Origin of the sequence: Anabaena sp. UHCC 0204 (assembly GCF_009711975.1) — a bacterium.
Classification (GTDB): Bacteria; Cyanobacteriota; Cyanobacteriia; order Cyanobacteriales; family Nostocaceae; genus Dolichospermum.
In genome coordinates, this window is the sequence record NZ_VIKW01000017.1 from 1 (window position 1) to 112922 (window position 112922).

At 37.3% G+C, this 112922-nt stretch carries 80 protein-coding genes and 2 pseudogenes; 48 read left to right on the plus strand and 34 right to left on the minus strand.

Translation table 11 applies throughout. The features are described from left to right. On the minus strand, positions 1-239 hold a 239-nt coding region (locus FJR04_RS14790; RefSeq protein ID WP_168496052.1), incomplete at its 3' end, for a DUF4277 domain-containing protein. 215 nt (positions 240-454) lie between these two features. Beyond that, positions 455-1213 (minus strand): hypothetical protein, encoded by a 759-nt coding sequence (locus FJR04_RS14795; protein ID WP_168496054.1) that lies wholly within the window; start codon positions 1211-1213, stop codon positions 455-457. A gap of 280 nt (positions 1214-1493) precedes the next feature. On the opposite strand from FJR04_RS14795, the gene FJR04_RS14800 reads away from it, so the two are divergent. The 8 genes from FJR04_RS14800 (at position 1494) to FJR04_RS14840 (ending at position 17721) form a co-directional block, all read left to right on the plus strand. Beyond that, entirely contained in the window at positions 1494-5276 is a 3783-nt protein-coding gene (locus FJR04_RS14800; protein ID WP_371718043.1) for a filamentous hemagglutinin N-terminal domain-containing protein, read from the plus strand. Further along, complete coding sequence (locus tag FJR04_RS14805; protein WP_168496058.1) at positions 5273-7021, plus strand: ShlB/FhaC/HecB family hemolysin secretion/activation protein; 1749 nt, start codon at positions 5273-5275, stop codon at positions 7019-7021. The genes FJR04_RS14800 and FJR04_RS14805 overlap by 4 nt, the downstream gene beginning before the upstream one ends. A gap of 11 nt (positions 7022-7032) precedes the next feature. Continuing rightward, positions 7033-9756 carry a CHAT domain-containing protein gene (locus tag FJR04_RS14810; RefSeq protein WP_168496199.1) on the plus strand — a complete coding sequence of 908 codons (2724 nt, stop codon included), beginning with the start codon at positions 7033-7035 and terminating at the stop codon, positions 9754-9756. 304 nt (positions 9757-10060) lie between these two features. Next, on the plus strand, positions 10061-13207 hold the full coding sequence (locus FJR04_RS14815; protein ID WP_168496060.1) for a TIR domain-containing protein: 3147 nt from the start codon (positions 10061-10063) through the stop codon (positions 13205-13207). 113 nt (positions 13208-13320) lie between these two features. Then, entirely contained in the window at positions 13321-14007 is a 687-nt protein-coding gene (locus FJR04_RS14820) for a DUF928 domain-containing protein (protein WP_254445294.1), read from the plus strand. A 364-nt stretch (positions 14008-14371) separates the two neighbouring features. Next, the gene (locus FJR04_RS26205; RefSeq protein WP_254445295.1) at positions 14372-15778 is read left to right on the plus strand and encodes a DUF4231 domain-containing protein; all 1407 of its coding nucleotides are present in this window, start codon (positions 14372-14374) and stop codon (positions 15776-15778) included. A 119-nt stretch (positions 15779-15897) separates the two neighbouring features. Continuing rightward, positions 15898-16233: a hypothetical protein gene (locus FJR04_RS14835; protein WP_168496064.1), complete on the plus strand. Its 336-nt coding sequence runs from the start codon at positions 15898-15900 to the stop codon at positions 16231-16233. A gap of 141 nt (positions 16234-16374) precedes the next feature. Beyond that, the gene (locus tag FJR04_RS14840) at positions 16375-17721 is read left to right on the plus strand and encodes a hypothetical protein (RefSeq protein ID WP_168496066.1); all 1347 of its coding nucleotides are present in this window, start codon (positions 16375-16377) and stop codon (positions 17719-17721) included. A 216-nt stretch (positions 17722-17937) separates the two neighbouring features. On the opposite strand, the gene FJR04_RS14845 is transcribed toward FJR04_RS14840, so the two are convergent. Then, positions 17938-19947: a family 10 glycosylhydrolase gene (locus FJR04_RS14845; protein ID WP_168496068.1), complete on the minus strand. Its 2010-nt coding sequence runs from the start codon at positions 19945-19947 to the stop codon at positions 17938-17940. 201 nt (positions 19948-20148) lie between these two features. On the opposite strand from FJR04_RS14845, the gene FJR04_RS14850 reads away from it, so the two are divergent. From FJR04_RS14850 to FJR04_RS14885, 8 genes are all read left to right on the plus strand, one after another. Continuing rightward, positions 20149-27522: a non-ribosomal peptide synthetase gene (locus FJR04_RS14850; RefSeq protein ID WP_168496070.1), complete on the plus strand. Its 7374-nt coding sequence runs from the start codon at positions 20149-20151 to the stop codon at positions 27520-27522. 105 nt (positions 27523-27627) lie between these two features. Then, the gene (locus FJR04_RS14855) at positions 27628-32256 is read left to right on the plus strand and encodes a type I polyketide synthase (protein WP_168496072.1); all 4629 of its coding nucleotides are present in this window, start codon (positions 27628-27630) and stop codon (positions 32254-32256) included. A 51-nt stretch (positions 32257-32307) separates the two neighbouring features. After that, positions 32308-33258, plus strand: a complete 951-nt coding sequence (locus tag FJR04_RS14860) for an acyl-CoA desaturase (protein WP_168496074.1) — start codon at positions 32308-32310, stop codon at positions 33256-33258. 105 nt (positions 33259-33363) lie between these two features. Further along, entirely contained in the window at positions 33364-36690 is a 3327-nt protein-coding gene (locus FJR04_RS14865; protein WP_168496076.1) for a non-ribosomal peptide synthetase, read from the plus strand. Continuing rightward, complete coding sequence (locus FJR04_RS14870; protein ID WP_168496078.1) at positions 36687-40877, plus strand: non-ribosomal peptide synthetase; 4191 nt, start codon at positions 36687-36689, stop codon at positions 40875-40877. The genes FJR04_RS14865 and FJR04_RS14870 overlap by 4 nt, the downstream gene beginning before the upstream one ends. Positions 40878-40881: 4 nt before the next feature. Further along, on the plus strand, positions 40882-42618 hold the full coding sequence (gene recN / locus FJR04_RS14875; protein ID WP_168496203.1) for a DNA repair protein RecN: 1737 nt from the start codon (positions 40882-40884) through the stop codon (positions 42616-42618). A 148-nt stretch (positions 42619-42766) separates the two neighbouring features. Further along, on the plus strand, positions 42767-44488 hold the full coding sequence (locus FJR04_RS14880; protein ID WP_168496080.1) for a bifunctional diguanylate cyclase/phosphodiesterase: 1722 nt from the start codon (positions 42767-42769) through the stop codon (positions 44486-44488). Between the two features lie 49 nt (positions 44489-44537). Next, positions 44538-45629 (plus strand): response regulator, encoded by a 1092-nt coding sequence (locus tag FJR04_RS14885; protein ID WP_168496082.1) that lies wholly within the window; start codon positions 44538-44540, stop codon positions 45627-45629. Positions 45630-45806: 177 nt separating this feature from the next. Here the strand turns inward: FJR04_RS14885 and FJR04_RS14890 are convergent, their stop codons facing one another. Continuing rightward, positions 45807-47021, minus strand: coding sequence for a hybrid sensor histidine kinase/response regulator (locus FJR04_RS14890; protein WP_168496084.1), 1215 nt, complete (start codon positions 47019-47021; stop codon positions 45807-45809). Between the two features lie 14 nt (positions 47022-47035). After that, positions 47036-49354 (minus strand): ATP-binding protein, encoded by a 2319-nt coding sequence (locus FJR04_RS14895; protein WP_168496086.1) that lies wholly within the window; start codon positions 49352-49354, stop codon positions 47036-47038. A 407-nt stretch (positions 49355-49761) separates the two neighbouring features. On the opposite strand from FJR04_RS14895, the gene FJR04_RS14900 reads away from it, so the two are divergent. Beyond that, a complete protein-coding gene (locus FJR04_RS14900) occupies positions 49762-53628 on the plus strand; it encodes a PAS domain S-box protein (RefSeq protein WP_168496088.1) in 3867 nt (1288 codons plus the stop codon). On the opposite strand, the gene rdgB is transcribed toward FJR04_RS14900, so the two are convergent. Next, entirely contained in the window at positions 53606-54196 is a 591-nt protein-coding gene (rdgB, locus tag FJR04_RS14905; protein ID WP_168496090.1) for an RdgB/HAM1 family non-canonical purine NTP pyrophosphatase, read from the minus strand. The genes FJR04_RS14900 and rdgB overlap by 23 nt on opposite strands. 152 nt (positions 54197-54348) lie before the next feature. Between rdgB and FJR04_RS14910 the strand changes: the two genes are divergently transcribed. After that, positions 54349-54570 (plus strand): hypothetical protein, encoded by a 222-nt coding sequence (locus FJR04_RS14910; protein WP_168496092.1) that lies wholly within the window; start codon positions 54349-54351, stop codon positions 54568-54570. Beyond that, positions 54567-54935 (plus strand): type II toxin-antitoxin system VapC family toxin, encoded by a 369-nt coding sequence (locus FJR04_RS14915; protein WP_168496094.1) that lies wholly within the window; start codon positions 54567-54569, stop codon positions 54933-54935. The genes FJR04_RS14910 and FJR04_RS14915 overlap by 4 nt, the downstream gene beginning before the upstream one ends. Positions 54936-54978: 43 nt before the next feature. On the opposite strand, the gene FJR04_RS14920 is transcribed toward FJR04_RS14915, so the two are convergent. The 3 genes from FJR04_RS14920 to FJR04_RS14930 all read right to left on the minus strand — a co-directional run bounded on the left by FJR04_RS14920 (position 54979) and on the right by FJR04_RS14930 (position 58158). Then, positions 54979-56421 (minus strand): phosphoglucomutase/phosphomannomutase family protein, encoded by a 1443-nt coding sequence (locus tag FJR04_RS14920; RefSeq protein ID WP_168496096.1) that lies wholly within the window; start codon positions 56419-56421, stop codon positions 54979-54981. A 150-nt stretch (positions 56422-56571) separates the two neighbouring features. After that, positions 56572-57213 (minus strand): phosphoribosylglycinamide formyltransferase, encoded by a 642-nt coding sequence (purN, locus tag FJR04_RS14925; RefSeq protein WP_168496098.1) that lies wholly within the window; start codon positions 57211-57213, stop codon positions 56572-56574. 9 nt (positions 57214-57222) lie between these two features. Next, entirely contained in the window at positions 57223-58158 is a 936-nt protein-coding gene (locus FJR04_RS14930; RefSeq protein WP_168496100.1) for a type IV pilin-like G/H family protein, read from the minus strand. Positions 58159-58241: 83 nt separating this feature from the next. On the opposite strand from FJR04_RS14930, the gene FJR04_RS14935 reads away from it, so the two are divergent. Continuing rightward, on the plus strand, positions 58242-59129 hold the full coding sequence (locus FJR04_RS14935) for a carbohydrate ABC transporter permease (protein ID WP_168496102.1): 888 nt from the start codon (positions 58242-58244) through the stop codon (positions 59127-59129). 155 nt (positions 59130-59284) lie between these two features. On the opposite strand, the gene FJR04_RS14940 is transcribed toward FJR04_RS14935, so the two are convergent. From FJR04_RS14940 to fraC, 3 genes are read right to left on the minus strand one after another with little or no spacing between them, the layout of a single operon-like run. Beyond that, a complete protein-coding gene (locus tag FJR04_RS14940; protein ID WP_168496104.1) occupies positions 59285-60064 on the minus strand; it encodes an ABC transporter permease in 780 nt (259 codons plus the stop codon). A gap of 26 nt (positions 60065-60090) precedes the next feature. Then, positions 60091-61101, minus strand: coding sequence for a septal junction protein FraD (gene fraD / locus FJR04_RS14945; protein ID WP_168496106.1), 1011 nt, complete (start codon positions 61099-61101; stop codon positions 60091-60093). 52 nt (positions 61102-61153) lie between these two features. Then, complete coding sequence (gene fraC / locus FJR04_RS14950; protein ID WP_168496108.1) at positions 61154-61690, minus strand: filament integrity protein FraC; 537 nt, start codon at positions 61688-61690, stop codon at positions 61154-61156. Between the two features lie 320 nt (positions 61691-62010). Here fraC and FJR04_RS14955 point away from each other — a divergent pair, with 320 nt between their 5' ends. After that, on the plus strand, positions 62011-63147 hold the full coding sequence (locus tag FJR04_RS14955; RefSeq protein ID WP_168496110.1) for a cob(I)yrinic acid a,c-diamide adenosyltransferase: 1137 nt from the start codon (positions 62011-62013) through the stop codon (positions 63145-63147). A 91-nt stretch (positions 63148-63238) separates the two neighbouring features. Here the strand turns inward: FJR04_RS14955 and FJR04_RS14960 are convergent, their stop codons facing one another. Both FJR04_RS14960 and trmFO read right to left on the minus strand, forming a co-directional pair. Next, positions 63239-64438: a murein hydrolase activator EnvC gene (locus FJR04_RS14960; protein WP_168496112.1), complete on the minus strand. Its 1200-nt coding sequence runs from the start codon at positions 64436-64438 to the stop codon at positions 63239-63241. A 308-nt stretch (positions 64439-64746) separates the two neighbouring features. After that, entirely contained in the window at positions 64747-66066 is a 1320-nt protein-coding gene (trmFO, locus tag FJR04_RS14965; RefSeq protein WP_168496114.1) for an FADH(2)-oxidizing methylenetetrahydrofolate--tRNA-(uracil(54)-C(5))-methyltransferase TrmFO, read from the minus strand. Positions 66067-66161: 95 nt separating this feature from the next. On the opposite strand from trmFO, the gene FJR04_RS14970 reads away from it, so the two are divergent. Together FJR04_RS14970 and FJR04_RS14975 are read left to right on the plus strand one after the other, a co-directional pair. Beyond that, positions 66162-67427: a tetratricopeptide repeat protein gene (locus tag FJR04_RS14970; RefSeq protein ID WP_168496117.1), complete on the plus strand. Its 1266-nt coding sequence runs from the start codon at positions 66162-66164 to the stop codon at positions 67425-67427. Between the two features lie 144 nt (positions 67428-67571). After that, the gene (locus FJR04_RS14975; protein WP_168496119.1) at positions 67572-68588 is read left to right on the plus strand and encodes a TOBE-like domain-containing protein; all 1017 of its coding nucleotides are present in this window, start codon (positions 67572-67574) and stop codon (positions 68586-68588) included. Positions 68589-68711: 123 nt separating this feature from the next. Here FJR04_RS14975 and FJR04_RS14980 read toward each other — a convergent pair whose 3' ends face one another. From FJR04_RS14980 to gatA, 3 genes are all read right to left on the minus strand, one after another. Next, positions 68712-69707, minus strand: a complete 996-nt coding sequence (locus FJR04_RS14980) for a protochlorophyllide reductase (protein ID WP_168496121.1) — start codon at positions 69705-69707, stop codon at positions 68712-68714. 215 nt (positions 69708-69922) lie between these two features. Further along, positions 69923-70927 (minus strand): hypothetical protein, encoded by a 1005-nt coding sequence (locus FJR04_RS14985; protein WP_168496123.1) that lies wholly within the window; start codon positions 70925-70927, stop codon positions 69923-69925. A gap of 107 nt (positions 70928-71034) precedes the next feature. Beyond that, a complete protein-coding gene (gene gatA / locus FJR04_RS14990) occupies positions 71035-72495 on the minus strand; it encodes an Asp-tRNA(Asn)/Glu-tRNA(Gln) amidotransferase subunit GatA (protein WP_168496125.1) in 1461 nt (486 codons plus the stop codon). A gap of 139 nt (positions 72496-72634) precedes the next feature. Here gatA and FJR04_RS26495 point away from each other — a divergent pair. The 12 genes and pseudogenes from FJR04_RS26495 to rfbB form a co-directional block, all read left to right on the plus strand. After that, positions 72635-72784, plus strand: a pseudogene (locus tag FJR04_RS26495) (element excision factor XisI family protein); the annotation flags it as partial. 105 nt (positions 72785-72889) lie between these two features. Further along, complete coding sequence (locus FJR04_RS15000; RefSeq protein ID WP_168496127.1) at positions 72890-73648, plus strand: hypothetical protein; 759 nt, start codon at positions 72890-72892, stop codon at positions 73646-73648. 136 nt (positions 73649-73784) lie between these two features. After that, positions 73785-74012 (plus strand): ChpI protein, encoded by a 228-nt coding sequence (locus tag FJR04_RS15005; protein ID WP_168496129.1) that lies wholly within the window; start codon positions 73785-73787, stop codon positions 74010-74012. Positions 74013-74060: 48 nt separating this feature from the next. Further along, positions 74061-74225: a hypothetical protein gene (locus FJR04_RS15010; protein WP_168496131.1), complete on the plus strand. Its 165-nt coding sequence runs from the start codon at positions 74061-74063 to the stop codon at positions 74223-74225. Between the two features lie 36 nt (positions 74226-74261). Further along, complete coding sequence (locus tag FJR04_RS15015) at positions 74262-75623, plus strand: OB-fold nucleic acid binding domain-containing protein (protein WP_168496133.1); 1362 nt, start codon at positions 74262-74264, stop codon at positions 75621-75623. Positions 75624-75866: 243 nt separating this feature from the next. Then, on the plus strand, positions 75867-76460 hold the full coding sequence (locus FJR04_RS15020; RefSeq protein WP_168496135.1) for a transposase: 594 nt from the start codon (positions 75867-75869) through the stop codon (positions 76458-76460). Between the two features lie 129 nt (positions 76461-76589). Continuing rightward, positions 76590-77144 (plus strand): methylmalonic aciduria and homocystinuria type D protein, encoded by a 555-nt coding sequence (locus tag FJR04_RS15025; protein ID WP_168496137.1) that lies wholly within the window; start codon positions 76590-76592, stop codon positions 77142-77144. 171 nt (positions 77145-77315) lie between these two features. Beyond that, positions 77316-77639 carry a phasin family protein gene (locus FJR04_RS15030; protein WP_168496139.1) on the plus strand — a complete coding sequence of 108 codons (324 nt, stop codon included), beginning with the start codon at positions 77316-77318 and terminating at the stop codon, positions 77637-77639. A gap of 78 nt (positions 77640-77717) precedes the next feature. After that, the gene (locus FJR04_RS15035; protein ID WP_254445296.1) at positions 77718-78239 is read left to right on the plus strand and encodes an FKBP-type peptidyl-prolyl cis-trans isomerase; all 522 of its coding nucleotides are present in this window, start codon (positions 77718-77720) and stop codon (positions 78237-78239) included. A gap of 110 nt (positions 78240-78349) precedes the next feature. Further along, positions 78350-78991 (plus strand): DUF6391 domain-containing protein, encoded by a 642-nt coding sequence (locus tag FJR04_RS15040; RefSeq protein ID WP_168496141.1) that lies wholly within the window; start codon positions 78350-78352, stop codon positions 78989-78991. Between the two features lie 97 nt (positions 78992-79088). Beyond that, a complete protein-coding gene (locus FJR04_RS15045) occupies positions 79089-80090 on the plus strand; it encodes a glycosyltransferase (RefSeq protein ID WP_168496143.1) in 1002 nt (333 codons plus the stop codon). 9 nt (positions 80091-80099) lie between these two features. Next, positions 80100-81122, plus strand: a complete 1023-nt coding sequence (rfbB, locus tag FJR04_RS15050) for a dTDP-glucose 4,6-dehydratase (RefSeq protein ID WP_168496145.1) — start codon at positions 80100-80102, stop codon at positions 81120-81122. A 112-nt stretch (positions 81123-81234) separates the two neighbouring features. Here rfbB and FJR04_RS15055 read toward each other — a convergent pair whose 3' ends face one another. Further along, positions 81235-82089, minus strand: a complete 855-nt coding sequence (locus tag FJR04_RS15055) for an indole-3-glycerol phosphate synthase TrpC (RefSeq protein ID WP_168496147.1) — start codon at positions 82087-82089, stop codon at positions 81235-81237. A gap of 245 nt (positions 82090-82334) precedes the next feature. After that, positions 82335-82613 (minus strand): HetP family heterocyst commitment protein, encoded by a 279-nt coding sequence (locus tag FJR04_RS15060; protein ID WP_168496149.1) that lies wholly within the window; start codon positions 82611-82613, stop codon positions 82335-82337. A 935-nt stretch (positions 82614-83548) separates the two neighbouring features. Here FJR04_RS15060 and FJR04_RS15065 point away from each other — a divergent pair. Both FJR04_RS15065 and FJR04_RS15070 read left to right on the plus strand, forming a co-directional pair. Next, the gene (locus tag FJR04_RS15065) at positions 83549-84136 is read left to right on the plus strand and encodes a response regulator (RefSeq protein ID WP_371718063.1); all 588 of its coding nucleotides are present in this window, start codon (positions 83549-83551) and stop codon (positions 84134-84136) included. Positions 84137-84342: 206 nt separating this feature from the next. Then, a pseudogene (locus FJR04_RS15070) lies at positions 84343-84636 on the plus strand (helix-turn-helix domain-containing protein); the annotation flags it as partial. A gap of 31 nt (positions 84637-84667) precedes the next feature. Here the strand turns inward: FJR04_RS15070 and FJR04_RS15075 are convergent. The 6 genes from FJR04_RS15075 to FJR04_RS15100 form a co-directional block, all read right to left on the minus strand. Then, positions 84668-84991 (minus strand): DUF3082 domain-containing protein, encoded by a 324-nt coding sequence (locus tag FJR04_RS15075; protein ID WP_168496151.1) that lies wholly within the window; start codon positions 84989-84991, stop codon positions 84668-84670. A gap of 163 nt (positions 84992-85154) precedes the next feature. Continuing rightward, complete coding sequence (ispE, locus tag FJR04_RS15080) at positions 85155-86099, minus strand: 4-(cytidine 5'-diphospho)-2-C-methyl-D-erythritol kinase (RefSeq protein ID WP_168496153.1); 945 nt, start codon at positions 86097-86099, stop codon at positions 85155-85157. A 32-nt stretch (positions 86100-86131) separates the two neighbouring features. Next, positions 86132-86950 (minus strand): 16S rRNA (adenine(1518)-N(6)/adenine(1519)-N(6))-dimethyltransferase RsmA, encoded by an 819-nt coding sequence (gene rsmA / locus FJR04_RS15085; protein ID WP_168496155.1) that lies wholly within the window; start codon positions 86948-86950, stop codon positions 86132-86134. Positions 86951-87006: 56 nt separating this feature from the next. After that, positions 87007-87429, minus strand: coding sequence for a type II toxin-antitoxin system VapC family toxin (locus FJR04_RS15090; RefSeq protein WP_168496157.1), 423 nt, complete (start codon positions 87427-87429; stop codon positions 87007-87009). Continuing rightward, entirely contained in the window at positions 87426-87680 is a 255-nt protein-coding gene (locus FJR04_RS15095; protein WP_168496159.1) for a hypothetical protein, read from the minus strand. Before FJR04_RS15095 ends, FJR04_RS15090 begins: the two co-directional genes overlap by 4 nt. A 128-nt stretch (positions 87681-87808) precedes the next feature. Then, positions 87809-88858, minus strand: coding sequence for a J domain-containing protein (locus FJR04_RS15100; RefSeq protein WP_168496161.1), 1050 nt, complete (start codon positions 88856-88858; stop codon positions 87809-87811). A gap of 708 nt (positions 88859-89566) precedes the next feature. On the opposite strand from FJR04_RS15100, the gene FJR04_RS15105 reads away from it, so the two are divergent. Beyond that, on the plus strand, positions 89567-90262 hold the full coding sequence (locus FJR04_RS15105; protein ID WP_168496163.1) for an NYN domain-containing protein: 696 nt from the start codon (positions 89567-89569) through the stop codon (positions 90260-90262). A 324-nt stretch (positions 90263-90586) separates the two neighbouring features. Then, positions 90587-90916 (plus strand): hypothetical protein, encoded by a 330-nt coding sequence (locus FJR04_RS15110; protein WP_168496165.1) that lies wholly within the window; start codon positions 90587-90589, stop codon positions 90914-90916. 53 nt (positions 90917-90969) lie between these two features. Here the strand turns inward: FJR04_RS15110 and FJR04_RS15115 are convergent, their stop codons facing one another. Beyond that, positions 90970-91359 (minus strand): 6-carboxytetrahydropterin synthase, encoded by a 390-nt coding sequence (locus FJR04_RS15115; protein WP_168496167.1) that lies wholly within the window; start codon positions 91357-91359, stop codon positions 90970-90972. Between the two features lie 338 nt (positions 91360-91697). Here FJR04_RS15115 and FJR04_RS15120 point away from each other — a divergent pair, with 338 nt between their 5' ends. The 3 genes from FJR04_RS15120 (at position 91698) to FJR04_RS15130 (ending at position 95196) form a co-directional block, all read left to right on the plus strand. Further along, the gene (locus FJR04_RS15120) at positions 91698-92213 is read left to right on the plus strand and encodes a sterol desaturase family protein (RefSeq protein ID WP_168496169.1); all 516 of its coding nucleotides are present in this window, start codon (positions 91698-91700) and stop codon (positions 92211-92213) included. A 100-nt stretch (positions 92214-92313) separates the two neighbouring features. Then, complete coding sequence (locus FJR04_RS15125) at positions 92314-94401, plus strand: S-layer homology domain-containing protein (RefSeq protein ID WP_168496171.1); 2088 nt, start codon at positions 92314-92316, stop codon at positions 94399-94401. A gap of 129 nt (positions 94402-94530) precedes the next feature. After that, the gene (locus FJR04_RS15130) at positions 94531-95196 is read left to right on the plus strand and encodes a hypothetical protein (protein WP_168496173.1); all 666 of its coding nucleotides are present in this window, start codon (positions 94531-94533) and stop codon (positions 95194-95196) included. A gap of 58 nt (positions 95197-95254) precedes the next feature. Here the strand turns inward: FJR04_RS15130 and FJR04_RS15135 are convergent, their stop codons facing one another. Continuing rightward, positions 95255-96730: a DUF1565 domain-containing protein gene (locus FJR04_RS15135; protein WP_168496175.1), complete on the minus strand. Its 1476-nt coding sequence runs from the start codon at positions 96728-96730 to the stop codon at positions 95255-95257. A 204-nt stretch (positions 96731-96934) separates the two neighbouring features. On the opposite strand from FJR04_RS15135, the gene FJR04_RS15140 reads away from it, so the two are divergent. From FJR04_RS15140 to thiS, 5 genes are all read left to right on the plus strand, one after another. Beyond that, entirely contained in the window at positions 96935-98023 is a 1089-nt protein-coding gene (locus FJR04_RS15140; RefSeq protein WP_168496177.1) for a thiamine phosphate synthase, read from the plus strand. A 556-nt stretch (positions 98024-98579) separates the two neighbouring features. Then, positions 98580-103217, plus strand: coding sequence for a HEAT repeat domain-containing protein (locus tag FJR04_RS15145; RefSeq protein WP_168496179.1), 4638 nt, complete (start codon positions 98580-98582; stop codon positions 103215-103217). A 244-nt stretch (positions 103218-103461) separates the two neighbouring features. Next, entirely contained in the window at positions 103462-103632 is a 171-nt protein-coding gene (locus FJR04_RS26215) for a hypothetical protein (RefSeq protein ID WP_254445297.1), read from the plus strand. Between the two features lie 50 nt (positions 103633-103682). Continuing rightward, positions 103683-103847 carry a type II toxin-antitoxin system HicB family antitoxin gene (locus FJR04_RS15155; RefSeq protein ID WP_168496181.1) on the plus strand — a complete coding sequence of 55 codons (165 nt, stop codon included), beginning with the start codon at positions 103683-103685 and terminating at the stop codon, positions 103845-103847. Positions 103848-103980: 133 nt separating this feature from the next. Continuing rightward, positions 103981-104193 carry a sulfur carrier protein ThiS gene (thiS, locus tag FJR04_RS15160; RefSeq protein ID WP_168496183.1) on the plus strand — a complete coding sequence of 71 codons (213 nt, stop codon included), beginning with the start codon at positions 103981-103983 and terminating at the stop codon, positions 104191-104193. Here thiS and FJR04_RS15165 read toward each other — a convergent pair. Next, positions 104190-105425, minus strand: a complete 1236-nt coding sequence (locus tag FJR04_RS15165) for a glycosyltransferase family 4 protein (RefSeq protein WP_168496185.1) — start codon at positions 105423-105425, stop codon at positions 104190-104192. The two genes, thiS and FJR04_RS15165, sit on opposite strands and share 4 nt — an antisense overlap. 1404 nt (positions 105426-106829) lie before the next feature. Between FJR04_RS15165 and FJR04_RS15170 the strand changes: the two genes are divergently transcribed. Next, complete coding sequence (locus FJR04_RS15170) at positions 106830-107798, plus strand: DUF1517 domain-containing protein (protein ID WP_168496187.1); 969 nt, start codon at positions 106830-106832, stop codon at positions 107796-107798. A gap of 209 nt (positions 107799-108007) precedes the next feature. Here the strand turns inward: FJR04_RS15170 and panB are convergent, their stop codons facing one another. The 6 genes from panB to FJR04_RS15200 all read right to left on the minus strand — a co-directional run bounded on the left by panB (position 108008) and on the right by FJR04_RS15200 (position 112850). Next, positions 108008-108781, minus strand: a complete 774-nt coding sequence (gene panB, locus FJR04_RS15175) for a 3-methyl-2-oxobutanoate hydroxymethyltransferase (protein WP_168496189.1) — start codon at positions 108779-108781, stop codon at positions 108008-108010. Positions 108782-108843: 62 nt separating this feature from the next. Further along, positions 108844-109857 carry a two-component regulator propeller domain-containing protein gene (locus tag FJR04_RS15180; protein WP_371418137.1) on the minus strand — a complete coding sequence of 338 codons (1014 nt, stop codon included), beginning with the start codon at positions 109855-109857 and terminating at the stop codon, positions 108844-108846. Between the two features lie 388 nt (positions 109858-110245). Further along, positions 110246-111298, minus strand: coding sequence for an ATP-binding protein (locus tag FJR04_RS15185; protein WP_168496191.1), 1053 nt, complete (start codon positions 111296-111298; stop codon positions 110246-110248). 31 nt (positions 111299-111329) lie between these two features. Further along, positions 111330-111527 (minus strand): hypothetical protein, encoded by a 198-nt coding sequence (locus FJR04_RS15190; protein ID WP_168496193.1) that lies wholly within the window; start codon positions 111525-111527, stop codon positions 111330-111332. Further along, entirely contained in the window at positions 111514-111999 is a 486-nt protein-coding gene (locus FJR04_RS15195; RefSeq protein ID WP_168496195.1) for a PIN domain-containing protein, read from the minus strand. The genes FJR04_RS15190 and FJR04_RS15195 overlap by 14 nt, the downstream gene beginning before the upstream one ends. Beyond that, complete coding sequence (locus FJR04_RS15200; RefSeq protein WP_168496197.1) at positions 111996-112850, minus strand: WD40 repeat domain-containing protein; 855 nt, start codon at positions 112848-112850, stop codon at positions 111996-111998. Before FJR04_RS15200 ends, FJR04_RS15195 begins: the two co-directional genes overlap by 4 nt. Positions 112851-112922 lie beyond the last annotated feature (72 nt).

Consider the following 112922-nt stretch of genomic DNA (forward strand, 5'->3'; position numbering starts at 1 on the left):
GCTTTTCCTACAAAAAATTCGTCAAATAGGTATAATGGGGCGCTTAAAAATCCTAATCCATTCAATATCATTGCTTTCATTACTTGTCCTGGTGTGAGAATTTCTCTTGTTTTTATTCCCACTATTTTATTCACTTCTTCTACCAATTCCATCTCATCTATTATTCCCGCTACTATTCCCGCTACTATTCCTAAATGGTCTATATTTAGGATTTGCATGGCTTCTTCTGACTCTTTCATGGCTTTTCTCTTTCTCTATTTCGCACTTATTATTTTACAATAAATAGCCTGAAATGATTACCAGCTAATCTTTTCAGGCTTTGCAGTCTTACAATTTATAATTATTTAATCTGCTTCAATAACTGCGGAATGTGGGCTTAAAAGAGATGAAAATGGGAAAATCAAGACCTATTTATTGAGAATAACCCGTGGTAATTGAGAATTAAACCATGAGTTCACAAAATCGCGTTGCTCCCAGTCAACAGTAAGTTTGTAATTGTATTAATCAAATCTTCTTTTGGGGCTTCTAAGTCAATTGTTTGTAAACAGCCTGACGCTGCTAATTGTTTAGCTCGTTCATCAGTAGCATCCCCATGCAAAGCAGAAGCTAGCTTGTCTGCTGTTCTCCCGCTACCAGCAATTACCATCACTAAGCGCCCAGCAATGACGCTGTTTAACGCATCAATAAAAGTAATCTCGCCACCATTAATGAGGACTGTAATTGAGGGCGCACCATTAGCTAAAAGGGTTGCTACCTGTACTATCCAGGGAGATTCATCACCCCAATTACTGCCAGGAACTAGGACAAAATGAGTATGATGTGCTTCTAGAGGTGTAGCATCCTCACTCAAGACTGTCGTTTGCTTAGGTAAGACTACTTTTGCTGTAGGAGCTACACCAATTAGGGGAAAGTCCGCATTGATTTGGCTATGGGCTTTACCCATCAATTGCATCACTCCCGCATCAGTACCACCATCCACCACATAAGCCCCCAAGCGTTGAGCTATTGGTGCTAAGACTTCTACGAATAGCCTTTTGATACGCAAGAAGTCCGCTTCGCTAATCTGACTAGCGCCCCCTACTATCACTAAGACGGGACGGGAATTACTTAGCCCTAATTGCACTAGAGCCTGGGGTAATTCTGCGGCTTCAGATACCGTAACTGCTACTGCTGCTTGCTTGGGATTTAAAGTTAGGCTAAAAAATTTGACCATTTATTCGGAGGAGAGCTTGCAAAAATTTAAATATTTACAGTATTACAATACTATTGCCAAAACCCTGAAACCCTATTGATATCGTCACGATTTTATTGGGTTTCAGACCTATTTGGGAAAATTGGCAATAGTGTTGGTATTAAGTTTCTATTTGATGTTCTATAGCAATCCTATATGTTAATCCAAGAAAATTACTATGTAAATTATTGACAAATTAAAGTATAGTGTTTTCAGTAAGAAATTGTGCGTAATTTTACTGTAATAAGGCTTTGAACCCACCGTGAATCACCGTAGGAATTTTGATGACCGTAAGCCTGGGTTGTTCCTAGCAAGGGGAACTATAATTCCGATCACTGTAGTATCGATATTTACCAGCAATCCTTGCCTAGCGCAAATCACACCTGACACCACATTGGGAAATCAAAACTCCCGTGTGATGAGTGGTGTCAATATTAAAGAAAATCAGGCTGACTTAATTGAAGGTGGTGTCCAAAGAGGCAGCAACTTATATCACAGTTTTTTAGAATTTAATGTCAATAATGGGCAAAGGGTTTATTTTGCCAACCCTACAGGCGTTGATAATATTTTAAGTCGAGTTACTGGCAGTAACCCTTCTCATATTTTGGGGACTTTGGGCGTAAATGGTGCAGCTAATTTATTTTTGCTCAATCCCCAGGGGATTATTTTTGGGACAAATGCCCAGTTAGATATTGAAGGTTCATTTCTGGCTACCACAGCTAACAGTTTTGTGTTTCCTGATGGTAGTGAATTTAGTGCTACTAATCCCCAAGCGCCCCCACTGTTAACAATGAGTGTACCCGTGGGTGTGCAGTTTGGTTTACAGCAAACGGCAAGTATTACCAATCAAGGACAATTGGTAGCAGGAAAGGATTTAACGCTGAATGCAGGAAATCTGGATTTACAGGGAACAGTTCAATCTGGTGGGAATTTAACATTACAGGCGCAGAACAGTTTAAAAGTTAGAGATAGCGCAACTAATCCTTTCATTGCGGCGGCGGGTGGGAATTTGCTGGCGCAAGGTAATCAGAAAGTCGATATTTATGCCTTAAATCACCCAGATAGTGGCTTTTACTCTGGTGGCGATATGGTCTTGCAGTCTAAAAATACCATTGGCAGCGATGCCCATTTTTGGGCTGGGGGTAATTTTAGGGTAGAAAGGTTGAACGGCGATTTAGGTAATCTGTTTAGTCCTGATGATCCAATAATTCGTGCTGCTGGTGATGTGAGTTTTGGTAGCTACGAAGGTGCATCTTTGCACATCCTGGCGGGTGGGAGTGTCAATATTTCGGGTAACGTTAGAATCACGGGCGTAGACAGCACAGGCAATTCTCTTCGAGAAACCGTTAAGCTATCGGATGGAACAACAATAAATATTGATGGTAGTCAAACACCAACTCTAGACATTAGAGCAGGGGTAGATACAAACTATATTGGCACGCCAAACTTTACACCCAATTTCCCGATTGGATTCAATCTGCAAAATCCTACAACAACCAATACTCCAACAAATGCAAATATTAGCATCCAAGGTTGGATTTATAATACTTCACGCTTTCAATCTAACAGTGGAGAGACACTTGTAACTAATCAGTATCATCCCAATGGATTGGCAGGTGATATTACAACTGGATTAATTCTCGTTTATGGTAATGTCGCTGTTGATTCTCGGGGTGATATTAAAACTAACGGGAATATTGATACTACTATTAATGACAATGTAAAAGAAAACAGAACAGGCGGTCGTATTAAGCTGTTCGCAAATAAAAATATCTTCGTTAAAGGTAGTCTGTTATCTAATGTAAGCAGTGGGGGTATTTTGGATGGCAATGGTGGTGATATTTACCTCAACAGTCGTAACGGAAATATTGATATAATAAACGCGAATGTTGCATCAGAATCTCCCAATAATGGAATTGCTGGAAGTGTCAGGATTGAAGCGTTAGGAGATATATCTATTTCTAATAGCATGATAAAAGCAATTAGTAATAATGAGATCGAAAAATATAAGAATAACATCACGATTAATTCTACGAAAGGTTCCATTTATTTAAATGGCGCTACATTAAATACCACTAACAAAGGTTCTGGCTATGCAGGATATATCATAACTAATGCTAGAGACCAAATATCTATTCTCAACGAAAGCAAGATATTTAGTCAGGGAAGTAATGGGGTACTATTAATTGGTATTAATCTAATAATAAAGACCAATAATGATGGAGAAATAAATTTTGATTTCGATCCTAATCAAACCAATACGCCTAAAAATATTTTGGTTGATAATAAATCAGAAATAAATACGAATAGTAATGGTTCAGATCAGGCAGGAGGTATCATCATTAATGCTAGTGATCAAATATCTATTCTCAACGAAAGCAAGATATTTAGTCAGGGAAATAATGGGGTAATATTAATTGGTATTAATCCAAAAGAGTTGATCGATAATGAGGAATCAATAAACATTGAGGCTAATATCAATAAAATATATACACCTCGAAATGTTTTGATTGATAATAAATCTGAAATAAATACTACTAATACAGGTTCAGGTAATGCAGGAGGTATCATCATTAATGCTAATGACCAAATATCTCTCGACAGCAGCAAGATATTTAGTCAGGGAAATGATGGCTATATTGACATCGCCACAGGCAGCTTGTCTCTGACTGATGGCGCTCAAATTAACTCCAGTCTAGTTGATAAAGGAAACAAAGTTGGCTCTATTTCTATTAAGGCAAAAGATAGTTTATTACTTCAGGGGAATTCGAGCCTCAAGAACACAGACGATCAGACAGGTATTTTCACTCAAATTATTGACAAAGGTGAATTGCTTGACTCCGATGGCAAGGGAAACGTTACAATTAATACAAATCAGCTGATTATCAAAGATGACGCTCGTTTGTCAGCAGATAGCTATAGAAAAGGTGATGCAGGTGATATCAAAGTCAATGCACAACAGATTGAGTTAAAGAATGACGGAAGAATTATCAGCGTTGTTAGAGACAACGTGGATGGTAATAGTGGAAATATTGAAATCAACAGTCGCACTCTTGCTGTTACAGATAATGCACGTATATCTGTGAGTAATCTAGGCAAAGGTAATGCTGGCAATGTCATAATTAATGTTTCTGACTTAGTGTTCCTAGAAGGAAAGGGTCGGATTTCTAGTAGTGTCAGAAACACAGCAACAGGCAAAGGTGGAAATATTAATATTGACACTAACTTCTTGACTGCTGACAAAGGAACAATAGAAGCTCAGAATCAAGGTCAAGGAGATGGTGGTAAAATTGCTATTAAAACAAATAATTTGCTACTTCGTCGCCAAAGTAAAATTACTGCTACCGCAGGTTCAATAGATAATCCTGGTAATGGTGGTAGCATCACGATTGATGCCAAGGATGGATTTGTTGTAGCAGTACCATCGGAAGACAGCGATATTATTGCCAATGCCTTTGGTGGTAAGGGTGGCACGATTGTGATTACTGCTAACCGCATTCTCGGATTTCAAAACCAGGAAAATTTGAGTTCAGAACAACTGATGAAACTTGATAAAAATGGCATCAGTGACATCAGCGCAAGTTCCGATGTGGGTGAAAATGGAGAAGTATCGTTGAATACTCTCAGTATTGACCCTACTCAGGGACTTGTGACACTGCCGACAAATCTAGTAGACACTTCTAGATTAATTGCTCAAGCCTGCGGTAGTAACAGTAACGTTGCTCAAGGAAAAAGTGAGTTTGTAATTACTGGACGTGGCGGACTACCTCCTAGTCCTGATGATACTCTCAAGCCTGGAGCTATTTCACCGGAATGGGTAGCAAATAATACTGTAAATGCTGGTAATAATTTAGGAAGTATGACGGAGATGAATTTCAGGCAATTATCAGCAAATAATTCCGATACCTTAGTAGAAGCAGTGGGCATGATACGCAGTGCTAATGGAGAGATTGTTTTAACGGCTCAACCAACAACCGCTACTGGGTTACTGTCGGGGCTATCTAGTCAGGTTTGTAGTGTTGTGCAAGGGGATATCAGACAATGAACCGACTGAGTAGGCGATCGCCTCATCTATATCAAGACTATTCACATCAGGTTTATAGATTATTCCTAATCACAGGGTTAATTCTTGGTGTTTATGCACAACCCTTAGCGGCTCAAAATGCTCCCATAGAGGTAAAACCGCCTTCAATACAACCATTACCCCAACCACAACCATTACCAGAACTACCACCTCCAGAACAGCTACTACCCACTGCACCCCAGTCACCAACTCAACCAGATGTTAATCCTGAAACGTTAGCGGAAACCTTGATTGTAGAACGGTTTGAGTTTTTAGGAAACACAGTTTTTAGCAACGAAGAACTGGCGAAGGTGACAGACCTTTACCTCAAACGCCCAGTAACCTTTAATGACTTACTCCAACTCCGATCAAAACTGACGCAATTATATATAAATAGAGGCTATATCACCTCTGGAGTGATTATTCCCCCCCAAACTGTGAAAGCAGGGGTAGTGGTAATGCAGGCGGTAGAAGGAAGTTTAGAAAAGATCAATGTTACAGGTACAAGCCGCCTCAACCCCAACTATATCCGCGATCGCTTGGCGATTGCTGCTGGTAAACCACTATCGCGCGATCGCCTACTTGTAGGACTGCAACTATTACAACTAGATCCTTTAATTGAAAGTATATTTACAGATTTACAAGCCGGGATTCGTCCGGGGACTAATATATTAGAAGTTAAAGTTACGGAAGCCAATACTTTTAGCACTCAACTAGCTCTAGATAACCAACGCAGTCCGAGTGTGGGAAGTTTTCGCCGACGCATCAATCTTAGCGAAGCCAATTTGTTAGGGCTAGGAGATGGTTTAAGTTTAGGTTACACCAATACTGATGGAAGTAATGGCTTTGATGTCAGCTATAGCCTACCCGTGAATCCACGTAACGGAAAGCTGATTTTTAGCTATGGTAATACTAATAGTGATGTTATAGAGCGTCCTTTTAACTCTTTGGATGTCAACTCCCAGTCCAGATACTACGAATTAACCTTCCGTCAACCCCTCTTACAAACTCCCACCCAAGAGTTCACTTTAGGAATCACCGCCAGCCATCAAGCAAGTCAAACATTTTTAGGTTTTGACAACATTGGGGCGTTTCCCCTAGCGGTTGGTGCTGATGACCAAGGAAACACGAGGGTTTCTGCTGTCCGATTTTTTCAAGAATGGACTCAACGCAGTAGCCAACAAGTCATAGCAGCGCGATCGCAATTTAATGTCGGCTTGGGAATTTTAGATGCCACAATCAATAACGATGCACCTGATAGTAATTTTTTTAGCTGGCGAGGACAAGCACAATGGCTGCGCCAACTAGCTCCTGATACCTTAGTGCTGCTACAAGCTGATATGCAGTTAGCCGATAGAAGACTGTTAGGACTCGAACAATTTGGTATCGGCGGACAAACAACTGTGCGCGGATACCGTCAGGATCAATTGTTAACAGATAACGGTGTGCAAGCAACCGCAGAAATTCGCTTCCCAATTGCGCGAGTTTCTCAAGGAGTCTTGCAACTCACGCCTTTTGTAGATATAGGTACAGGCTGGAATAATGGCGGTTCAAATCCCGATAATAACACTTTAATCGGTACGGGTATGGGCTTACTGTGGCGACAGGGTAATAATTTCACTGCTCGTTTAGATTGGGGTATTCCGCTGACATCAGTTAATTCTCAAACGGATAAAACATGGCAAGAAAACGGTTTGTATTTCTCTTTGATCTATACAAATTTTTAATTTGGGGATTGATGCTAAAAGTGAAAAAATTTTCTGAAAAACAAAGCCAGAAATTCTGGTATGGAGTTTTGGCTTGTCTGACAACTTTACTATGTATATTAGTTTCGCCTGTGGTGGCTAGTAATGTGGACACTCAAGGTTTGACTACATCGGTGGTTGCTTCTGACTTTTCACGGGATCTAGAAAACCTCTCTCCTCGTAGGAGAGAGGCCTTGACTACTCCCCTTTCCCTTGTAGGGAAGGGGGCTGGGGGGTTAGGTGATCCATCTCCACAGCAAGCAGCTAAAAATCTCTATATGAATGGGCGATTTACACAAGCAGTCAAGTTATTACAGCAAGCCTATCAGACCAAGAGCGATCCAGTAGAAAAGGCGGTGATTCTGAGTAATTTGGCTCTCAACTTCCACCAATTAGGTCGTATTGATGAAGCAACTAGGGCAATTGAGGATGCGATCGCTATCTTACAAAAGATACCCAATTCACCGCAACACCTGCCAGTTTGGGCGCAAGTTTGGGATGTCAAAGGTAATCTGGAACTAGCCAAGGGTAAAGCCGATGTCGCTTTGTCATCTTGGGAAACAGCCGCCTCACTCTACCAACAATTAAAAGATAGCAATAGAGCTACCCTCGCTCAAATTAACCAAGCACAAGCATTGCAGAGTTTAGGACTCTATCGCCGAGAAATTTCTTTACTCCAGAATTTAACAACGGATCTACAAAAACAACCAGACACCCTCGCTAAAGCGGCTAGTTTTCGCAACTTGGGTGAAGCGTTGGCGCTGGCTGGTGATGTTCAGGAAGCAGAAAAACATTTACAAACCAGTCTGGAAATTGCCCAAAAACTGCAATCACCTGAAGCAATTGCTAAAGCTTACCTGAGTTTGGGGAATCTTGCTTATATTCCCGGTAGCAGCACAAAACAAAAAAATACTGCTCTGGATCATTACGCAAAAGCAGCCGTTTCATCAACTACTGCGACTAGCAAAATCCCTGCCCAACTTAACCGTTTACGCCTATTAATTGAGTTGGAACAATGGCCAGCAGCTAAAGCATTGTATCCCGAAATTCAAAGTCAAATTGCTGAGTTGCCCCTGGGACGTTCTGCTATTTACGCTCAAGTAAATTTGGCGCAACGCCTTTTAGAAATGAGGCAAAAATTCCCTGAACCCAACCCAGAAACAATTGGTAAAATTTTAGCTGTGGCACTTCAGCAGGCGCAACAATTGCAAGATGTACGCTCAGAGTCTTTTGTATTAGGTAATCTGGGACATCTATATGAATTATCTCAACAATGGTCTATAGCCCAGGATTTAACCAGACAAGCACTAAATTTATCACAGTCTATTCAAGCACCAGATATTGCCTATCGTTGGCATTGGCAAATGGGACGTATTCTCTGTCAAGGTAAACCCAGTTGTGAGCAACCGGGAGATATTACAGAAGCGATCGCTGCCTATCAACAAGCATTTAATACTCTACAAAATATCCGTGGCGATTTGATTGCTACGAATAAAAATGTGCAGTTTTCTTTTCGGGAAACGGTAGAACCTGTATATCGGCGTTTAGTAGATTTATTACTGCAATCATCAACACCAAGTCAAGTAAATCTGATCCAGGCTCGCAATGTTATTGAAGCACTGCAAGTAGTGAAATTACAAAACTATTTACAACAAGCTTGTGAAGATACAAAATTAGCACTCGACAAGGTGATTGATTCTCAAGACCAAACATCGGCTGTTATCTATGCAATCATTTTAGATGACCGTTTAGAAGTTATCCTCAAGCGGCCTAATAAAGAACTTAGTCATTATGCTACCTCACCTCAAGAGAAAATTGAGGAAGTTCTCAGCCGACTATATGAAAATCTGCAAGAAGTGGGTAGTTATCCAGAAGTACAACAGGATGGTCAACAAGTATATAAATGGCTGATTCAACCAATAGAAAAAGAGCTAAAGGAAAGCAAAATCAAGAATTTGATTTTTGTCTTGGATGGTCAGTTTAAAAAAATTCCTATGGCTAGTCTTTATGATGGTCAGCAGTATCTAGTAGAAAAATATTCTGTCTCCTTAGCTTTAGGGTTACAAGTGCGTGAACCAAAACCTTTAAACAGAGAAACTATGAAAGTTTTGGCTGCTAGTTTAACTAAACCACCAGATAATCAAGAATTTTCTGGTTTTTCTCCTTTAGCAAATGTTTCAGTCGAAGTGGAGGAAATCAAGAAGACGGGATTAGCCGTGAATTGGATTGCTGACGAAAAATTTACCACAAAAAACTTTAACCAAAAGCTAAATAGTTCTAATTTTGAAATAGTACACTTAGCAACTCACGGTCTATTTGGTGCAGGCCGAGAAAATACTTTTGTGGTGACGGCCGATGGGAAGTTGAAGATAGATGATTTTGATCAATTGTTTACTACCCAAAGCGAAAACCGCACTCATAAAATTGAGTTACTGCTTCTGAGTGCTTGTCAGACAGCTACAGGTAATGACCAAGAAGTGATGGGCATTGCTGGAACTATTGTCCAAGCTGGGGCTAGTAGTGCGATCGCCAGTTTGTGGGATCTAGACGATGAAGCCAGCGTTCCCTTCATTAAAGAATTTTATCAACATTTAGGAAAACCCAACATCAGCCGAGCCGAAGCCCTGCGTTTAGCACAGCAATCTTTACTCAAAAACCCCAGATATGACCACCCTCGTTATTGGGCCCCTTATGTTTTAGTGGGTAGTTGGCTTTGATGTCAATCTTCAAATATAGGATTCCGGTTTTGTTTTTGAAATTGCTTGTGGAGACAGGCAATAGGCAATAGGCAATAGGGTTTTAAGAGATTTAAGTGTACGGGGTTTTTTCAATGAGCAAATAGAAATCCTATATTAAATATAGTGTATTAAATTGGTGTTGTTAACGAATAGATAAAATGGTAAATTTTACTTAATCAATTAATATCCTCACTACTCTGTCTACGGCTATATCACTGAGACGTAAGTGATATAAGTAATCGTTCAAAAAACTATGTATGAAAACGAGTATTAATCCTCTAATATGAATAGCTTTAACAATTCCTTTATTTCTTATGGGAGAGCAGATAGCAAAACCTTTGCCACTAAGCTGTATCAGCGACTTGTAGAAGCCGGTTTGGAAATTTGGTTCGACCAAAATGATATCCCTTTAGGTGTTGACTTTCAAAATCAAATAGATGATGGCATTGAGAAAGCTGACAATTTTCTGTTTATCATTGCGCCCCACTCAATTAACTCCCCCTATTGTGGTAAAGAAATAGACCTAGCAATCCGCCGTAATAAACGCATTATTCCCTTGCTACACGTAGAACAAATTACTCAGGAAATTTGGCAGGAACGCTATCCTGGACGTGACGCTAGTGCGTGGGAAGAATATAAAGCCAAGGGTCTACACTCCAGTTTCCCCAATATGCACCCAGCTATTGGCAAAATTAACTGGGTATATTTCCGTGAAGGTATAGATGACTTTGAAAAATCCTTTGCGGGACTGCTAGAGCTATGTTCTCGCCATCAAGATTATGTGCATCAACACACATACTTTTTAGCCAAAGCCTTGGAGTGGGAGCGACAGCAAAAAAACTCACAATACCTGTTAATTGGTGACGAGCGAGTACAGGCTGAAAACTGGTTAAAAATCCGGTTTAAACATGAGCAACCACCATGTCAACCAACGGATTTACACTGTGCCTTTATTTGTCAAAGTACCAAGAATGCTAACAACCTGATGACTCAGGTGTTCCTCTCTTACTCAGAAAAAGAGAGGGAAGTTATGGAAAAAATTGCCAATATCTTGATGCGAGAAAGCTTCACGGTTTGGACAAACAAAACAGATATTCAGTCTGGCGCGGATTTTATCGAGTCAATTTATCGCGGTATTGAGGAAGCGGACAATGTTGTGTTTCTGATGTCGCCAGCCTCTTTGCAATCAGAATATTGTCAAATGGAACTGTCTTATGCTTGCTCGCAGAAAAAACGGATCATTCCTCTGTTAATTGAACAAGTGGAGGTAGAGCAGATTCCTGTTGAACTACGTACCCTACAGTTCATCGACTTGACAGAGCAACAACAACAGGAAAAAGATGCCAATATTGACAAGCTAATCAATGTGCTGACTCAAGATGCGGCTTACTACGAACAGCATAAAATCTTATTAATAAAAGCTCTGAAGTGGGAAAGACAAAAACGCAATTCTAGTATTCTGTTGCGGGGTTATAATCTGAGGCAGGCGGAGGCTTGGTTAAAGATAGCTCAACAAAAAACCCAACATCAGCCGATACCTCTGCAAGTAGAGTTCATCACCGAAAGTCTCAATCAACCGCCTCTGGTAGCGTTAGATGTATTTATTTCTTACTCTCGCGCTGATTCTGATTTTGCCCGCAAGCTTAACGATACATTACAAATTCAAAACAAGACTACTTGGTTTGACCAGGAAAGTATTGCCTCTGGTACTGACTTTGAGCAAGAGATTTATAAAGGGATAGAAAGCACTAACAACTTCCTATTTATTATTTCGCCAGACTCTATCAGTTCACCCGACTGCCAGGTTGAGGTAGAGTATGCGGCAAAGTTGAATAAGCGGATTGTGACTGTTTTGTATCGGGAAGTTAATTTTGGGGATCTTTCTCCAGAATTAGCAAAGGTGAAGTGGATTGATTTTTGTCAGCATGGAGGAGACTTTCTGACTAAATTTGGGGAATTAACCAGAACATTAGATGCAGATCCAGATTATGTGCGATCGCACACTCGGCTGTTCCTCAAAGCCAAAGAATGGGATGATACTAAACATGACGATAGTTTTTTGCTCCGGGGTAAAGATTTAGTCGCCTCTGAGGAATGGTTGAAGCAGTCTGATAACAAAGAACCAGTCCCCACCAATCTACAACTAGAATATCTTGCAGCCAGTCGCGCTCTCCCCTATCGCAAAATCAAGCTCCGCACTGTGCTGCTGACTAGCTTGGCTGTAACAACAGTTACGTTCATTGCCAGGTTTATCGGATTTACCCAACCTTTGGAACTCGCAGCTTATGACCAGATGATGCTGTTACGCCCTGATGAACCAAAGGACGAACGATTTTTAATGGTAGATGTTGATCCAGAAAGCCTGGAGAAGTTGAATGAAACTGGCAGATATCCCGGTGGTAGAGGTTCGATTCCTGATGCAGCTTTAGATGATTTACTCAAAAATCTGTCCCAGCATCAACCTAGTATAATTGGTCTAGATTTCATCCGTGATTTTTCGGCTGAGGGTGGTCTAAAACAACGTTTGCAGCAAACAAAAAACTTCATTGCAGTCTGCAAAAACAGTTATCAAAATAACTTGGGTGAAAACATTCTTGGCTTTAAACAACCACCAGAAATCCCTGTAGCGCAAGTTGGGTTTAGTGACTTGGTTGATGATGATGCTAAAGGTGGTCGTTATGTGCGCCGACAATACTTAATGCAAAAGCCAGACCCTAAATATTGTCAGACACCAGACGCTTTTAGTCTAGTAATTGCTCGTCGCTACCTAGAAGCCCAAGGTCAAGCTTTCACCTCTCCTTTAAATCCCCAAATCTCAAAATATGACCAGCCTATGAAGTTTGGCACAACAGAGATTCCTCAACTGCTGGGATTAGGAGGTGGCTACCAAGACATCAATAATCAGCTTCAAGGCTATCAAACGATGCTCAAATATCGTACTTTTGGCAGCGACCCCAGTAATTTTGCCCCTAGAGTCAATATTCTGGACGTTTTGGACAATAAAGTTTCTGCTGATCAAATTAGCAATCGGATTGTACTGATTGGCTTTACAGACAGGCAAAACAGACAAGCTGATTACTGGAGTACACCCTATGGTGACGTTGCTGGAGTAACCTTGCATGGGCAAATGATCAGTCAGATACTGAGTGCGACCTTAGATAATCGCTCGCTCATCTGGTGGTGGTCTCTTGGTTATGAAACAATTTGGATGTTTGGTTGGGCTTTGGTAGGTGGTTTTGTCTGCTGGCAATTTAACCGCACTCTCTATACAAGTATAGCTGTAATAAGCTTTGCTGGCTCCTTATACATTATATGTTCTGTAATTTTAATTACCCAAAGCGGTTGGATACCTTTTGTTCCAGCGTTTATGGTATTTTTATTAACAGGTACAATCGTATTGTACTTGACTAATAAACTTCGTAAAGGATAACTTTACACAGCAAATTAAGAGGTAACTGAAAAATGCGTTGTCAAAAATTATTGCCCTGGCGATCAATTGTTTTTATCTGCACGCTAACAACTGTCTTTTACTTTAATTTTTCGTTGCCCCTTTTTATTCAAAAAGCTCAAGCCCAGAATTTGTTTGAGCGAGTCAATCGGATGTTTTCTGGTTCGAGGAGTGAGGGTAATGCGTCTGGACGTTCACGGGGAGGGGCGACGCGATCGCAATGTTCTCAAATAGATAGCAACAACCTCATCGCTTTAGTTCCTAAGAATCATGGTGGTTTAACTACTCAAGAGTACCCCCAGTTCTGGTTTTATTTACCCTTTGGTGGTGATTCCCAGTCGCCTCCAGCCAAATTTAGATTATTGGATGAGCAAAAAAAGTCTGTTTTGACAAAGCCATTGCTGTTCTCTTTACCAGAAAAAAAAGGCATTGTCAGCATTAGTTTACCCTCTACCGAAAAAGCATTATCAGTAGGTGAAAAATACTATTGGTACTTGAATATTACTTGTGTTAACCCTGAAGGACTTAATACCAATATCAGCGTTAATGGCTGGATTCAGCGAGTTGAAGCTAGTTCTGACATAGTAAATAATATACAAGAACCCGGAAATCAACCACAGTACATTCCTGATGCAGAACAGGATATTTGGTATGAAACCGTTAGTCAATTAGCTCACAACCGTGTCGTTTATCAGCAAGGATGGACTAATTTATTATCACTTTTTCAGCTTCAGGAATTCGCTAATTCCCCTGTTTATGAACTCCAACGACAAAAGGAGTAAATCAAATTATTTAAGAGGCTATTTATATTGTGGTCAAGGTGTGACTTGAATGAAAAAATGCTTAACGGGTAACAAGGCGGTTGAATATGAGATGTGGCAATAATTTGAGAAAATAAGAAGGTGCGTTTGCCCTGATATCATGACTTTTGAAAGCAATAGCGCTAAGTAGGTAAACTACTATTCAAAAAGTGATATTTTTATGTAAGATGCCTTATGTGAGTTGAAAATATTGTTGTTTTATAAGGGTTTTCAGACTTCCCTAAAACGGTAATTCCAGAATCATCAACGGTATTACAAGGGTTGCACCATTTAATTCACATAAGCCGTGTAAGTATAGCTAGAAGCTTTTGAGAAATTTAAAACTATGGCTAAGAAAAACGACTATCGTCAATACCTTAAACAGAGCTTCTCTGGACTTATTGACCGGCTCGACTTGTCAGACTTGCGAAAAGACTTTCTGAAAAATCGCTGGCTCGACCAAGTAATGTGGCTGGAGGGACGAGCCACCAAAGAACGCAATGCTCATCACAATCTCAGAATGATTACCATCATTGGCGGGGTAATTGTCCCGGCACTAATTGGTTTTCAGAAGGGGAACCAGAAGTGGCAGGAAATTGCTGGCTGGTCGGCTTTCGGTTTAAGTCAAGTAGTAGCTGTTTCTGCTGCGGTTGAAGAGTTTTTTGGTCATGGTGAGAAGTACCGCAGCTATCGTAATACTGCCGAAGGCTTAAAAATTGAGGGGTGGCAATTTTTCCAAATGGCTGGACCCTATCGTCAATTTAAGACCCACTCCGATGCCTACACGATTTTTGCTGAACGCGTTGAACAGTATATTCAGCAAGACTTACAGGGCTTTATTTCCCAATTAACAGAACGACAAGAGGCAGGCAATAAGCAGACACAAGAAACAGCCACAAAGAATACTGAACTTGCCCTAGAAAATCTCAACGAGCAGTTGCAGTTACGGGCGCAGTATGAAGCCCAACTTAAGGAAGTAGAAGCCGAGAAGCAGCGCATCCAAACCGAAAGGCAGCAGTTGGAACAAGAGCGCTCTGCTATACAACAGAGCGATAAAGAAAAACCAGCGCTTCTGTCAGCCCAATCAGATAAGCAACCTGATTTAAGTCCTGTTGGTAATTTATGGCAAGAGGATGAAGAAGATCGTGACAGCACCAGCCTCAACGCTGATTCAGTAAAGTATCTCAGTGCTAACGAGATTTTGGCTAAGATTAAGAACAATCCTATCAGCAGGAACGGTACAGCAGCAACCCAGCCCACGGAAACGAAACAAGTCTCCACAAGTATACCTATGTGTGGAGTCGAGCTAATTAAAAAGTTTGAAGGTTGCTATCTTAATGCATACCCAGATCCTTTAAGTGGAGGGCTACCAATCACAATTGGCTGGGGTACGACTAGGAAACGTGACGGTAGTCCGTGGTACATGGGAGATAGTATTTCCCAACAACAAGCTGATGAGTTGTTGATTTATCAGTTGGAAACAAGCTACTTACCCGATTTAATGAAAATACCTTCCTGGGGCGAACTCAACCCTAACCAACAAGGGGCATTACTCAGCTTTGGCTACAACTTGGGGAGTAAATTTTACGGTGCCTCTAATTTTGAGTCTATGACTAGAGTCTTAAAGAATCGTGATTGGGCTAATATCCGCGAAACTTTCATCAAGTATCGCAATCCTGGATCAAATGTTGAGCAAGGACTGAGGAGACGAAGAGAAGCTGAAGCTGAACTATTTCTGAAACCCTACCCCTAATGGTCTAGCATTTAAATTTTGAGGGATTAATTTAGCTAAATACCAGTAAACACGCTTTGAAACACAATAAATTTGCTTCAGTAAACAAAAAATAAAGGCGATCGCCGCAGGACAAAATTATGATTCGTAACAGCAACAAGTATTCAATCAACGTAGACAAAATAGGAACAGATGTGGCGATTAGCATTTCTTTGGAAATAGAAATGAGTCCTGAGCTAATCGATCTGCTGTTACGTGACTTAAGAAGCGATGTCAGAGACTTTAATGAAGCCCGTATCCTAACTGAAATCATCCGCGACCCTATAATCATCTATAGCCTCTGCCGACGCATAGAACAGGTTAAAAATCAAGACCTTATATATGAAGAAACCCAGCATGGAGACATGAACAATCAACAGCTAACAAATCAAAACTGGAGTTTGAACACAGCAAGCTATACTTCAAACGACTCATAGCTGGACTTTTTAAAAGCGGATGCAAGTGTTGCGTGTTCAAGGTTTTAGCGATTCTTGAAAAGTAAAGCTCCAAGCCGCTTTTATGATCACAAAATTTTGCCGTTCCTTACTTATCTATGAACAGTTAGTAGATATCATAATATGGTTAATATTGTATCTATTGAAGAAAAATATACAGAACGATGGCAAAGCTGCAAGGTGCAATCAAATCTTTTGCCAGAGTTAGAAAAAATTGCTGAAAAGCTGTATTATGATCGCGGCTTTTACGAGAAAATCGAGTGGTACTATCCCAATTTACCTTGGTATTGGGCAGGAATCTTACACACTAAGGCGGATTTCCAGGATTCTACGCAATTCTTCGATCAAATCACGCACAAGTTGAGGAAGATTCAGGGCGAACAGATACCAACAAGGCTCTCATCTCGCTTACTTGCCTTCGATGCGTGCAACGACTTCCAGGGCAAAGATAGCCAGGGAATTACGCCGTTTGTTTGGGCTGGGACTAATCACACCAAGACTATTGATTCGGCTGCTGGTTGTGGGGCAATTTTGTACTTTCTGCAAGCGATAGGACTCAAAGATGACCAGACCGAACAGGGGCTATTTAATCTCACAGTGACTTCTGACACAGTGTTTAAAAGCTGCTCATTGCCCTCCAACAAGCTCGATACATCAGAAAAAGCTACTGTCCAAGCGGGGAGAAAGTTAGAAATTACCCAGGTGGCGATCGCAGACGCTCACCATGTCCGAGTTATGCTTAAGGCTCCAGTTCAGGATCGGCGCACTTGGTTTATCTATGGTGGGCATATCCAGATTGACGGTTGCAAAATCGCAACAGTTACGACCAAGCCTAAAACTCTAGAAGAGAAAATCATTGCCTATTGCCAGAAGAAGGGCTACAGAATTGACAAAGAACCTGGATACAAAAATATTATCTATATCGAAGGTATGAACCCGGACGGAACACTCAATGACAACGCCCTCAATGTCTGGAACGACCTCCGCATCGTGATTGAGTTTAAAGACGGCAAGCCTAAAATGATTGGCTGTTGGGAAGCCACAACCAACCCAGGTAAATACTACACGTACAATCCTATGAACCCCAAAGGTGCGGCAATCATCGCCTTCGGGCAATACAAAGCATGGCAGGTAGGAATTCACACACCAGGTGGTGGACATGAAGCTCTTGTGCAAACAGGTGGTTCAGTAACAGTCCATCGTGATGCAAATCGGTCAGGAACCCGCGATGCAGGTGACACTATTGACTCAGGTATGTTTGGCATTAACCAACATTGGGGAGGTGATAACCCTAAGTCCGACGTAGGCAGATGGAGTGCTGGCTGTCAAGTAGGTAGGACTAGACAGGGACATCGTGATTTCATGGCGATCATTAAATCAGACCCACGCTACCAAGCTAAACGTAGCTTTATCTTCACTAGTACCATTATTGACGGCAAAGACCTCCTAGCACAGTTCCCTGCAAGTTGATGTTCTCCTAATGACCAGAACTATATCTTGCGATCGCTCCTGTGTAAGGGTACAGTGACCCCCACCAAGCGAGTGAAATTAGGTTTTCATTTTTGCATATTTCGGTTTTCATGTATAGGCTTTGTGTCAAAAAGTTTATATTTGTGTGTCTGTGTCTTTTGGAATGTTCTCTGAACATCTCAATAAAGAAGCTTAATGTTAACGTTTCTACTATGATTAACTCACAGTGATCTTCATACCTTCGCTTTCATTGCCTAACCTGTCCACAGCACATACAGCATAAATTCCTGGTGGGACTGTGGCAAAGGTAGTACCAGCGGATAAAATGCGTTGAATGATCCAATTATTATTACTTTGCAAATACAGAGTCCAAGAACGTACAGGTTGATCATTTCCTGGTTGCCAGTTTAATTTACCATCAATAAATTTGAGGTTTTTGGGAGGGGGTGGCGTTGTCGGACTTTGCCATGACATAGTGGGAACTATAGCAGGTGTGGAATAATCGGTTTTCAATTGGTCATTGATGCTTTGACGATTTTCCTTGATGCTACTCATACTGAAAAAGATATTACCCAAGGAAAGATTACTAGCTAAATTGCGAGAAATCTGAATTTGCTTGGCAATTTCGCTATTTTTCCAGTTTTTGCCATCTAGTTGTCCCAGATTGTTACCTGTATAAACATGACGCTGTTTGGTATTAACTTGAGTCCACCATTTGAGGAGAACTTCATAACTTTGTTTGGTTTGGTCAGTACGCCAATAGAGTTGAGGGGCGATATAATCTATCCAACCTTGTTGTAACCATTTTTTAGCATCAGCATAGAGGACATTATAGGCATCTAAACCAACAATACCAGCGGGTTCTCCAGGACGATAAATACCAAAGGGACTAATCCCAAATTTAACGTGAGGTTTGGTAGCTTTAATTCCTTGAGACAGCCGCAATACCATTTGATTGACGTTTTCTCGTCGCCAATCTTCTAGACTTAGTTTACCCCCGCTGGCTGTGTAAGCTGCGTAGGTTTTTTGATCTGGGAAAGATTGACCGGATATGGGATAGGGGTAAAAATAATCATCTAGATGAATTGCATCTAAGTTATAACGACGGACAACATCAATAATGACATTGTAAGCTCGGTCTTGAACGATTTTTGCTCCGGGGTCCATCCATTGTTGAGTACCCCATTGGTAAACAAGTTCTGGGTTAGTAAGGGCGATGTGGGGACGAACAGGAGAAACCCGACTATTAGCTCTAGCGCGGTAGGGATTGAACCAAGCGTGTAATTCAATATTGCGTTGATGACATTGGGCGATCGCAAACTCCAAAGGATCATAAAATGGTTCTGGTGCTTTTCCCTGAGTTCCTGTAATCCAAGCACTCCAAGGTTCTAACTCAGAAGCATATAAAGCATCACCTTCTGGTCGTACCTGCAAAACTAAAGCATTGAAATTCAAAGATTGTAACTGTTTAATAATCGCCACCAATTCCGCTTTTTGCTGTTCAACAGTCAGTCCTGGTTTAGACGGCCAATCATTATTCCAGACAGATACAACCCAAGCCCCTCGGAACTCCCGACGATGACTGACTTTCACAGTATTAGCAACTGTAGGTAAAGGTGGCGGAACAACAATATAATTAGAAGGGATTTTTTCCGCCTTTCCCAAATATACTAAAGCTTGATAAACTATTGCCACCACATCAGCACGAGTAGCGGCTATTCTATAATTAAGTATTTTTACATGGGGATAATTGACCACCCAACCCACACTAGTCGCTAAAGCTATCTGATTAATCCCATAGTAGGGAATCAAAGCTCCATCTTGATATATATCTGCAAGTTTACTTACCAAGTCAACTTGACTAGAAATGATCGAACTCAAGCCATTGACCATGGCCACCAACACATCACCTCTAGCAATACCTTCATTTATCCCGAAACGCCTATTCGGATAACCTACCAAAAATCCAGTTTCATATACTTTTTTAATCGCATTTATCGCCCAATGTGTATCAGGAACATCCACGAAAGGAACATACTTGCGTTTGACTGGTTGAGAAAAAACTGCGGCGATAATGGCTGCAAACTCAGCGCGAGTCACAGAATTATCTGGGCGAAAAGTTCCATTTGGATACCCGTTGATGATTCGCCGTGCGGCTAAGGCTTCAATAAATGGTCGAGACCAATGACCTTGAATATCGGAAAATGTAGTAATATTAGATACCATAGTTAATTATCAGGCTACAGTTTTTATCTTACTTTACCAAGATTCATTAACAGTGATCTGATACAATCAATCGCTGATACAATCATTGGGGGAATCGTCAAAATCCCAGTCTCTCCCCCCTGCTCCCCTGCTTCTTTTGACCTGAATGCCAACTATTAATCTTTGATTGTTACACTTTCACAACCAATTCACTAAAGATATATGGTTACACAAACATCAGGATACGTATCTGAACGACGGGAAGCGATTCTTGAACAAATTCGCGCCCAAACCTCCATTTTACTTGGTTTTGACGATCCTTCCGAACTAGATATTAATAGTTCTTTACTAGAAATGGGTGCTGATTCTATCGCTATGATGGAAGCCGTCGCCAAAATTAAAAAAACTTATGGAATTCAGATTGCGATTCGGCAATTTTTTGAAGACCTCACAAATATAGATGCTTTAGCTACTTATATAGATCAGAATCTGCCACCAGAAGTAGATGGGTTAAATTCTTTACAGCCTGAATCTGAAGTAGCACCTGTACCCCAGACAAACGGAGTCACTTATCAGCCCCGGTATGAAATACCACCGCAACTCCCCGTATCCCAGACAAACGGAGTCACTTATCAGCCTCGGTATGAAATACCACCGCAACCTACAAACGGTAATACTCATGTAACACCAGAAAATTATGACACAGCCGCTGATACAGTTTTAGAAAAGGTGATGCGGCAACAACTGCAAGTCATGTCCCAGCAATTAGAATTGTTTAGAGGTTATGAAGTACCCACTGAGCAAAATAACGGTTCAGCTTATATAAATAATCATGTTACACCCGCACCCATCCCCCAACCCGCACCTATTGTCCCACCAGCGCCTCCTGTAGTTGTCCCTAAGCGGGTACAAAGTAAACAGTCAATCACCTCACCGGCTGAACTGAGAAGACCTAAAATAGGGGGACTAACAGAACAGCAAAAACGTCATATTGAAGAATTGACCCAACGGTACAATCAACGCACCCCAACTTCTAAAAAATTAGCGCAAAAATATCGCCCCATTTTAGCTGATAGTCGCGCTTCCGTTGGTTTTCGTCCTTCCATTAAAGAAATGTTATATCCCATCGTTGCCCAGCGTTCTCAAGGGGCGAGAGTATGGGATATAGATGGTAATGAGTACGTTGATTTAACAATGGGACAGGGTGTACTCCTATTTGGACATCAACCAGACTTCATTATGGAAGCTATCCAAGAGCAAATGAAGTTAGGTATCCAATTACACCCCAGACATCATTTAGTAGGAGAAGTTGCCCAACTGGTACAGGATCTCACAGGTGTGGAAAGAGTATGCTTCTCCAACTCAGGTACAGAAGCAGTTGTCACCTCTTTACGGTTAGCTAGAGCAGCCAGTGGACGGACTAAAATTGCCTTATTTGAAGGTTCTTATCACGGACATGGCGACTCCACACTGGTAAAAAGAGAGATCATTGATGGTGTTCCTACTACGGTCACTATTGCGCCTGGTGTCCCGGCTAGTATTGCTGAGGATATGGTTGTCCTCGATTATGATTCTCCAGAAAGTCTGGACTATATTGAAGCTCATGCACATGAACTAGCAGCGGTATTAGTTGAACCTATCCAAAGCAATAAACTATCCTTGCAGCCGAAAGAGTTTTTAATCAAACTCAGACAAGTTACGGAAAAAGTCGGAGTAATCCTCATTTTTGATGAAATCACGACCGGTTTTCGGTTTCACCCCGGTGGCGCTCAAGCTTGGCTAGGCATTCAAGCTGATATTGTCAATTATGGTAAAGTCGTGGGCGGAGGAATGCCCATTGGGATTATTGCAGGTAAAGCTAAATACCTGGATTATGTTGATGGTGGAATGTGGAATTATGGTGATAAGTCTTTTCCAGAAGTAGAAAGAACTTTTTTTGGGGGGACATTTTGTATGCACCCTCTAGCTATGGTGGCGACTAAGGCTGTGTTACAACGTCTTAAAGATGAAGGTCCTGCACTCCAAGAAAAACTCAATCAGAAAACAGCCTATTTAGCTGCAACTCTGAACAATTACTTTTTAGAAAATGACATTCCTATTGAAGTAGAATATTTCAGTTCTATTTTCCGGTTTTCTTTTACCAGCAACTTAGATCCTTTCTTCTATCATTTAGTGAATAAAGGTGTTTATGTCTGGGAATGGCGGAAATATTTCCTCTCTTTTGCTCACACAGATGCGGATATTGAATATATAATTCAAGCCGTTAAAGATACAATTCAAGAGATGAGAGCAGGTGGTTTTTTTTTAACATCAACGCCTAACTTGTTAACGACAAAAACACCTGTTGTTGAAATTGAAAAAAATAACCAGCAGCAGGGATTTTGGTCAAGACACAGTGCTACATCTTCACAGGATTCTGGGAGTAAGTTAAGTTATATTCCTAGCAAGTCCCAAAAACTAAAATTCAGTTTATTTTACTTCGGTAACTATAATTCTGAATTTAATCTTGATAAATATAACTTGCTATTTTCAGGAGCGAAATTTGCTGATGAAAATGGGTTTGCTGCGGTTTGGTTGCCAGAAAGACATTTTCACGACTTTGGCGGATTTTCTCCCAACCCCTCCATTCTCAGTGCCGCTTTAGCCAGAGAAACCAAGCATATTCAATTGCGGGCTGGTAGTGTAGTATTACCTCTGCATCATCCTATCCGGGTGGCGGAGGAATGGTCAGTGATAGACAATCTTTCTCACGGAAGAGTAGGGATTGCTTTTGCTTCCGGTTGGCACGAAAATGATTTTGTATTTGCACCAGAATCATTTGGAAAACATCGGGAATTGATGTTCCAAAACATTGATAAAGTTAAACAACTTTGGCGCGGTGAAAAAATTCAAGTTACCAATGGTGTCGGTAAACAAGTGGAATTGGGGATTTTTCCCAAACCCATGCAGGCAGAATTACCAACTTGGATTACCATTGTCAATAATCCCAATACCTATATTCGAGCCGGAGCAATTGGGGCGGGGGTATTAACTAATTTAATGGGACAGAAGATAGAAGATTTGGCGAAAAATATCCAATTATATCGTCAGTCACTGTTAGAAAATGGTTATGATCCTGATGCTGGTCATGTGACGGTTTTATTACATACATTGGTAGGTGAAGATATAGATTTAGTCCGCGAACAAGGACGACAACCAATGTATAATTACATGACTTCCTCTATCGAACTTTTCAAAAGTATGATGGGGAATCAGAATTTATCAACTAATCTGGATGAATTGACAGATGATGATAGGTTGGTAATTTTGGAAACTGGTTATAAGCGGTATGTGGAAAATAGTGCTTTAATTGGGACTCCGGAATCATGTATTCCTATTATTGAGCGGTTGAGAGATATTGGTGTAGATGAAATTGCTTGTTTAATTGATTTTGGTGCAGATGAAAATATAGTTTTGACAAGTCTGCCATATATCAATACCATTAGAGAGCATTACGAAAATCTGACTGATAAAATCCCTTTAGCGGAAGCACAAAAGCAATTATGGTTTTTAGATAAGTTAGGAGAAAATAGCGCCCTGGCTTATATTGATTCTTTATGTGCAGAATTACGAGGGAAGTTAGATATTGATGTTATCCAGAAGTCTTTACAAACTGTTGTGGATAGACATGAAGCTTTGAGAACGAGAATTGATGCTGAAGGAGAATTTCAGGAAATATTACCTTCTGTGACTGTGAATATAGAGGTAATTGATTTCTCAAATGTATCTGCTAGTGAACAAACATCTCAAGTTAAAGAATGGATAGAACAGCAGTTTCAAAAACGATTTGATTTAACGCAAGCGCCGCTATTTCAAGTTTATATTCTCAAATTGGCGGAGGAAGTACACCAACTAATTACTAAGGTACATCACATTATTGCTGATGGTTGGTCTGTTTCCTTAATTCTCCAAGAAGTTTGTAAATTATATTCTGCTCATTGTCAAGGACAAACCTTGTCATGGGAGAAACCAAAGCAATTTCGAGCATATATAGATTGGCAAAATCAACAAAGCCAAACTGAGGAAATGAAAGTTCATGAATCCTATTGGTTAGAACAGTTTTCTCAATCTATTCCTGTTTTGAATTTACCCACAGATAGACCTCATCCTCCTATGATGAGTTATCGGGGAAATAGACAAAGTTTGAAAATTGATGCTCAATTAGGTAATGCTATTAAACAGGTAAGTAAACAGCAAGGTTGTACGCTGTTTATGACTTTGCTGGCTACCTATAAAGTATTGCTGCACCGACTGACAGGGGAAGAGGAAATTGTTGTGGGTATTCCCACCGCTGGACGTTCTTTAGCAGGCAGTGAAAGTATAGTTGGGTATTGTGTTCATCTCTTACCTATTAAAACAAATTTGCGTGCAGATGCTACTTTTGGGGAATACTTAAAACATATTCGTGGGGTGTTGCTGGACGGTTATGAACATCAAGATTATCCTTTTGCCACTTTATTGAATAAGCTGGATTTAAATAGAGATTTCAGTCGTCCTGCTTTGGTGTCAGCCGCATTTAACTTGGATTTACCTTTGGGGAAACCGAGTATGTTCGGTGTAGAAATGAGCTTTATGTCTCCGCCGAAAATTCCGCTGGCTTATGATATTTATTTGACGATTAGTGAAGCGGAAGGTGAACTATTTTTAGATTGTGGTTACAATTTAGATGTGTTCAATGATGAAACAATTCAACGCTGGTTAAATCATTTCCGAACTTTGTTAACAGCGGTTGTAGAAAATCCTCAACAGCAATTAGGAAAAATACCGCTGTTGACAACAGCAGAACAATATCAACTGTTAATAGAAAGGAATAATACTCAACGTGATTATCCCTTAGATAAATGTTTGCATGAATTGTTTGCTGAACAAGTAAAACTTACCCCCAATGATATCGCTTTAGTCTTTGAAAATCAGCGATTAACTTATAGAGAGTTGGAGGAAAAAAGTAACCAACTAGCGCACTATTTACAAAAATTAGGTGTGCAACCAGAAATGCTAGTGGGATTGTGTGTAGAGCGATCGCTCGAAATGATGATAGGGTTATTAGGAATCCTCAAAGCTGGTGCAGCATATCTACCCCTAGATCCTGGTTTCCCCGTTGAACGGGTGGCTTATATGTTAGCAGATGCCCAGGTGACAGTTTTACTCACCCAGCAGTTCTTACAGGAATTTTTACCCACTACCACAGCTACCATAGTTTGTTTAGATACCAATTGGGAAGTAATAAGTAAGCAAAATCACGAACCCCTATTTACGTCAGTCAAACCCGACAATTTAGCCTATGTGATTTATACTTCCGGTTCAACTGGGCAACCCAAAGGCGTTACCATTACTCACAAATCCATCGTCAATTACGTATCTAGCATTATTGAACGGCTGCATATCGAACCAGGTAGCAACTTCGCTTTAGTGTCCACCATTAGCGCGGATTTGGGCAATACAGTCATTTTTCCGGCGTTGTGTACAGGTGGACAACTCCACGTTATGTCTTGGGATAAAGCCGCAGATAACAAGGCTTTCAGTCAATATATAGCCGAAAATGCGATTGATTATTTGAAAGTCGTCTTTTCCCATTTAATCGCTTTACAAAATCCTACCCAACCTAAACAAGTTCTCCCCCGCAAAGGCTTGATTTTAGGAGGAGAAGCCACCCCCTTAGATTGGGTAGAAAAGATGTTAGCCTGTGAACCAGATTGTACAATTTACAATCACTATGGACCAACAGAAACTACGGTGGGTGTATTAACATATCAAGTTAATCCCAAACAACCTTTACCGACATCTGCAACTCTTCCCCTTGGTAGTCCAATTAATAATACCCAAGTTTATATATTGGATGTCAATTTGCAACCCGTTCCGGTGGGAGTTACTGGAGAAATTTACATTGGTGGAGTGGGAGTTAGTCGCGGTTATCTCAATCAACCGGAATTAACAAAAACGAAATTTATTCCCAATTTATATAGTCATAAAGCAGGAGAAAATCTCTACAAAACTGGAGATATAGCCCGTTATTTAGCAACAGGTGAAATCGAGTTTTTAGGTAGGGCTGATAATCAAGTAAAAGTCCGCGGTTTCCGAGTAGAGTTAACAGATATTGAGTCTGTTATATCTCAACATCCTGATGTCACAGAAACCACCGTTATCCTTTCAGAATCTAAACAATTACTTGCTTATATAGTGCCACAAAACCAACGCAGTCCCATAGCTGCGGGGATGAATCGCTATAAATTGCCTAATAATATGGCAGTGGCACACCTCAACAAAAATGAGACAGATTACATCTATCGGGAAATATTTGAACTGCAAGCATATCTCCGTCATGGGATTACTATTAATCCCGGAGATTGTGTTTTTGATGTTGGTTGTAATATCGGTTTATTCGGCTTATTTATCTCGCGCATTTGTCCCCAAATCAAAATTTACGCCTTTGAACCAAATCCCACAGTCTTTAAGATTGTCCAGGCTAATTTGTCACTTTATACAGTAGATGGAAAAGTCTTTAACTGCGGGATATCAGATCAAAATAAAACGGCTGAGTTTACCTTTTTCCCTGGATTTTCTCTACTTTCTGGTTTCTATGCAGACGCAGAAGTTGAAAAGGAAGTAGTCAAAAACTTCGTTAGTAATCAACAAGATGTAGCATCTCAAGATTTCCTTAACCAAGCTGATGAAATTCTCGAATCTCGCTTTCAAGCAGAAACATTCACAGCTAATTTAAGAACTCTTTCAGATATGATTGCTGAACAAGGAGTTGAAAAGATTGATTTACTAAAAATCAATGTTGAAAAAAGTGAATTTGATGTTCTTAAAGGTATTCAACCGCAAGATTGGGCAAAAATTCGCCAACTTGTAGTAGAAGTTGATGTCAAGGAAAACCTCGAACCCATTGTCACTTTATTAGAAACTCATGGGTATGATTTGGTGATTGACAAAGATGTGTTATTAACTAACACAGAACTTTGTTACATTTACGCTATTCGTCCTTCCGAAAAAGGCAGATTAATTAAACAGGAAAATCCAGCAGCCCATATTCAGCAATTACCAATGGTAGAAGAAACTCTCCTATCGGTAAATGAAATTAAGCAGTTTGTGAAAGACAAATTGCCAGAATATATGATGCCTAATGCTTTTGTGCTGTTAGAAAATCTGCCTTTGACACCTAATGGTAAAATTGACCGCAAAGCCCTACCAGCACCAGATCAAAGTCCTCTAATTGAGACAAAATATGTAGTTCCTCAAAACGAAACAGAGAAAACTATTACTGCAATTTGGCAAGAAGTTCTACAATTACCACGAGTAGGAACTTATGATAACTTCTTTGAACTGGGAGGGAATTCCTTACTGCTAATTCAAATCCATAGAAAATTGCAGGAACAATTAGCAATAGAAATGCCTGTCATTGATTTGTTTACCTATCCAACTGTTAAAGCTTTAAGTGCATATCTCTCTGGATTGTCTAACCCAGAAGAGGAAGCCGAAAAAGCCCAAATCCGTGCCGAAAGCCGCACTCAGGGGAAAGCAATGATGAAACAAAAACGTCAAATGCGCGGTAGGTAATTAGTTTTTGGTAATAGGTAATTAGCAAATATCCTAATTACTTATTATCAAGGATTTAACTATAAGTGAAGTTTTTACAAATCACAAAATTCCTAATTTAAACTTATGCCATTAGCAAACTCTGATTATTCCATTAATGATGCTGATATCGCAATTATTTCTCTAGCTGGACGTTTTCCCGGTGCAAAAGATATTGAATCTTTTTGGGAAAATCTCAAAGCAGGTGTAGAATCTATTTCCTGTTTTTCTGAACAAGAACTTTTAGCAGAAGGGGTTAAACCAGCTTTATTAAATAATCCTCATTATGTCAAAAGTTCCGGGGTATTAGAAGATATTGATTTATTTGATGCCAATTTCTTTGATTTTAGTCCTAGAGAAGCCGAAATCTTAGATCCTCAACAACGGTTATTTTTAGAATGTGCCTGGGAAGCCATTGAAAAAGCAGGTTATGATCCTCAAATATATAAAGGCTTAATAGGAATTTATGCAGGAGTGGGGATTAATAGTTATTTATTAAATAATCTGATTTATCACCGTGATTTGTTGGAATCAATTGGTGAATATCAAGTAATATTAGATAGTGATAAAGATTTTTTACCTAGTCGCGTTGCTTATAAATTAAACCTCAAAGGACCGGCTGTAAATATTCAAACAGCTTGTTCAACCTCTTTAGTTGCTGTACATTTTGCTTGTCAAAGTTTATTGAGTGGGGAATGTGATATGGCCTTAGCAGGAGGAATTACCCTGCGCGTACCCCATAAAAATGGTTACTTATACCAAGAAGGCATGATCTTATCACCCGATGGTCACTGTCGCGCCTTTGATGCCCAAGCTAAAGGAACTGTGGGCAGTAATGGTTTAGGGATAGTATTATTAAAAAGATTAGAGGATGCGATCGCTGATAATGATTGCATCTATGCAATAATCAAAGGATCAGCAATTAATAATGATGGTGCAGTCAAAGTAGGTTACACAGCACCGAGTATAGAAGGACAAGCCGTAGTAATTACCGATGCTTTAGCTGTAGCTGATGTTGAAGCTGATACCATCACTTATCTAGAAGCCCACGGTACAGGGACAGAATTAGGAGATCCCATTGAAATTGCTGCCTTAAACAAAGCTTTTCGGCAAAAAACCCAAAAAACTCATTTTTGCGCCATTGGTTCTCTCAAAAGCAACGTAGGACACATGGATACAGCCGCAGGGGTAGGGGGTTTAATCAAAACTGTATTGGCATTGCAACATAAATTAAAACCACCAAGTCTGCATTTTCAATCACCTAACCCGAAAATAGATTTTGCCCAATCACCTTTTTATGTGAATACTCAACTATCTCCTTGGGAAAGCAGAGATGATATTCCTTGTCGGGCAGCAGTGAGTTCTTTCGGAATTGGTGGTACTAACGCCCATGTAATTTTAGAAGCAGCACCCAGTTTATCAGATTCGGAAACCTCTCGACCTTGGCAACTCCTGTTAATTTCTGCCAAAACTAATACCGCACTAGATCAAGCTACCACTAATTTAGGGGCATATCTGCAAAAAAAATCTCACTTAAATCTAGCAGATGTGGCTTATACCCTCAGTTGTGGACGTAGAGGATTTGATCAACGTCGGTTCTTAGTTTCTGAAAACATCAATGAATCTGCGGTACTTCTTAATACCTTGAATTCTCCAGAATTAGTCACAAATACTCAGGAAATAAAAGAGCGTTCCGTTGTCTTTATGTTTCCAGGACAGGGTTCTCAATACGTAAATATGGGGCTAGAATTATACCAAACTGAATCCGACTTTCGTGAACAGGTAGATTTATGCTGTGAAATCCTCAAACCCCAACTAAAACTAGATTTACGAGATATCCTCTACCCCAAACCCGCACAAATTCCAGCAGCAGAACAGCAACTACAGCAAACAGCCCTTTCGCAACCAGCTATATTCGTCATTGAATACGCCCTAGCTCAATTATGGCAGTCCTGGGGGATAATTCCCCAAGCCATGATTGGCCATAGCATTGGTGAATACGTCGCGGCTTGTATTGCTGGAGTATTTTCCTTAGAAACCGCTTTATCCTTAGTTGCTGCTAGAGGACAGATGATGCAGCAACTACCCGCTGGTACAATGCTTTCTGTACCCTTATCAGCCAGCCAAATCAAACCCCTGTTAGATCAAGAACTATCCATTGCCGCAATTAACGAACCATCCCGTTGTGTTGTTTCTGGTACTACCGCAGCCATAGAAAAACTAGAAACTCAGTTAACTGCCAAAGGTGTAGAATGTCGTCGTCTCCACACTTCCCATGCTTTCCATTCTCAAATGATGGCCGCAATTCTTGACCCCTTTACACGGCTATTTACACAAGTAACCTTAAATCCTCCCAAAATACCTTATGTATCCAATTTAACTGGAACTTGGATCACAACAGAACAGGCCACAGACCCAAATTATTATTCTCAACATCTGCGTCAAACTGTCCTTTTTGCCCAAGGACTAGAAAATTTCTTCCTAGAACCAGAACAAATCCTTTTAGAAGTTGGTCCTGGTAGAGTTTTGAGTTCCTTCGCTAAAAAACACCCACGAAAACCCGTATCACAACAGGTATTCACATCAATTCGTCATCCCCAGGAAAATCAATCAGATGTAGGGTTTTTGTTAACTACCCTTGGTAATCTTTGGTTAGCTGGAGTGAACATAGATTGGTCTAATTTTTACTCTCAAGAAGAACGTTATCGAGTACCTTTACCTACTTATCCTTTTGAACGTCAGCGTTACTGGATTTCTCCACCAGAAAATTTAAACTTAAAGAATGAAACTTCAGTTTCTCTAGTCAAAAATCCAGATATTAAAAATTGGTTTTATATTCCTTCTTGGAAACGTCTTCCTTTATCTCCAAATCAATTAGCAACATCAGTAAATCAGGTTTTGTTATTTATAGATGAATGTGGTTTAGGAACAGAACTAAAACAACAACTGCAAGCACAAAATAAACAGACAATTTATGTCAAAGTTGGTGTAGCTTTTACTAAACAAAAAGAGGGAATATATACTCTTAATCCTCAAAATCCAGAAGATTATATAGCCTTAATTAAAGAACTGCAAAACCTCAATTTTATCCCTGATAAAGTTATCCATTTATGGAATTTAACAACTGAGACTTTAAATCAGGAATTAGATACAGCTTTAATAGCAACAGCCCAATATTTAGGATTTTACAGTTTACTATTTTTTGTCCAAGCTTGTGGAAAACAAGTTTTTCTCCATGACTGTGAAATTTTATCAATTGCTAACAATATACATGAAGTGACAGGATCAGAAATCCTCTATCCTGAAAAATCCACAATTTTAGGAACTGTCCAAACAATTCCCCAAGAATACCCCAATTTTAACTGTCGTTTGATTGATATCATTATTCCTGAAGAAAAACAGCAAATTATCAAACAATTAATTGCCGAAATTACCACCAAATCAGCAGAAAAAAATATTGCTTATCGGGGACAACATCGTTGGGTGCAAACCTTTGCATCATTCCCCTTAGAACTTCCCACAACCAATCACAAATTGAAGAAAAATGGCGTATATTTCATTACAGGTGGTTTGAGTTATTTGGGCTTTATCTTAGCAAAACATTTAGCTAAAACTGTCAAAGCTAAATTAATTTTAACAGGACGTTCTGCTGTGATTGAAAAAGCAAATTGGCAGCAATGGCTGGCTACTCATGACGCAGAAGATAGCATCAGTAACCAAATTCGTAAAGTTCAAGAATTAGAAGCATTAGGGGCTGAAGTTATGGTAATTAGTGCTGATGTTGCTAATTTACAACAAATGGAAACAGCCATTAAGCAAGCAGAACAACAATTTGGGAAAATTAATGGTGTGATTCATGCCGCGGGTGCAGGTGCTATTTGGGGACAATCAATTAATGTAATTGAAAATATTACCAAAACCGAATGTGAAAATCAATTTACAGCTAAAGTATACGGCACATTAGTATTAGCTAAAATCCTCAAAAATAAAGAACTTGATTTTTGTATGTTGACATCTTCTTTATCTGCAATCTTAGGAGGATTAGGATTTGTAGCTTATGCAGCAGTGAATACTTTTATGGATACATTTGTTTATAGTTATAACAAAACAACAAATCATCCTTGGATTAGTGTAGATTGGGATGGTTGGAAAAGCAATCAACAAGTCATCATTAATAATCAAGGTTTTGGGGAAGAAATATCAGAATTAGAAATTACAGCGGAGGAAGGAGTTACAGCATTTCAACATATTTTAGCAGATCATCAATGTCATCAGTTAATTGTCTCCACTGTTGATTTAGAACCAAGAATTAATTTTTGGGTAAAGCGAGGTTTAGCAAAAAATCAAAATCTGCAAGCTGCAAATCGAAAAATATCAGCAAGTTCAAATTATATAGCACCGAGAAATGAAACCGAAGCCAAAATTGCTAATATCTTTGAATTTCTACTTGGTGTTAATCAAGTAAGTATCCATGATAGCTTTTTAGAATTAGGAGGTGATTCATTAACAGGAACTCAACTTTTATCTAAACTTAAACAAACCTTTGCCATGAATTTACCAATTAGCACTGTATTTGAGTCTCCTACTGTAGCGCAACTAGCAGAACTTATTGACAGCAAACAGGAATCAGGGCAAGATGATATGGACAAAATTAATGATATTTTGAATATGATGGAATTACTTTCAGACGATGAAATAAATGCTCTAGCTGAATAATCTAAATACCTTTTGTAAAAACGTTTATCTTTTGATAATTACTAAACATCTATGAAGAATCAAATAGTAGAAAATAATCAACCAGACAGTCCAACATCAACAAATAATGATGGACTATCTATCAATACAATAATCACAGCAATTATTGTTTTACTTCCTCTTGTCGGTACAGTAATTGGAATGGGAATTCTGTTTTATTCTGGTATTAGTTCATTAGAATTGGGATTGTTAGTTAGTCTGTGTATTTTAACAGTAATTGGTGTTGAAGTAGGGTTTCACCGACATTTTTCACATCATTCCTTTCAAACTACAACTCCAATTCGAGCTATCTTAACTATTTTCGGTTTAATGGCTGCTCAAGGTGGTCTAGTATATTGGGTAATTGAGCATCCACGTCATCATAAATATAGTGATGTATCTGGTGATCCTCATACCCCTAATTTACATGGAATCGGCTTTAAAAATCAACTTCGTGGCTTATATCATGCTCATATTGGTTGGATTTTTGAAGTTTTAAAGTCTGGAGATACAGATTCTTCACTCTTAGTTAAAGACTTGCTTAAAGATCCTGTAATTTTTAGAATTGACCAACTACAACTAACTTGGGTAGTGTTAGGACTGCTAATACCTGCTATTTTAGAAGGGGTAATTACATCGTCTTGGATAGGAGCTTTTAAAGGATTTATATGGGGAGGACTTGTGCGGATTTTTCTAGTCCAACATTTCATTTGGAGTACAAATTCAATCTGTCACGTTTATGGAAGTCGTCCTTTTAAAACCAATGGATTTAGCACTAATAATGTATGGTTAGCTATCCCTACTTTTGGTCAATCGTGGCATAACAATCATCATACTTTTCCCAATTCCGCAATTACTGGACTAGAATGGTGGCAAATTGATTTAGGTAAATGGTTAATTTGGATACTAGAAAAAACAGGTTTAGTTTGGGATGTCAAAAGACCTACAGCAAATATGATAGCTGCGAGAAAATTACAAACCTAAAGTTTTATAATTGAGGATAGAGGAAATACATAATTGTAGTTTTCTCTATCCTATCCTGGAAATGATATAAATTAACTTTATTGGGATCATAGAGGATAATAAATAGTGGCTCAATCACAGCAAGATATAGCTAAAAAACTGGCAAGTCTTCCTCCAGAAAAGCGGAATATTTTAATTAAATTACTCAAAAAACAAGGAATAGATCCTTCTAAATTACCTATCATTCCTACCAACAGAGAATTAAACCCAATTCCTTTATCTTGGGGACAGGAAAGATTATGGTTTTTAGATCAGTTTGAAGAAAATAGTGCTACCTATAATCTATTACTAGGAGTAACAATTACTGGCAAATTAGAAATTAATGATTTGCAGAAAGCTTTAAATATGATTATCCAACGTCATGAAGTATTAAGGACTAATTTTCAAGAAATTAATGGAACTGTAGTACAGATAATTAAACCATCAGGAAATTGGCCTTTAATTATCGAAAATTGCCAAGAATCAGAAATTGCTATATATATTCACAAAGAACAGCAAAAACCTTTTAATTTAGCTACAGATTCTTTAGTCCGGGGGACTTTATTAAAAGTATCAAATTCTCAATTTATCTTATTAGTAACTAGACACCATATCGTTTGGGATGGTTGGTCTACAGGTGTATTTTTACAGGAATTATCTACTATTTATCAAGCTTATAGTCAAGGTAAGAATCCTAATTTAGCACCTTTATCTATTCAATATGCAGACTTTTCTCAATGGCAAAGACAATGGTTAACCGGGACAATATTAGAACAACAACTTAATTATTGGCAGGAACAATTAAAAAATGCACCATCACTATTACAATTACCAACAGATAAACCTAGACCATCAGTAATGACTTTTAATGGTAAAAGTCAAGAATTAATTATTAATCAAGAAATAAGCAAAAAACTACAATTATTAAGTAGGGAAACAGGAACAACCCTATTTATGACATTATTGGCTATATTTGCCACATTATTATATCGCTATAGTCATCAAGAAGATATCTTAATAGGTTCACCTATTGCTAACCGTAACCGCGAGGAAATAGAACCATTAATAGGATGTTTTGTAAATACATTAGTATTAAGAGCCAATTTTTCAGAAAATCTCAATTTTACAGAATTACTAAATCAAATTAAGGAAACAACTTTAGCCGCTTATAATCATCAAGATATCCCTTTTGAACAAATTGTAGATGCAGTAAAAGTAGAACGTTCTTTGAGTCATTATCCTCTATTTCAGGTAATGTTTATTTTACAAAATACACCAAATGAATCTTTGGAATTACCTGATGTTACCCTAACACCTTTAACACTTGGCAAGGAAACTACAAATTTTGATTTAACATTAGATATAGAACCAACTGAAAAAGGTTTAGTCGCAACTTGGGAATATAATAGTGATTTATTCGCAGATGTGACAATTACGAGAATGCTATGTCATTTTGAAAATATTTTAACAGCAATTCTTGCCAATCCTCAACTACAAATTAATCATATTTCTTTATTGACAGAAGCAGAGAGAAATCAGATATTATTTGACTGGAATAATACTCAAATTGAATACCCGCAAGAGAAATGTATTCATCAACTATTTGAAAAGCAAGTAGAAAAAACTCCAGAAGCAGTTGCAGTAATCTATGGAAATCAACAACTAACCTACAGAGAACTAAACGAAAAAGCCAACCAACTAGCCAACTACTTAAAAACATTAGGAGTAAAAGTAGAAACATTAGTAGGAATTTGTGTAGAACGTTCCTTAGAAATGGTAATTGGACTATTAGGAATATTAAAAGCAGGAGGAGCTTATGTACCAATAGATCCTAATTATCCAGCAGAAAGAATAGCATATATGCTATCAGATGCCAACGTACAAATATTAATCAGTCAAAAATCATTATTATCATCCTTATCAGCACATCAAACAAAAATAATTAGTTTAGATCAAGATTGGGAAATAATTAATCAACAAAATTCAGAAAATCCAGATAGTGAAATAAAACCAAAAAACCTAGCATATATAATATATACATCAGGTTCAACAGGAAAACCCAAAGGAGTGCAAATAGAACATCAAGGAGTAGTGAACTTTTTAACTACCATGAGTCAGCAACCAGGGATAACAGAAAAAGATACATTAAACGCAGTTACAACAATCTGTTTTGATATAGCAGGATTAGAAATATATTTACCATTAATAGTCGGAGCAAAAGTCATAATAGTAAGTAGAGAAATAGCGACAGACGGAAATAGATTATTAAAGCAAATGCAAGAGTCAGGAGTCACAGTTATGCAAGCGACTCCAGCGACATGGCAAATGTTATTAAGTGCAGGATTATCAACAGAGAAACTAAAGATAAAAGTGTTGTGTGGAGGAGAAGCATTAACAACAGAACTAGCCAATCAACTATTAGGAACAGGAGCAGAATTATGGAATGTATATGGACCCACAGAAACCACAATTTGGTCAACAGTTTCACAAGTTGAGAAAATAAATGATTCAGTATCAGAGGGGATAATCCCCATTGGTTATCCGATTGGGAATACACAAATATATATTTTAGATAGTGATTTACAACCTGTACCGATTGGGGTAGCGGGAGAATTGCATATTGGTGGTGCTGGTTTAGCGAGGGGTTATTTAAAGCGACCGGAGTTAACAGCAGAGAAATTTATTGAGAATCCATTTAATAGCAACAATAAATTATATAAGACTGGGGATTTAGCGCGTTATTTAGCCAATGGTCAGATTGAATATTTAGGAAGAATTGATAATCAGGTAAAGGTGCGGGGTTTTAGAATTGAGTTGGGAGAAATTGAAGCGGTAATTAATGCTTATCCCGACGTAAATCAAGGGGTGGTGATATCCCGTGTAGATAGTCCAGGCAATCAACGATTGGTGGCTTATTTGGTGACGAAAGATGGTTTTGATTTGCCACAGTTACGCGATTTATTGAAGTTGCAATTGCCTGATTATATGATACCTGCGACTTTTGTGGTTTTGGATTCTTTACCTCTGACTCCTAATGGGAAGATTGATAAAAAGGCTTTACCTGCACCGGAAATTGATTTAAGTAAAGAAAAAGAATTTGTTCCTCCCCAAACTCCTACGGAGGAAATGATAGCTAATATCTTCGCAACTGTTTTAAATGTGCAATTAGTCGGTATTCATGATAACTTCTTTGAACTGGGTGGTCATTCCTTACTGGCAACTCAAGTGATTTCTCGTTTGCGAAAAGCCTTTGAGATAGAAATTCCCTTGAAAGAATTGTTTGCTGCTCCTACTGTAGCTCAATTAAGCGATCGCATTGAGTCACTCAGAAATAATCATAGTTTATCCTTAGCTCAACAGCTACAAGCTGTTCCTACTACTCAATTAGATAACCGGGAGATTATCGAAATATGAAAACTATAGAAGAATTTTTATCCAAATTAGCAAATCTAGATGTTAAACTTTGCCTTGAAGGTGAACGTTTACTTTGTGATGCACCTCAAGGCGTTTTAACTCCCGATATCCGCACTCAATTAGCTGCCATAAAACCGGAAATTATTAGCTTTCTTAAACAAGTTAATCTTCAGAAAGATTTTTATCTCCAACCTATTCTTCCTGCTCCCAGAACTGGGGATTTACCTTTATCTTTTGCTCAAGAAAGACTTTGGTTTTTAGATCAATTAGAAGGTCAAAATTCTACTTACAATATCCCTGGAATGTTAAAAATTACGGGGAATCTGCAAATTTCTGCACTTGAGCAAGCATTGAAAGAAATAGTCAATCGTCATGAAGTGCTGCGGACAAATTTTAAAGCTGTCAATGGTACACCCATACAGGTAATTGATGATAAAAAAACTTTTACATTAACCATAGAAGATTGGCAGCATCTCAATAAAACAGAAGCTGATATTCAACTATTTTCACAACAAGAAACAGAAAAAACATTTGATTTAACTACAGATACTCTTTTAAGAGCCACTCTTTTACAAGTATCTAATCATGAATTTATATTGTTGGCAACTATGCACCATATCATCTCTGATGGTTGGTCAATAGGAGTATTTGTTGAAGAATTATCTCACCTTTATCAAAGTTATATTCAGGGTAAAAATTCTTCTTTACCTAAATTACCAATTCAATATGCAGACTTTGCAATATGGCAAAGACAACGGTTGAGTGGAGAAATTTTAGAAACTCAAATAAACTACTGGAAACAGCAATTAGCAAATGCACCTGCTTTGTTACAATTACCCACCGATAGACCTAGACCTGCGGTAATGACAAATGCCGGCAAAAGCCACAGATTTACTATTAATTCCGAATTAACTCAGCAATTGCAAAAACTCAGTAGGGAAAACGAAACAACCCTATTTATGACATTACTGGCAGGATTTTCTACATTATTATATCGTTATAGTTATCAAGAAGATATTCTCATCGGTTCACCAATAGCTAACAGAAATAGAGGGGAAATAGAATCCTTAATTGGTTGTTTTGTAAATACATTAGTATTAAGAACAAAATTTGATAATAATCCTAGTTTTCAAGAATTACTAAATCAGATAAAAGAAATAACATTATCGGCATACTCTCATCAAGATGTACCTTTTGAGCAAGTGGTAGAAGTTCTTAAACCAGAACGTTCTTTAAGTCATTCTCCTTTATTTCAGGTGCTATTTATTTTACAGAATGCACCAATGGAAAATTTAAAATTACCTGGAGTAAATATAAAAATATTCTCATCAGATATAGTTAGAGCTAAGTTTGATTTAACTTTATCAATGATGGAAACTGAGAAAGGATTAATAGCATCTTATGATTATAACAGCGACTTATTTGATGAAAGAACAATCATAGGAATGGCAGAACATTTCCAAAACATATTAACAGCTATAGTTAAAAATCCTCAAATACAAGTAAATAAAATTCCCTTATTAACAGCCACAGAAAAACAGCAATTATTAATAGACTGGAATAATACTCAAGTTGAATATCCCCAAGATAAATGTATTCATCAGTTGTTTGAAGACCAAGTAATTAAAACCCCTAATGCTGTTGCAGTAGTATTTGAAAATCAACAACTAACTTATCAAGAACTAAATCAAAAAGCCAACCAACTAGCAAATTACCTAAAAACATTAGGAGTAAAAGCAGAAACATTAATAGGAATTTGTGTAGAACGTTCCCTAGAAATGGTAATTGGATTATTGGGAATATTAAAAGCAGGGGGAGCTTATGTACCAATAGATCCCAACTATCCAGCAGAAAGAATAGCATATATGCTATCAGATGCCAAAGTACAAATATTACTCAGTCAAACAACATTATTATCATCCTTATCAGCAAATCAAACAAAAATAATTAGTTTAGATCAAGATTGGGAAATAATTAATCAACAAAGTTTAAAAAATCTAGATAGTGAAATAAAACCAAAAAACCTAGCTTATGTAATATATACATCAGGTTCAACAGGAAAACCCAAAGGAGTGCAAATAGAGCATCAAGGAGTAGTGAACTTTTTAACTACCATGAGTCAGCAACCAGGGATAACAGAAAAAGACACATTAAATGCAGTTACAACAATCTGTTTTGATATAGCAGGATTAGAAATATATTTACCATTAATAGTTGGTGCAAAAGTCATAGTAGTAAGTAGAGAAATAGCGACAGACGGAAATAGATTATTAAAGCAAATGCAAGAGTCAGGAGTCACAGTAATGCAAGCAACTCCAGCGACATGGCAAATGTTATTAAGTGCAGGATTATCAACAGAGAAACTAAAGATAAAAGTGTTGTGTGGAGGAGAAGCATTAACAACAGAACTAGCCAATCAACTATTAGGAACAGGAGCAGAATTATGGAATGTATATGGACCTACAGAAACCACAATTTGGTCAATGGTGAAGCAAGTTGAAAAAATAGATGATGTAGCAATAATACCCATAGGAAAACCCATAGCCAATACAGAACTTTACATTTTAGATAGTTATTTAAAACCAGTACCCATAGGAGTATCTGGAGAATTGCATATAGGAGGAGATGGGTTAGCGAGAGGATATTTAAACCGTCCAGAGTTAACAGCAGAAAGATTTATTAATAGTCCATTTAATCCTGAACAAAAAATATATAAAACTGGAGATTTAGCTAGGTATTTATCAGATGGTAATATAGAATATTTAGGCAGAATAGATCATCAAGTGAAAATACGTGGGTTTAGAATAGAATTAGGAGAAATAGAAGCAGTAATTAATGATTATATCCAAATAAATCAATCAGTAGCAATTGCTAAAGCAGATAAATTAGGCAATCAAAATCTCGTAGCTTATTTATTAGTAAAAGATGGTTTTGAATTACAGGAATTAAGAAACTTCCTGAAATCTCAATTACCAGATTATATGATTCCTAGTGGTTTTGTAATCTTAGAATCATTTCCCCTTACTCCCAACGGTAAAATTGACAGAAAAGCCTTACCTGAACCTGAATTTACGAGAGAAAATTTACAACAAAGCTATCAAGCACCTCGTACAGCATCAGAAGTAATATTATGTGAAATATTCTCAGAACTATTAAATATTAATCCCGTAGGAGTCCAGGATAACTTCTTTGATTTAGGTGGACATTCATTATTAGCTGTGCGGTTAATGGCTTTAATTCAAGATAGATTTAAAATTAATTTACCTTTAGCAATTTTATTCCAATCTCCCACAGTAGAACAATTAGCATTATTAGTGGATGATCCTAATTTTAATGTTTCTAGTCCTACATTAATTCCTATTCAAAGCAAAGGCAATAAGCTACCTTTATTCTTTGTTCCTGGTGCTGGTGGTAACGTGATTTATTTAAATAGTTTAGCCCAGTTTATCGGTACAGAAAGGCCATTTTATGGATTACAACCAAATGGTTTAGATGGACAAGGAAAATTAGATGAATCTGTAGAAGCAATGGCTTTTACCTATATTCAATCTATGAAACAGGTACAATCTGAAGGTCCTTATTTTATTGCCGGTCATTCCTTTGGGGGTTGGATAGCTTATGAAATAGGTAGACAATTGCTCCAGAAAGGGGAGAAAGTTGGTTTGATATTTGAGGTAGATACACTTGCACCTAAACCTAAAAAATATCATATTCCTAAACACATGGAAGAGTGGCAATGGTTAGAAATGACTCTTAATCAAGCGGAAGGATTATATGGAAAAGAGATAGGAGTAAAGGGTGAAGAGTTACAGCAACTTAATTCTGAAGATGAGCAATATGCTTATGCTTTAGATAAACTGATTAAGGCTGGTATTTTACCCCCAGGAAGTTTGGTGAGGCAGCTACGGGGGATTATCAAAGTCTACAAGGCCAATAATGAAATAGAATATGTTGTGAAGGAAGATGAAGGAGATAAATTACCGATAGTATTATTTCGTTCTCAAGGGGGATTTACAGAAGAGGTTTCAGCGGTAAAAGAAGAGTGGTTTGCACGGGAAGATTGGGGTTGGCAAGAGTACGCAAGTATACCATTAGCGGTGGAATGGATACCAGGAGATCATCACACAATGATGGCTGTTCCTCATGTCGAAATCCTTGCCCAAAAATTTCGCCAATATCTGGATTAGTAAAATGTTGCTGTGCTTGAGAATTGAAAATTTCGCCTTGATTGATCATCTGGAATTGGATTTTGGATCTGGTTTGAATGTGTTGACGGGGGAAACCGGCGCAGGAAAGTCAATTATTTTGGATGCGATTGATGCGGTTTTGGGTGGTAAAGTTTCTAGTCGGGTGATTCGGACTGGCACAAATAGAGCGATCGTAGAAGCGACTTTTAGCGTCACTCCACCTCTAGCCGCTTGGTTAAGTGAGCAGGAAATTGATTTAACTGATGATAATGTGGTGATAATTAGTCGAGAAATTACTACTACTACCAGTAATATCCGCAGTAGATCACGGGTGAATGGGGTGCTGGTAAATCGTCAGTTAATGGGAGGATTGCGGGACAGTTTAGTAGAAATTACGGCACAAGGGCAAACTGTACAGGTGGGACAATCAGCCCAAGTTCGAGATTGGTTAGATTTGTATGGTGGTGATTCTGCTTGGCAAAAACGGCAAAATGTGGCTGCTGCTTATGGTGTGTACCAACAAGCCCGGCAAGCACTAGAAAAACGCCGGATATCGGAACGGGAACGACTGCAACAATTGGATTTACTCACCTATCAAGTGCAAGAATTGGGTGCAGCAAATCTTGATGATCCCCAAGAACTGGAACAATTAAATCAAGAACGGGAACGCCTCAATCATGTTGTTGATTTACAACAAATGAGTTACAAAGTTTATCAGGCTTTGTATCAAGATGAGCAGGAAAGTCGGACTGCTGCTGATTTATTGGCAGATGGTGAGATGACATTAACTCACATGGTGGAGTATGATTCTCAACTACAATCTTTATTAGAATTGGTGCGGGATGCGATCGCCGCAGTCATGGAAGTGGGTAGACAAATTAATGCTTATGGAGAAGCTTTGGAAGCTGATCCTCAACGGTTGGAAGAAGTGGATGAACGGATACGGGAATTAAAACAAATTTGTCGTAAATATGGCCCAACTCTGACGGAAGCGATCGCCTATTATGAAGTTATTCAAGGTGAATTAGCTGCATTAAATGATAGTGAACAAGCTATAGAAACTTTAGAACAACAAGAACAATTATATTTACAAGAACTCCTGCAAGTTAGTCAAAAATTAACCCAATTACGTCGGCAAACTGCGGCTCATTTAGAATCTCGTTTATTAGCCCAACTCAAGCCTTTAGCCATGGATAAGGTGAAATTTCAAGTGGAAATTATGCCAATTGCTCCCACAGCTACAGGTGCAGATAAAATTACTTTTATGTTTAGTCCTAACCCCGGAGAACCTATTCAACCATTAACAGAAATTGCTTCTGGTGGGGAAATGAGCCGATTTTTACTAGCATTAAAAGCTTGTTTTAATCAAGGGAATGAAGTAGGAACAATGGTATTTGATGAAATTGATGTGGGTGTTTCTGGTCGAGTTGCCCAAGCGATCGCGGAAAAATTGCACCAACTCAGTCAAGGACATCAAGTATTATGTGTAACCCATCAGCCTCTAGTTGCAGCTATGGCAGATCGTCATTTTCGAGTTGATAAATTAGTGATTAATAAACCTAGAAATAGTCATGATGAACAGCGGACAGTTGTCAGGGTGACAAGTTTAGATAATTTAACTACCCGTCGAGAGGAATTGGCACAGTTAGCCGGTGGGAAATCTGCAAATGAAGCGATCGCTTTTGCCGAATCTTTATTATTACAAGCTGCTAATCATCGAGAAACTACACAACCACAATAAGTTAATACAGGTTGATTACCTTTCCTGTTGCAAATAATACAACAAAAGCATTAAGATTAAACTAGCCATACACCTTTTTATCCTTAGTTTAAATCCCTGTTCCCTGTTCCCTTGCCCCAACGACAATTTTTAACACACACCTATTTATATGAATACAATTTTGATCATTGAAGATGAGCCTCAAATACGAGAAAACATTCAGGAAATTCTCGACCTTCAGGGGTTTGCCACAATCACCGCAGAAGATGGATTGGAAGGGTTACAAATGGCTGAACGCCATCAACCAGATATCATTATTTGCGATTTGATGATGCCACGATTAGATGGATATGGAGTGATTAAAGCATTGCGTCAACAGCCATTGACTGCGGACATTCCCTTGGTTTTTCTTACTGCTAAAGCAGAACATCGTGATTTGCGTCAAGCAATGGAACTGGGTGCAAATGACTATTTAACCAAGCCGTTTGAACCCAATGAACTCATTCGGGTAATTTCGGTTCAACTAGAAAAACGCCAAATAGTTGCTCAACGCTACAGTGGACAGATTAAACAGATGGAAGATCAGATCAATTATCTGACTCGTCATGATAGCTTGACTGGTTTACCCAATCAATTTTTCTTAGAAGAGTATTTCAATCAAACTCGTCTTCAAGTCTACAATCAAAGTCAATTTTTACCCCTATTATTGATTGATATAGAAATTCTCTACCGGACTAAATTATTCTTTGAACCAAGTTTGAAGAACTTGTTAATTAAAACTGTAGGGGAACGATTAAATCAGTTAAATTCCCAAGATCAGATTATTGACTTAATTGCTTACTTAAAAACCGACCAACTAGCATTGCTATTAAAGCCAGTTCAAGACAGTAAAATCGCTGCTAATATTGCTTTACAAATTTTAGAAAATTTATCACAACCATTAATTATCAATAATCAGGAAATCTCTATTCAAGCTAAAATTGGTATTGCTTGTTATCCCAATGATGCGCTGCAATTAGGAGAACTATTGACTCATGCAGAAGTTACTCTAGAGCATTATAAACAAGAAAATAAAACTTACTATTATTTCTACAATCAAGAAATACTAGATATTGTTTTTAGAAAAGTAATTTTAGAAACTGACTTTTGGCAGGCGCTGGAAAGGAATGAATTTCAGCTTTATTATCAACCTCAAATGAATATTCAGACAAAAAAGGTTGTCGGTATAGAAGCATTAATTCGTTGGCAACATCCAGAATATGGAATGATTTCTCCCGCAGAATTTATTCCTATGGCTGAAGAATCAGGCTTTATTATTCCTTTGGGAGAATGGGTTGTAAAAACAGCTTGTTCACAAGTAAAAAAATTACAATTAGAAGGCTTTGGTAATTTAAATGTGGCTGTTAATATATCAGCTTATCAGTTTAGACAAGAAAATTTTCTTCAACGTATTCATGATATCATTATTGAAGCAAATTTCAATCCAGAACTATTAGAGTTAGAACTGACTGAAACTGTATTTATTCAAGATATTGAAGTAGTAAAAAGCCAAATAGAAGAGTTGAGGAATTATGGCATTAAATTATCAATTGATGATTTTGGTACAGGATATTCATCTTTTAAATATTTACAAGAATTATCTTTTAGCCACTTGAAAATAGATCGTTATTTCATTAGCAATATTGACAAGTTGGAAAATAAGCAATCAATTGTTAAAAGTATAATTCAGTTGGCAGATAGTTTGAAGATCAATATTATTGCCGAAGGAGTAGAAACAAATGAAGAGTTAAATTGGCTCAAACAAAATCATTGTTCTATGATTCAAGGATATTTTATCAGTCGTCCTTTAACAATAGAAGACTTGAAGACATTTTTACTAGCCAATCATTAAAACATCAGAACCCCATTTATCTATCAATCAAGGAAACAAGGAAAATAACATGAAAACTATTTTAATTATTGAAGATGAAACTCAAATTAGAAATAATATCCGAGAAATATTGCACCTATCAGACTTTGATACACTCGTTGCTGAAAATGGGTTACAGGGTTTGGAATTAGCTAAAAATAAACATCCTGATTTGATTATTTGTGATTTAATGATGCCTGAATTAGATGGTTATGGTGTATTAACTCAATTGCGTCAGAATAGTTCTACAGCAACAATGCCTTTAATTTTCTTAACTGCTAAATCAGAGTGGTCAGATGTACGCCGAGGCATGGAACTTGGTGCTGATGATTACCTAACTAAGCCTTTTCAACCTCATGAATTACTACAAGCAATTACTGCTAGACTTGATAAAAAATCTATAGCTGACCAACAAATTCAACAAAAATTAAATGATTTAAGCAGTGCTATAAGTCACTCACTTCCCCATGAAATTAATACTCCTCTCAATCACATTATCGGATTATCAAATTTATTGATTCAAGAGCAGGGAATGCTTGCTAATGAGGAAAATTTAGAAATGCTAAATTTAATTCATCAAGCAGGTTTAAGAATACATAAGCTGACTCTTAATTTCCTGATGTATGCAGATATGGAATTAATATCATCTGATCCTGCAAAAATTGCAGCAATTCGCAATAATGGAGTCAAAAGTTTTGTCAAATCAGATATTGAAAATGTAGCTGTAAAAATTGCCCAAGAGTCCAATAGATTAGCAGATTTAAGTATAGAAATATCTGATGCAATGGTCAAAATTTCTCCAGCCAAATTGAGTAAAATTGCTGAAGAAATAATTGATAATGCTTTTAAATTTTCCCAGCCAAATACACCCATAAAAATCATTGGTCATAGCATTGAAAATACCTTTCATTTGTATATAATTGATTACGGTAGAGGTATGACTCACGAGGAAATTGCTAATGTTGGGGCCTATGTCCAATTTGGGCGTAAAATTTATGAACAACGGGGTTCTGGTTTAGGACTATTAATTGCTAAAAGGTTGGTGGAACTCCACGGAGGAGAATTTTCAATTGAAAGTATATATGGGAAACAAACAATTATTAGGATTGTTCTTCTCCAGTAAATTAAGTAGGTTGGCGTTAAAAATTGTCGTTATGACAAGACAAGGGAACAGAGAGCGGCGCGGTCTTGGGGTCTCCCCAAGTGGAGCGACTGCGGAGGAACAGGAAGAAGAGAGTTTTGGGCGATTTTACGGCTCTTCACATACCTTTAAATTTTTCTGTTCACCTACTTATCTAATTTATAAAGGGATGTTTTGAAAAGGAATACTAACTGTAAATGTTGTTACTTTTCCTAATTGGCTATCTAAACTAATTTTACCTTTGTGCAAATCCACACATTTTTTAACTATGGATAATCCTAAGCCTGTTCCCGAAATATTACCAACATTTGAGCCTCTGTGAAAAGATGCAAATAAATTAACTTGATCTGCTTCAGGAATGCCGATGCCATTGTCACTAATTTTAAATATCAGTTGATTATTTTCTTGAGTCAAACTCAAATTAACTAAATAAGAATCAGGAGAATACTTAATAGCATTAGTAAGTAGATTGGTAAGAATTTGCCGTAACAGTTTTTTGTCGCCTTGAATAATTAGAGAATTGTCAATAATTTCTGCGCCTAAATCTACCGAGAAATTAATTTTATGTTGGGTACTTTTAGCTTCTATTTCCTCTTTGAGATGATCACAGAAAGCGATGATATCTAATGCTTCTAAATTTAATTCTATGATCTCAGCTTCAGTACGATTAATCATCAATACATCATCAAGGATTTGGGTTATATGCGTGATAGTGTTTTGGATTGTTTGTAGATGTTCCTGTTTTCTTTCTGGGGTGAGGCGATCGCTAAAATTTTGCAAAATCCCTGATGATGAGGAAATAATAGCTAACGGTGTACGAAACTCATGGGATGCCATGGTAATAAAGCGTGATTTTAATTGGTTTAATTCCTTTTCTTTTTCTAGAGATGCTTTTAATTCTGCTGTCCGTTCAGCAACTCTATTTTCCAATTTCTCAGTCAGTTCCATAAGTTGTTGGTTCTGAATTTCCAAAGCTTTGCTCAACTGGCTTAATTGCAAATGTGTTCTTATACGAGCAAATAGTTCTTCTTCTTGAAATGGCTTGGTGATATAGTCTACAGCACCTAAATTTAAACCTCTGACTTTATCAACAGTATCTATTAAAGCCGTCATAAAAATTATTGGAATTGACTGAGTGAGAGGATCGGCTTTCAATTGCTGACAAACTTCAAAGCCACTAATATCAGGCAACATAATATCTAGAAGGATTAAATCAGGAATACTGAGATGGACTTGCTTGATGACATTTAAACCCTCTACTTCAATGCGAACGTTGTAACCTCTGGCACTTAAAGCATGATCAAGAATTTCTAAATTGGTGGGATTGTCATCAACTATTAAAATCGTGGCGCACTCAGGTAAATTTTCCAACATCTTTAACTCATTCTTTAATTGGATACTATTGTTTCTGTTGATTGTTCATTTATGGCTTCTTGCAGAAACTCACGAACTTTAACAATTTTATAACCACGCAGCATTAGAGCAATTTTATCTACAAAGTGGCGGTATTTTTCACTTTTTTGAACTAGCACTTCTAGCTCTTGCTGCATTGCTTTAATTTGTCCTTGCATGGCATATTCTAATAATGTACTTAAATCAGAGGCTGGAGGAACAAGTATTTCTGTATTTATATTGTCCTCTGATGATTTAGCATTGATTGTTTCTGACTCTGTATACATCCAATCCAGATGGAGATATTGAGCTAATATACGATAAAGTTCTTCTGCTTGTACTGGTTTAGGTAAGAAATCTTGTCCACCGACTGACAAGCTGGCTTGACGATCAGCATCCAATACACTAGCAGAGGAAATAATCACAATGGTGTTTTGCAATTCGGCTAATTGACGTAATTGGATCAGCATTTCCCACCCATCCATAATTGGCATTTTCAGATCAGAAATGATCAGATCAGGAGGATTTGCTAATGCCTTTTCTAAAGCTTCTTCCCCATTTTTTGCTTCTATAATGATAAAACCCAAGGGAGTAAGCAAACTCATAAGTACAGAGCGATTTTCCCAGCGATCATCAACTACTAAAATTTGCTTACGCTGTCCAGAATATCCGACAATTCGCCCCAGGTTTGTGATAGTGTTAGCTTTAGCCCAATCATCTGCTAAAGGACACTGGAGTTCAAATTCAAATATACTCCCAATTCCCAATTGACTGCGAACTTGCAGACTACTACCCATCATTTCTACAAAATTTTGACTGATAGCTAAACCTAAACCAGTTCCTTCTGCTTGTCGTTTTGATGTTCCTACTTGTTCAAAGGGCAGAAAAATTTTTTCTAGTTGATCTGAATTCATCCCAATACCTGTATCTTCAATTTGAAAGTGGAGTTTGACGGTAGATACAGAATTTGTAGATGATGTAAATGATTCTGTTATATTTTCACTAAGAATAACTCTAAAAATGATTTTTCCTCTATCTGTAAACTTGATGGCATTACCTAAAAGATTGAGTAAAATTTGTCTAACCCGCTTTTCATCAACAATGACTCCTGATGGTAGATTTTCTGGTGTTTGGTAAATAAAATCGAGACTTTTTTGCTCGGCTTTGATCTGTGCAACTGCTACTACCCCTTGTAATAAAGATGGTAAATAACAAGGTGCGGGGTAAAGTGCCATTTTTCGAGCTTCAATTTTGGCAAGATCGAGGACATCATTAATCAAGGTAAGTAAGTGAGCGCCACATTCATAAATTACCCCAACTCCCCGTTGTTGTTCTGAACTTAGTGCTGTGCGGGTGAGGATTTGAGCATAGCCTAAAATGCCATTTAGAGGTGTACGTAATTCGTGGCTCATGTTGGCAAGAAACTCGCTTTTAGCTTGATTTGCCGTATCTGCTACTTCCTTGGCTACTTCTAATTGCTGGGTATATTCTTGCTGTTCTTGTAGCAGTTGTTTAACTCGTTGAATCAGTTGGTTTAAAGATATAGCTAGTATGCCGGTTTCATCGTTGATATCTGTTGGTAATTGCAGATCAAAATTTGATTCGCGGGTGACTTGTTGAGCTATGTTTGTGACAGATTGAATGGGTCGGGCGATCGCTCGACTGATGTAGAATGCCAAAATAATAGCGATCGCAATTGATAGTCCTAGCCCAATAATAATAATTTGGGTGCGTAATTGTTCGGCTTTGAGAAGAGCTAATTCTGCTGCACCTTGTCTTTCTACTGATTGTTCATAAAAACTTCTTAACTGATCTGGAAATTCGATAAAAGGAACAAATTCGGGACTTTTGACTATTGCAACTACTAGCTTTTCTGCTTGTGCTGCTCCCTCTGGAGTCGTTGTCAGTGGCTGAATTTCTTGAGTAAATTCTCGTGCTTTTTCTGCAAATTTACTAACAGTTAATTCATACTTTTCTAGTAAAGGTTGTAACCCCTCTAGAGTTACTGGTTTCCCTGATTTATTGTGATTATGAAGCAGCAATCGGATTTTTTCCACCCGATTAATTAATTTGCTACTTTCGCGTTTAAAGGCTTCGGGATTTTGTAAATATGGTGAAAGTTGTTTGGCTGGCCGATTGTACAAAACATCAACCTGCAATGTACTCAGCAGGTTACGCTCTTTTGAAGCTATTTGACTGGCTTGTAAAGCTTTCTGTTGATAATAGTTACCTACAGTTAGTCCAATGATAGTTCCCCCTAGTGCTATTCCTAGAGATACTGCATACCCATAAATAATTTTGTTTTTAATACTCATAAGACCTCACGGTATGGGGGAAACTCAGTGCTGCTACTAGCTCTAGCCATAAGTCATTTTTTAGTATTTACACTGATACTCTACTTACTTGATTACCCTTATAATTAGATACAGTAAGCAATTATTAACGCAAAACTACTTGTATCTATGGTAGGTTGACAAAGAAACCCAAATCTGTGCTTTTTACTATAGCATTTGTATATACACATACCCACCAGAAAACGTTGAATTTAAGATTTATAAACTGGCAAAAAGTAGTAAATATTTCTATTACTTTCATTAATGAAAAAATTCCCGGTCATAAATGACCTAAAGTGCAACCATTAGAAAAATTGCAAATTAGTATTTGCATAATAAATAATCCCTAAATAAAACCCCGATCAAATATTTAGAAATAATGACAAGTTATGTCTATAAAAAAAATTTCTGTATCAGATATAGAGTCAACTATTCTCAATTCTCCTTTAACACTTTCTGCTGACACTCCAGTAATTGAAGCCGTGCGGTTAATGAGTCAAGTTCGAGAAACTTGTCATATCACCTTAGCATTGGTACAATCAGATGTTAATTTGTTAAATTATTCAGAACAAGCCAGTTGTATTCTGATAGTTGAAAACGAAAAATTAATTGGTATTTTTACAGAAAGGGATATTGTCAGATGTACAGCATTGGGTTTGAATTTAGACAACACCAGTCTGGCAGAAGTAATGATTAAAAATCCAATAACTATTAAAAAATCACAATTTACTAATATTTTTGTAGCTTTGAATTTGTTTCGTCAATACAAAATTCGCCATTTAACAGTTGTTGATGATCAGAATCATATTATAGGTTTGATCACACCTACAACAGTGCGTCAATTACTGCAAGCGGCTGATTTACTAAAAATACGTACTATTGGTGAAGTCATGACTTCTGAAGTCATCCAAGCACCACCAACAATATCTGTATTAGAATTAGCACAATTAATGGCAAAGTATTCTGTTAGTTGTGTAGTAATTACAGAATCAAATTCCCAAGCTCAACCTATAGGCATTGTCACAGAACGAGATATTGTGCAAATGCAGGCTTTGGAACTAAATATTATCGAAATAGAGGCTCATATTGTGATGAGTGCGCCTTTGTTTTATATGCGTCCTCAGCAGTCATTGTGGGAAGCTCATCAACAGATGCAGCAGCGGCATATCAGACGTTTAGTAGTCGTAGACGAGTCTAATAAACTACTAGGAATTGTCACCCAAACCAGCATACTTTATTCTCTTGATCCAGTGGAGATGTATGAAACTATTAATTTTTTACAGAATAAGGTTTGTCAATTAGAATCAGAAAAAGTCGAGATTCTGCATAAGCAAAATACAGAACTAGAGATCCAAGTTCAGGAAAGGACTACAGAATTAAGACAACAAGTAAATTCAGGTAAACTTCTAGCTACCCTCTCTCAAAAAATTCGGCAATCCCTTGATCTAGAGTTGATTCTACACACTACTGTTTCAGGAATTCAGGAATATCTACAAACAGAACGAGTCATAATTTACCAGTTTGAAACAATATCATCAGGGAAAATTATTGCTGAGTCCCTATTACCAGGAATAAAATCTCTTCTAGATACTAATAGTGAAGATTCATGTTTTGGAGAGCGTTGTTTAGAACCCTATATTAATTACCAAATTCTAAAGATTGATGATATTTATACTTGCAATCTTAACGAAAACTATATTCAGTCTCTAGAACAATTACAAATTCGTGCCAGTCTGATTGTACCGATTGTCCATAATAGTCAGCATTGGGGTTTATTGTGCGCTCATCAATCCTTCCAACCCCGATATTGGGACACATTAGAAATTGAATTATTAGAAAAATTATCTGCCCAAATTGCGATCGCTATTCAACAATCCCAACTTTATCAAGAAACACAAAAAGAACTACTAGAACGTCAGCAAGCAGAAATAAATCTGCAAAAACTCAATGAAGAATTAGAAACCCGTGTAGCTGAACGTACTGCCCAATTACAGCAAATTAATCAGGATTTATTACTAGAAATTCTAGAGCGTAAACACATTGAAAAAAAAATACAAAAACAGTTAACAGCTATTGAATCTACTATTGATGGTATCGCCATTGTTAAAGATGATAAATATCTCTATTTAAACAAAGCCCATACTGAAATGTTTGGATATGATACAGCCACAGAATTAATCGGTAAACCTTGGCAAGAAATCTATACTCCAGAAGAAATAGCCCGTTTTGAATGCGAGGTTTTTCCGATTTTAAGTCAAGCAGGATACTGGCAAGGAGAAGCAACAGCAAAGCGACGTGATGGCAGTCTTTTTAGTGCAGAAATATCACTAACCTTAACTAAAGATAGTGAATTAATTTATGTTTGTCGAGATACTACTGAAAATAAACAAGCAGAAAAAAAACTCCAAAGATTACTTTTGGAATTGTCAGACTTCAAATATGCTTTAGATCAATCTGCGATTGTTGCTATTACAGACTCCGATGGCAAAATTACTTATGCCAATGATAAATTCTGTGAAATTTCCCAATATTCGAGAGCAGAACTCATTGGTAACACCCATAAAATAGTTAGTTCTGGTTATCACTCCCAAGAATTTTTTCAACACCTTTGGGCAACTATTACTAAAGGCGAAGTTTGGCGGGGAGAACTTAAAAATCGGTCTAAAAATGGAACTGAATATTGGGTAGATACAACTATCATTCCTTTCTTAGATATTCATGGACAGCCTTGGCAATATTTAGCTATTCGTAATAATATTACTAATCGCAAACAAACACAATCTGATCTTCAACAAAGTGAACAAAAGTTCCGTGAACTGGCAGAAAATCTGCAACAAGTTTTCTGGATAACTGATCTAGAACAATCTCAAATGCTCTATATAAGTCCTGCTTACGAAGAAATTTGGGGTCGGACTTGTAAAAGTCTTTATGAAAATCCCAAATCTTTTATAGATGCTATATATGCTGATGATAGACAAAAATTTCTGACAGCTATGCAAAATAAAAAACAAGGGTTTGATGTCGAATATCGTATTATTCGACCTGATGGTTCAATGCGTTGGATTCGTGATCAAGCTTTCCCCCTCAAGTATAAAACTGGAGAAGTTTATCGAGTAGTTGGTATTGCTGAAGATATTACAAATAGCAAAGAAACCACAGTTGCCCTTGAGCAAAGTCAAAATTTTCTCCGTCAGGTTATTGATACTAATCCTAATCTTATTTTTGTCAAAGATTGGGAAGGACGATATGTTTTAGTTAATCAAGCTTTAGCAGATATTTATGGAACAACCGTTGAAAATTTTATTGGTAAAACTGACGCAGATTTTAATCCTAATTTAAATGAGGTGGCATACTTCAAATTAATCAATCAGCAAGTAATGACGACATTACAACCTTATACCATACCTGAAAGAATGATCATCAGTGCAACTGGGGAAACTCGCTATTTCCAAATTATCAAATCTCCTTTGATAGCTGCTGACGGTAAAGCCTATCAACTTCTCGGAGTATCAACTGATATTACCGAACGTAAGCGAGCCGAACAGGAAATTCAGAAAGCATTGGAAAAAGAAAAAGAACTCGGTGAACTCAAATCACGTTTTGTATCTATGACTTCCCATGAGTTCCGCACCCCTTTAGCTGTAATTTCTTCTTCAGCCGGAATTTTGAAAGATTTTGGCCACAAACTCGACGAAGCGCGAAAAACAAAACATTTAGATTGCATTCAAACTTATGTCAAACACACAACACAACTATTAGATGATATTTTATTAATTAATAAAGCAGAACATGGTAAATTAGCTTTTGAACCGGCTCTTCTCGATTTAATTCCTTTTTGCCAGCAACTAACTGAAGAAATACAATTGAGCGCCCCAAATCACACTATTCTTTTTTCTAGTAATCCTCCAACTGGTGTAAGTGGGAAGATGGATAAAAAGCTAATCCGGCAAATTTTAATCAATTTGCTTTCTAATGCTATTAAATACTCACCCCAGACTTCTACAATCAACTTCAACTTGAATATTATAGAGTCAAATGTAATTTTCAGTATTCATGATCAAGGTATTGGTATTCCCGAAGCAGACATATCTCAACTGTTTGAATCTTTTCACCGCGCTCAAAATGTCGGTAATATTGCTGGTACAGGCTTAGGGTTATCAATTGTTTCCAAATGTATTGATTTACATCATGGCTCAATCGTTGTCAATAGCGAAGTAGGCAAGGGAACAACCTTTACTGTGAAAATGCCCTTATAACTTTCCTTAATTGGGGAACTAAAGCTTTTAAAGCATTTCCCCGATGACTAATTGATTTTTTTAAATCTGTTGTCATTTGGGCAAAAGTCAATTGTTTTTCTGGTACATAAAAAACTGGATCATAACCAAAACCACCATCCCCAACAGGTGCGAATAAAATTTCACCCTGACAAATACCCTCAGATTGAATGACTATTTCTCCTTGGGGATTTGCAACAGCGATCGCACACATAAACTTAGCCTGGCGATTTTCCTGATCACCTAATTCTCTTAATAACCTAGCAATCCTTTCTGCATCACTATTCCCATAACGAGCAGAATACACTCCTGGCGCACCATTGAGGGCATCTACGGCTAAACCAGAATCATCAGCGATCGCCCAATTCCCTGTAACTTTGGCAATTTCAGAAGCTTTTAAACAAGCATTTTCTGCAAAAGTTTCTCCTGTTTCTTCCACATCCAAATCTTCCGGTTTTAAAGTTAATTCCCAACCAGAATCAGCTAAATAAGCTTGCATTTCCCGTAACTTACCGGGGTTTCCTGTCGCTACTACGAGTATTCTATTCATTATTTATATTATGTACGATGTAAAATTAACTGGTTGACGCAAATAATATTTTTTAACTTGTAGTCCCAATTGTAATTTATTTTATAGTTTTCTGTCAATACAACAAAAATAATTGTACAATTTAGATAGAATTGTTTCAAGATAGCGCAACCATGGAACAACTAATCATTAAGGTCGCTGATAAAGAAAAAGCACAGATGCTATTATCAATTATTTCTGCTTTGGATTTTGTTAACTCTGTAGAAGTAATAGAAGATAAGACCATTATATCTGATGATGAGGAAGATTTTTTCTCTTTAGCAGGACTCTGGGAAAATAGAAATATTTCTACTGAGTCAATTCGTCAAGAAGCATGGATAAGAGAAGTTAAATGATTTTATGTGACACAAATATTCTCATAGAATTCTATAAAAACAATTCTCAAATTATCTCTGAGCTTCGTTTGATTGGACTAAATCAATTAGCGATTAGTACAATTACTCAAGCTGAATTATATTATGGTGCTATTAATAATGTGGAATTGAAGAAAATTAAAAAACATTTGAAATTACTTCATATTTTTCCTGTTGATATTACGGTATCTAATCAATTCATTGAATTAATGGAAACTTATTCACTCAGTCATAAACTCAGTATTCCTGATGCCTTAATTGCCTCAACCGCATTAGTTCATAAAATTGATTTATATACTTTAAATGTTAAAGATTTTCGCTTTATTGTCGGGTTAAATTTACATTAGCAATGGGCAATAAGTAATAGTTTTACCAATTACCCATTAATGCTTAATTTGATTCTGCCCAAGTTTTCGCCCAGGCTAGAGTTTTGTGAACTTCTTCTAGGGTTGCGGCTTCACAATAAAGACGTAAAACTGGTTCAGTTCCGCTAAATCTAATCATTAACCAACTTTGATCAGCCAGACGGAATTTATAACCATCAATTGTTTGACAACCGATGACTTTTTTACCTGCAATTTCTGTCAAAGGTTGGGATTGCAACTGTTGTAATAATCGCCCTCTGACTTCCATATTTGCTAAAGGTAAATCAATGCGATCATAGCTTGATGAAAAACCAGTTTGTTGTTGTAAATAGCGATAATATTCACCTAAATCCAAACCTGATTCCACCACCGCTTCCAATACATACAACGCCGATAATAAAGCATCACGTTCGGGAATATGGCTACCATAACCAATTCCACCGGATTCTTCACCACCTAGCAATACTTGTGTATCTAACATTCGGTCAGCAATATATTTATAACCTACAGGTGTTTCATGGATAGAAAGGTTATGTAGTGCGGCTACACGGGGCATTAAGTCCGAACCGCTGACAGTTTTAACAATTTCGCCCTGAAAGTTGCGCCGCAGGGTGAGATGGTCAATTAAGATGGGAATTAAAATTTGGGAACTGAGGAAATTAGCATCTTGATCTACTGCGGCAATGCGATCGCAATCTCCATCAAATACTAAACCCACTGTTAAACCTGTTTTATTGGTTTCCCGGTGAGTTTTCATGACTGTAAATAGTCGTGAAAGGTACTTTGGTAAAGGTTCAGGCGCACCACCTTCAAATAGAGGATCGCGATCGCTATTAATTTCCTTAACTTGTTCTCCTAATAGTCGTGCTACTCCTCCAGCCGCCGCCCCGTGCATAACATCCACAAATAATGTTAATTGTCCCGAAGCGATCGCTTTCTTAATTTTGTCAATATCAACTTTAGCTGCTAATGCTTGACAATAACTCGGCCAGGGATCAAAGGTATTTTCCTCGCCTGGTATTGCGGCTGGTGCAACTTTCTCTGACAATAAGGCTTCTATCTCTTGTGTAACTTCCTGTGGAACTGAACCACCAAAAGCACTTTTAACTTTTAATCCTAAATATGTACCAGGATTATGGCTGGCTGTCACAACTAGCGCCCCTAAAGCTTGGCGTTCTTTAGCTGCCCAACTAAAAGCCGGAGTTGGCGCAAAACAGTCGCTAAACAAGACATCAAAACCAACTGCGGTGACGGCATTAGCCACAACACGGGCAAACTCTTCCGCCATAAATCGGCGATCGTAACCGACAATAATTGTCCGGCTACCCACTTCAGAAAAGTAAGTATTATGTAAAACTTTGGCTGCTACAGTTGCGACTAAGGCTAGGCGTTCAAAGGTAAACTCCTCACCTATGAGACCCCGCCAGCCATCTGTACCAAACTTGATTGGATTAGTTACAACTGGCATAAAAATATCCTAAATTTCTAATTGAAAATTCTAGCATTTATCATAGGGGATTTGTCAGTTGTCAGTTGTCAGTTGTCAGTTGTCAGTTGTCAGTTGTCAATTGTCAATTGTCAATTGTCAATTGTCAATTGTCAATTCTTGAACTGCCCCCTAGCTTAAAAGTGCGATCGCCATTGGTAAAATTCGATGTTCCTGTACTTGAATTCTCGCGTGTAGTGTTTCTGATGTATCATCTGGTAGCACGGGAACAGCGGCTTGCATTAAAATTTCTCCACTATCAACTTCTAAAGAAACAAAATGCACACTACAACCAGTAATTTTTACTCCAGCAGCTAAAGCCTGTTCTACAGCCCGTACTCCCTTAAAACTCGGTAATAAACTAGGATGGATATTAATCATGCGATTGGGAAAAGCGTCAATTAACACTTGTGTAACTAATCGCATCCATCCCGCCATAATTACGAATTCCACATCATACTGCTTTAATGTTTCGGCAACTTTACCATCAAACTTTTCCCGACTTTTACAGTCACGATGATTTAATAATACAGCTTTTACACCCCATTTTTCAGCCCTAGTTGCTGCCTTCGCCTCCGGATTATTGTAAATTAAAACTTGAATTTGGGCGTTAATTTTCCCATCTGCGATCGCTTGAGCAATCACTTCAAAATTACTCCCATTTCCAGAAGCCATTATTCCCAATTTCACAGGCTTATTTGCGGAAACTTGGTGATGATCAATATCAGGAGAAATGAGACTAGCCGTAGTATTTTTTGGGGAATCATGAATCATAAATAATGATTATTTTAACAAACTTGAACCTACTGGACATTGAACTTCCTGAGCAGCTTTTGTAGGAATTTTGGGAATGGCTGGGGGTTTAGTGGCAGGTTTAACTGTTACACAAATAGCCGTATTTGGCAATATTTCACTGTTGTTTTTTTTGATAAATACAATTCCTGTATAGCTTTTCAAATCAGGCTTTTTAGCAGTAGCTGTTTGCACAACACGCTGATTATTTTTACCTTGAGGAATAATGCGATAACGGTAATTCTCAGTTTCCGACTCAATGCCAATTTTTAGTTCTTGAATAGTGTTGGCAAACTTATTCAACTCTATAAAATAAGCCTGTTGGGCGCGATTCATTGATTTGATAATTATTTCAGCTTCAGCTTCTGGATTATTAGCTGGTTTTTCCATATTCGGATCAATTACTTCAACATTTTCTGGTAATGTTGTATTATCAGAAACCTTTGTAAACAGAGATACATCTGGAGAAAACTGATTAGGTCTAGGTTGTCCAGGATCAGTATCCTTTAGTTGTAGCCGCATTTTACCATCAGTAGTAAAATCAAAAATAGTTAAAACTGGTTTAGGATTATCAGGGAGAATAATATCCAAATACATTGGGTTTGGTGTCGAGTTAATCCGATACTCTAATGGGTAAGCAGCCGATTTTTCAGCAATCCCCATAATCAAAAATAGCTTACCATCAGCAGTGAAGAGAAAATTGATATCTAGACCTAAAGAATCCTTATTTTCCCATCGTCCCAGCAGTTTTTTCAGAATAGCGTCTTCTGAAGAATTAGCTGGTTGGGATACAGTAGGTGTTGGTGCTGTGGTCGGTTGAGCTAGTACATTTGTATGAAATGTCAATGGTAAAGCCACTAATAAGCTGTAAGTTAGGAATTTACTAGCATTTTTGAGTTTGTCAAAGTCAAGAACAAGATACGGCATTTAAGGATATTCCCATGTATTAATAGAATTTTATTTCAATATGGTGCTAATGCTATTTCTCAGTCCTATTAAATAACATAATCATGACAACACCTCGTCCTTCTCAGATGAAACTGCTAGACAATGATACTGCTGCGGCTTGGATTTTTCTCACCCCAGCCCTGATTTTGTTAGGTTTATTTATAATTTGGCCGATTATCTATTTGTTTTACCTTAGTTTCACTGCTGGTAGTTTCACTTCTAGCGGTACTTATTGGGTAGGCATTAAAAATTACAAGCGATTGTTATTCAATGCGGATTTTTGGCAAGTTATTTTTAATACGGTTTATTTCACGATCGCTACCCTCATTCCCAGTTTAGTAATTCCACTAGGGCTAGCTGTATTATTAAATCGTGCCATCCCCATGCGAGGAATTTTACGCAGTGCCTATTTTCTCCCCTCAATTATCTCCCTTGTGGCTGCTGGCTTAGGTTTTCGCTGGTTATTTCAAGATACAGGACCAATCAATGGACTTTTATCTATGTATGGTATTGGTACAATTTCTTGGTTATCAAATACCTTTTGGGCAATGCCAGTAATTATTTTATTTAGTATTTGGAAACAAATCGGCTTTAATATGGTAGTTTTTTTAGCCGGATTACAAGCAATTCCCCTGAGTCGCTATGAAGCTGCGGAATTAGATGGGGCTAATGACTGGCAACAATTTTGGCATATTACCCTACCAGGACTCAGACCAACGGTAATATTTGCGACCATTACTACAGCAATATTTACATTACGTAGTTTTGAACCTGTTTATGTCATGACTGGTGGTGGACCATTAAATTCTACCAATTTGTTGGTTTACTATACATATCAAGAAGCATTTGGGCAATTTGATTTTGGTTATGCCGCAGCAGTAGCAACGGTACTTTTAGGAGTGACATTATTATTAGTCTATTGGCAATTAAGAACATGGGGAAATGATTAATTAGGGATAGGAGTCACCGAGTCAAAAAACTGATTCATGGCGTTGCTGAATTAGGGTATGAAATTCAAAAATCAATTATTTCAAACTCTTACTCTCTGTGACTCTGCGTCTCTGCGTGAAACAAAATCATACTCTTAATCAGCAACACCGATTCATTAAAACTCCCTGCGTAAAAAGATGAGAATAGCAAATGCTAACAACATAAAACTATAAAGTAAACCATAACCAGCATTAGTAAATAATGTGATTGTGTCAGGTAATGCTTGTAAACCATAAACAGCATCATTTTTCAAATCTAATCTAGATAAATCTGGTAATAACAGATATAACCCTTGAGTGATGCGTTCCATACCTGGGTTTTCACTTAAGCGACCTAATGCCACTAAATCTTGAGTAATAGTCCCCATTAAATAGACTGCAAATGTTAAAGCTGTGGCGATAAGGGAACTGGTAAAAACGCCTAGTGTGATGGCTACAGCCGTAATTAAACATAATTGAAAGAATATGAATAGTGCAGCCAGAAAAATACTAGTAACTGGATAGGATACCTGACCAATTTGCAAAAATCCGACATAGATTATTGTCATTGTGGAAATTAAGACAGCGATAACGGCTGATAGTCCTAAGTATTTACTGACAATAAATTCACTGCGGCTGATGGGTTTGGCAATTAATACTAAGATGGTGCGTTTTTCGATTTCTTTGTTAACCAATCCCGTACCGATAAATATAGCCACAATCAAACCAATGACATTCATGGCTGCTAAACCAAAGTCTAAAAAGATTTTATCAGCAGTAGTGGTGGCAAATTCAGGAATTGCGCGGAAAGCAATAGCCAGAAGGATTGCATAAAAACCAATAATGTAGAGGATGCGATCGCGGATCACTTCCTTAAACACATTCTTGGCCATGACAACAGTTCTAATTACATTCATAGTAGTTATTAATGTTTAATTTTCCCTTATTGTTGTGCTGGTGGAGAACCGACGATAAATGTACTTGTGCGATCGCAAGCAACTTTAGCTACTGTGGTTTTATTCTCTGTTTGTTGACTAGGATTAGATGGTTGAATCAGACAAGATTTTCTCCAGTAATATCCTTGAGCATCTGCACTTGGTCCACCCCAAATAGTTAAAATGTCCAGTCTATATCCAGATTTGATATTCACTACACGGGGTTCAACTCGCCATAGTAGTTTTTCTTTAGATTTATTCAGGTTACTTTCAATGGTTCTTCTACCTAAGTTACCTAGTTGTTGATCAGCTTCTAGTAACCATTTTTCGACTTCTGACCAAGGTCTATTGCCAATTTGTTGATTAACTAATGGTTGAATTTTATTTAAAATCAAATCACCATTTTTGGGCTGAGGTGTTGGTGGTTCTAATCTAATCACAAAGGCACTTTTTTCAAAGTTGTCTGCACGTAAACTAGGATATTCTTTCAACCATTTATCTATCACAAAGTAAAACTGAATCCAACAACTAATCAGCATACACCAACCTAACAAAACTACAACTTTTTGACGGTCTTGTAATTTAGGAAGTTTGGCTTTTGCGGATGTTCCTCCTGTTCCTTCAAAAAAGTTAGGTAGGGCGGTGACTATGGCGGCTATTGTCGGCCAAATAACTATGGTATTAGATGTTAATACATTCTCTTGATGGCCAAAGGCAAAAACACTGACTAAAAAGCCAGTGATGATAGCCCCTATGGGCATAAAAGTTCCCGGAAATCTTAAAGGATCATCGGTAGTATACCAAGCTGTTCCTGCTACTAAAAATAGCCAACCACAAAAAGCAATAGTATCTTTTATGTAACCGACGGCAAAATATGATATTCCCCAAGAAAAAAGACTCAAGTAAATAAATGTCTGCCATGAATATGCTTTTGGTGGCGTGAAAAGTTTCTGCACTCCAGCAAATAAACCTTGAATAAATTTAAATATGCCTAATACATCTTTGAATAATGAATCCATTTGATTACCTCTAATTTATGTTGAGATGATTGTTCATGTCTTTCATCTATTTTTACCGAGAGCGAATTAAGATGATCAAGGTTATAGCACTATAACTGAGTGAATTTGCTATTAATGTAGCAGTTATGAGATTAGTATTTTGCAATTTAGCTATATTCATATAGCTTGTTCTTTGTTGTGAGGAAGCGAGTTCTATTTCTTTGGCTTTTCCTGCCTCATCCATGAAAATTATCAGGAGCTTAATCAGGAGAAATTTAACTAAAAAAGTCGCTAGAAAAATAGTAAAGGATAATAGGACTATCATTGTCCCAATGCTAGGATCTTTGAGCTTATTGAAAAATATGTAATTAATCAATTCTGATTTCATAGCAATAGAGAACATTGGCTCAGTTACAAAAAACACAATCCAGCCAATTACACAAGAAAAAACATTCATGGAAATAGCATAAAAAATGCTAGTTTTTTTATCAAACTTTAGGGACTTATTCAGGACGTAAGCTTCTATGGGAATGGCAGTCAGTAAGAATAATATGCCAAAAAATATTGCACCAAGGGGTAAAATTATGGGTAGTGTTAATTCTTCAGACATAGTTATGAAAACAACGAGATTTTGTAATTTATAATTTATGGGAAATTGCTGACTCCTGTAGAGATGTTCTGGAGGAATGTCTCTACTGACTTATTTTTGATTTTTTTTACTTAGTTGTCCAGATTATAACTGAAAGAATACGGATAGTAGGCAATTATCTCATTGTTATGGCATTTATGATCTGGGTATGCCAAGAGATTTTGATTAAGATTATTAATACATCTATCAAACTTTGATACGTAGGAATGAAGATAAAACCCCACACCCTAGACCATAGTTTCGATAAGATAAGGAATTGCCACTTTATAGCTTTTCAAAAGATGACAAGGAACGGCATCGGTATTCGCACAGCGCAAGTGCGTTCTGAGCGGCTTACAGGTCAAATTCACGTATATGATGGCATTGGGAAAGGTAAGTCCCAAGCGGCTTTAGGGGTGGTTTTGCGCTCGATTGGTTTGGGAATAAATACACCGAGTGATTCTAACCGCGTCTTACTATTGCGGTTTTTGAAAGGTCCAGAACGTGATTATGATGAGGATGGTGCGATCGCAGCTTTACAGCGTGGTTTTCCCCATTTAATCGATCAGGTTCGCACAGGAAGAGCGGAGTTTTTTGGCCATGATGAGATTACACTTTTTGATAGAACTGAAGCTGCACGGGGTTGGGATGTAGCTAAGGGGGCGATCGCATCAGGGTTATACTCGGTTGTAGTCCTAGATGAAATTAACCCGGTTTTAGATTTGGGTTTGCTACCTGTGGATGAGGTGGTAAAAACCTTAAAATCTAAACTCCAGGAATTGGAAATTATCGCTACTGGACGCGCTGCACCGCAACAGTTACTAGATATTGCGGATTTGCATTCGGAAATGAAACCCCATCATCATCCAACAGCCGCAGAACTATTAATTGAAGGGATTGAAATTTATACTGGTGCGGGTAAAGGTAAATCTACCAGTGCCTTGGGTAAAGCCCTGCAGGCCATTGGTAGAGGTATTAATCATCCTGGATCTACCCGTGTATTAATTATGCAGTGGTTGAAAGGTGGTAGTGGTTATACTGAGGATGCAGCGATCGCAGCTTTACAACAATCCTATCCTGAAGTAGTAGATCATCAACGTTGTGGACGTGATGCCATTGTTTGGCGTAATTCTCGACAAGACTTAGACTATATAGAAGCGCAGAGAGGTTGGGAAATTGCCAAAACAGCGATCGCCTCTGGTGTGTATAAAACCATCATTCTCGATGAACTCAATCCCACTGTGGATTTAGAATTATTGCCTGTAGATCCTATTGTGCAAGCTTTGCTACGTAAACCCAGAGACACAGAAATCATTATTACTGGTCGCTGTCAAAACCAACCAGCATATTTTGATTTAGCCAGTATTCACTCGGAGGTTTACTGTCATAAACACTACGCAAATCAAGGAGTAGAACTGAAGCGAGGAGTAGATTTTTAACCGTAGGGGCGCAGGGTCTGCGCCCTCCATTGTATTTCCACTGTTAAAAAACGATAGTTCAACACAAGTTCTCTATTTAAATCAGAGAATTTTATCTTATTTGTTTCAAAATGAGCATTGCTGGGTCAACTGGTGTACCATTACGACGGACTTCAAAATGGAGATGGGGACCTGTGGATAAACCTGTAGAACCGACAGCAGCGATCGCTTGTCCTTTTTGTACGGTTTGTCCTTCACTCACATATAGTTCGCTGCTGTGTCCATAGAGGGTGGTGAGTCCCTGGCTGTGACTAATAATGACGGCTTTTCCATAACCACCATACCAACCGGAAAAAATCACTGTTCCTGAATCTGCGGCGCGAATTGGACTACCATGACTGGCGGCGAAATCCAAACCTGCGTGAAAGCGCCGATAGCCGAGAATAGGGTGGACTCGCCAACCAAAAGGGCTGCTAGTGGGTGCGTTGCTGGGAAGTGCAAAGATCCCTGTTCCGGGAATAATCACATTTTTACTAGCTGTTTTGGCTCTGGCTGCTTCTAAGGCTTGTTGTTCGGCAATTTTTTGTTGAATTAAAAGGGTGAGACTTTGAGAGTCTTGTTCTAGTTGATTTTGGGCGGCTTCTAAGGCCAAGCGATCGCTATTTAATCGTTGAACTAATTCTGTTTGTGATTGTGTTTGAGTTTGATAATCTGCTTTTTGAGCTAGTAATTGTTCTCTGATTAAAGCAATTTGATTTTTTTGTCCTTCTACTTCTGTTCTTTGTTTAATTAATAAGTTTGCTTGTTGAGATAGTTTTCCTAAAATTTGCTGATCTGCTTGATAAACTAATTTTAGGTGATAACGACGACTAATAAAATCGCTAATATTTTGACTTTGTAATAAAACCGCCCAACCTTGAGAAGTTGGGGAACGCTGAAGAAACCGCAACCTTGTTACTGTAGCTATTTGGCGATTTTCATAATCCAGTTGAGCGATCGCTAAATCACTTTCTAACTGTTGAAGAATTTGGGTAGCTTGTTGTAATTTGGTTTCACTATCTTGAATATAATTATTAGTAGTTTGGAGATTTTCGTTCAAACCACCAAGATGTTTTTGCGCTTCGTTTTGTAAATTGGTTAAGCGATTTTGTTCTTGAATAACATTTTGACGTTGTTGCTGAACTTGTTGTTGTTGTTGTTTAAGAGTATTAATAGAATTTGCTGATACTGGTAACAATATGACAACAATCCAGAAAATGCAGCCACATATCAGGAATAACCACCACCATCTAATTTTTGAGAAAAATGCCATGCCGTTTTCATTTCCTTAAATTGAGTAGGGGCGAAGCATTCGGGCGACAAATTCTCGGTTTTTCCCAAGTTTATTTTCCGAATGCTTCGCCCTTACACCAAATGCTTCGCCCCTACTGTATATAATTTATTGACAATATCAAAAAAGGGCGTTGCTGATTAACGGTATGAATTTTAGTCTCACGCAAAGGCGCAAAGACGCAAAGGTAAGAGTTTTAAAGGTTCAATTTAGGAATTTCATACCTCAATATGGCTATCGCCACGCAGGCTATCAGCAACGCCCAAAAAAGAAGTCGGGGATCTGATTGATTATCCTAAATTTGTAGATTTCCAACTTGCTAAATCAGCCAAAGAGCGATCGCGGTAACGACCATATTTTTCCGGTTTACTCTTAATTCTCACACCCAAATCTGGGACAATACCAAAATTAGGAGCCATGGGTTGAAAATGCTTAGGTGCAGCGGATCTGATAAACTCAAATAAAGCCCCCATCATCGTTGTGATGGGTAAAATTAGTGGTTCTTTTCCTAATGCTAACCTGGCTGCATTTGTTCCCGCTAACCAACCTCCCGCAGATGCAGCAGTATAACCTTCTGTTCCTATTAATTGTCCCGCAGCCAATAAAGTTGGACGTTCTTTAAATTGCAAACTTGCAGACATTAATTGTGGTGCATTTAAAAAAGTATTGCGGTGCATGACTCCTAATCTGACAAACTCAGCTTTTTCCAAACCAGGTATCATTTGAAAAACTCGTTTTTGTTCACCCCAACGCAAATTAGTTTGAAATCCGACCATATTCCAAAGTTGACCAGCTTTATCTTCTTGTCGCAATTGAATTACCGCATAATTACGTTCTCCATTGCGAGGATCAGATAAACCCACTGGTTTGAGAGGACCATAGCGCATGGTATCTTCCCCTCTGCGTGCCATTTCTTCAATTGGTAAACAAGCTTCAAAAAATTTTGCTGTTTCCTTTTCAAAGTCTTTTAATTCTGTTTGTTCTGCTTGACAAAGTGCTTCTCGAAATTCTAAATACTGCTCTTTATTCATGGGACAATTCAGATAAGCTGCTTCACCTTTGTCATAACGGGAAGCCATAAAAGCAATATCTTTATTAATAGAATCACCCACAATAATTGGACTAGCAGCATCAAAAAAATTGAGATATTCCATCCCCGTAAATCGCTGTAAATCTGCGGCTAAATCGGGACTGGTTAAAGGTCCAGAAGCTAAAACAACGATACCTTCAGGAATTGCGGTAACTTCCCCGCGACGAAAATCAATTAAAGGATGATTTGCTAAAGTTTGGGTTAAATCTTCCCCAAATTGTCCCCTATCTACCGCTAAAGCCCCACCAGCGGGGACTGCGTGTTCATCTGCTTTGGAGATGACAATAGAGCCGAGTTGGCGTAATTCTTCGTGTAATAATCCGGCTGCGCGATCGCTTGCCATTGCCCCAAAGGAGTTACTACATACCAATTCTGCCAAATTTTCGGTATGATGGGCAGGGCTGAACCTTTTGGGGCGCATCTCATGGAGAATTACAGGAACGCCTGCTTGAGCTATTTGCCACGCTGCTTCTGTTCCTGCGAGTCCACCTCCAATTACTTGTATCGGTGCTTGTGTCATAGTGATTTTTTTATTTTTGCTTTGGTTAAATAATGATAACAAGAATATACTGATGATGATGGGTAATTTATATTTACCAATTGCCAATTACCAATATGAATAACGAATTTTACCATCGGGGATTAGAAAAAGCTCAACAAAAAAATTATGCAGGTGCTATAGAGGATTTTAACGCTGCTATTCAGGAAAATCCTAACTTTAGCAAGGCATATATCCAACGAGGTTTAGCATATTATGATTCTGGGGCAATTCTCCAAGCTGTTGATGATTATAGCAAGGCGATAAAATTGGATGAATTGAGTGTAGAAGCTTTTTATTGTCGAGCTTTAGCTAGGTTAACATTAAAAAACCTGCCGGGGACTTTAGATGATGTAGAAAAAGTAATTCGTCTTAATCCTCTTTATGCGGCTGCTTATGATTTACGGGGAATGGTGCGACGGAAACAAGGATATATTCAAGAGGCGATCGCTAATTTTAAAAAAGCAGCCGAATTATATTTAGAACAGAAAGATAAAGACAAATGTTATAGCTGTTTGGAAAAAATTAAACAACTACAATCACCAGAGAAATCAATTCAGCCAGTAACTAAGTCTGCTCCTGAATCTATAATTTCTACTAATCAATATTTTCAACAATTATTAGCAAAGGCAGAACAAGGAGAAACCAGCGCCGCAATTGCTGATTTGAATTGGGTATTAAAGGCTGATCCCAATGATGCCCAAGCTTATTGTTGTCGTGGTGTGGTGCAGTGTAAACTTGGTAATTATCATGAAGCGATCGCCGATTTTAATCATGCACTACAACTAAATTTTCAAGATGGGATTGTTTATCGTAACCGAGGAAAAGCCCGTTCCCAAATTGGTGATTATCAAGGAGCATTGTCTGATTTAAACCAAGCATTACAAAAACAACCTGAAGATCCCTTAGTTTATGTTGCTAGAGGGAATATTTATCGCAGTATGAGTGATTATCTCAAAGCAATTCAAGACTATAGTCAAGCACTGCAACTCAATCCTAATTATGCTCCAGCTTACTATCATCGTGGTCTTGTTTATACATTGTTAGAAGAAATTCAAAATGCTATATCCGATTATCAAAAAGCAGTTAGTATTTACTGCGAACAAGAAGATTGGGAAAATTATCAACAGGTATTAAATAGTTTACAAAAAATTCAAACTTCCAATCCCGAAATCAAAAATCAGAAATATCAAATTTTACGACAGCGGCTTTTGCGTTTAGTGGGAGGACAACAGGAAATAGCAAACCGTTTAATTCAGCAACAGGAATATAATTATCCGGGAATGTCAGATGATTGGTATTTGCAAAAGGTAATTGATCAGTTAGAGCGCGATCGCCAGTGATAAAATTTGATTATTTAACCCAAAACTTCAAATTCTGGAAATTTATGAATTTTCATGATACCACAGCAGAGATTTATGATATAAATAGTAAAATACGGTATTCCTACCTAAAAACCGTAGATTATTTGTAGAAGGATAATATAAGTGGGTATAGTAGTTGAAAACGTCTCCAAACACTTTGGTAGTTTCCAAGCAGTTGATCAAGTAAATCTGGAAATTCAGAGTGGTTCGCTAGTAGCTTTACTTGGTCCATCTGGATCTGGTAAATCCACCCTATTGCGGTTAATATCTGGTTTGGAAATGCCAGATAGTGGTAAGATAATTCTGACTGGTAAAGATGCCACCTATCAAAGTGTGCAAGAAAGAAATATTGGCTTTGTTTTTCAGCACTATGCCCTATTTAAACATTTAACTGTCCGCCAAAATATCTCCTTTGGCTTAGAAATTCGCAAAGCCCCCAAAAAGAAAATTCAAGGGAAAGTAGAACAGTTATTAGAATTAGTGCAATTAAGTGGATTAGGCGATCGCTATCCTTCACAACTTTCCGGTGGACAAAGACAACGGGTAGCATTAGCTAGAGCTTTAGCTGTAGAACCCAATGTCTTATTATTAGATGAACCTTTCGGCGCACTTGATGCCAAAGTTCGCAAAGATTTACGAGCCTGGTTACGTCGTCTTCATGATGAGGTTCATGTTACCACAGTTTTCGTTACCCATGATCAAGAAGAAGCAATGGAAGTTGCTGATGAAATCGTGGTAATGAATAAAGGCAAAGTTGAACAGGTAGGAACACCCGCAAATATTTATGATCATCCTGCATCAGCCTTTGTGATGAGTTTTATCGGTCCGGTGAATGTATTACCAAGTTCTGCGAAAATTTTTCAAAGTAGCGGTTTTGAATCAACAAATCCAGAAACATTTTTGCGTCCCCAAGATATCATCATTGAAACAGTTAGTAATGGGACAACAGCACAAGCTACAGTTAGCAGAATCATTCATTTAGGCTGGGAAATTCAAGTTGAATTAACCTTAGATGACGGACAAATGATTAAAGCCCATTTAACAAGGGAACAGTTTGATGAATTAAAATTAGCACCCCAAGAAAAGGTTTACGTTAAGCCTAAAGATGCTAAATCTTTTCCCCTTTATTATTCAATTTAGGGAACAGGCAATGGACAATTGACAATGGACAATGGACAATTGACAATGGACAATGGACAATTGACAATTGACAATTGACAATTGACAATTCTGAATTACCAATTATCAATTATCAATTATCAATTAAATTAGAGATTTTGCTTTTTCAGCTTCTTTTCCCAATCCCACCAACTGATAGCTGAGATCCCACATCCGCTTGCCTTTTTCATCATCTCGTGCTTGGGGAGAAACCTTTTGTCCAAAAGATGTCCGTCCTTCTTTTTGACGATTTCCCCAACTCCAATAAATACCTGATTGTTTGTATTCAGGATCAGCAACTACCATAGCAACGCGCTGTCCAGATAATTCCTCAGTGACAAATCCCCCAGTAATATACTTTTGGAAAAGAGGGAAAATTTTCTGAAACAGCGGATAGTGATTGCGGAATAACGCCGTTGTCGCTACACAACCAGGATAGAGAGAACTGAAGGTAATGCCGGTTGATTCATGAAAACGATTATGTAGTTCGCGCATGGTGAGAACGTTACACACCTTGCTATCTTTGTAAGCTTTGACTGGTTCAAATTGCTTACCGTCAATCATGCAAATTGGATCTTGGAAACCGGCGGCAAAACCTTCAAAATTACCCAAATCTGGACGAGGAGGAATTTTTCCACCCAATTCATCTGGGTTGTGAGTCACAGTTCCCAAAATTACCAATCTCTTATCAGCAGCAGGTGACTTTTGCAAATCTGCCAACATCAAGTTACACAGTAAAAAATGTCCGAGGTGATTTGTGGTGACAGTTAATTCATATCCTTCGGGAGAAAATAAAGGTTCTTTAATTAAAGGCATATAAATGGCAGCGTTGCAAAGCAAGGCTTCCAAGGATTTGCCAGTGGCTCTAAAATTGTTAACAAACTGTCTAACGCTTTCTAACGAGCCTAAATCAATGTGCATCAGTGTGTAGCTATTTTTAGGCATTCCCACACTTTGAGCCGCTTTTTCGGCTTTAATTAAATCCCGACAAGCCATAATGACGTGCCAGTTTCCTTTATCAGCGATCGCCTTTGCTGCTTGCAAACCAACTCCTGAAGACGCACCAGTGATGATTACTGTTGACTGACGATTTTGTTCCATCTGTTTAGACTCCTTTGATTATACGTTGATTAAAAATCAGTTTATATGATCTTGATGATCTCATACTTTTGAAACTTCTATAGTAATCCTAAATTAGTCGTGAACAAAATATAATCAATTATGGATCATGGCAATCAATGAACATATTTTCAAAACCTAAATGTGGGGATTTAGCATTGCTAAACCCCTAATTCTCTACTTTCTCTGTACTATTGTTAGGCAAATTTAGCTAATAATTCCTCACGAGATGATTGTAGAAGTAAAGGAGTAAATTCTTCTCTGGACATGGCAATTAGAGGATTGATTATTCTTGTTAATTCTGCATCAATTTGACCAAAACGCACTTGTAGGATACTTTCAATCATAGCACGTCTTTCTCTTTCTACACCTGCCTTGAGTCCTTCTTGTCGTCCTTCCTGAAGTCCTACATGAATTCCTTCCTGAAGTCCTTCTTGTCGTCCCTCTTGTCGTCCTTCTTGTCGTCCTTCTTGAAGTCCTTGTTTTTTCAGTTCTTCTAATTGTTGCTGATAAATTTCCGATAATTTCATAATCAACTCCTGATCATCTTTATCAATATCTTGTTCTTGACGCTGACGAGCCGATAATACAGCAATTAGGTTATGTACTAATTGTATAATATCCGCAAAAAAAGGACTATCATTAGCCAGTGCTTCTAATTCTTCTACTGCTTGTCTTTGTACTTTTCCTTTTCCTAGAACCCTCAAAAACAATGTTTCTGGTGTACTAGAAAGTTGATGAATCGCAATAATTACTGTTTTGAATCCTTCTCCAAAAAAATAAATTCCTTTTCCCCAGTTGTCTTCATCCGCAGTACCATTAAAACTTGCTAGAAGTTCCACTGATGCTGTAGGAGTAAAAATCCACAGACGAGGTAATTCTGCTTCATTTATACGGGTATTATTGCGGTTAGATTGCCGTTCTAGATCAGCATGGATGTCAAATAATTTACCCATACAACTGCGAATTTCACTTTTGCTAACGGCATTGCGAAATGGTTCAAATATAGCATAATTTGTCGCCATTTGCCCTAGTAATCCGAGTGTTTCTAGGCTTGGTGTTGGTTGGGATGAGGGGATAAATAAAACGTCTATTTGTCTAACTTCTGCGGTGATATCTTTGCTGGTTTCTACTTGCCCGTAAGGTGTTAATAGTTCAGTTAGATATTGCTTGGCGAATTGGTCATGTATAAAGCGAGTCATTTAATTTGATTTTGACTAATACAGAAATGTTAATCTAACATTTTTTGAACACATGAAAAAAAGTAATAATATAGGGGTTTATGCCGTAAACCCCTACGAGGAAAAAACTAAGCAATTTTGGGTTTTTGTAAATGCCAATTAGTTGATTGTTCATAGGCATAAGCTATTTGGAAAAGTTGTTCTTCTCCTAAAACCTTACCAACTATTTGTAGTCCAATTGGTAAACCTTTACTATCAAAACCACAAGGTAAACTAATACCAGGTAAACCAGCTAAATTAGCAGGAATAGTCATTAAATCATTTAAATACATACTCAAAGGATCAGTGGTTTTTTCTCCAGCTTGAAATGCGGTTGTAGGTGCAGTTGGAGAAATTAAAACATCTACTGTTTCAAAAGCTTTTTCAAAGTCTTGTTTAATTAAAGTACGGACTTTTTGCGCTTTCAAATAATAGGCATCATAATAACCAGCTGAAAGAGCATAAGTACCAATCATAATCCGGCGTTTGACTTCCGCTCCAAAACCTTGAGAACGAGTCCGGGTGTACATTGATAAAAGATTATCGGCATCTGGAGAACGCAAACCATATTTAACGCCATCATAACGCGCTAAATTAGCTGATGCTTCCGAAGGAGCGATAATATAGTAAGTTGGTAAACCATAGCGGAAACTGGGACAAGAAATAGGATGAATTTCTGCACCTAATTCTTGAAGTTGTTCAATGGCTTTGGTGACAGCGGCTTCTACTTCTGGATCTAAACCTTCACCAAAGGTTTCTGTAATTACACCAATTCTCAATTTTTTGCCAACTTTGAGATCCGGTTTTAAACTAGCAGCATAGTTAGGAATGGCAACTTTGAGACTGGTGGAATCTTGTGGATCATAGCCAGCGATCGCACTCAACAATATAGCCGCATCTTCTACACTGCGTCCAAATGGTCCAATTTGGTCTAAAGAGGAAGCATAAGCCACTAAACCATAACGGGAAACTAACCCATAAGTTGGTTTCATCCCTACGACACCGCAGAAGGAAGCCGGTTGACGAATTGAACCCCCTGTATCCGAACCCAGGGAAACCACACATTCATCGGCTGCTACGGCTGCTGCTGAACCACCGGAAGAACCACCAGGAACACGGGATAAATCCCAAGGATTAGCGGTAACTTGATAAGCGGAGTTTTCTGTAGAACTCCCCATTGCAAACTCATCTAAGTTGGTTTTACCTACCATTACACCCCCAGCATCAGCTAGTTTTTGGGTAACGGTGGATTCGTAAGGTGGCACGAAATTTTCTAAAATCCGGGAAGCGCAGGTTGTGACAATCCCCTTCGTACACAAATTGTCCTTAATCCCGATAGGAATCCCCGCTAAGATGCCAATTTCTTCTCCCGCAGCAATTTTTGCATCCACAGCTTGAGCTTGTTTTAAGGCTTGTTCTGTCGTGACAGTGAGGAAACTGTGCAGTTTTGGTTCTAACTCTTGAATCCGATTTAATGCTTCTTGGGTAATTTCAACGGCAGAACGTTCTTTACTGATTATCTGTTCGTGCAACTCGCGGATGGATGCCATAATTGTTCTCTTTAAGGAATCAAGTCATTGATTTTAGCATTTCCAGGACTGGGGATTGGGGAATTTTCGTCTGAAGTTACAGCAGATTTTTTTCTCACGCAGAGGCGCTCCAGACGCAAAGAGAGTTTTGAGAGTTTAGATTATTGATGGCAAAATCTGGGTACAAAGAGATGATACCGAAGATGGTATTACCTATGAATTAGAAGCAGCGGGAATTCCTAAAGATAAGATTGTTTTAGGTTTTCACCCGCAAAATGTTAGGCAACATAAGGGATATGCTGTGATATAAATTTAATCAATGAAATCGGAACAATGAGCAATTGGGGAGAAAATACTTGAGGGTTATTCCGTAATTACAGTATAATAGTTATGTTACCTGAATTGGGTGTTATTGATGCAGCCACTACATTATTTAATATTCCATCCTGACTATGCAAGGAAAAAAACTGAAGTCAAAGGTAAAGCTTTAATTGAACATCAACTTACAGATTGGCAAGGTAATGTTTGGGTAGATGAACCAGATGGAAATGAAGATCCATTTGTATTTTCAGAAAAGTGGCTTTATTCGTACTGTCATGCCACGCAATTACGAAGAAGTCCTGAGTCAAATGATGCCTATATCACAGAAGGATCATATATATTTTTCTGTAGTGGAGATGCTGCCCATAAAAGAACTATTCAACTAGACACAGTTTTTGTTGTAGATCATGCTGCCAAGTGGCCAGATAAGCAACAAGGAATACCTAAAGAGTTTAAACAGGATTACCAAAATAATAAATCTAGCCTATGGGAAAGACATTTTAAATACCCTTTTATTGGACAACATACTGGAAAATACACTTATGTAAGTAGGCAATGGTTTGATAGAAAAGATGAGTATTCTTTTTTGCCAATTTTTGATGACGGTGATAGAGTAAAGTTTGATTTAGAGTTACTTACATCCGAGCTTAAATCGAAGATAGAAAATAAAATACGTGGAAAATATCCAGTAATGTTAAGTGAAGAACACAAGACAGAATTACTAAAAATAATATTATCTCTAACGAGTATTCAAGTAGTAGGAAATCTGAAGAGGCAAGATGACAACATTAACATAATAGATTCTTACATCACAGGCTGTGGAGCAAAATCGGTAAGGATGGGAAAGTGTTAGATACAGCTTTGCTCAACTCAATCATGATTTTTGGGTAGCAGTATGATTGCTTCGCTCGCCGTAGAAATAGCTAAATTTCCAGCATTAATTACAAAAAATCGGTAACATAAAGGTATAACTCAAGTTATACCAAGCTATGAAAACAGCAATTTCCATTCCTGACCCTCTTTTTGAAGCTGCTGAACAGTTTGCAAAACATAAAGGTTTATCTCGTAGTCAGCTTTATGCTGTGGCACTTAAAGAATACTTGAGAACTCATCAACCGGATCAAATTACTCAACAATTAGATGCTATATATGCCGATGAAAATAGCAGTATTGATCCATTGTTTGTAAGTCTACAAGCCCATACGATATCTCAATAAAATTGGATGACTTGTAAAATTTAAACAGCGAAAAATTACTACCTTCCTATGAATGATAAAATCCAGACAGAAAAAGACAAGCTACAGGCAAATACTAATATAGAGATAAATCAAGCAACGGAAAAGGAAGAGGTTCTCTGTCCCCATTGTCTACGCACTGCTACAAATGGTATTAAATGTAAAGGTATTTGTGTGGCTGATAATGACTATTAAGATATCAATAAACAAATTTACAAAGAGCTAAATAATATGGTTAAAATAGTTTCTCGTACTTATGTGGGTCAAGCCAATGTTTATGATATTGGTGTGGAAAGTGACCATAATTTTGTGATTAAAAATGGTTTTATTGCTTCTAATTGTTTTAATAAATCTCACTCTACAGCTTACGCTTACGTAACTTATCAAACATCATATTTAAAAGCAAATTACCCATTGGAATATATGGCGGCGTTATTAACCGCTAACAGTGGGGATACTGACAAAGTGCGGAAGTATCTTGATAATTGCTCTAATATGGGTATTGTGATTGATGCACCAGATGTTAATCGCTCTGGTTTAGATTTTACTCCGGTAGATGGGAAGATTTTATTTGGATTTTCGGCGGTGCGGAATGTGGGACAAAATGCGATCGCCTCAATTTTAGAAGCTAGGGAAGAATCAGGAGAATTAGTCCCATTTAAATCTCTGGCGGATTTTTGCGATCGCGTTGATTTACGAGCGATGAATCGGCGAACTATAGAATCACTAATTAACTGTGGAGCGTTTGATAAAATTGAACCTAACCGCAACCAATTAATTCATGATTCAGAATTAGTTTATGAGTGGGCGCAATCTAGAGCTAGAGATAAAGCCAGTGGACAAGGAAACATCTTTGATTTATTAGGAAGTGGATTTGCAGATAACAATAACCAACCCCAAAAGAACGCTTTTGAATCTGCACCGAAAGCTCCTCCTGTCAATGATTTACCACCTCAAGAAAAATTACGGATGGAAAAAGAATTATTAGGATTTTATTTATCAGATCATCCTCTCAAATCTATTAGACAATCATCTTCAGTCCTTGCACCTATTAACCTCGCACAACTAGGAGAACAAAAAGATGATTCCCTACTTTGTGCCGTGGTAATGTTGAATAATGTCAAAAAGGTTGTCACAAAAAAAGGCGACTCTATGGCAATTTTGCAAGTTGAAGATTTATCTGCTGCGTCAGAAGCTGTCGTTTTTCCTAAAACATACGAGCGGATTAGTTCTCTACTAGAAGTTGATGCTAGATTGATTATTTGGGGTAAGGTAGATCGCCGTGATGATCAAACTCAATTTATTCTTGAAGATGCCGAAACTGTAGAAACAGTAAAAATGATTTTAGTGGAACTTAGTCCACAACAAGCCGGGACAATTGAAGAACAACATCGTTTAAATACTATTCTTAAAACACAGGCTGGGGATAAAGATAAATCACGAATACCAGTAATTGGGGTTGTTCAAGCCGGAAATCACCGAGAAATTGTCCGCTTTGGTAGACAGTTTTGGGTACAAGATTCAGGAACAGCAGTACAAGCACTACAAAATGCCAGATTCCCAGCGCATATCAAACAACTAACCAGCGGTTAAACCATAATACATTTCGCACGTAGGGGCGCAGGGCCTGCGCCCTTCCATATTATGTCTGTCCCATATCACGCCTTTCTTGTATATGTATGTAATCGTGAATTAAGAGGGCTTACACCGTAAGCCCCTACGAAATCAACCATATTATGTCTGTCTCATATCACTTCTTTCCCTTATATGTATGTAATCGTGAATTAAGAGGGCTTACACCGTAAGCCCCTACGAAATTAAATTATTGATTTGGTTATGACGTTTGATCCCGAAAAACATCACCGCCGTTCAATTCGGCTTACTGATTACAATTATGCTCAAGCTGGAGCTTATTTTGTGACGATTTGTACTTATCAGAAACAATGCTGGTTTGGTGATGTTAAACAGGGTGAAATACAGCTAAATCAAATTGGCCAAATAGTTGTTCAAGAATGGTTAAAATCATCAGAAATTCGGCAAGAGATTGAATTGGATGAATGGGTTTTAATGCCTAATCATTTACATGGAATTGTTTGGATTAAAGATCAAGATCAAGGGAAGGGAGATGCCTACAGCGAGCGAAGCTATTGCATTCAGGGATTCAACCAAGAGGGTTTACAGTCTCGTTCTTTGGGTTCATTTATTAATGGATTTAAATGCTCTGTGACTCGGCGCGTTAATTTAATTCGTTATGATTCTGATGTTTCTTTTTGGCAACGTAATTATTATGAATCGGTCATTAGGAGTGAAGAGCATTTAAGTAATATTAAACAATATATCTTGAGTAATCCTCAAAACTGGGAGGATGATGAAGAACATCCGCACAATAATTCTGAATGGCAGAAAAAGCTGATTGATGTTCGATTTTAACACACGGCATATTTTAGTAAATAATTGTCCTTACCTAATTATTCGCAAAATTGGATGATTTATCTGTAGATTTAAGAGTTATCATTTTTAGCAGAGATAAATTTAAAAACTTTCATAAACAGAATAAATGTGGTGTATTATCCCAAAGTTTATATTTCAGAACCTAGCTGTCCGATTCATTTAGTTGGCAGAACAGGACAAGAAGTGGAGATATCCATTCATACTCCCAGTCCATATATCTGTGCTAATTGCGAACAGATATTACCAGACTGGAAACAGCAACAGTTTTTATGGGTAGTGATTATCTTGCAGCAATCACAATATCCTTTAGAGGAAATGACTATAGAAACAGAAATAGAAAAAGAAAAGCTGCGAGAAAAATTTATGCGTTTTGGTTGCGATGTGGCATTTAATTTGCGCGATCGCGGATATTTAACAGACCTAATAGATCCCCGTACAGGCTATCCATTACTATCTCATTCTGGTTTAGTTCCCCACGATGATACAGCAGTAGCCCAAGCTTTATTGAAATATCCAGCAATTGAAAATAAATGCCATGTGCTTGTACATCCCCAATGGGGAACGGCTGTTTATCCTAGCGTCATGCTTTCGGAAGCACCTCCAGATATCATCGAGTTAGTTACTAAAGCGATCGCACCAATGCACGGATGGATAGAGGGGTGAAGAGGCAGAGGGGCAGGGGAGCAGATTTTTCCTACTGACAACTGACAACTGACAACTAACAAAATTTGCCAAAATAAATGTGTAGGCTAGAATTACCACGCTTTTACCAAAGCCTAATTAGGTAAATCCAGGATATTTAGTTCACTTAGCAACAAGACAGAGGTAGGGAATATGGATAATAACAACTGGTTGCAGCAGTTAATGATGTTGGGTATTGGGACAACTTCTTTAGTTGCAGACAAACTTAAGCAAGTCAGTGATGAATTGGTAAAAGACGGTAAGCTCAATCCTGATCAAGCTAAAGCAGTAATGGATGATCTTGTAACTCAGTTACAATCTGAACAAGGCAATTGGGACGAACAAATGCAACGACAAATGCGAAATATGATGCAGGATTTGGGAGTTGCGCGTCAGTCGGAAGTAGACGAATTACGAGGGAGAATTGACCGTTTAGAGCGACAAGTCAGGGATTTAGAAAATAAACTGTGGCGCTAAAATGTCATTTCTGATTTAAACTAATTTGTGTTCTGTCAGTAATCTGATTACCAATAATTGAAACAGAGAGGGCTGAATTTGAAAGGAATTTTCCTCAGCGTGGCGTTCATGCTGGTGTGTGTTGGCATTTTAGTATTTACCCAAATTAGCGGGAAACAAGATACTGCAATAGCAACTCAATTAACCCAAACACAACTAGCTACCACGGTCATTCAAGAAAACAATACTCTAATAGCGAGCAATACTATGTCTGAAGCCAATACTGTTACTACCCCCTCTGGACTAAAATATGTGGAACTAGTAGAGGGAACAGGTGATACTCCCAAATCTGGACAAACCGTTGAGGTTCACTACGTCGGTACTTTAGAAGATGGGACTAAATTTGATAGTTCACGCGATCGCGGTCAACCATTTAGCTTTAAAATCGGCATAGGACAAGTAATTAAAGGTTGGGATGAAGGACTAAGCACTATGAAAGTAGGTGGCCGTCGTCAATTAATTATCCCTTCAGAATTAGGTTATGGTGCGCGTGGTGCTGGTGGTGTAATTCCCCCCTACTCTACTTTACTTTTTGACGTGGAATTGTTAGGCGTTAAATAGAAATTGGGAACTGGGGATTGGGAATTAGAAATTGGGAAAATATAGAAGGTTTCAGTGATTGCAGTGGTTGAAAAACATCAATAAAAAAATTAGTTGTCAAAAGAAAACAGATGAATAATGCTACTTATTCTGGTGACTCTTCTCCTTTTAGCTTTGATTTTTTCGCCCCTCACCCCAGCCAAGATGCTGATTTACTCCAACAGCTATCTTTTGTCCCTGGGTTGAAAGAAATCCTCATGTTACGTCAAGTTCATGCTTTAGAACACGCTACTGTGTGGTTGCTGGGGGAAAATAAAAACCTCGATTCACCACTAGAAACAACCTCTAATATGCAATTAGATGATGAATTATTGGGTGGTTTGTCTACTGAACAAGGATTTTTTCTCTATGGTGATGTAAATATTAGTGATTTGCGACGGGCTGTAACATTAGCTCAACATCGTCTTACTACTGGAGAATGGGATTTGGCGGTACATCCCCGTTGTGGCACAAATTTATCTGTAGCTATGTTATTAACGGCTGGATTGGCTGCTAGTGTGCCTTTTATCTTACCATTTCGACCTGTTGAACAACTGATTGGTTTAGGTTTAGCAGCCACAGCAGCGGCGGAAATTGCTCCGGATTTAGGGATGCTCACTCAACGTTATATTACAACTTCTATTCCTTTTAATTTGGCTGTTGATAATATTACTATTACTCGTGATTTTTGGGGCAGAGAAAGTCATTTTGTTAAGGTATGTTGGGAAGAATAAGAATCAGGAGTTAATGAACCACGAAGGAACGAAGGACACGAAGGAAGAAGGAAGAAGGAAGAAAATTAATAACTGTAAAAAGTAGATATTTAGTATTATGAGAAAACTTTATTTTTTAGTTCCTGGAACAAATGGTAAGTTTGCTTGTGGTGGTCTTTGGGCGGAGTTGAAAACTGTTGATTTAGCTCAACAAATTTGTGATGCTGTGGTGGTTACTTATCGTCAACGAGAATCAGATAAGTTGTTTTTAGATGATTTATTAAAGGACAAAAAACTAGATGATGTGATTTTTGTCATTAGTTGGGGTTTTGATGTTGGTAAATTGGCGGCTAAGTTACAACATTACAATGTGATTTATCATGCTCATAGTGCAGGTTATCAGATTAATTTACCAGCGAATATTCCTATTATTACGGTTAGCAGAAATACTCTAGGTTATTGGGGACAACAATCACCAAATTCTCTAATTTATTATTTACCAAATCAAATTAGTGATGGATTTACTAATTTACATCAAAATCGAGATATTGATGTTTTGGTTCAGATGCGGAAATCTTCGGAATATTTAATTAAATCATTAATTCCAGCTTTAGAAAAAAAATGCAAGGTATTAGTTGTTGATAGTTATGTGGAAGATTTACCAGCTTTATTTAATCGCACTAAAGTTTATCTTTACGATTCTGGAGAATATTGGAAGTTACAAGGAGTTAGTGAAGGATTTGGTTTACAACCAATGGAAGCTTTAGCTTGTGGTTGTCAAGTTTTTTCTAGTGTGAATGGGGGATTATCTGATTATTTAGATCCGGGTTTTAATTGTTATAAAATTGCTGGATATGCTTTGGAATTTGACGTAGAACGGATTTTAAAAGTTTTAGAATCTTCAGGATCACTAACTTTATCAGAAACTGTGTTAGCAGAGTATAGAACTGAGAATATTATTCACCGCTTACAAGTAATTTTAGCAGATATCAATGATTTCTTTGACCATAAAAATAATTATTCGGCTAAAATTCCAGATTTTACAAAAATCCGGTTAGCAAAATTATTTACACAGAGAATCTTTGCTAAAATTAAGAAGAAATATTTACAGGGTAATTAGGTAATTTTAATGAATAGAAGATTATTGGTAACTGGAGGGGCTGGGTTTATTGGTGCGAATTTTGTCCATCATTGGTGTCAGACTTATCCAAATGATCGTTTAGTGGTATTGGATGCTCTTACCTATGCTGGAAATCGTCATAATTTAGCCTCGGTTGCAGAAAGAGAGAATTTTCGATTTGTCCAGGGGGATATATGCGATCGCTCTTTGGTTGATAATTTACTTTTAACAGAAAATATAGATACTATAGCTCATTTTGCTGCGGAATCTCATGTTGATCGCTCAATTACTGGACCTGCTGCATTTGTCCAAACTAATGTAGTGGGAACTTTTACTCTTTTAGAAGCTTTTCGTCAGCGTTGGGAAGCAAAATCACAACCTAGTAATTATCTATTTCTTCATGTTTCTACAGATGAAGTTTATGGTAGTCTCACTCCAGATGCACCAGCATTTTCGGAAACTACAGCATATAGCCCTAATAGTCCCTATTCAGCCTCGAAAGCTGGGAGTGATCATTTAGTTCGGGCTTATTATCATACTTATAACTTACCGACAATTATCACCAATTGCTCAAATAATTATGGTGCTTTTCAATTTCCCGAAAAGCTAATTCCTTTGATGTGTATTAATATTTTAACTGGTAAAGAATTACCTGTTTATGGTGATGGTAAAAATGTTAGAGATTGGCTGTATGTAGGTGATCACTGTCGGGCTTTAGATGTGGTAATCCATCAAGGAAAACCAGGTGAAAATTATAATATTGGTGGGAATAACGAAGTTGAAAATATCAGCCTCGTCCAAAATTTATGTCAAATTATGAATGAATTAGCATCAGATTTACCAGTATCTCCAGCGGAAAAATTAATTACTTTTGTGAAGGATAGACCTGGACATGATCGAAGATATGCAATTAATGCTAATAAGCTGAAAACCGAATTAGGTTGGACTCCATCTGTGACAATTACTGAAGGTTTACGTTTAACTGTGGAATGGTATCTTAGTAATCGTGATTGGTGGAAACCTTTGTTATAGAAGTAGTGAAGAAGGAAGAAGGCGGAATAATCTCGAATTTTGAAAAGTGCTTAACCCCCATTTTCACGAAGACAGGTTTTTAATTATATCAATACCTACTTCCTACAAGTTATTAATGATGAATGGGAAATTTGGATTGGAGTAAATTCCGCACAGCTACTTCTAAATCGCTTTCTTTAAGTAAAGATTCTCCCATAATCACTGTTTGAACACCAGCATCAGCAAGTAAAGATAAATCATCAGAAGTTTCTATTCCCGATTCACTAGTAACTATAATTCCTAACTTTTGTAGTTGCGATCGCCTAGCTATTAATAATTGCTGAGTGATATTAATATTGATGTCAATATCACTTAAACTCTGGTTATTAATGGAAACTATGCGGACATCTTCTAATTCCAGCACTCTATCCAAATCAGTTAAGTTATTAACTTGGATGATAGCATTCATTCCTAAGTAGTGAATCACTCTTAGAAAGTTTTGTAATTCTTTATCTGTAAGAATAGCAGCAATTAATAATATTGCGTCTGCACCAGCCGAACGTGCTAAATAAATTTGGCAAGGATCAATGATAAAATCTTTGCAAAGTAGAGGTAATGCTACCCGATATCTAATCGCCCGCAAATGATCAAAACCACCTTGAAAAAACTTTTGATCAGTAACAACAGATAAACAAGATGCACCTCCACGTTTATAGGCTTGAGCAATAGCAACTGGTTCAAAATCTGGTCTAATTACTTTTTGATAAAGTGATGTTTTTCTCACTTCGGCAATTAAACTAGGTTTATAAATACTCTGTTGCAAAGCTGTGAAAAAATCCCGTACAGTAGGAGCAGCGGTTAACTGACGTTGCAAAGAAGCCCAAGACATATCTTGTTGCATTTGAGCAACTTCTAGTTTTTTTTGCCACACAATTTCTTTGAGCATTGCTTGCATTTGAGGATTATAAATTGTAATTGGGTAAATCATAAAATCTGCATAATTCAAAGTTTGTAGTGTTAGCGCAGCGTCTCGTAGAGAGGACTTTAGTCCTAATCTAAGGGCTGTTCGCGTAGCGTTCCCGCAGGGTAGCCCTTACTACCAAATCATCTCCATATTTTTACATTACTTAATCTACTTTGATTTATTCTCCTCTACTTACTTAATGGTGATGAATTATTATTTAAGAAGTTTCATCTTTCTGGTTTTAGACGAAAATTTCAACATATTCATCTTCAAAAACGCACCCATTTTGATTTGACATCAAACCTGTCAACTTTTTTTACATTTGGCTGATTTTCCTGAGCATTACCAAGTAAGCAGTTAGTTTTCAGCAATCTGATATAAGTACGATATGGAATATAGTCTATTGGGTTATAACCAGAAAATTGTAAAACTAACACACAAGCCCAAGAGTATTTTCCTGAGATAATCGCTTTGATTATTTGTTCTATTTGTTCAGCTTTAATTTTTTTATTAATGGATGCACTATACCCTGTAAGATTTTGACTCATGATTTGTATCCCTATTTCTCAGCTAAAAATTATTTAATGATTTTTCTGATTCAGTCATCAAAAAAGGCTTCTTTTTAAAGACTACCTAAAGTTATCCATCCAATACATGAATTATTTTTTGATTGATTTGATGATTTTTTCGCTCTTATTATTTTTACATTCTATTAACTGTCAGCACCTCTATTTTTTAAGTGCCTATTTATCGCCAAGAATTATATAGTATATCTATGAATATTTAGGTTAATTTTCTTGTGTAATCCGGTTGTTAGTGATTTTGTTGAGATTGGTGATTGGTAGTAGATAATCCGTAAAATTATCATCCCTCTACTACTTTTTATTAACTTTTATCTATTCCTTATTCCCTGACTTTATTATTTAGAGCTTATTTTTGATAGTTATACATAAATTTTTCTAATGATTTATCTTCCCTAAGATGGATGTTAAATAATTATGGGTTAATTTTAGGAAAAAATATCTTCCTCCTGACAGATGACTGTCTATATTCTTTCGTAGTTCAATCCAAATAAGAGGAAATATAGTGGAATTAGATAAATAATTCATAATTTACCTATTTATCAAGTTTCACAACCCAAAAATCTCTACAAATATTAATTGACAATATCGCTATTTTATGGTTTGGCATTCAAATTTCAGGGTGAGTAAATTAGCAGACAATCAAAATAATAATTATTGTTGTCATGCAACTAAATGAAAAGGTTTTACTTTTTATTGTTAAAATCAAATTTATTCAAACTTAAATATGAAGCTACCAAGGATTAATTCTTGATGGGGATCATATCAATTATCAAGATTTTATTAGGTATTTTCTCTAATTTTGTGTTTCCTATTACTCAAGTTATATCTAGATTGATGAGTTCCTCGGTACAAGTTTTAGTTATGGTTGAAAACTCTAAAATTTAGTGATTGGAATAACTATGTACGCAGCATCAAAAAAAATTATCGTCATTGATAATGACGTTGTTAACCGCAATCTTATTTGTGATTATCTTCAGGCTGAGGGCTATCATACTTTATGTGCAGAAAATGGTATTATTGGACTACAATTAACGAAAAAATACTTACCTGATTTGGTAATTTGCGATCTGGTGATGCCAGATATAGATGGTTATACTATATTGAGTAATCTGCGAGAAGATCCTTTAACAGCCATTATTCCTTTCATCTTTTTAACTGCTATTAATACAAAAACATCTTTGCGAAAAGCCATGGAATTGGGTGCAGATGATTATTTAACTAAACCTGCAACAAGGGATGAGTTATTGCGAGCGATCGCTATTAGATTACAAAAACAAGCTCTTTTTAGATATTGGTATACTACTAATTCCCCTCAATTCTCAGAATTACCGAATATAACAGTAAATCCTCAGTCAATTTTTCCTAGTTTTCCCAATCTAAAAAAGGTGTTTGATTATATTGAAGCTCATTATCAAGAAGGAATTACCTCTTCTGATGTTGCGGAAGCTGTGGGTTATTCTCCTGCATATCTAACTAGGGTTTGCTGAAAAAGTTATCTGTGAGGGGAGGGAACAGGGAACAGGGAACAGGGAACAGTTTCAACTATCTGGATATCCTCAATTTCCCATATCCGACAAGGAAAAATGCAACTGTTTTGAGACACCATAAGCTAAAACCTTGCACTTGCTTGTTCTTGAAATCCGCGAAACCCCTATTAATAGACGGTTACAGCTTTATTCAGCAAGCCCTAACTAACCAAGTTGCTAAACAAACAGGAGAACCAATTAATGTTTGGATTGTCAAAAGACGGATGGTAGCTGCCCTTCCTTTACTGAAAAATACTAATCAGACAATTGAGGAAATTGCCGCCAATTTGGGTTATCAAAATGCTTGTCATTTTTCCCGACAATTTCGCCAACATCATGGTTTATCTCCCACAAATTGGCGGAAAAAACATCAGGTAACTTCAGATTCAACAACGACAAAGTTGCAATTTATTAAAAATCGCTCACCATTAGTAAAACCTGTAGCTGTAGGGAGAACTTAAAAGTTAAAAACCTCTTACCTATTAGCTAAAATTAACTACTTTTCGGATTACTTAATTGCTGGATCACAAGTTGTACTGCTAAGGCTAATAAACCTAAAGCAACTAGCCCAAATATTCCCATTCCCAAAGCTACTACACCTACTACTAAAGTACGTACAGCCGAACCAATATTTACTACCATTTGGTTATCGGAATGGATGGGTTTCTTCGCAAAAGTTGTGGCAATTGAGATCATGAGAGAATAGGCAGCAAATGCAAATCCTCCTGACATTACTGCCCCAGTTATACAGCGTAAGGGCGTGGGTGATGTTTGATTAGAATCATTGGCTGATAGCGTTTCTTTTGGTTCGTTCATAACATTTAAAAATGAAGTATGGGGCGACTATAAGTCACTACTATACAAGCAAAGTCCACACTTCGTGGACTAATAAAAAAATCAGAAATTTATTAACCCACGGAGGTGGGTTTTGTCTGTGTAGCCGTGACTTCTAGTCGCCTTTTGTTTCTTTTTTTGGTAATTAGGCTATTTTAATCCCATGTTTAATTGTTCGTGTTACAAACAATTCTAAATCTTGATCAGGAATAGCTTCTCGTATCTGCTGCTTGACTATTTCTGCTTGAGCTTGAGATTCAATAATGGCAAATACCGAAGGACCAGAACCTGACATCATTGTTCCTAAAACCCCTGTTTGCCTGGCAAATAATTCCCGCAGTTGCAATACTTGGGGATAAGCTGGTAAGACAACTTTCTCTAAATCATTATGTAGTTCTTGGGCAATTTTTTCGGTATTTTGATTTAAGATAGCTTTGACCATTTCTTCCGAATGAAATGCCTTGGCACGAGCCGCAAAACCTTCTGTATCTTGAATATAGTTAATTCCAAATTGTTGCCGATAAGTTTTGTATGCCCAAGGTGTAGAAACTTCCAAACTACGATATTTGGCTAATACTATGTGTAAATTATCCAAACTTTGTAAAGGTGCAAGTTGTTCACCTCTACCAGTAGCGATCGCTGTTCCCCCAGCAATACAAAATGGTACATCTGAACCGAGACTCGCACCTAATTCTTCTAATTCTAACTGAGTTAATCCCAAATCCCAAAGTAAATCCATTCCCATTAATACCGCTGCGGCATTGGTAGAACCTCCTGCTAACCCAGCAGAAACAGGAATATTTTTTTTCACGGTAATATCAACACCGCCAAAATTACTATACGCTTTGGGAAATTCCTTCGCCATTAATTCCGCAGCTTTATAAACTAAATTAGTTTGATCTGTGGGTACTTGGGGATGATTGCAATAGACGCGGATATTTCCTGTGCTGGCAGGGTGGATATCAATTTGGTCAGATAAATCTATACTTTGGAGTATCATCGCTAACTCATGATAACCGTCAGGACGAGTACCGATAATTTCCAAATACAGATTGATTTTGGCAGGTGCAATTAAACTATAGGAACGCATAACGGTTATTTAGTAAGCAAGAGTAAAGAAAACTATTCCTCATTCCCGATCATATTTACCAATGATACCCATTGGTTAACACCGAGGTCTTCGGCACGGACTTGGGGATTTATTTCTAATTGTTCCAGTATTTGAGTCAAGCGATCGCGATCGATGACCGATTGCAAATTATTTCTTAACATTTTTCGTTTTGCCCCAAATCCCAATTTAACTAAAGTTTCTAACCTTTTAGGATCATTAGCCGGAATTTCTATTTCTTTAGGACGCAATCGCACGACAGCCGAATCTACCTTTGGTGGTGGTTGAAATGCAGCCGCGGGAACTGTACAAATAAAATCACAATCTGCTAAATATTGTACTCGTACCGATAATGCCCCAAAACTTCGAGAACCTGGTTTAGCATATAATCTTTCTGCTACTTCCTTCTGTACCAACAAAACAATCGCCTCAAAAGGTTCTGGATTGGGATGAGAAATAGTCCCAAGTAACTTTTCAATAATGGGTCCTGTAATATTATAAGGAATATTCGCAACAACTTTATTCTGTTTTTGGAAATTAGGAAATGCTGTTAACTGGGATGGTAGATCAAGAGTGAGAAAATCCCCTTGTAGCAGTAAGAAATTTTCTTTTTCACCGATTTGTTTCACAAGTAACTTACACAAATCCCTGTCAATTTCCACAGCGAGTAAAGATTTTACCAGTGGTAATAACCGACGAGTGAGAATTCCTGTACCGGGTCCAATTTCTAAAACTTTATCAGTTTCTTGACAATTAGCCGCTTGGACAATGGAGTTAAGAGCTTTATCACTTTTTAACCAATGTTGAGCAAACTGTTTACGGGGTTGAATCATGTTATTGCAATTAAAATTATACCTTTTGTCAAATTAACGTATTTTATTTATAAAATTTATGGTAAATCTTCTATCCAACACAAATAACTAAACAGTTTATCGTTAGACAGCGAATTATAAAATCTTTCATCAGCCGTTGCCATTTTACAATCGTTGTTTACCGCTAAAGCTAAATATACACAATCATAAACAGCCTGTTGAACTCTTACAGCAATTTCCAAAGCAATGGGCATTAAAGGAGAAGATAAACAAATTTGTAAAGGTAATCCTAAAAGTGATTCTAAATCATTTTGAGCATCATCTAAAGTCATTTCTCCCCGACGTACACGCTTCCATAAAATATTCCCAATTTCTGGAAAAAAGAAATCAGGAACTAATAATTCATAATTTGGTTTATTTAAACGTAATGCTGCTTCTGAATGGATTTCTGGTAGTACCCATTTAATTCCTACATTCGCATCTACTACAAACTTAGTCAACGGTTTCTATCCTCACGTAAAAGTTCAACACTGTCACTAAAAGTTTTATCTAAATGACGCTGACGTGCAGTATCTACTTTCGCCCAAGCTTGTGCTTTAGCAGATTCTTGATTTACTAATTCAGCCTGGACAAAATTTTCTAGAATTATATTGACTTCATCTTCTAAACTGCGGTTATGTCTTTGAGCTAAACCCTGTAATTTTTCTAATACAGCAGGATTAATATTTCCTAGTATAACCTGTGTTGTCATATTACCTCATTATTTCTACAGAGCAAGACATTGTGAGCTACTAATTATTGATAATAATAGCATCAAATTTTAACGCCAACCTATTTATACAAAAACATCAGGTAATTCGCCATTAAAAAACCCAGCTACTAATTAAAGTTCATCATATCCCCAAATTCTTCCATCATTCTCTCCATTAATTCTTCCATCATCTCCTCTTGCATAGAACGGAGACTTTGTGGACCTGCGAGAAATTCTTTGATACTGATCTTTTTATCCTTAAAATCCTTGACAAAATCACGAATTTCAACCACAATCTTAGTTTGAGATTCTATGGTTTCTATCATCATTTCAACAGCATCAATCCCTTGTTTAGCCGCTTTTTTATAATCTGCAACCATCGTTCCTTCGGGAGTATTTTTAGCTAAACGCAGTTCCCGTTTCAAGTTCTCATATTGAGTTTTGAGAATTTCATTTTGTTGTTCTATATTTTTACATCTGCGGGTTAAATCATCTTCACTATTATTATCAATTGATTCACCTACTTCATACTTCCGTTCAATTTCTAACAGTCTCGCTAAATCTCCTTCTTGGTAAGCTTTATTAATCTCCTTCATAATTTCTGTATGAGACATTTGCGTTTCATTATCTTTAACCTTATCAGGGTGAAAGATTTCCGCTAACCGCAAAAACGTCTGTCGAATTTTTCTGGACTCATCTGTTCTCCCTACAGCAGGAGATTCTGAATCTCTTTCTGATTCCCAACAATGACGGCTTTGATGATTATTTTGGGGATCATGATCTTCAAATAGTTCATCTAATTCATCATCATCATCATCTTCTTCTTCAATAGCTTTGTAACTAATAATTCCCCCCATTTGCAAACTTCTGTATAGGGATGCTATATTTTTTTGAGTTTGTTTTCCCAACTTTCTTGTAGTTAAAACTTCTGTAAACAAAGCATGAATTTCTGCATCTAATTCTGCCATTGTTCTCATATTTGGACTGACTCGATGAAATACTTCTGTCGCTAAAGAACGCATCTTTTCAACAAAATTATTGAGTTCTGTCCGCTTTTTTTTAATTTGCTTTAATAGAGATTGGTGTTCTTTCTCTAAACCCTCTAACTGAAGATGTAAGTCAGAAAGAGCTAAGGGAGTTACTGTATTTTGGGATGCTGTTTTTGTTTTGCGTGCCATAGCAGATGCAAGTAAGCTCAAAGTTGATAAAGGAACACAAATGCTAAATTTTTTAGGTATAACCCTAGATAGTATTTAGTGCTGACAGAAAGTAGTAATAAATATTATATTTGAGTATTTGTATTTATACAAGATTTTTAATTAAATTAAGTTGATGATTAAAACAAAATTCGGGAATTCCGCATTTTTGATATTTGGCATTTTGTTGATAGTATTTTAATTTTGAAAAAAGCTCAGTATTTGTAGAGTGCATTAGGCAAAGTTTAGGGTTGGTTATGCGATCGCTCTAAGCGTAACCCTACGCGCCCAAAAATCAAATATTTGTCCTCTAATCGCTATTTTTTTTGATGTTAACAATAGATATATCATTATACAAAAAACTTTTACAGTAATATTTTTTACTAAGTGAATGATCAGCCAAATAGACATTTGTTAGACTTAACCACCAATTACAAGAGTCTTCGTATCTGAGTCTGAGTTTTCCGGTAATCGGGATATTTATATAAATAGGGAATTTTGCCCAAAAGCGTGCATTTTGTGTAAAGTAGATGCAGGTAAACGGCAAAATATCATATTCACCTAGCAAAAATTGGCTAAAATCTATTTGGTAGGTGTTAATTTAACTAGGGTAGTGTTACTAAATTACTAAACATTCAATTATTGTCAATTTACCTACAAAATCCCCAATTTTAATCTTTAGAGGTATCAATGGAGTTTAATAATTTTAACAAAAAAACAAACGAGTATAAAGAACTTAAAGAAAAACCTCATTGGCAAGCTCCAGCTACTAAAGGCAGTATCAAAGCGAAAGAACCCCAACCAGCCAATCATACTACACTGAGGGATGATGATAATCGTGGTAGAGTAGCAATTTTTATTGATGGGTTAAATCTATTTCAGGCTGCATTGCAACTAGGAATTGAGATTGACTATGTAAAATTGCTTTGTCGTTTAACTAAAACTTCGCGGTTATTGCGTGCCTTTTTTTATACTGGCATGGATAGTGGTAACGAAAAGCAACAGGGATTTCTTTTATGGATGCGTCGAAATGGTTATCGTGTAGTTACTAAAGATATGAGTGTCGTTGTAGATAATTACAAAAAACCAAATCTCAATGTAGAAATTGCTGTTGATATGATTACTTTAGCACCCTATTACGATACGGCTATTTTAGTCAGTGGAGATAGTGATTTATCCTATGCTGTCAGTGCTGTTAGCGGTATGGGAGCTAGAGTAGAAGTAATTGGTTTGCAAACAACTGCTAATGATATTGAAGCACAGCGACGGAATCACTTGATTGATGTAGCTGATGAATTTGTAGATTTCGACAGTATTAAACAGCACATTCAAAAAGACTCTTATATCGGCTATAGTTATCGAAATTCTTCTAACTACCAGCTTTAAATTTTCAGTATATTTTTTGATTGTCATCCCAAATATACAGTATTTGCGAATTCTGTTTTCTGGTTTTTTGACATTTATTACCCTAACCTCAAATTAAAATAATTTGAGAGTATTAAATGCTGCATTTTATTTGGCATTTTTTAAATATCTATGCTATACCCGTGTAGGAATAGCTAATTAACATTAATAAGTATAATCCCTATCCTCTTAAATTTAGTTTTAAATCAAGTATAATTGCTGATTAATGTATTTTTAGTATTCACTTAAAATGTATCTTCAATAGATATATTTCCTAAAAATCATATCATTAAAGGAGTAGGTACTGTGGATCAAATTCAGTTCACTTTGGTGATTAGCTATTTGCTGATGAGTGTATATTTTTTTACTAATTGGTTAACTTTTTCTCTCCGTCACCCGACATCTTCCCCAGAGGAGAAATTTTTATCCCTCATTATGGTTATCATAACTACAATCTTTTGGCCTGTAATTATTGTTATTTCTTGTTTAGAAATATTTAAAAAAGGCAAGTTAGAATTTAGTGCGGTAGTTCCTGTACTTTTAGCAATTTGCGCTTTTAGTATTTCCTATTATTTAAGTTCTGTACATGAACATTGGCTGTGTTATTATGACTTGTTTTGTAATTATTCTTCGTAATTAGGGAGTTTTCTAGACTCTATTTTTATATCTCGATTTCATATATCCAAACTTTAATCATCTTCGTATTCTGCCCAAGAGTTAGCAGTTTCGGATACAGCAATTTTAAGTTTTATATCATTGGATAAACGTTTTTTAGTTTCATCATAAATATATTTAGCAATCATCTCTGCTGTTGTTTCATATTCAGGAGGTAAAACTTCATTTAAAATACAATGATCTAATCCTCCTTGAGTTACATCTTTTTTTGCCCAACGTAAACTTCTAAAATCAGCAACCATAACTGGGTGAGGACAGTATTCTGAAGAATGCAAAGTTGATGATTGCGCTTCAATTCTGACTTTATAAGTGTGTCCGTGCATTCTTCCACAAGGACCATTATAGTCTTTGATATAGTGGGCGCTATCAAATGTAAATTCCGTTGTTAGTTTCCATTTTGGCATCTTGATACACTCTTTGGTAATTGGTAATTGGTAATTGGTGATTGGTGATTGGGAATTGGGAATTGGTAATTGGTGATTGGTGATTGGTGATTGGGAATTGGGAATTGGGAATTGGTGATTGGTGATTGGTGATTGGGAATTGGGAATTGGGAATTGGGAATTGGGAATTGGGAAGATGAATTTTTTTCTGGTGTATGACTTTTGTAATTTAACTTAAATTTGTGCTGATGTTAACCAAATCTTTGCTCATTGGATATGTCTTAGTTGGAAGATTATGAAGATCAGATAAATCAAACACAGTATATCTATCGAGTTATAGATATATAATAGGATTCCAGATGCTTAAAGCTATTGCTGTTGCTTACCTGTTACTGATTTTTGGCGATTTTCTTTCTACCTTCTTCTATCATGTCCCTGAACACATCTTTGGTAGTTTACACCTGACAACTCACCACTCCAGGAAAAAGAGTTTTCGCCACTATGCCATTTTAACATTTAATCTCCAGGTACTTTTAGATGGGATTTTAGGAGCATTACCATATTTTCTGTTAGGAGTCTGGTTATGGGCTTTTTCCCCTATGGGTGTAATTTGTGGTTTGTTATTTGGTCAGTTTCATGTGTGGTGGAGACACATAGTTTCTTTGGGTTGGCAAACACCACAAGCTGTGACGTTTTTGTGTAAGTTATTATTTATTACTACGCCAGAACAACACTGGGTACATCATCAAAAAACTAACTTGGGTTTTGGTGATATTTTTACGTTTTTTGACCAACCTGCGAAAATTTGGATGGCTTGGTTACGTTTACTGAGGATCAATTGGCGTTATTATACAGAAAAGCATATTTCTGGATAAACTAGATTTTGATGAGAATTAGTGACTTGAAATCTTGATTGTGTCAAAAGTATGGTTAATTATGGATGTCGCTATTAAAACCATACACGTTTAACAATCAATGGTTAATTCTAGTCTTGTTGTCACTTTCTATGTGAATCCTGTTACGGGAAATGATGCTAATACCGGTTCTCGTACCAATCCATTCAAAAGTATTACCCATGCCCTTAAACAGGCGAAAACATCAACGATTATTCAGTTAGCCAGTGGGACCTATAGTCAGGCTAATGCAGAGGTATTTCCCTTAGTTATTCCGCCAGGGGTGTTATTAGTAGGGAATGAGGCGAATAAAGGTCAGGAAATGATTATTTCTGGAAGTGGGGAATATCAAAGCCCTAGTTTCGGAGTCCAAAATATTAGCCTGTTGTTACTAGGTGATGCGAGTCTTTTAGGTGTGACTGTGATTAATACCACAGCAAAAGGTACTGGTGTTTGGATTGAGTCGTCAGTACCAACGATCGCTAATAGTACCTTTAAGAATTGTGCCAGAGAAGGGGTATTTGCGACTGGCAATGCGAAACCGGGGATTGTGGATAATTTATTTATTAATAATAAAGTAAGTGGGTTAGTTATAGCCAGGAATAGCAAAGGGGAAGTGCTGCGGAATCTCTTTCAAAACAATGCGTTAGGGATAGCGATTAGTGACTTTGCAGCCCCTTTGTTAGCAAATAATAAACTTTTGGCCAATGGGACAGCGATCGCTCTTTCCCGTGATGCTAGACCAGTATTACGACGGAATCTGATTGCTAGTAATACCCAAGGTGGTCTATTGGTAAATGGTAATGCTGTTCCTGATTTGGGAAGTCCCCAAGATCCGGCTGACAACATTTTTCGAGAACAGGGCAAATTCGACTTACAGAATGTCACAAATCAAAAAATCATGTCTGTTGGTAATCAGTTAAGTCCGCCACAGGTCATTGGCTTGATAGACTTTCTAGCTGCTACCAATGACACTCCTAGTCAAATAGGAGTTAGCACCAGGTTTGCTGATTTAGAAGGACATTGGGCGGCGGCTTTTGTCGAAGCCTTAGTTAATAAAGATTTTATTAGCGGTTTTCCTGATGGGACTTTTCAACCATCCACACCCATTACCCGCGCCCAGTATGCGGCTTTAATGACCAAGACATTTCGACTTCCTGGAAGTAATCAACTAAATAGATTCAAAGATGTCAAATCAGACTTTTGGGCGGCTCAAGCTATAGCCAGCACTGCGGATAAAGGCTTTTTGATGGGCTTTCCCGATGGGACATTTCGACCGGGAAATAATTTAACCAAAATTCAAGCCCTAGTCTCAATAGTTAACGGTTTGAAGCTGACTGGTGGTAATCCTAATGTCTTAATGATCTACCGCGATCGCGCTCAAATTCCCAGTTATGCTACCAATGCCGTGACAGTGGCTACGCAAAAACTCTTAGTAGTTAATTATCCCCAACCAGATCAATTAGAACCACTACGAGAAATTACCCGTGCGGAAGTAGCAGTCCTGATTTATCAGGTATTAGTCGCCACTGGTCAAGAAAATCCTCTTCCCTCTCCCTACATTGTCAAACCAGAGACAGAGATTCCCTCTTTTTCTGATATTGTCGGACATTGGGCAGAAGCATTTATCCGTGCCTTAGTTAGTATGAACTTAACACAAGGTTTTGCTGATGGGACATACCAACCGGATCAACCTATGACCCGCGCCCAATACACAGCTTTAATCGCTGCTGCTTTTAATCCCCCAGCCAAACGCCCGTCCCCAGAATTTACAGATATACCCAAGGATTTTTGGGCAGCTAAAGCTATTGAAATAGCCGCCAGGGGTGGTTTTGTAGGCGGATTTAGCGATCGCACCTTCCGTCCTAGCCAAAATGTCCAAAGGTTACAAGTGATAGTCTCCTTGGTTAACGGACTCGGACTCCCTCCCACTGACCAAAAAACCTTAACCTATATTGACCAAAATAAAATTCCTGAATACGCCCAATCAGCAGTCACCATCGCTACCCAGCAAAAAATTATTGTTAATTATCCTGACCCCAAACTACTTGCACCCACCCGCGAAGCTACACGCGCCGAAGTTGCGGCCATGGTCTATCAGGCATTAGTAGCCAGTCAACGTACAAAAGTTATTAACTCACCATATATTGTTTTGCAGATCAGCAATTGACAAGTAGAATGGAAAACACTGCCTATCAAATTTGCCGCTGGTGCAAAAAAACACTCATGTAGCTAAAAATACGTTAGGCTAGATGCGATGGGTGAAATATTGATACCTATTGCCTGGAACTTAAAGCCCATGTTAACAACACCCCCAAAACCTCCTGCCGACTTAGCAGCTAAGTTATTAACTCACTATAGTTTTGATCTCAATGGGTATAATCCTAGTGAGTTAGTTAACCTCTGGCAAGTAGAATATCCACTCAATTGGCTGCCCTTAGCAGTCATCGAAGCTTTGTATCAAGGTCGTTATAAGGCTATATCCGTACAGCAAATCTTGACTTTTTGGCGACGAAGAGGAGAGACAACATATCATTTCAATATGGAATTTGAACGGATGATTTGTAGCAAATTTCCGGAACGTCTCACGTCCCTCTCTTTACCAGTTTTACCATCTGCTAAACAGGAAATCAGGACGGAAGAACATAAAAGTCCTCAATTATTACCTGCTCCCGTTAGTTATAAATACCAAATAAATAATAATTTACCGCCAACAGCAGAGAAATGGAATTCTCAGCAGAAAAATCCAGTCTCTACTCTTCCTGATTCTCCATTAACAGCAGATATAAACCCAAAAGCCATTATTCAGCACAATTCACCCGAACCAGCAGAACAGTTAATGCTACCAGCAACAGCCAATCATCCCCCCATTGGTCAGTTTATGCCCCAAATGAGCGATCGCACCGAATCCTTCACCTCCAAACTCAAAGCTCTCACTAGTGAAAACTTAGAATTTGTCTTTTAAAAAATCAGCAAGATTCGTAGGGGCGCAGGGCCTGCGCCCATTCAGGATTCTGAGAGTGTCAATCAACAGGTTCAATCACTGCTCTTAAACCTCTGTTATTGAAAGTGTTCACGACTGCATTAGCATTATCTTGACTACCAAAAACTCCTACTTGCATGACCCTGCGATTTTGCCAAACCGTAGAAAAAGCATCACTAGCTAGAGAACTGACTAAATTTTGTTGTTGCTGATTGGCAACTAGCACCAGCACCCGGTAACGGACATTTTGCCCAGTAGCTGTAGAACCTTGGGAGACCAAATTCAGACTATTTCTCCTAGATGCTGCTTGAGGAGCGACAAATTCAATAGCACCTGAGTCAAGTTGCGTATAATTAAACTGAGGTAAATCAGCTTGATTATTTGGTAATTGTGGCGATTGATTGGGATTAGAAATAGTTCTAATCAGAGGTGTTAAAGTTCTTTGAGGGGAAGGATTTTGGGCTGTAGCTGCGGTGATACCTTGCAGATCCACTTTACCGTTAATGCGACTACTAACTAGATTGTTCCCAGCCGCAGAAAACAGCAACTTAGCAGCTTTAGCATTGATATCATAACGACGATTATTCCGAAATATATTTCTCCCAGGATCATAACTACTACCTAAATCTGGTTTACCTTGAGCAATCACCACCAGACCATCTTCCCTATTGCCTTGAATAACATTATTCCTGAATAGTGGTGTAGCATTCGCTTGGATAATAACACCTGATCTATTGTTCTGAATTTGGTTAGCTACTACAACCGGAGACGCATTTTGGGCGATATTAATCCCAAAACCAGTTTCTTGAAAGATATTTTCCCTGATTTCCGGGCGAGCATTCCCAGAAATAGTGATGCCATTTGCACCATTCCGCACAAAATGATTTTTGTTAATACTAGGTGTACCCTCACCAGTTACAGAAATTCCATCTTGGGTACTACTCGTAAATGTATTGTCCCGAACTACAATATTACTGGATTCAATCCATAACCCATAACCACGACTATTGGAGTTAGTAACAGTTACACCACTTAAACTAGTTTGGTTAGCACTAACAATAGCGACATTTTGCCCACCGAAACTGCGGCTGAGGTATTCACCACCACCATTAATGATCACGGTTTTACCTTTATTGCTGATATCTCCTTGAATCGCCACACCTGGTTTTAAAATTAGCGGAAATACTTCTCCAGTTTTGGCGTTATATGTACCGGAAGAGAGGATAATTACAGTATTAGACTGTGATGCTTCCAAAGCTTGGGTAATTGTCTGCCAAGGTGCGCTTTCACTACCATCGCCTGTTGTGTCATTTCCCATACTTGGGTTGACAAACAATTGGTTAACCTGAGAAATTGATTTCTCACCTGGAAGAATTTGTTCTCCTCCTCTAGAAACTTGAGCAAAAACACTATTGATGTTTGTCGTTAAGAAGGTTGTACTTGTCACTCCTACAGCAACGGTTAAACTCAAGATTGAGAAACTCAGGGTGTTCACAGACTTTTGGGGAACTATCATTGTTTATAAAACTCCTGTAAAACATATAGCAGAAACGTTCATAATCTTTTTGTGTCTTATTTTTATCAGGACTGTATTGCAACTGCTACATAGCAACTGTTATACAATAAATTTTTATACTATTTAAGAGTAGTATGTTGATGATGTTACTCATCTCTTGACAAATTGACCATAATTAGTTAGCAAATATTTAACAATTACAATATGAACCAGGCTGGCTATTACGATCAAGGCACTAAAAATGGGGTTGTTGTAATGGTTTCAGCCCATAGTCACACACAGCAAACTATTTATCGTATTTTAGATGCCAATTTAGATCGCGCTCGTGAGGGGTTGCGAATTATTGAAGAATGGTGTCGGTTTGGTTTAAATGATTCCCAATTGTCAGGTATATGTAAACACTTACGCCAAGAGTTGGGTACTTTGCATACGGCTGAATTACGAGCAGCACGAGATACACCTGGAGATATAGGGACTAATTTAACTCATCCCCAAGAGGAACAACGGGCTGATATTACATCTCTATTACAGGCTAATTTTTGCCGTGTGCAAGAAGCTTTGCGGGTATTAGAAGAATATGGCAAGCTTTATCAAGGGAATATGGGGACAGCTTGTAAACAAATGCGTTATCAGGTTTACACCCTAGAAAGTAATTTGCTGGGTTATCAGCGTCATCAGTTATTATGGCGATCGCATTTATATCTGGTAACTTCTCCCGTTGATAACTTGTTCGCAGTTGTGGAAGCGTCTCTTCAAGGTGGATTAACTCTGTTACAGTATCGGGAAAAAACCGCTGATGATTCAGTGCGTTTAGAACGGGCTATACAATTACGGCAGTTATGTCACAAATACGGCGCTTTATTCATTATTAATGATCGAGTGGATTTAGCTTTGGCTGTGGATGCTGATGGTGTACATTTGGGACAACAGGATATGCCCATTGCTATAGCGCGTCAATTACTGGGAAATCAGCGCATTATCGGTCGCTCTACCACAAATCCTCAAGAAATGCAAGGGGCAATTGCCGAAGGTGCAGATTATATTGGTGTAGGTCCTGTATATGAAACACCGACAAAAGTAGGTAAAGCCGCAGCGGGTTTAGAATATGTGAAATATGTATCCCAAAATTGTCAACTTCCCTGGTTTGCGATTGGGGGTATAGATATGAATAATCTCAATGATGTGATGAATGCAGGAGCGCAACGGGTGGCTGTAGTGCGATCGCTCATCGAATCAGATCAACCTACTCTAGCAACTCAGTATTTTCTCTCGCAACTGCACCGAATTAAATAAATCAGGAATGCTAACAGTAATTATGGTGGGTTAGTGTTACCCACCATGCTGTGTTTTTCAATATTGTGATTTTGCCAAAGCTTTATTCCTGGTTATTCTGGTTGTTATCAGAGGATTTTTCTTTGATCTTTTTTATCACCCAAAATAGAACAGCATCAGAAAATTTCTCAATTGCCCAAGTGATTAAAACTGTTAAAAGAAGAGTAGAGATATCCATTAGAACTTCCCGCTATTGTTTTTTTGCTTGATTACTTATATAAAATCAAATAAAAAATAGAGAAAAAAGATCCAGTAAATAGAATTTACTAGAATTTAATAGAAATCTTGCTCATTATGATTGATGATGTTATTTTGGAAATATCAATTAAACTCCAATAAATAAACTCACCCATAACCGCCTCAGAATGAATTCTGAGTCTAATAACAAAAGTCGTCTAAAGACGACTAACTAAAAATTAATAGTCCGTTTTAACGGACTTGGGCTATTAGACTGGGAATTCATTCCCAGGCGGGTTATGAGGCTAATTGAAAATACTAAACTCACCATATATAATTAATGGGCAAAGTGCAATTTATGATGTCCCCAGAAGAAACAACATTAAAACAACAATTTCTGCTAGAGATGTCCAGAAAATTTGAATTTACTGGAGATACACAACAAATATTTATAGTTAGGTTTGACCCGAAGAACTATAGTATTGATGATGATGAGCAACTTGCTAAGAAAATTACTTTTAAAAATGAAATTGTCAATAGAACTCAAAAGATTAAAGATGAACTAAAAAATAATATTTACCCTATTCTTCAACAAAACAAATGCGTTATAGAATCAAAAAAAGGTAGACCACAAAAAGGAAATGAGCCTTGGAAACAGGCTTATAAATGGCTTTGGGAACAGAAATATCGTGAATGGCTTGCACAACAACAAACCCAAAATAATCAACCTGAACCCCAACCCGAAACCCTACAAATCAACTGGCGCGAAATATGCCAGAAAATGCTACAAAAACAGCAAGATCAACAACGATTAAGACGACAAATCACAGAATTAAAACACGAAATAGAAATCTTCGTCCAATTAGGCTTAATTCAACCCAAACCCGCACGACGTAAAGAAGAAACACCCTTTCCCGATGCGGCTGAGGGTATGCGACAATATGAATTAAAAACAGAAGAAATTACCAAACAATACGAATATCAGCAATTTATTGATGAAGTCATAGGCCAGCAAACCAAAAATTTAGCCATTATTGGAGAACCAGGGGCAGGAAAAACCACTTGGTTAAGCAAAATTGCCGAATATTTAGCCGATAATCCTGATTATCCTAGCCCTATTTTTATTAGTCTCAGTCGGTTAGAAAATAGAACCCTAAAAGACTATTTACTGCATACTTGGCTAGAAGAGGCTTTAGAGTTTATCCCCTCCCAAATTACCGTTACACCGGCTTTAGTGGCAGATTTACAACAACAGTTTAAAAATCAGCGAGTGTGGTTGCTGTTGGATGGGGTGGATGAGATGAAAACTACCGGAAACTCACCTTTATCCCAACTCAATAGCCAATTAGAAGGATGGGTAACTTGGACTAGGGTAATTCTCACCTGTCGTCTCAATGTTTGGCAACCTAACCCCATAGCTAATTTTGACTACTATCGCACTCTGGCTTTTAGTGATGTCCAGGTGAGAGATTTTATTCAGCAGTGGTATGAAAAGGCGGAAAAACCGGAGTTAGGGAAACAGTTACAGCAAAAGTTAACCGCACCCCAACACAGCCGCATTTTTGATTTAGTCAAAAACCCTTTGCGGTTGGCAATGTTGTGTCAGAGTTGGTATTTTTTGCAAGGGGAATTACCGGAAACCAAAGCGAATTTGTATCAGCGTTTTGTGGATGCAACTTATGAATGGAAAAAAGGGGAATTTGGCACTACAGCAGCGCACAGACAACAGTTAAATCAGGCTTTGGGAAATTTGGCTTTGAGGATGATTGATGAAAAAATCAGTCTCAAGGAGTCTGTGATTAAAGATGTCATAAATTTAGAGGAGTTTGAGTTAGCAGAAAGGTTAGGTTGGTTAAATTGGGTTTATCGTGACCAAAAAACTGATGAAAGGGTTTATGCTTTCTTTCACCTGAGTTTTGCAGAATATTTTGCAGCTTGTGTAATTGATGATTGGGATTATTTTTTACCTAAAAATCATGTTGAGAAACCTGTTGAGGGTAAGAAATATCGCATTTTTGAGAATGAATGGAATGAAGTATTTTTATTGTGGATGGGGAGAGAGGATATTGATAAGGAAGAGTTTCTTCAAGGATTAGTAGATTTTGAGACAGGTTGTGGTAAGGGGGATTTTTATAATTATCAAGCTTATTTCAAAGCAGGTATAGCTCTCAACGAATTTCAAGATTGTTCTTTGGCAGATAAAATTGTAGATGACATTATAATGGCGACATTTGGTAGTTTTGATGTTGATTCACAACAACCCTTTATCTATTTTCCAGTTATATCAACTCATGCTTGGCAAGTTTTACAACAAATAGAAAATAAACGAGTTATTGAACATTGTATTTCTATTCTTCATAGTCAAAAAATCAACAAAAGATTGAACTTAACCGTAAACAATGTAGCGTCGTTATTGAATATTAGGAAAGAAAGAATAATAAAGAAAGATAATGTTATACAAGCCTTATGTTACTCTTTAATTCAAAATACTTGTGATTATAATTCGAGATTTAATATTGCTTATCTTTTAGGAGATATGGCCGTAGGATATCAACAAGCAATATCAGCGTTGACAAATATACTTAACAATATGAATGGGATCTTTAAAGATTATAATAAAGAGTGGTTTTGTGAAATTGCTATTGCTTTGTCAAAAATAGATCCGGGTAATTCAATTCTTATTTCTGCTTGTCTATCTATTCTTAATTCAACTAGATACCTAGATACACAGCACAGGATAATTCAGGTATTAGGTGAAATAGGAGTAGGAAATGATCAAGTAATATCAGTTTTAATATCTTGGTTTTCTTTCCTTTCTGATCCTAAATATCCAAGCATTCAGCATCCAATGTCATTTTATGATCCTCTTCGTAGCTTAGAAAATATAGCGGTAGGGAATAATTATGCAATATCAGCTTTAATCTCTATAGCTATTGATAGTGAAGTGGAAAATTGGAATAAGAATCATTACCTTTTGATGCTTTTAGAAAAAATTATTTTAGAAAAAGAACAGTTATTATCAGCTTATTTATCAATAATTAAAAATACTAAATCTCAAAATATTGGTATTAGAGCAGCTTCAAGTTTAGCAACTATAGCATTAGGAAATGAAGAAGTAATCTCAGATTTAATCTCCACATTTTATTCTGTAAATAATGAACTTACTCATGAACTTATTATTTATAGTTTAGGTATGATAGCATTCAAAAATGAGCAAGCAATAGAAGCAGCAATTTCTCTCCTTAATTCTACTAATAAAGATACTCTCAAAAATGTTATTCATAGTTTAGGTAGAATAGCATTAGGAAATGAAAAAGTAATATCAACTTTAATGTCATTTGCTTGTTCTAATAAAGATGAACATATTGTAAGTAATTGTGGTTACAGTATAGCTAAGATAGCTATAGGAAATCAAAAAACAATCTCATATTTAATATCTATACTTAAATCTAGTACAAATAAAACTCTCAAGCAAAGTATTATCAACAGTTTATACTCAGTAGCAGTAGGGAATGAAGAAGTAATATCAGCTTTAATATCTATGTTCTACTGTGTTGAAGATGAAGATATTTGTTACGTAATTGCTAACACTCTGACTAATATAGTAAATGATGACAAGGGAATATCAGCTACAATTTCTATCCTTAATTCTTTACTAGATTCTAGTAAAAATGAAGTTATACTTCTTCCTTGTTTGTTGCTTTTGTGGTCTGAAAAAATAGAATTAGTTAATGAAAAGACAATATCAGTTTTAATTTCCACATTTTCTTCCGTTAAATACGAAAATATCAAACATTGGATTTATAATGCCATTGAACAGTTAGGTAAAATAACAGCAAATAATAAAGAAGTAATATCAGCTTTACTGTTCATACTTAATAGTTATACTGAGGATATGTATATCTATTGTCAAGCATCTAGAATTTTAAGTAATATCGCAAAAGGAAATAAAGATGTAATATTAGCTTTTGAGAACATACTCGTTCACAGCAAAAATGAAGAAATTATTGTACAGATTTGTCACTGTCTACATATTATAGACCCAGGAAATCAAGAAATTAAATACAAGTTACTATCTCTGCTTTATTCTAGTAACAATACAAGAATTTCAATATTAAGGTATAATATTAATTTAAGCAATGAAGAATTTATTACATTTTTCTTTTATGTATTAAGTAAAATAGAAAAATGGAGTGATCCAGATTACGACAGGGAAAGAATGAAAAATATAGCATTAGGTAATAATCAGTTAGTATCAAATTTGATATTTCTGATTAATAAAAATAAAGATATAATAATTAATCCTTATGAAATAGACAAAGATAAAACTTATATGTATTTTGAATCTTTAAAAGCAATCTTAAAAACAAAAGATAACTACTTAGTAACAGTTTCAAACTTGAATAAAAATCTAAACGAGGAAACATATAAAAACAATCCCCAAATGTATCGTATGACTTTTGAAACTCTCTACTACTGTGCCAAAAACCTCACCTATCCCCAATTCTACCAAGCATGGCACGCCACCAACACCCTTAACCAACTCGAACAACAATACACCGATATTTATACCCAATTAAAGCAACTGCAACCCACCTCCACCACCTATCCCATCCCCCTCAATGCCGCCAACCTGGAAGGGAAAACCGCAGAAAAAGCCATAGCCAAAGGTATATTAATCAAAATTTATAGCGAAATCTTTCCCAAACAAAAAGCCGATAACATAGAAGATATATTTGACTTAGAAAACGAACTCCAACCCCTGAGAAAACATCTAAAAACAGATAAAATCGCCCTCATTTTCTGTGATATTAATCCTCACCCAGAATTAATTAAATTCTGTCAGCAATTACAGAATGACTGGTTAAAAATCGCCTTGATTACCGATACACCAATAGCATCTCCCTTGAGTGGTTTTCTACCTCCACAGGATAATTTATTAGGAGTGGTTCAAACTTGGTTAGAGGAATTGGAGTAATACTATTCTACAAAACTAAAATAGGAATCTTCAGAACAACTATAACCAACTGTTTATTGTCCAAAAAATAGAAATTTGTCTCATGTCTATACTCCTCCTTACTATATCGTGTTACCATTATTAATAAATAACCTTGGGAGTTTGACAGATGAATAATCTTAATGTCATCACTTGACCCGAACAACTATATCAAGAACTACAAAAATTAGCTGAATCTGAAAATGATTCCATAGAATCTCAAGTTGTGACACTATTACAGAAAGCCTTACAGGAAAAACAACAGCAAACAGAAACACAACGTCGTCAAAATGTCCTAAAAGTCCTAGAGGAAAGCCGCAATCGTCGGCGCTTAAATCCTGCCGATTTTGGATTACCAGATAGTACAGAAATGATTAGAGAAGATCGGGATAGATAAGATATAATTGTTTTTGAGGATCACTCATCTGAAAAAATGAACTTCCAACCATGAAAATAAAAGTCATTATTCACAAAGAAGAAACAGGTTATTGGGCAGAAGTTCCTGCTATTCCTGGTTGTGCTACCCAAGGAGATACTTTTGAAGAATTACTACAAAATATATATGAAGCCGTTGAAGGTTGTTTACTCGTTGATATTGATTCATTTTTATAAGGTATTTTTCAAAATTGAATTTTAATCTGTGAAATCCTTTAATCCGTCTAATCCGTGATTCTGACTGTGACTGTACCTCATAAACCTTAAATCTGCTATATTTTTATAACTCTTAAATTCAAAATTTCTATTTATGTCTAATCAAATTAGTCTCCAAGTCAATGGAGAAACCCGCAATTGTGTATCCCCAACTGCTTTACCTGAATTACTCCAACAGTTGGGTTTTAATCTTCGCTTAATAGCAGTAGAATATAACGGTGAAATATTACATCGTCAATTTTGGACAGAAACTCAAATCAAAAATGGCGATCGCTTGGAAGTAGTAACTATAGTTGGTGGTGGTTAATTCAATAAACAAGAATAACAAGATTCAGGACTATATAACCAACGATGATAATTTTTGCGTTTAGCTAATTCCTTACCTTGACGGCCAAGTTTTTCCCGCAGTTGTGAATCTTGACACAAACGATTAAAAGTTTGCAAAACCTCATAACCAGAATCCTGATTTACCAACAGGCCATTTTCTTCATGATGAACCGCATCTAAAACACTACCTAAGCGAGAAGCAATGACAGGTTTACCAAAATAACCGGCTTCTAAATAAACTAAACCAAAATTATCTATGGTGTAATCTTGATGATTATCTGAACTCAACATAGCAAAAATATCACAAGCAGCATAATAACCAGCTAAATCCCTTTCTGGTACATAACCCGCAAAATGTACCCGTTTATCTACTCGCAATCTTTGGGTTTGGGATTTTAGCTGGTTTTCATAAGATCCTTCACCGCAAATAATACAATGAACATCTACACCAAAATTTAGCAATACGGGAATATTATCTATTACCCGATCAAAGTTTTTATATTTAACCAAATTACCAACAGAAAGAATAACTATCGCTGTTTCTGGAATATTGTAAGTTTGACGAATACGATTACGTAAATCATCAATATGACTCAAACTAGTAGGATTACCAAATCTTTCTGGCCTGACTACCGGATTAATCACATGAGTTGGTGTATCTAAACGAAAAGTATTTCTTAAAGAATTGCGAGTATAAGAACTATGACAAACAATACCCTCAGCACGTTGCAGAGTTAATTTTAATAGCCATTTCCATAAAGGATTATTAGCTGTACGAACTAAATCATTACCATGTAAATAGATAAAAAAGCGAATTGGTAAAATATAACTGAGTATCAACAACGCGGGAAAATCATAACCGTGACACCATTCAATGTAGCGGTAATGATAGCGAAAATATAATTTAATAGCTAGTAAAAAAGAACAAATAATATTAAACCAAGATTGCAGAATATTTCCTAACCAATTATCAGCAAAAGAACGAAAATACAGCCAGCGATAAACAGGAAACTGCTGGGATTTATCAAATTTTTTATCTCCAGCACAACCACCAGCTAAGACAATTACTCGCTCAGGATCTTGCAAACAACGATTATAAACATACTCACCAATTACGGCATCCTGTGGACGAAATATCCGAGAAATGACTAGGATATCTGGATAAGCTGTTTTATCTCTAACTTGTGACCCTAGCTGTGATATATTTTCCATAATTAAGCTTGATAAATTAGCTAAAACTTAGCGCCATCTTTGGGAATTTAAGTCATTATTTACTATTGAAAATTTAACAACAAAGGCAAAATCAACCTGGTTTTAAAATAGAATCAAAGCAAAACTCAAAAAACATTTATTTTCTCTGCCAGATAAACGCTAGAAAAGTAACAACCTAAATTTACAATAGAAACTAGCAGTAATTTCTGATTATAAATAATTGTTTTGTCAACTTACTAACTATAGGTACTTAGAATTTGCTGAGTGCTAGAGAAGAATATTAACTAAGAGTGGGATAAGTCACTAATTTGGTATTTCTGATATTTTTTACTTTTGGAAACTTGATAAATCTATTAAATCCCCAATTTTCATGTTGCAATCTATCAAAATTTCACCTGATAATTAAAATGTAGGAGCAAGAGAATTGACAATATATTGCAGTGCAAGAAAATGAAATAGAAGGTTGAAATCCAAACATAGCTAACGCCACGTTGAGCTATCAACTAACACTCATGTTTTTACTCCTGACTCGGTAACTCCTAAATTTTGCTGTATATGATGTAACGTCTGACTAGCAAAACTAAAAACTATCAACCTAACATAACTGTCAATTATTCACCCAATTACCAGTGAAATTTATTGTTTAAGTTGCCTGTGTTTATCAATTCTAGATCATTTATCTGCATAATCCAAGATAGCTATGATTTATAACTTGTACTCCCAAGAGATTACTCAGAAACTACTCGGAAATTGTTATATCTAACTATTCCTTTTAGAATACCGTAAATATTCTTTGTTTTTGTGCCAAATCGCCATAAAATATCTAGCAATTTGGTAATCTAGATCATAGACTTTCCTACCAAATAATGATTTGATAACACCCATTATTTTGACCTTTTGTTACTTACATTATTGTCATTATTCGTTAGAGTATCAATCATAACGTTTAGCCAACGTTAAAATTGAGTACCTCTAAATGGTAATCATGGATATATTTATCACAATGCCACCTATTCCTAGAGTGGAAAGGTAATCAGTATAAAATTGTTAATTGTCACTGCATTTACGTCACTTATTAAAAAGTCAAACCCCCTAAGATATAGGTGCTAAATATTCTGCCTCTATCCGGAAAAAATTAGTTGATAGTAAAATTAATCATCAAAAATAAATCTTGTATCATTTACAACTATCTTGTTTCTCTGCTACGCCAGTAATTATTAGTAATAATCTACACAGTTAAAAATAAGTCCAGAAAGAGGTACGGTTATCAATCCAAGAAATCCCTCCCTATTTTCTGCCTAACCAAAACAAGACGCGGTAGATTAGAAATAGTGCGATACACTGCACCACTCCTCTCAGCAGGAGAAGTAATCATAAAAATACAGTTTTCGCAATAAATGTCTTATGGGTAAAAAACTACACAGATTCTTCAAGCCTCTATTCAAAACCGCCTTCATTCTTAGCTTAGTGCTAACTTTAGCCTTTAGTCATGCTGATAATGCCTTAGCAGCCCGTAGTGGTGGACGCATTGGTGGTGGTTCTTTTAGAATGCCTTCTAGCCGTACCTACTCACCACGTAGCAATATGCCTGGTAGAGGTGGTTACTATGCTGCTCCCTATGGCGGTGGTTTTGGATTTCCGTTTCTTTTACCCTTATGGGGTTTTGGTGGCGGTTTTGGCGGTTTGTTTGGGATTTTAATCTTTTTTGCAATGGCTAATTTTTTAGTCCAAACTTTTCGTCGTGTTACCAGTGGAGAAACTGAAGAAGCAAACTATAGCAGCAATCCTTCTGTTTCTGTTACCCGCTTACAAGTTGGTTTGTTAGCCCAAGCCAGAAATTTACAAACCGAACTTAATCAAATTGCTGAAGCTGCTGATACCAATACTCCAGCGGGAAGAAGCGAAGTTTTGCAAGAAGCGAGTTTAGCTTTATTACGCCACCCTGAATACTGGGTATATGCAGGTGGTGGAACTCAACAAGCAAAATTAAATTCCGCCGAATCCCAATTCAATCGTCTATCTTTAGCGGAACGGAGTAAGTTTAGTGAAGAAACTCTCTCTAATGTCAATAATCAACTCAAGGCTGTTCTGAGTAAAGAAGCCTTACCTGGTGAATTAGATAATCCTACTCGTTTGATTAGCGAAGGTCCAGGAGAATATATTATTGTCACCTTATTAGCGGCGACTTTGGGTAAATGTGAAATTCCCGCTATTAATAGTGCTGATGATTTACGTCAAGCTTTACGTCAAATTGGTAGTCTTTCTGGTGAACAACTTTTAGCAATTGAAGTATTGTGGACTCCCCAAGCGGAAGGGGATACGCTGACATCTGATGATTTGTTTGCTGAATATCCTGATTTGAAATTGGTTTAATTGGGGATTTTTCCAAAACCTCATTAGAGACGTTCCATGGAACGTCTCTATATTATTTTTCGGCGTTGCTGAATTAGGGTATGAAATTCAAAAATCAATGATTTCAAACTCTTACTCTCTGTAGACTCTGCGCCTCTGCGTGAAACAAAATCATACTCTTAATCAGCAACGCCTATTTTTCAAGATGTTTGGATCGGATTTTTTACTTGTTATTTAGGAAACTGTCGTTCTCGCACTTCCACAGCATAATCTTGTACAGCTTTGGTAATTGTTTCTCGTAAGTTTGTATAAACTTTGGCGAATGGTGGTTGTTTTTCCGAAAGTCCAAGAATATCAGAAGTGACTAATACTTGACCATCGCAGCTAGAACCTGCACCGATGCCGATGGTAGGAATACGGATTTTTTGAGTAATTTGCAGTGCTAGTTTTGCGGGAATATGTTCTAATACTATAGCAAAAACACCAGCTTGTTCGAGAGCGATCGCTTCATTAAAAATCCTCTCTCCTTCTTCCTGGGTTTTTCCCTGTTGTCGCAATCCTAATTGATGGATTGACTGGGGTGTTAAACCAACATGACCCATAACCGGAATTCCAGACTGGACTAAGCGGCTAATAGTTTCTACCATGGCGGGATAACCACCTTCTAACTTTACCGCTTGCGCCCCCGTTTCCTTGAGAACTCTGCCGGCGGAGTGCATGGCTTGGGAAATGCTTTCTTGATAAGTCAAAAATGGTAAATCAACCACCACCAAAGCATTTTTAACACCACGACGCACAGCTTTAGCATGGTGGATCATTTCGTCCAAAGTTATTGGTAACGTAGTTTCATAACCAAGGACAACTGCAAGAGAATCACCAACTAGGATTAAGTCTACACCAGCTAGATCTAAAAGTTGAGCGATCGCATAATCCCAAGCAGTTAACGCAACAATCGCCCGTCCTTGTTGTTTCCATTGAGTTAATTGTTGGGTTGTAACTGGCATAAATAATTGATAATTGATAATTGATAATTGTCAATTGTCAATTGTCAATTGTCAATTATTCCCTATTTTACATACCGACCAAAACCAAAATGAGGCCGGGCTTGACCGACTGAAGGCATTAACCAAGCTAAACCTTCCGTTGTTCCCACCCATAATTTATTGCCAATATCCGGTGCAAGGGTCAAAACACGACTGGAAGGAAGTCCGGCCACTTGGTCTAAAACTGCTCCTGTATATGGGTTTAATCGCAGCAAACCATTGGTAGTACCCACCCACACACTGCCATCTTTGGCAAACCTAACTGATGTAACGTTGCGTCCGCGCAGTGGAGTCACTGACCGCAATACAATACCATTTTTTGGGTTAATTACTAACAATTGATTTGGCATTCCGGCCCAAATTAATCCTTCTGGACTAATTGCTAAAGTCTGTACAGTTCCCCCTGGTAAATCTTGGATTCTTTTCATCAGCAAAGCACTGGCTGTATTCACCATTACCAGTCCTTCCAATGTCCCCGCCCACAGTTGACCATTAGCATCTAAAGTCATGGCATTAACACTAACACCAGGCATATTTTGAACTGTGGTCATAATTAAGCCTTGGTCAGGACTAACCAGGGTTAACCCAGCATCAGTTCCTACCCACAAGTAACCCCGCTTATCAAGTAACAGTGATAATACTCGTTTGGAGGGTAATAATAAGTTTTGGGCTGTAATTTGACTGGTTTGGGGGTCTACTCTGGTTAAACCTTCATTGTTTCCTACCCACAAACGCCCTACTTTATCTTGTGCTAAAGCATTAATAGTAATATTTGGTAAACTGACGCGGGAAATAACCTTACCTGTATTGGGGTCAATCCGTGATAATCCCCGCCACGAACCCACCCAAAGATTACCTGTAAAATCTCCTAGTAAGTTACTAATCCGATAATCCACCTCCATTTTACCTTCTTCTAACTCTCTTTCATTCGGTAAGGGTTGGACTCGTTCCGGTGGTGGTGCGGCTGGATAAGTAGGAGTAGAACTTTGATTCTGACTGGGATTTTTGTCTGTTTGGGCTGTAGCTGGTGTTACCATGCTTGGTAAAGTTATTAAACCCAGCAAGGCGGACATTATCAATAAGTTAGTATGCTTGTGAAATAAAGTCACGGTTATATTCCTTTTGATAGAAGTATCCAATTATTGACTTAAAGTAACCTAAAAAGTTTTTGACATAGATAGGAAAATCCTAGTTTAGGAATTTGCACCCAAATATAATACCAGCGATCGCAAATTTGTACGTATCTAGTCTAGTATGTCAATTTATCTCAGTATTTATTTATATAAGTAGAATAGACTGAATAATTCAAAGTTTGTAGTGAGGACTTTAGTCCTCATTTAAGGGCTGAAGCCCTTACTACCAAATTATCTCAATATTTTTACATTACTTAATCTACTTACGTAATTTACTATCTTCCTGGATAACTCAACATTTAGCCTCAATTTGTTGCTTTAACCAATCACGAAAACTAGCATGATAAAGATTATAATTAATCTCTTCTCCAATTTTTTCTAAATGTAAAAATTCTCGCCATTTATCTAAAATTACCTTGATGTCATATTCATCTTCATCTAATCTTTCTGCTATCCTTTCTAAGGAAAGAGATTGTTCTTGAATGAAGATATTTAACACTTGTAAAGCCATTGTTTGCTGTTCACTAGTTGTTAAATTCATTTTGTTTAAATGATTTTGATAATAAAGTTGTAAATTCTCAGGATAGATATTGTTATTAATAGCTGTCAAAATTTCGCTAACATACATAAAGTTAACTTCATCATTATCAATTGGTGTTAATAATTGATGATTAATATTTTGAGAAAGTAAATGATTAATATATTCCTGAATATCAGCGCGATTTTGTTCTGTGTAATTTGCTAAAGCTAAAAATTGAGATGGAGTTTCAATTAATAAACCTGATTTATCTGACAGAAATGGACGACGAGTAAGGATAAAATAAACCTTTTCTGGTAAATAGCGAGGTAAATAGAATAAATTTGACCCGCGTGGTTGATTATTAATATCAATTCTGTCACAACCATCAATAGTAATAATTAACCGTTGTTCAGGATGTAATTTATCGCTAATTTGTTGCAGTAATAAAGATAAAAAACTACTATTATCAATAGTAGAATCTGTTAAATCATCAATTATATTTTCACTACCTTGATTTTGGGTAATTTCTATTAATTGAGTGGAGATATTTGTCAGAAATTCCTCAACGTAATTTTTACCAGGAATTTCCACATTGTAATAAACAATTCCCGTATTTTGGCTAACATAATGGGCAATAATAGCACTTTTACCAATACCAGGTTCACCGATAATAGTAAAATAACCCCGGTCATATTGATGGAGAAAGCTATTGATAGCAGAAAAGACAAATTCACGACCGACAAAGTTATGATTTTTAGCGGTGATGATTTGCTGAAATTCTGGGGGATATCCTCTGAGATTTGTAAGATTTGTGTTATTAAACATTAAGTTACCTTTATTTCATATTATGAAAAATTCAAATTTTATCCTTTCTAATTTCTTCAATATCTTGCCAAAATTCTGCTCTTGTTACATTTTTTAGAGACTCTTGGCGTTCTTTTGTATAATCACCAGAACCCCAACCCATTTCTTGTAAAAAGCGTATTGTGTCAATTTGTCCTAACTCTTTAACTAAGGCTTGATAACCTTTTGTACGTAATTCAATCAGTGTCATTTTCATCATCTCCAGTTAATAGAAAACTATTCATTAACCAATTTACAGGATTTTCTAATTGAACTTGTAATATATTACGATATTTAATTGCTTTTTTAAGTAATCTATCATCCGTTGTTAATAATACATCTATTTTAGCATATTCAGCACAAGCGACATGAAAAGAATCATAAAGACTAAATCCTAGTTGTTCTAATTCTTGGGAACGTTGATCTATTTCCTCATTTAAAATTATTTCATAATCAACTAGCTTTAATAGTTCTCTAATTTCTTTTAATTTATCAAGATTAGTCATTTTTCTTAACTCTGCTTGGATAGCTTCGCTACTGACTAATTTATATTTTCCTGATTTAATCAGCTTGAAAATTTTAATAACTGCTTCACCTTCTAAACGATTTCTATCATAACTCCAATCATCAAAAGGGCGATTTAAGCAACAAACATCAAGATAAATAAAATAAGATTTGCTCATTGTATATTCCCTCCCTCCAAGCGCAGGAAATGCACCCGTCCTGATGTGTCTCCAGCGACAACTGTTAATCCATCTGGGGAAACTGCACAGCAATACATAGAACTTTCAGCAATAAAAGTAGAGAGTTCCTTTCCTGTGTCCAAATCCCACACCTTCAGGGTTTCGTCATCTGAACCAGAAACCGCTTTTTTGCCATCGGGGGTAATTGCTACTGCTAGTACCGAGTAGTTATGACCTATCAGGGTAGAGAGTTCCTTTCCTGTGTCCAAATCCCACACCTTCAGGGTGTTGTCATAAGAACCAGAAACGGCTTTTTTGCCATCGGGGGTAATTGCTACTGCTCGTACCGAGTAGTTATGACCTGTCAGGGTACGCAATAGATTTCCCCCTGGAGTGGTTAAGCTGGCTGTAAGGGGACGCAATCGGGGAATTTCACTTTTACTTGCTGCGGCATCTGCTAATATTTTCTGAATATCTGAATTTTCAAAACTCTGCAATCTTCCCCATAATTGACTCACTAATTGATGTCGGTCTTGATTCACTACATGGGCTGATAATTCTAAGGTTTGTTGAATTAATTTGAGTGTTTTGATTTGTTCTGTTGCTAGTTTTTCATCATCTGCTAAATTATCCAATATTTCAATATCTTCAATTAGAAGATAATCCCTAATTAGGGCTTCTACTCCAAATTTATCATGATTAATTTTTAAATAAATAAAATCAAAATCCATGACAGTTTGATAATATTTTTCTGTGTTTCCTGCTTTTAATTGTTGTTCTGGAAATTGTCCTAAAAACAAGCTTTTAAATTCTGCTGGTTTTGATGCTAATTTAGTTGCGATATTTCCCATTGATTTGTTTATCTCCTTTAGATATTTAACTCAAGTTGCTATAGTCATCCTATTTGAGTTATGAACTTTTTT

Excerpts from the sequence above, each read along its gene's own strand:
- trmFO (WP_168496114.1), bottom strand. The coding sequence starts at position 66,066 with ATGACACAAGCACCGATACAAGTAATTGGAGGTGGACTCGCAGGAACA.
- FJR04_RS15155 (WP_168496181.1), top strand. The coding sequence starts at position 103,683 with ATGAAAATAAAAGTCATTATTCACAAAGAAGAAACAGGTTATTGGGCA.
- FJR04_RS15075 (WP_168496151.1), bottom strand. The coding sequence starts at position 84,991 with ATGAACGAACCAAAAGAAACGCTATCAGCCAATGATTCTAATCAAACA.
- FJR04_RS15190 (WP_168496193.1), bottom strand. The coding sequence starts at position 111,527 with ATGACACTGATTGAATTACGTACAAAAGGTTATCAAGCCTTAGTTAAA.
- FJR04_RS15010 (WP_168496131.1), top strand. The coding sequence starts at position 74,061 with ATGAATGATAAAATCCAGACAGAAAAAGACAAGCTACAGGCAAATACT.
- FJR04_RS14805 (WP_168496058.1), top strand. The coding sequence starts at position 5,273 with ATGAACCGACTGAGTAGGCGATCGCCTCATCTATATCAAGACTATTCA.
- FJR04_RS14840 (WP_168496066.1), top strand. The coding sequence starts at position 16,375 with ATGGTTAATATTGTATCTATTGAAGAAAAATATACAGAACGATGGCAA.
- FJR04_RS14810 (WP_168496199.1), top strand. The coding sequence starts at position 7,033 with ATGCTAAAAGTGAAAAAATTTTCTGAAAAACAAAGCCAGAAATTCTGG.
- FJR04_RS15020 (WP_168496135.1), top strand. The coding sequence starts at position 75,867 with ATGACGTTTGATCCCGAAAAACATCACCGCCGTTCAATTCGGCTTACT.
- rfbB (WP_168496145.1), top strand. The coding sequence starts at position 80,100 with ATGAATAGAAGATTATTGGTAACTGGAGGGGCTGGGTTTATTGGTGCG.
- FJR04_RS14915 (WP_168496094.1), top strand. The coding sequence starts at position 54,567 with ATGATTTTATGTGACACAAATATTCTCATAGAATTCTATAAAAACAAT.
- FJR04_RS14980 (WP_168496121.1), bottom strand. The coding sequence starts at position 69,707 with ATGGAACAAAATCGTCAGTCAACAGTAATCATCACTGGTGCGTCTTCA.
- FJR04_RS15100 (WP_168496161.1), bottom strand. The coding sequence starts at position 88,858 with ATGGCACGCAAAACAAAAACAGCATCCCAAAATACAGTAACTCCCTTA.
- FJR04_RS15185 (WP_168496191.1), bottom strand. The coding sequence starts at position 111,298 with ATGTTTAATAACACAAATCTTACAAATCTCAGAGGATATCCCCCAGAA.
- FJR04_RS15170 (WP_168496187.1), top strand. The coding sequence starts at position 106,830 with ATGGGTAAAAAACTACACAGATTCTTCAAGCCTCTATTCAAAACCGCC.
- FJR04_RS15165 (WP_168496185.1), bottom strand. The coding sequence starts at position 105,425 with ATGGAAAATATATCACAGCTAGGGTCACAAGTTAGAGATAAAACAGCT.
- rdgB (WP_168496090.1), bottom strand. The coding sequence starts at position 54,196 with ATGAATAGAATACTCGTAGTAGCGACAGGAAACCCCGGTAAGTTACGG.
- FJR04_RS14955 (WP_168496110.1), top strand. The coding sequence starts at position 62,011 with ATGACAAGGAACGGCATCGGTATTCGCACAGCGCAAGTGCGTTCTGAG.
- FJR04_RS15045 (WP_168496143.1), top strand. The coding sequence starts at position 79,089 with ATGAGAAAACTTTATTTTTTAGTTCCTGGAACAAATGGTAAGTTTGCT.
- FJR04_RS15135 (WP_168496175.1), bottom strand. The coding sequence starts at position 96,730 with ATGATAGTTCCCCAAAAGTCTGTGAACACCCTGAGTTTCTCAATCTTG.
- FJR04_RS15000 (WP_168496127.1), top strand. The coding sequence starts at position 72,890 with ATGCAGCCACTACATTATTTAATATTCCATCCTGACTATGCAAGGAAA.
- FJR04_RS14850 (WP_168496070.1), top strand. The coding sequence starts at position 20,149 with ATGGTTACACAAACATCAGGATACGTATCTGAACGACGGGAAGCGATT.
- FJR04_RS14870 (WP_168496078.1), top strand. The coding sequence starts at position 36,687 with ATGAAAACTATAGAAGAATTTTTATCCAAATTAGCAAATCTAGATGTT.
- FJR04_RS14930 (WP_168496100.1), bottom strand. The coding sequence starts at position 58,158 with ATGCCGTATCTTGTTCTTGACTTTGACAAACTCAAAAATGCTAGTAAA.
- FJR04_RS14880 (WP_168496080.1), top strand. The coding sequence starts at position 42,767 with ATGAATACAATTTTGATCATTGAAGATGAGCCTCAAATACGAGAAAAC.
- FJR04_RS15060 (WP_168496149.1), bottom strand. The coding sequence starts at position 82,613 with ATGAGTCAAAATCTTACAGGGTATAGTGCATCCATTAATAAAAAAATT.
- FJR04_RS14885 (WP_168496082.1), top strand. The coding sequence starts at position 44,538 with ATGAAAACTATTTTAATTATTGAAGATGAAACTCAAATTAGAAATAAT.
- FJR04_RS15030 (WP_168496139.1), top strand. The coding sequence starts at position 77,316 with ATGGATAATAACAACTGGTTGCAGCAGTTAATGATGTTGGGTATTGGG.
- purN (WP_168496098.1), bottom strand. The coding sequence starts at position 57,213 with ATGATTCATGATTCCCCAAAAAATACTACGGCTAGTCTCATTTCTCCT.
- FJR04_RS15130 (WP_168496173.1), top strand. The coding sequence starts at position 94,531 with ATGTTAACAACACCCCCAAAACCTCCTGCCGACTTAGCAGCTAAGTTA.
- rsmA (WP_168496155.1), bottom strand. The coding sequence starts at position 86,950 with ATGATTCAACCCCGTAAACAGTTTGCTCAACATTGGTTAAAAAGTGAT.
- FJR04_RS14960 (WP_168496112.1), bottom strand. The coding sequence starts at position 64,438 with ATGGCATTTTTCTCAAAAATTAGATGGTGGTGGTTATTCCTGATATGT.
- FJR04_RS15055 (WP_168496147.1), bottom strand. The coding sequence starts at position 82,089 with ATGATTTACCCAATTACAATTTATAATCCTCAAATGCAAGCAATGCTC.
- FJR04_RS14795 (WP_168496054.1), bottom strand. The coding sequence starts at position 1,213 with ATGGTCAAATTTTTTAGCCTAACTTTAAATCCCAAGCAAGCAGCAGTA.
- recN (WP_168496203.1), top strand. The coding sequence starts at position 40,882 with ATGTTGCTGTGCTTGAGAATTGAAAATTTCGCCTTGATTGATCATCTG.
- FJR04_RS26205 (WP_254445295.1), top strand. The coding sequence starts at position 14,372 with ATGGCTAAGAAAAACGACTATCGTCAATACCTTAAACAGAGCTTCTCT.
- FJR04_RS15120 (WP_168496169.1), top strand. The coding sequence starts at position 91,698 with ATGCTTAAAGCTATTGCTGTTGCTTACCTGTTACTGATTTTTGGCGAT.
- thiS (WP_168496183.1), top strand. The coding sequence starts at position 103,981 with ATGTCTAATCAAATTAGTCTCCAAGTCAATGGAGAAACCCGCAATTGT.
- gatA (WP_168496125.1), bottom strand. The coding sequence starts at position 72,495 with ATGGCATCCATCCGCGAGTTGCACGAACAGATAATCAGTAAAGAACGT.
- FJR04_RS15095 (WP_168496159.1), bottom strand. The coding sequence starts at position 87,680 with ATGACAACACAGGTTATACTAGGAAATATTAATCCTGCTGTATTAGAA.
- FJR04_RS14920 (WP_168496096.1), bottom strand. The coding sequence starts at position 56,421 with ATGCCAGTTGTAACTAATCCAATCAAGTTTGGTACAGATGGCTGGCGG.
- FJR04_RS15040 (WP_168496141.1), top strand. The coding sequence starts at position 78,350 with ATGAATAATGCTACTTATTCTGGTGACTCTTCTCCTTTTAGCTTTGAT.
- FJR04_RS14900 (WP_168496088.1), top strand. The coding sequence starts at position 49,762 with ATGTCTATAAAAAAAATTTCTGTATCAGATATAGAGTCAACTATTCTC.
- FJR04_RS15180 (WP_371418137.1), bottom strand. The coding sequence starts at position 109,857 with ATGGTAACACCAGCTACAGCCCAAACAGACAAAAATCCCAGTCAGAAT.
- FJR04_RS14970 (WP_168496117.1), top strand. The coding sequence starts at position 66,162 with ATGAATAACGAATTTTACCATCGGGGATTAGAAAAAGCTCAACAAAAA.
- FJR04_RS15145 (WP_168496179.1), top strand. The coding sequence starts at position 98,580 with ATGGGCAAAGTGCAATTTATGATGTCCCCAGAAGAAACAACATTAAAA.
- FJR04_RS15105 (WP_168496163.1), top strand. The coding sequence starts at position 89,567 with ATGGAGTTTAATAATTTTAACAAAAAAACAAACGAGTATAAAGAACTT.
- FJR04_RS14835 (WP_168496064.1), top strand. The coding sequence starts at position 15,898 with ATGATTCGTAACAGCAACAAGTATTCAATCAACGTAGACAAAATAGGA.
- FJR04_RS14860 (WP_168496074.1), top strand. The coding sequence starts at position 32,308 with ATGAAGAATCAAATAGTAGAAAATAATCAACCAGACAGTCCAACATCA.
- fraD (WP_168496106.1), bottom strand. The coding sequence starts at position 61,101 with ATGGATTCATTATTCAAAGATGTATTAGGCATATTTAAATTTATTCAA.
- FJR04_RS14815 (WP_168496060.1), top strand. The coding sequence starts at position 10,061 with ATGAATAGCTTTAACAATTCCTTTATTTCTTATGGGAGAGCAGATAGC.
- FJR04_RS14890 (WP_168496084.1), bottom strand. The coding sequence starts at position 47,021 with ATGTTGGAAAATTTACCTGAGTGCGCCACGATTTTAATAGTTGATGAC.
- FJR04_RS14910 (WP_168496092.1), top strand. The coding sequence starts at position 54,349 with ATGGAACAACTAATCATTAAGGTCGCTGATAAAGAAAAAGCACAGATG.
- FJR04_RS15200 (WP_168496197.1), bottom strand. The coding sequence starts at position 112,850 with ATGGGAAATATCGCAACTAAATTAGCATCAAAACCAGCAGAATTTAAA.
- FJR04_RS14895 (WP_168496086.1), bottom strand. The coding sequence starts at position 49,354 with ATGAGTATTAAAAACAAAATTATTTATGGGTATGCAGTATCTCTAGGA.
- FJR04_RS14855 (WP_168496072.1), top strand. The coding sequence starts at position 27,628 with ATGCCATTAGCAAACTCTGATTATTCCATTAATGATGCTGATATCGCA.
- ispE (WP_168496153.1), bottom strand. The coding sequence starts at position 86,099 with ATGCGTTCCTATAGTTTAATTGCACCTGCCAAAATCAATCTGTATTTG.
- FJR04_RS14935 (WP_168496102.1), top strand. The coding sequence starts at position 58,242 with ATGACAACACCTCGTCCTTCTCAGATGAAACTGCTAGACAATGATACT.
- fraC (WP_168496108.1), bottom strand. The coding sequence starts at position 61,690 with ATGTCTGAAGAATTAACACTACCCATAATTTTACCCCTTGGTGCAATA.
- FJR04_RS15125 (WP_168496171.1), top strand. The coding sequence starts at position 92,314 with ATGGTTAATTCTAGTCTTGTTGTCACTTTCTATGTGAATCCTGTTACG.
- FJR04_RS14985 (WP_168496123.1), bottom strand. The coding sequence starts at position 70,927 with ATGACTCGCTTTATACATGACCAATTCGCCAAGCAATATCTAACTGAA.
- FJR04_RS15115 (WP_168496167.1), bottom strand. The coding sequence starts at position 91,359 with ATGCCAAAATGGAAACTAACAACGGAATTTACATTTGATAGCGCCCAC.
- FJR04_RS15140 (WP_168496177.1), top strand. The coding sequence starts at position 96,935 with ATGAACCAGGCTGGCTATTACGATCAAGGCACTAAAAATGGGGTTGTT.
- panB (WP_168496189.1), bottom strand. The coding sequence starts at position 108,781 with ATGCCAGTTACAACCCAACAATTAACTCAATGGAAACAACAAGGACGG.
- FJR04_RS15015 (WP_168496133.1), top strand. The coding sequence starts at position 74,262 with ATGGTTAAAATAGTTTCTCGTACTTATGTGGGTCAAGCCAATGTTTAT.
- FJR04_RS15005 (WP_168496129.1), top strand. The coding sequence starts at position 73,785 with ATGAAAACAGCAATTTCCATTCCTGACCCTCTTTTTGAAGCTGCTGAA.
- FJR04_RS15195 (WP_168496195.1), bottom strand. The coding sequence starts at position 111,999 with ATGAGCAAATCTTATTTTATTTATCTTGATGTTTGTTGCTTAAATCGC.
- FJR04_RS15065 (WP_371718063.1), top strand. The coding sequence starts at position 83,549 with ATGTACGCAGCATCAAAAAAAATTATCGTCATTGATAATGACGTTGTT.
- FJR04_RS14940 (WP_168496104.1), bottom strand. The coding sequence starts at position 60,064 with ATGAATGTAATTAGAACTGTTGTCATGGCCAAGAATGTGTTTAAGGAA.
- FJR04_RS14845 (WP_168496068.1), bottom strand. The coding sequence starts at position 19,947 with ATGGTATCTAATATTACTACATTTTCCGATATTCAAGGTCATTGGTCT.